Annotated in this window: 103 protein-coding genes and 1 tRNA gene (1 of these 104 running past the window's edge); 61 read left to right on the forward strand and 43 right to left on the reverse strand. The window is 35.0% G+C overall.

Annotated elements, in window-relative coordinates; translation table 11 throughout:
• Nucleotides 1-667: 667 nt before the first annotated feature.
• Entirely contained in the window at nt 668-1,291 is a 624-nt protein-coding gene (locus tag BM201_RS10400) for a DUF4294 domain-containing protein (RefSeq protein ID WP_092542361.1), read from the reverse strand.
• A 168-nt stretch (nt 1,292-1,459) separates the two neighbouring features.
• Here BM201_RS10400 and BM201_RS10405 point away from each other — a divergent pair, with 168 nt between their 5' ends.
• Entirely contained in the window at nt 1,460-2,548 is a 1,089-nt protein-coding gene (locus BM201_RS10405; protein WP_092542364.1) for a M42 family metallopeptidase, read from the forward strand.
• Nucleotides 2,549-2,678: 130 nt separating this feature from the next.
• Complete coding sequence (locus BM201_RS10410) at nt 2,679-3,755, forward strand: DNA topoisomerase IB (protein WP_092542855.1); 1,077 nt, start codon at nt 2,679-2,681, stop codon at nt 3,753-3,755.
• 41 nt (nt 3,756-3,796) lie between these two features.
• Here BM201_RS10410 and BM201_RS10415 read toward each other — a convergent pair whose 3' ends face one another.
• The 3 genes from BM201_RS10415 to BM201_RS10425 all read right to left on the reverse strand — a co-directional run bounded on the left by BM201_RS10415 (nt 3,797) and on the right by BM201_RS10425 (nt 5,308).
• Complete coding sequence (locus BM201_RS10415) at nt 3,797-4,462, reverse strand: hypothetical protein (RefSeq protein WP_092542366.1); 666 nt, start codon at nt 4,460-4,462, stop codon at nt 3,797-3,799.
• Nucleotides 4,463-4,646: 184 nt separating this feature from the next.
• The gene (locus BM201_RS10420; RefSeq protein ID WP_092542368.1) at nt 4,647-4,901 is read right to left on the reverse strand and encodes a hypothetical protein; all 255 of its coding nucleotides are present in this window, start codon (nt 4,899-4,901) and stop codon (nt 4,647-4,649) included.
• Nucleotides 4,883-5,308, reverse strand: a complete 426-nt coding sequence (locus BM201_RS10425; protein ID WP_139219196.1) for a hypothetical protein — start codon at nt 5,306-5,308, stop codon at nt 4,883-4,885. Before BM201_RS10425 ends, BM201_RS10420 begins: the two co-directional genes overlap by 19 nt.
• Nucleotides 5,309-5,422: 114 nt before the next feature.
• Between BM201_RS10425 and BM201_RS10430 the strand changes: the two genes are divergently transcribed.
• Both BM201_RS10430 and BM201_RS10435 read left to right on the forward strand, forming a co-directional pair.
• Nucleotides 5,423-7,345 (forward strand): DUF294 nucleotidyltransferase-like domain-containing protein, encoded by a 1,923-nt coding sequence (locus BM201_RS10430; protein WP_092542372.1) that lies wholly within the window; start codon nt 5,423-5,425, stop codon nt 7,343-7,345.
• Entirely contained in the window at nt 7,346-8,002 is a 657-nt protein-coding gene (locus BM201_RS10435) for a 3'-5' exonuclease (protein ID WP_092542374.1), read from the forward strand.
• A 51-nt stretch (nt 8,003-8,053) separates the two neighbouring features.
• Here the strand turns inward: BM201_RS10435 and acs are convergent, their stop codons facing one another.
• From acs to BM201_RS10450, 3 genes are all read right to left on the reverse strand, one after another.
• A complete protein-coding gene (acs, locus tag BM201_RS10440; protein ID WP_092542376.1) occupies nt 8,054-9,961 on the reverse strand; it encodes an acetate--CoA ligase in 1,908 nt (635 codons plus the stop codon).
• Nucleotides 9,962-10,122: 161 nt separating this feature from the next.
• The gene (locus BM201_RS10445) at nt 10,123-11,070 is read right to left on the reverse strand and encodes a phosphoribosylaminoimidazolesuccinocarboxamide synthase (protein WP_092542378.1); all 948 of its coding nucleotides are present in this window, start codon (nt 11,068-11,070) and stop codon (nt 10,123-10,125) included.
• A 27-nt stretch (nt 11,071-11,097) separates the two neighbouring features.
• Nucleotides 11,098-12,051, reverse strand: coding sequence for a PhoH family protein (locus BM201_RS10450; protein ID WP_084843041.1), 954 nt, complete (start codon nt 12,049-12,051; stop codon nt 11,098-11,100).
• A gap of 311 nt (nt 12,052-12,362) precedes the next feature.
• On the opposite strand from BM201_RS10450, the gene BM201_RS10455 reads away from it, so the two are divergent.
• The 5 genes from BM201_RS10455 (at nt 12,363) to dnaN (ending at nt 17,231) form a co-directional block, all read left to right on the forward strand.
• On the forward strand, nt 12,363-13,229 hold the full coding sequence (locus BM201_RS10455; RefSeq protein WP_084843040.1) for an SAM hydrolase/SAM-dependent halogenase family protein: 867 nt from the start codon (nt 12,363-12,365) through the stop codon (nt 13,227-13,229).
• Entirely contained in the window at nt 13,198-13,500 is a 303-nt protein-coding gene (locus BM201_RS10460; RefSeq protein ID WP_092542380.1) for a putative quinol monooxygenase, read from the forward strand. Before BM201_RS10455 ends, BM201_RS10460 begins: the two co-directional genes overlap by 32 nt.
• 6 nt (nt 13,501-13,506) lie before the next feature.
• Nucleotides 13,507-14,241 (forward strand): gliding motility-associated ABC transporter permease subunit GldF, encoded by a 735-nt coding sequence (gene gldF / locus BM201_RS10465; RefSeq protein ID WP_092542382.1) that lies wholly within the window; start codon nt 13,507-13,509, stop codon nt 14,239-14,241.
• A 2-nt stretch (nt 14,242-14,243) separates the two neighbouring features.
• Entirely contained in the window at nt 14,244-15,920 is a 1,677-nt protein-coding gene (gene gldG / locus BM201_RS10470) for a gliding motility-associated ABC transporter substrate-binding protein GldG (protein WP_092542384.1), read from the forward strand.
• A 192-nt stretch (nt 15,921-16,112) separates the two neighbouring features.
• The gene (gene dnaN / locus BM201_RS10475; RefSeq protein WP_092542386.1) at nt 16,113-17,231 is read left to right on the forward strand and encodes a DNA polymerase III subunit beta; all 1,119 of its coding nucleotides are present in this window, start codon (nt 16,113-16,115) and stop codon (nt 17,229-17,231) included.
• 209 nt (nt 17,232-17,440) lie between these two features.
• On the opposite strand, the gene BM201_RS10480 is transcribed toward dnaN, so the two are convergent.
• A complete protein-coding gene (locus tag BM201_RS10480) occupies nt 17,441-17,794 on the reverse strand; it encodes a DUF4870 domain-containing protein (protein WP_092542388.1) in 354 nt (117 codons plus the stop codon).
• Between the two features lie 139 nt (nt 17,795-17,933).
• Here BM201_RS10480 and mnmE point away from each other — a divergent pair, with 139 nt between their 5' ends.
• The 4 genes from mnmE to BM201_RS18190 all read left to right on the forward strand — a co-directional run bounded on the left by mnmE (nt 17,934) and on the right by BM201_RS18190 (nt 22,266).
• The gene (gene mnmE, locus BM201_RS10485; protein WP_092542390.1) at nt 17,934-19,376 is read left to right on the forward strand and encodes a tRNA uridine-5-carboxymethylaminomethyl(34) synthesis GTPase MnmE; all 1,443 of its coding nucleotides are present in this window, start codon (nt 17,934-17,936) and stop codon (nt 19,374-19,376) included.
• 437 nt (nt 19,377-19,813) lie between these two features.
• The gene (locus tag BM201_RS10490; protein WP_092542392.1) at nt 19,814-20,176 is read left to right on the forward strand and encodes a helix-turn-helix domain-containing protein; all 363 of its coding nucleotides are present in this window, start codon (nt 19,814-19,816) and stop codon (nt 20,174-20,176) included.
• Between the two features lie 247 nt (nt 20,177-20,423).
• On the forward strand, nt 20,424-21,566 hold the full coding sequence (locus BM201_RS10495) for a site-specific integrase (protein WP_092542394.1): 1,143 nt from the start codon (nt 20,424-20,426) through the stop codon (nt 21,564-21,566).
• A gap of 430 nt (nt 21,567-21,996) precedes the next feature.
• The gene (locus tag BM201_RS18190; RefSeq protein ID WP_217643054.1) at nt 21,997-22,266 is read left to right on the forward strand and encodes a hypothetical protein; all 270 of its coding nucleotides are present in this window, start codon (nt 21,997-21,999) and stop codon (nt 22,264-22,266) included.
• 10 nt (nt 22,267-22,276) lie between these two features.
• Here BM201_RS18190 and BM201_RS10505 read toward each other — a convergent pair whose 3' ends face one another.
• Nucleotides 22,277-22,852 carry an RNA polymerase sigma factor gene (locus tag BM201_RS10505; protein ID WP_092542398.1) on the reverse strand — a complete coding sequence of 192 codons (576 nt, stop codon included), beginning with the start codon at nt 22,850-22,852 and terminating at the stop codon, nt 22,277-22,279.
• Between the two features lie 115 nt (nt 22,853-22,967).
• Between BM201_RS10505 and BM201_RS10510 the strand changes: the two genes are divergently transcribed.
• The 16 genes from BM201_RS10510 to BM201_RS10585 all read left to right on the forward strand — a co-directional run bounded on the left by BM201_RS10510 (nt 22,968) and on the right by BM201_RS10585 (nt 40,231).
• The gene (locus tag BM201_RS10510) at nt 22,968-24,107 is read left to right on the forward strand and encodes a FecR family protein (RefSeq protein WP_092542400.1); all 1,140 of its coding nucleotides are present in this window, start codon (nt 22,968-22,970) and stop codon (nt 24,105-24,107) included.
• 129 nt (nt 24,108-24,236) lie between these two features.
• On the forward strand, nt 24,237-27,686 hold the full coding sequence (locus BM201_RS10515; protein WP_092542402.1) for a SusC/RagA family TonB-linked outer membrane protein: 3,450 nt from the start codon (nt 24,237-24,239) through the stop codon (nt 27,684-27,686).
• Between the two features lie 11 nt (nt 27,687-27,697).
• The gene (locus BM201_RS10520) at nt 27,698-29,233 is read left to right on the forward strand and encodes a SusD/RagB family nutrient-binding outer membrane lipoprotein (RefSeq protein WP_092542404.1); all 1,536 of its coding nucleotides are present in this window, start codon (nt 27,698-27,700) and stop codon (nt 29,231-29,233) included.
• 20 nt (nt 29,234-29,253) lie between these two features.
• Nucleotides 29,254-29,739 carry a RidA family protein gene (locus BM201_RS10525; RefSeq protein WP_092542406.1) on the forward strand — a complete coding sequence of 162 codons (486 nt, stop codon included), beginning with the start codon at nt 29,254-29,256 and terminating at the stop codon, nt 29,737-29,739.
• Between the two features lie 4 nt (nt 29,740-29,743).
• Complete coding sequence (locus BM201_RS10530) at nt 29,744-30,970, forward strand: aminotransferase class V-fold PLP-dependent enzyme (RefSeq protein WP_092542408.1); 1,227 nt, start codon at nt 29,744-29,746, stop codon at nt 30,968-30,970.
• Nucleotides 30,970-32,235, forward strand: coding sequence for an amidohydrolase/deacetylase family metallohydrolase (locus BM201_RS10535; protein ID WP_092542410.1), 1,266 nt, complete (start codon nt 30,970-30,972; stop codon nt 32,233-32,235). Before BM201_RS10530 ends, BM201_RS10535 begins: the two co-directional genes overlap by 1 nt.
• Before the next feature lie 10 nt (nt 32,236-32,245).
• Nucleotides 32,246-33,175, forward strand: a complete 930-nt coding sequence (locus BM201_RS10540) for an RraA family protein (protein WP_092542412.1) — start codon at nt 32,246-32,248, stop codon at nt 33,173-33,175.
• A gap of 123 nt (nt 33,176-33,298) precedes the next feature.
• Nucleotides 33,299-34,537 carry an aminotransferase class V-fold PLP-dependent enzyme gene (locus BM201_RS10545; RefSeq protein WP_092542414.1) on the forward strand — a complete coding sequence of 413 codons (1,239 nt, stop codon included), beginning with the start codon at nt 33,299-33,301 and terminating at the stop codon, nt 34,535-34,537.
• A gap of 3 nt (nt 34,538-34,540) precedes the next feature.
• A complete protein-coding gene (locus BM201_RS10550; protein WP_139219198.1) occupies nt 34,541-34,924 on the forward strand; it encodes a hypothetical protein in 384 nt (127 codons plus the stop codon).
• A 172-nt stretch (nt 34,925-35,096) separates the two neighbouring features.
• Entirely contained in the window at nt 35,097-35,387 is a 291-nt protein-coding gene (locus BM201_RS10555; protein WP_092542418.1) for a helix-turn-helix domain-containing protein, read from the forward strand.
• Between the two features lie 3 nt (nt 35,388-35,390).
• Nucleotides 35,391-36,575 (forward strand): VapE domain-containing protein, encoded by a 1,185-nt coding sequence (locus BM201_RS10560; protein ID WP_092542420.1) that lies wholly within the window; start codon nt 35,391-35,393, stop codon nt 36,573-36,575.
• Nucleotides 36,576-36,793: 218 nt separating this feature from the next.
• Nucleotides 36,794-37,657 carry a toprim domain-containing protein gene (locus tag BM201_RS10565; protein ID WP_092542422.1) on the forward strand — a complete coding sequence of 288 codons (864 nt, stop codon included), beginning with the start codon at nt 36,794-36,796 and terminating at the stop codon, nt 37,655-37,657.
• Nucleotides 37,632-38,153: a mobilization protein MbpA gene (gene mbpA, locus BM201_RS18235; protein ID WP_245758620.1), complete on the forward strand. Its 522-nt coding sequence runs from the start codon at nt 37,632-37,634 to the stop codon at nt 38,151-38,153. Before BM201_RS10565 ends, mbpA begins: the two co-directional genes overlap by 26 nt.
• Nucleotides 38,150-39,019 carry a relaxase/mobilization nuclease domain-containing protein gene (locus BM201_RS10575; protein WP_092542424.1) on the forward strand — a complete coding sequence of 290 codons (870 nt, stop codon included), beginning with the start codon at nt 38,150-38,152 and terminating at the stop codon, nt 39,017-39,019. Before mbpA ends, BM201_RS10575 begins: the two co-directional genes overlap by 4 nt.
• Before the next feature lie 12 nt (nt 39,020-39,031).
• A complete protein-coding gene (locus tag BM201_RS10580) occupies nt 39,032-39,334 on the forward strand; it encodes a DUF6730 family protein (RefSeq protein ID WP_092542426.1) in 303 nt (100 codons plus the stop codon).
• A gap of 138 nt (nt 39,335-39,472) precedes the next feature.
• Nucleotides 39,473-40,231 carry a nuclease-related domain-containing protein gene (locus BM201_RS10585; RefSeq protein WP_092542428.1) on the forward strand — a complete coding sequence of 253 codons (759 nt, stop codon included), beginning with the start codon at nt 39,473-39,475 and terminating at the stop codon, nt 40,229-40,231.
• A gap of 321 nt (nt 40,232-40,552) precedes the next feature.
• Here the strand turns inward: BM201_RS10585 and BM201_RS10590 are convergent, their stop codons facing one another.
• Nucleotides 40,553-41,650 carry a hypothetical protein gene (locus BM201_RS10590; protein WP_092542430.1) on the reverse strand — a complete coding sequence of 366 codons (1,098 nt, stop codon included), beginning with the start codon at nt 41,648-41,650 and terminating at the stop codon, nt 40,553-40,555.
• Nucleotides 41,651-41,652: 2 nt separating this feature from the next.
• Nucleotides 41,653-42,438: an RNA polymerase sigma factor gene (locus tag BM201_RS10595; RefSeq protein WP_092542432.1), complete on the reverse strand. Its 786-nt coding sequence runs from the start codon at nt 42,436-42,438 to the stop codon at nt 41,653-41,655.
• A gap of 431 nt (nt 42,439-42,869) precedes the next feature.
• On the opposite strand from BM201_RS10595, the gene BM201_RS10600 reads away from it, so the two are divergent.
• Nucleotides 42,870-43,130, forward strand: a complete 261-nt coding sequence (locus BM201_RS10600; protein WP_092542434.1) for a transcriptional regulator — start codon at nt 42,870-42,872, stop codon at nt 43,128-43,130.
• A 121-nt stretch (nt 43,131-43,251) separates the two neighbouring features.
• On the opposite strand, the gene BM201_RS10605 is transcribed toward BM201_RS10600, so the two are convergent.
• The 13 genes from BM201_RS10605 to BM201_RS10670 all read right to left on the reverse strand — a co-directional run bounded on the left by BM201_RS10605 (nt 43,252) and on the right by BM201_RS10670 (nt 61,347).
• A complete protein-coding gene (locus BM201_RS10605; RefSeq protein WP_092542436.1) occupies nt 43,252-43,965 on the reverse strand; it encodes a phospholipase D family protein in 714 nt (237 codons plus the stop codon).
• A gap of 16 nt (nt 43,966-43,981) precedes the next feature.
• Nucleotides 43,982-45,223, reverse strand: a complete 1,242-nt coding sequence (locus BM201_RS10610; RefSeq protein WP_092542438.1) for an McrC family protein — start codon at nt 45,221-45,223, stop codon at nt 43,982-43,984.
• Nucleotides 45,224-47,548 carry an McrB family protein gene (locus BM201_RS10615; protein WP_092542440.1) on the reverse strand — a complete coding sequence of 775 codons (2,325 nt, stop codon included), beginning with the start codon at nt 47,546-47,548 and terminating at the stop codon, nt 45,224-45,226.
• A 189-nt stretch (nt 47,549-47,737) separates the two neighbouring features.
• On the reverse strand, nt 47,738-48,682 hold the full coding sequence (locus BM201_RS10620; RefSeq protein ID WP_092542442.1) for an ATP-binding protein: 945 nt from the start codon (nt 48,680-48,682) through the stop codon (nt 47,738-47,740).
• Nucleotides 48,675-51,449 (reverse strand): N-6 DNA methylase, encoded by a 2,775-nt coding sequence (locus BM201_RS10625; protein WP_092542444.1) that lies wholly within the window; start codon nt 51,447-51,449, stop codon nt 48,675-48,677. The genes BM201_RS10620 and BM201_RS10625 overlap by 8 nt, the downstream gene beginning before the upstream one ends.
• Nucleotides 51,450-51,565: 116 nt before the next feature.
• Complete coding sequence (locus BM201_RS10630; RefSeq protein WP_092542446.1) at nt 51,566-52,987, reverse strand: restriction endonuclease subunit S; 1,422 nt, start codon at nt 52,985-52,987, stop codon at nt 51,566-51,568.
• Complete coding sequence (locus BM201_RS10635) at nt 52,987-54,447, reverse strand: class I SAM-dependent DNA methyltransferase (RefSeq protein ID WP_092542448.1); 1,461 nt, start codon at nt 54,445-54,447, stop codon at nt 52,987-52,989. Before BM201_RS10635 ends, BM201_RS10630 begins: the two co-directional genes overlap by 1 nt.
• A gap of 47 nt (nt 54,448-54,494) precedes the next feature.
• Complete coding sequence (gene hsdR / locus BM201_RS10640) at nt 54,495-57,710, reverse strand: type I restriction-modification system endonuclease (RefSeq protein WP_092542450.1); 3,216 nt, start codon at nt 57,708-57,710, stop codon at nt 54,495-54,497.
• 147 nt (nt 57,711-57,857) lie between these two features.
• Complete coding sequence (locus BM201_RS10650; protein WP_175487024.1) at nt 57,858-58,463, reverse strand: hypothetical protein; 606 nt, start codon at nt 58,461-58,463, stop codon at nt 57,858-57,860.
• On the reverse strand, nt 58,442-59,107 hold the full coding sequence (locus tag BM201_RS10655; RefSeq protein WP_092542454.1) for a hypothetical protein: 666 nt from the start codon (nt 59,105-59,107) through the stop codon (nt 58,442-58,444). The genes BM201_RS10650 and BM201_RS10655 overlap by 22 nt, the downstream gene beginning before the upstream one ends.
• A gap of 27 nt (nt 59,108-59,134) precedes the next feature.
• The gene (locus BM201_RS10660) at nt 59,135-60,022 is read right to left on the reverse strand and encodes a hypothetical protein (RefSeq protein WP_092542456.1); all 888 of its coding nucleotides are present in this window, start codon (nt 60,020-60,022) and stop codon (nt 59,135-59,137) included.
• 232 nt (nt 60,023-60,254) lie between these two features.
• Complete coding sequence (locus BM201_RS10665; protein WP_092542458.1) at nt 60,255-60,707, reverse strand: hypothetical protein; 453 nt, start codon at nt 60,705-60,707, stop codon at nt 60,255-60,257.
• A gap of 7 nt (nt 60,708-60,714) precedes the next feature.
• Nucleotides 60,715-61,347: a hypothetical protein gene (locus BM201_RS10670; RefSeq protein ID WP_092542460.1), complete on the reverse strand. Its 633-nt coding sequence runs from the start codon at nt 61,345-61,347 to the stop codon at nt 60,715-60,717.
• A gap of 84 nt (nt 61,348-61,431) precedes the next feature.
• Here BM201_RS10670 and BM201_RS10675 point away from each other — a divergent pair, with 84 nt between their 5' ends.
• On the forward strand, nt 61,432-62,322 hold the full coding sequence (locus tag BM201_RS10675; protein WP_092542462.1) for a helix-turn-helix transcriptional regulator: 891 nt from the start codon (nt 61,432-61,434) through the stop codon (nt 62,320-62,322).
• Between the two features lie 298 nt (nt 62,323-62,620).
• Here BM201_RS10675 and BM201_RS10680 read toward each other — a convergent pair whose 3' ends face one another.
• The 4 genes from BM201_RS10680 to BM201_RS10695 all read right to left on the reverse strand — a co-directional run bounded on the left by BM201_RS10680 (nt 62,621) and on the right by BM201_RS10695 (nt 67,669).
• Nucleotides 62,621-63,814: a proline dehydrogenase family protein gene (locus tag BM201_RS10680; protein WP_092542464.1), complete on the reverse strand. Its 1,194-nt coding sequence runs from the start codon at nt 63,812-63,814 to the stop codon at nt 62,621-62,623.
• Between the two features lie 548 nt (nt 63,815-64,362).
• Nucleotides 64,363-65,991 carry a phosphoenolpyruvate carboxykinase (ATP) gene (pckA, locus tag BM201_RS10685; protein WP_092542859.1) on the reverse strand — a complete coding sequence of 543 codons (1,629 nt, stop codon included), beginning with the start codon at nt 65,989-65,991 and terminating at the stop codon, nt 64,363-64,365.
• Nucleotides 65,992-66,075: 84 nt separating this feature from the next.
• Complete coding sequence (locus BM201_RS10690) at nt 66,076-66,855, reverse strand: universal stress protein (protein WP_092542466.1); 780 nt, start codon at nt 66,853-66,855, stop codon at nt 66,076-66,078.
• Between the two features lie 70 nt (nt 66,856-66,925).
• Nucleotides 66,926-67,669, reverse strand: a complete 744-nt coding sequence (locus BM201_RS10695) for an energy transducer TonB (RefSeq protein WP_092542468.1) — start codon at nt 67,667-67,669, stop codon at nt 66,926-66,928.
• Between the two features lie 504 nt (nt 67,670-68,173).
• On the opposite strand from BM201_RS10695, the gene BM201_RS10700 reads away from it, so the two are divergent.
• Entirely contained in the window at nt 68,174-69,322 is a 1,149-nt protein-coding gene (locus tag BM201_RS10700; RefSeq protein WP_092542470.1) for a porin family protein, read from the forward strand.
• Between the two features lie 17 nt (nt 69,323-69,339).
• Here the strand turns inward: BM201_RS10700 and BM201_RS10705 are convergent, their stop codons facing one another.
• Entirely contained in the window at nt 69,340-70,464 is a 1,125-nt protein-coding gene (locus BM201_RS10705; RefSeq protein WP_092542472.1) for a PAS domain-containing protein, read from the reverse strand.
• Between the two features lie 417 nt (nt 70,465-70,881).
• Nucleotides 70,882-70,956 (reverse strand) — tRNA-Pro (locus BM201_RS10710).
• A gap of 142 nt (nt 70,957-71,098) precedes the next feature.
• Between BM201_RS10710 and BM201_RS10715 the strand changes: the two genes are divergently transcribed.
• The 13 genes from BM201_RS10715 (at nt 71,099) to BM201_RS10775 (ending at nt 83,823) form a co-directional block, all read left to right on the forward strand.
• Nucleotides 71,099-72,289 (forward strand): PQQ-dependent sugar dehydrogenase, encoded by a 1,191-nt coding sequence (locus BM201_RS10715; RefSeq protein ID WP_092542474.1) that lies wholly within the window; start codon nt 71,099-71,101, stop codon nt 72,287-72,289.
• A 21-nt stretch (nt 72,290-72,310) separates the two neighbouring features.
• Nucleotides 72,311-72,778, forward strand: coding sequence for a cytochrome c (locus tag BM201_RS10720; protein ID WP_092542476.1), 468 nt, complete (start codon nt 72,311-72,313; stop codon nt 72,776-72,778).
• 48 nt (nt 72,779-72,826) lie between these two features.
• On the forward strand, nt 72,827-73,435 hold the full coding sequence (gene udk / locus BM201_RS10725) for a uridine kinase (protein ID WP_092542478.1): 609 nt from the start codon (nt 72,827-72,829) through the stop codon (nt 73,433-73,435).
• A gap of 18 nt (nt 73,436-73,453) precedes the next feature.
• A complete protein-coding gene (locus BM201_RS10730; protein WP_092542480.1) occupies nt 73,454-73,768 on the forward strand; it encodes an FtsB family cell division protein in 315 nt (104 codons plus the stop codon).
• A gap of 41 nt (nt 73,769-73,809) precedes the next feature.
• A complete protein-coding gene (locus tag BM201_RS10735) occupies nt 73,810-75,210 on the forward strand; it encodes a methylmalonyl-CoA mutase subunit beta (protein ID WP_092542482.1) in 1,401 nt (466 codons plus the stop codon).
• A 2-nt stretch (nt 75,211-75,212) separates the two neighbouring features.
• Nucleotides 75,213-77,336, forward strand: a complete 2,124-nt coding sequence (scpA, locus tag BM201_RS10740; protein WP_092542484.1) for a methylmalonyl-CoA mutase — start codon at nt 75,213-75,215, stop codon at nt 77,334-77,336.
• 94 nt (nt 77,337-77,430) lie between these two features.
• Nucleotides 77,431-78,312, forward strand: a complete 882-nt coding sequence (locus BM201_RS10745) for an SDR family oxidoreductase (RefSeq protein WP_092542486.1) — start codon at nt 77,431-77,433, stop codon at nt 78,310-78,312.
• Between the two features lie 101 nt (nt 78,313-78,413).
• A complete protein-coding gene (locus BM201_RS10750) occupies nt 78,414-79,178 on the forward strand; it encodes a ParA family protein (RefSeq protein WP_092542488.1) in 765 nt (254 codons plus the stop codon).
• 3 nt (nt 79,179-79,181) lie between these two features.
• Entirely contained in the window at nt 79,182-80,081 is a 900-nt protein-coding gene (locus BM201_RS10755) for a ParB/RepB/Spo0J family partition protein (protein ID WP_092542490.1), read from the forward strand.
• Nucleotides 80,071-80,664: a DUF5683 domain-containing protein gene (locus tag BM201_RS10760; RefSeq protein ID WP_092542492.1), complete on the forward strand. Its 594-nt coding sequence runs from the start codon at nt 80,071-80,073 to the stop codon at nt 80,662-80,664. The genes BM201_RS10755 and BM201_RS10760 overlap by 11 nt, the downstream gene beginning before the upstream one ends.
• A 2-nt stretch (nt 80,665-80,666) precedes the next feature.
• Complete coding sequence (gene dapB, locus BM201_RS10765) at nt 80,667-81,383, forward strand: 4-hydroxy-tetrahydrodipicolinate reductase (protein WP_092542494.1); 717 nt, start codon at nt 80,667-80,669, stop codon at nt 81,381-81,383.
• A gap of 205 nt (nt 81,384-81,588) precedes the next feature.
• Nucleotides 81,589-83,166, forward strand: coding sequence for a signal peptidase I (gene lepB, locus BM201_RS10770; protein ID WP_092542496.1), 1,578 nt, complete (start codon nt 81,589-81,591; stop codon nt 83,164-83,166).
• A 3-nt stretch (nt 83,167-83,169) separates the two neighbouring features.
• Nucleotides 83,170-83,823 carry a WbqC family protein gene (locus BM201_RS10775; protein WP_092542498.1) on the forward strand — a complete coding sequence of 218 codons (654 nt, stop codon included), beginning with the start codon at nt 83,170-83,172 and terminating at the stop codon, nt 83,821-83,823.
• Here the strand turns inward: BM201_RS10775 and BM201_RS10780 are convergent.
• From BM201_RS10780 to BM201_RS10810, 7 genes are all read right to left on the reverse strand, one after another.
• A complete protein-coding gene (locus BM201_RS10780; RefSeq protein ID WP_092542500.1) occupies nt 83,813-84,862 on the reverse strand; it encodes an endonuclease/exonuclease/phosphatase family protein in 1,050 nt (349 codons plus the stop codon). The two genes, BM201_RS10775 and BM201_RS10780, sit on opposite strands and share 11 nt — an antisense overlap.
• Nucleotides 84,863-85,771 carry a rhomboid family intramembrane serine protease gene (locus tag BM201_RS10785; protein WP_092542502.1) on the reverse strand — a complete coding sequence of 303 codons (909 nt, stop codon included), beginning with the start codon at nt 85,769-85,771 and terminating at the stop codon, nt 84,863-84,865.
• Complete coding sequence (locus BM201_RS10790; RefSeq protein ID WP_092542504.1) at nt 85,772-86,521, reverse strand: rhomboid family intramembrane serine protease; 750 nt, start codon at nt 86,519-86,521, stop codon at nt 85,772-85,774.
• Nucleotides 86,522-88,381, reverse strand: coding sequence for a DNA mismatch repair endonuclease MutL (gene mutL / locus BM201_RS10795; protein WP_092542506.1), 1,860 nt, complete (start codon nt 88,379-88,381; stop codon nt 86,522-86,524).
• A complete protein-coding gene (locus BM201_RS10800) occupies nt 88,382-88,675 on the reverse strand; it encodes a hypothetical protein (protein WP_394333741.1) in 294 nt (97 codons plus the stop codon).
• Between the two features lie 144 nt (nt 88,676-88,819).
• Complete coding sequence (ribH, locus tag BM201_RS10805; protein ID WP_092542510.1) at nt 88,820-89,317, reverse strand: 6,7-dimethyl-8-ribityllumazine synthase; 498 nt, start codon at nt 89,315-89,317, stop codon at nt 88,820-88,822.
• A 13-nt stretch (nt 89,318-89,330) separates the two neighbouring features.
• The gene (locus BM201_RS10810; protein WP_092542512.1) at nt 89,331-90,122 is read right to left on the reverse strand and encodes a tetratricopeptide repeat protein; all 792 of its coding nucleotides are present in this window, start codon (nt 90,120-90,122) and stop codon (nt 89,331-89,333) included.
• Nucleotides 90,123-90,269: 147 nt separating this feature from the next.
• On the opposite strand from BM201_RS10810, the gene recF reads away from it, so the two are divergent.
• The 3 genes from recF to BM201_RS10825 are packed head-to-tail and all read left to right on the forward strand — an operon-like array spanning nt 90,270 to nt 92,072.
• Nucleotides 90,270-91,349 carry a DNA replication/repair protein RecF gene (gene recF, locus BM201_RS10815; protein ID WP_092542514.1) on the forward strand — a complete coding sequence of 360 codons (1,080 nt, stop codon included), beginning with the start codon at nt 90,270-90,272 and terminating at the stop codon, nt 91,347-91,349.
• The gene (locus tag BM201_RS10820) at nt 91,346-91,792 is read left to right on the forward strand and encodes a lipocalin family protein (protein WP_092542516.1); all 447 of its coding nucleotides are present in this window, start codon (nt 91,346-91,348) and stop codon (nt 91,790-91,792) included. The genes recF and BM201_RS10820 overlap by 4 nt, the downstream gene beginning before the upstream one ends.
• A complete protein-coding gene (locus tag BM201_RS10825; protein WP_092542518.1) occupies nt 91,779-92,072 on the forward strand; it encodes a DciA family protein in 294 nt (97 codons plus the stop codon). Before BM201_RS10820 ends, BM201_RS10825 begins: the two co-directional genes overlap by 14 nt.
• Nucleotides 92,073-92,157: 85 nt before the next feature.
• Here BM201_RS10825 and BM201_RS10830 read toward each other — a convergent pair whose 3' ends face one another.
• Both BM201_RS10830 and BM201_RS10835 read right to left on the reverse strand, forming a co-directional pair.
• A complete protein-coding gene (locus tag BM201_RS10830) occupies nt 92,158-92,577 on the reverse strand; it encodes a nucleoside-diphosphate kinase (protein WP_092542521.1) in 420 nt (139 codons plus the stop codon).
• Nucleotides 92,578-92,655: 78 nt separating this feature from the next.
• Nucleotides 92,656-93,660, reverse strand: a complete 1,005-nt coding sequence (locus tag BM201_RS10835) for an alkaline phosphatase D family protein (protein ID WP_245758621.1) — start codon at nt 93,658-93,660, stop codon at nt 92,656-92,658.
• A 205-nt stretch (nt 93,661-93,865) separates the two neighbouring features.
• On the opposite strand from BM201_RS10835, the gene BM201_RS10840 reads away from it, so the two are divergent.
• The 4 genes from BM201_RS10840 (at nt 93,866) to BM201_RS10855 (ending at nt 97,280) form a co-directional block, all read left to right on the forward strand.
• A complete protein-coding gene (locus tag BM201_RS10840) occupies nt 93,866-94,882 on the forward strand; it encodes a DHH family phosphoesterase (protein ID WP_092542526.1) in 1,017 nt (338 codons plus the stop codon).
• On the forward strand, nt 94,879-95,433 hold the full coding sequence (gldI, locus tag BM201_RS10845; RefSeq protein ID WP_092542528.1) for a gliding motility-associated peptidyl-prolyl isomerase GldI: 555 nt from the start codon (nt 94,879-94,881) through the stop codon (nt 95,431-95,433). Before BM201_RS10840 ends, gldI begins: the two co-directional genes overlap by 4 nt.
• 39 nt (nt 95,434-95,472) lie before the next feature.
• Entirely contained in the window at nt 95,473-96,588 is a 1,116-nt protein-coding gene (locus tag BM201_RS10850; RefSeq protein WP_092542530.1) for a peptidylprolyl isomerase, read from the forward strand.
• Between the two features lie 83 nt (nt 96,589-96,671).
• Complete coding sequence (locus BM201_RS10855; protein ID WP_092542532.1) at nt 96,672-97,280, forward strand: hypothetical protein; 609 nt, start codon at nt 96,672-96,674, stop codon at nt 97,278-97,280.
• Between the two features lie 3 nt (nt 97,281-97,283).
• On the opposite strand, the gene BM201_RS10860 is transcribed toward BM201_RS10855, so the two are convergent.
• Both BM201_RS10860 and BM201_RS10865 read right to left on the reverse strand, forming a co-directional pair.
• On the reverse strand, nt 97,284-98,744 hold the full coding sequence (locus BM201_RS10860; RefSeq protein WP_092542534.1) for an aminoacyl-histidine dipeptidase: 1,461 nt from the start codon (nt 98,742-98,744) through the stop codon (nt 97,284-97,286).
• A 212-nt stretch (nt 98,745-98,956) separates the two neighbouring features.
• The gene (locus tag BM201_RS10865) at nt 98,957-100,828 is read right to left on the reverse strand and encodes a DUF4859 domain-containing protein (RefSeq protein ID WP_092542536.1); all 1,872 of its coding nucleotides are present in this window, start codon (nt 100,826-100,828) and stop codon (nt 98,957-98,959) included.
• Nucleotides 100,829-100,981: 153 nt separating this feature from the next.
• On the opposite strand from BM201_RS10865, the gene BM201_RS10870 reads away from it, so the two are divergent.
• The 8 genes from BM201_RS10870 (at nt 100,982) to BM201_RS10905 (ending at nt 112,730) form a co-directional block, all read left to right on the forward strand.
• Nucleotides 100,982-102,055, forward strand: a complete 1,074-nt coding sequence (locus BM201_RS10870; RefSeq protein ID WP_092542538.1) for a DUF3810 domain-containing protein — start codon at nt 100,982-100,984, stop codon at nt 102,053-102,055.
• Between the two features lie 82 nt (nt 102,056-102,137).
• Nucleotides 102,138-105,122 (forward strand): amidohydrolase family protein, encoded by a 2,985-nt coding sequence (locus BM201_RS10875; RefSeq protein ID WP_092542540.1) that lies wholly within the window; start codon nt 102,138-102,140, stop codon nt 105,120-105,122.
• A gap of 12 nt (nt 105,123-105,134) precedes the next feature.
• Nucleotides 105,135-106,448: an amidohydrolase family protein gene (locus tag BM201_RS10880; protein WP_092542542.1), complete on the forward strand. Its 1,314-nt coding sequence runs from the start codon at nt 105,135-105,137 to the stop codon at nt 106,446-106,448.
• 73 nt (nt 106,449-106,521) lie between these two features.
• The gene (locus tag BM201_RS10885; protein WP_092542544.1) at nt 106,522-107,328 is read left to right on the forward strand and encodes a TrmH family RNA methyltransferase; all 807 of its coding nucleotides are present in this window, start codon (nt 106,522-106,524) and stop codon (nt 107,326-107,328) included.
• A gap of 42 nt (nt 107,329-107,370) precedes the next feature.
• Nucleotides 107,371-108,612 (forward strand): M48 family metallopeptidase, encoded by a 1,242-nt coding sequence (locus BM201_RS10890; RefSeq protein ID WP_092542546.1) that lies wholly within the window; start codon nt 107,371-107,373, stop codon nt 108,610-108,612.
• A 135-nt stretch (nt 108,613-108,747) separates the two neighbouring features.
• Nucleotides 108,748-110,958 carry a RelA/SpoT family protein gene (locus BM201_RS10895; protein ID WP_092542548.1) on the forward strand — a complete coding sequence of 737 codons (2,211 nt, stop codon included), beginning with the start codon at nt 108,748-108,750 and terminating at the stop codon, nt 110,956-110,958.
• 30 nt (nt 110,959-110,988) lie between these two features.
• Nucleotides 110,989-111,444 (forward strand): Fur family transcriptional regulator, encoded by a 456-nt coding sequence (locus tag BM201_RS10900; RefSeq protein WP_084841716.1) that lies wholly within the window; start codon nt 110,989-110,991, stop codon nt 111,442-111,444.
• Between the two features lie 11 nt (nt 111,445-111,455).
• Nucleotides 111,456-112,730: an adenylosuccinate synthase gene (locus BM201_RS10905; RefSeq protein ID WP_092542550.1), complete on the forward strand. Its 1,275-nt coding sequence runs from the start codon at nt 111,456-111,458 to the stop codon at nt 112,728-112,730.
• Between the two features lie 76 nt (nt 112,731-112,806).
• On the opposite strand, the gene BM201_RS10910 is transcribed toward BM201_RS10905, so the two are convergent.
• Complete coding sequence (locus BM201_RS10910; RefSeq protein ID WP_092542552.1) at nt 112,807-113,649, reverse strand: ferritin-like domain-containing protein; 843 nt, start codon at nt 113,647-113,649, stop codon at nt 112,807-112,809.
• Nucleotides 113,650-113,674: 25 nt separating this feature from the next.
• Complete coding sequence (locus tag BM201_RS10915) at nt 113,675-114,454, reverse strand: ferritin-like domain-containing protein (protein WP_092542555.1); 780 nt, start codon at nt 114,452-114,454, stop codon at nt 113,675-113,677.
• A gap of 260 nt (nt 114,455-114,714) precedes the next feature.
• On the opposite strand from BM201_RS10915, the gene BM201_RS10920 reads away from it, so the two are divergent.
• Nucleotides 114,715-115,343 carry the start of an OstA-like protein gene (locus BM201_RS10920; RefSeq protein WP_092542557.1) on the forward strand. The gene runs 1,204 nt beyond the window's last position, so 629 of the gene's 1,833 nt are visible here — the first part of the coding sequence; its start codon is at nt 114,715-114,717; its stop codon lies beyond the right edge, outside the window.

Consider the following 115,343-nt stretch of genomic DNA (forward strand, 5'->3'; position numbering starts at 1 on the left):
GTCTAGTCAATTCAATATGTCAATGAACTTATTCAAAAGTCCGGATCTAATTAAAGATCCTTTCGTTGAAATCTAAGGAATCGAACCTTATTATAAACCCCAGTCGGTATTTCTGTTCTTCCAAAATTTTAAGAGCATTTTAGCTTTCTCTCAAAGCGGCTGCAAATATACAACTACTTTTAAAACTCACAAGAAAAATTTAAAAATATTTTTTTTACTTTTTCCTTACTCAAAACCTCCAAAGAACCTCGCCGTTAAAGCGGCTGCAAATATACAACTCTTTTTCTTTAACCAGCAAAACTTTTTTAAAGTTTTTTTTAAAGCTAATTTTCAATAAAAACTCAATGAACTCCCCATTCCAACTCCATCCTTAAGCGGCGTTAGCGGGGCGCAAAGATACCGGCTTTTTTAATTACAAACCAAATCTTTTTTTTAAGTTTTTTTTCGCTCCTAAATATCCTTAAACATCAATGAACTTCCGCTTTTCTAACACCACCTAAGCGGCTAAGCGGGTGCAAATGTACACCCCTTTTTTAGAACAAAACAAACTTTCAAATCGATTTTTTCATCAATCCGAAAAACTATTTTATAAAAGCCTGATTTAATTAGAGTTGAGAATAGCTAAATTAAGAAAAAAATCCTTTCAATAAAATAAAAATTGAGAAAATTATAGCACATCCCACTTATCAGTGAGTTCTAAGAAGTCAAAATCTAGCGCCGAAGGTTGCGGTTCTAAGACTTTATGCTGAAATGACCGCTGTAAAATATCTTCTATTATATAATCTTCTTCATTATTAATTGGATCGTATTCTTCCTTAAGCGATATTTCAAATAAACTAGCCGTTGTATTATACCAAAAGGCTCTCCAACCACTGCGCAATTCCTTTATTAATTCGAAAGCTGTGATTCCCGTTTGGCGATGAATTAGTTTTACTAGAATCTGACCCTCAGTATGTGTCATCTTCTTAAGTTCTTCTGCAAACTGATCTTCAATGTAATTTTGTACGATTTTCGTATACTTTTTTCTATCTCTCTTGGATTTTATATCGCCTAAACGCTCGTTAAGTGAAGTAAGGCGTTCTGCAGCTAATTTAGCATAAGGATAGACCTTTCTTGTCTTCCTTCTTAAAATCAAATATCTTCTTCTATCGGTATTATTTTTAAATTGAAGCCGCTTCAGGATTAAAACCTCATCCAAATCTATACTTTCACGAACTATAGAATCTCCTGCGATGATCATATATCGTTTATCTTCCTCTTCAGGTTCAGCAATAGTATCTGTTTGCGCCATTATTCCGAAGAAAGGAAAAAGACAGGTAATAAAAAATAATATTGTTTTCACTCGAGTATTATTCAGCATAAATTAACCTGAAAATTATCTAAAATCATTCCAAAATTAAACATTATACAATTGTCTTCAATTTAATTCTTACTAAATTCGCTACAAATCAAATATAATATGAATAAAGAAAGTATTTTAGATAAAGAATCGATCGATTTTCTCAAAAAGTACCTAAATAACGCCTCCCCAACAGGCTATGAATCTGAAGGACAGAAACTTTGGATGGAATATCTTAAACCTTACGTAGATGAGTTTATTACCGATACCTACGGAACTGCCGTTGGTGTAATTAATCCTGAAGCTGAATTTAAAGTGGTAATTGAAGGGCATGCTGATGAAATTTCGTGGTATGTAAATTACATTACAGACGACGGACTTATATATGTAATAAGAAATGGTGGTAGTGATCACCAAATTGCAGCTTCTAAACGCGTAAACATACATACTAAAAAAGGTATCGTAAAAGGTGTTTTTGGTTGGCCGGCAATTCACACTCGTAAAAACGAAAAAGAACAGTCCCCAAAATTATCGAATATCTGTATCGATGTTGGATGCAACACTAAAGAAGAAGTTGAAAAACTTGGTGTACACGTAGGTTGTGTGATTACTTATCCTGATGAATTCTTTATCCTGAATGAAAATAAATTTGTTTGTAGAGCTTTAGATAATAGAATTGGAGGCTTTATGGTTGCGCAAGTTGCAAAACTACTGAAGGAAAATGGTAAAGAACTTCCTTTTGGACTTTACATTACTAACTCGGTTCAGGAAGAAATTGGTCTTCGTGGTGCAGAAATGATCACCCAGCGCATTAAGCCAAATGTTGCTATCGTTACCGATGTAACTCATGACACCACTACCCCAATGATCGATCAAAAATCTAATGGATTGGCGAAAATTGGCGATGGTCCAGTAATCAGTTACGCTCCGGCAGTACAAAACAACTTAAGAGAACTATTAATTGACACTGCAGAGGAAAAAGAAATTCCTTTTCAGCGCAATGCTTCTTCCAGGTTCACCGGTACAGACACCGATGCTTTTGCCTATAGCAATGGCGGAGTAGCTTCAGCATTAATTAGTTTACCATTACGTTATATGCACACAACCGTAGAAATGGTGCATAAAGAAGATGTTGAAAATGTAATTAAATTGATCTACGAAAGTGTTTTAAAGATCAAAAATGGAGATACGTTTAGTTACTTCGACTAATAAAATATACGAAATGTACCGAAAAGCTCCTTTTTAGGAGCTTTTTTATTTTCCTTAAGCTAGGTTTCACAGATTATTATTAATTGTGTATGGACATTCCATGTATCTTTCGAAAAAAAGAAAAAAGCATATGACACTTTCTTCAGAAGACATCAATGTAATTTTAGAAGAACCTTCAGAAGCGGCAAAAATGGCAAATTTAGTCTACGTTTCTGAGCATCATCTTTCAATAAAAAGAAAAAAAGCAGGTCGTGGTTTTTCATATTTGAATGATGGAGAAAGAATTCAGGATAAAAAAGTTGTAGAGCGCATTAAAAAGTTAGTAATCCCTCCAGCCTGGACTCAGGTTTCAATTTCAAAACTTGAAAATGGTCATTTGCAGGTCGTAGGTCGCGACGAAAAAGGTAGAAAACAATACATATACCATCCATTATGGTCTAAAATTAAAAACGAGACGAAATTCTTTAAAATGACCGCCTTTGGGAAAAAACTTCCTCAAATTAGAAAGAAGGTTGATAAGGATTTAGATCTTCCCGGCATGTGTAAGCAAAAGGTTCTTGCGCTAATTATTAGATTGATGGAAGAAACTCATATAAGGATTGGAAATGATTATTACGCGCAAAAAAATAAAACTTACGGTCTTTCAACTTTTAGAACTCGCCATGTAAAAACCTATGATAACGAAGTTAAATTCGAATTTGTAGGTAAAAAAGGAAAAGAACATTCGATTAGTGTCGAAAATAAAGAATTAATAAAACTCATCAACCAATGTGAGGAAATTCCTGGTTGGGAACTCTTTAAATTTTATGATGAAAAGGGAGAAAAACACACTATTGATAGCGGAATGATCAATGATTATATTCATGACATTGCAGGCGAATTATTTTCTGCCAAAGATTTTAGAACCTGGGCAGCCTCCAAAATATTCTTCGAAACCTTAATGGAACTTGGGTATATTGAAGATGAAAAGGAAAATAAGAAAACAATTCTCACCTCTTTTGATGCTGCTGCTAGTGGATTAGGAAATACACGTGCCGTTTGCAGAAGTTACTATGTACATCCAAAAATAGTAGAATCTTACGAAGATGGTAGCATCGTTTCATATTTTGAAAATGTAAAAAAAGACGACCAAAAAGATTACACAAAACTTTCTGAAACAGAAAAAGTAATGCTTAGTCTTATTGAAGACTATGAAATAAGTATATAAAAGCTCCTATATAGGAGCTTTTATATATTTTCTAAGAATGACTATTCAGAATAAAATTTAAGCATTTCAATAACATCCTTCTCATCCTTAATTTTATTTTCCTTAAAATAAGCATCCATTTTTCCTTTATCAGAAAATATTGATTTAAAATCTTTTTCTTTTAACCTTACTTCCTTAAGCCTACCACCATCTTTTTGAATATAATAGGACATATTAACATCTAGATGTGCCGGTCTACTTTCCTCATAACCACTCCTAGCCTCTTTTGCAGGTATAACATCAGGCAATGGTCTAGCCAAAAATCTTAAACCACTATCTGAAAAATATTCAAACATATATCCATCAATTGTCTCTCCTTCAGTGTTTTTGAAATTATCTATAAAAATCGTATAATCTAATAATCTATATTTTATGGCTTTTAGTTTCGGTAGCACATTAATTTCATCAGAATTCTTTTGAACTTTTATTTCCACCACGTCTTCAACTGAGTTATATCGAGCGAAAGCCTCCAAAGATCTTTCACCATCATCAATAATCGTAGGTAAAAATAAATCATTGATGTACGGACTACCAGTATATTTTTCGGGAGTTTTTGCTTTTGTAAAAATTTTTAAAGGACCACTGTTTGCCATACCGTTCATATACGATTGGGCATTTAAATTATTTATTACTATTAATAACAAGAAAATTAAAATATTTTTTTTCATCTCGAGAAGTTTTAAAATAATTAAACAAATTCCATACCAGAAATTAAATTATTATTACTTCGTACTTAAGTCTTCAAAGTAAATTATGGAATATCTATCGATTAGATTAAGCTTAATAATATAAATAATTGAGTTCAATTCAGAAATTTATGATACCTACATTATATTTTCAACAACTATTGTTTCATAGCACATTCTGTAATAAATTCAAAAAATCATCTCTGTCCGCTATTCTATTTGCTTTTAAATATTCATTCACCTCATAACGCTGACCTAGCAAATTTCGAATTTGTTTTTTGTTTAGGTTAAACTCATGAAGTTCTCCAGAGCTTTCCTGCAAAAAGTATCTCATTTGAACTTCTATTTTCCGGGGTTTACTATCGGTATATGATGAAATAGCTGACACACCGGGTATAACTTCTATAACAGGTTTACCCAAAATCTAATACTATCTTTTGAATAGAAATCGTAAAAATACCCATTAACTTTTTTCCCTTTCCAATCAGTAAATTCTTCTAAAAAAATTTCATATTCATCAATATCATAAAGAATATTTTTGTTTCTTGGCATAATATTAATCGAATTAGAATTTTTTGCTAATTTAACTTCAATGGCATTCTCTAAGCTATTGTAACGGACGAAAACATCCTTGGAATTTCCTCCGCCCTTCATTTTCGCAGGAACGAATTCTTCATTATAATATATGCTTCCAACAAATTCATCTGGAATTGGTATTTTAGTTGAAATATTTAAATCTGCTCTACTTGGCGAACCATTACTAAATGTCTGACTGTTTACCGAGGTAATAACTAAAAAAACAATTATTAAAGAAGACAATTTTTTCATAACTAATAATTTAATAATGAACATTACTAATATAAACTAAATTTTTAAACATAAGCGTTAGTTTTTAATTTAATTAACTTTAGAACCTAAAGCGTGTATTAATCTTGTTTTACCATGAAAAACTCCATCGCCCATAGGATAGCCGATTTTCTAAAGGACTTCCCTCCTTTTAATTTTCTTAATGCTGAAGAACTTTTAAATATCTCCCAGGAATCTGAGGTTTTATACGTAGACAAGGGAAATATCCTATTCAGAGAAGGAGAGCAAATGCACGATTTTTTTTATATCGTGCATAAAGGTGCTATACAACTACAAAAATTTAAGAACGAACAATACGAAACTCTAGACACCTGTGACGAAGGTGATATTTTTGGCCTTAGACCATTATTTGCTGAAGAAAATTACATCATGAATGCGATTGCTGAAGAAGAAAGCATCGTTTATGGTATCCCCATTAATCAATTTAAGCCTTTAACCGAATCTAATAAAAAGGTTGGTAATTTTCTTATACAGAGTTTTGCTACCAATACCCGTAATCCCTACGCAAGGGAAGATAAAGGAAAATTATTTTTTGGCAATCAGGTCGTAGAACCAATTAGTAACAGTCCGTTATTTGAATTACAACCTGCACCGATCATCAAAAAAATCGTTACCACCTCTCCCGAAACCACAATAAAAAGTGCCGCTCAATTAATGAGTAGAAGAAAAGTTGGGTCGATTTTGGTCACTAAAACAGATATTCCCGTAGGTATTCTAACAGATGAAGATTTTAGAAACAGTATTGCTACGGGAGACTATTCGATCGACACCACCGTAGATAAGATCATGAGTTCACCTGTGGTTTGCTATCCTAAAAACGTAACTATTGCACAGGCGCAAATCACCATGATGAAGCATAATATAAATCATATTTGTATTACTGAAGATGGAACGCCAAACACTCGAGTAGTTGGGATTCTTTCTGAACATGATATTATGGTATCACAGGGAAACAGTCCTTCGGTTTTAATGAAAGCTATACAGCGATCCAGAAGCACAAAGGAATTAAAAAAGATTCGGAATAAGATCAATTTATTATTAGGAGGATATATTCAGAATAATATTCCGCTTACCCATATTTCAAAATTAATATTCGAACTTAATGATGCCACCATAAAAAGAGTGATTTCCAGGTGCGTTATTAAATTACAACAGGAACCGCCTGTTAGCTTTGCATGGCTTAGCATGGGAAGCCAGGGACGTAAAGAACAACTTTTACAAACAGATCAGGATAACGCGATTATCTTTGCAGATCCCCCAGAAGGGAAATTGGAAGAAACAAGAGCCTATTTTTTGCAGCTTGCCACCAAAGTAAATAAAAGATTAATGATCGTAGGCTATGAATATTGCCCTGCAGATATGATGGCTAAAAATCCGCGTTGGTGTTTAAGTTTAAGCGAATGGAAAGCCCAGGTTTCTAAATGGATCAAAGAACCAGGACCAGACGAGATTTTACTATCCAACATCTTCTTTGATTACGATATTACTTTTGGTGATTCCAGATTATCTAATATACTTTCAGATTATATTCTGAAATTAATCGATAATCACCCTAAATTTTTGAGTGTTATGGGATCTAATGCTCTAAGAAATCCGTCTCCCTTAGGGTTTTTTAGGCAATTTTTGGTGGAACAGGATGGTGAGAAAAAAGACTTCTTCGATCTTAAAAAACGAGGTTTGCAACCATTAACTGAAAGTGCCCGACTTTTAATTTTATCTTATAAAATAAAGAATCTTAGCAATACAGCTGAGCGTTTTGACCGCTTGGCGCAATTAGAACCAAAAAATAAAGAACTTTTTGAAGGCTGTTCTTACGCCAGTAAAGCTTTACTTAAATTTCGTACCCGGCAAGGCCTTCAAAATAGAGATAGTGGCCGATTTATAGATCTTTCTAAATTAAATAAGGAAGATAAAATGAAATTAAAACGTGCTTTTAAATCGATAAAAGCGGTTCAGGATTTAATTAAAGTGAGATTTGAAACTGTAAATGTGATCTAAATGCTAGACTGGTTTAAAAAAGACGAATCTCATTTACCCGAATTTTGGCAAAAATATTCAGCCAAATTTGATAATAATCGAAAAGATCAGCTTATTGCTGAAACTACTTTTGTTGTTTTAGATACTGAAACTACAGGATTTGACCAGGATAAAGATCGAATTTTAAGTATTGGCTGCGTAAAAGTGAGTAATAATAAATTGCTGGTTTCAGATAGTTTTGAGATTTACTTAAAACAGGAAAAGTTTAATCCTGACACGGTAGAAATTCACGGACTTATAAAACACGAGCGTTTTGAAACTATTACTGAAGAAAAAGCGCTTCAATTATTCTTAAAATATATAGGCAATTCAGTTTTGGTTGCTCATCACGCAGGTTTCGATATTAATATGATCAATGCTGCGATGAAGAGAAATCAACTTCCGAAGTTAAAAAACCAGGTTTTAGATACCGGAGTTTTATACCGAAAAACCAGAATTATCTCCAATTTTATCGATCAGCATAAAAATTACACATTAGATGAAATTGCTTTGGCATATAATATTGATCTAAAAGATCGGCATACCGCGATTGGTGATGCCTTTATTACGGCCATTGCATTCTTAAAAATTCTTGGGAGACTAAAACGTAAAAAATTAAAGGAATTGTTTAAAAAATAAAGTCCGAGTAAAATTACCCGGACTTTTATCTATTTTCATTATTTCTGAAATCTACATCGCTTCAGCAATAATCGCTTCAACCACTTCAGGATTCAATAATGTTGAAGTATCTCCTAGATCTGAAGTATCATTGGATGCGATCTTACGTAAAATTCTACGCATAATTTTCCCACTTCTTGTTTTAGGCAATCCTTCTACAAACTGAATTTTATCTGGCTTGGCAATTGGCCCAACTTTATCTGCAATTTGCTGATTGATCTCTTTTCTTAAGTTATCACGTTTACGGCTTTCACCAGATTCTTTAAGAATCACAAAGGCGTAAAGCGCTTTTCCTTTTACTTCGTGAGGGAAACCAACCACCGCACTTTCAGCAACTGCTGGGTGCTCGTTGATTGCATCTTCAATTGGTGCTGTACCAAGATTATGACCAGAAACAATAATAACATCATCTGTTCTACCTGTAATTCTATAATAACCAACCTCATCTCTCATCGCGCCATCACCGGTAAAATATTTACCTTCGAAAGTAGAGAAATACGTATCCTTGTAACGTTCGTGATTTCCCCAAACAGTTCTTGCAATCGATGGCCATGGAAATTTAACGCACAATCTACCATTTACCTGGTTTCCTTTAATCTCTTTACCATCATCGTCCATTAAACTTGGCTGAATTCCCGGCATTGGTAAAGTTGCATAGGTTGGTTTAGTTGGCGTTACATAAGGCATAGGTGAAATCATAATTCCGCCTGTTTCGGTTTGCCACCATGTATCTACAATCGGACTCTGATTTTTACCAATATTATCATTAAACCAGTGCCATGCTTCCTCGTTTATAGGTTCTCCTACAGATCCTAAAACTTTTAAAGAAGAAAGGTCGTGATTTTCTACAAATTCGATATTACGTTTTGCTAATGCTCTAATCGCGGTTGGTGCTGTATAAAATTGTGTGATTTTATGCTTCTCTACAATTTCCCAAAAGCGACCATGATCTGGATACGATGGTACACCTTCAAACATTACCGTTGTTGCTCCGTTTGCTAACGGGCCGTATACAATATAGGAATGCCCGGTGATCCAACCAATATCGGCAGTACACCAATACACATCACCTTCAGTATAATTAAAAATATTTTTGAAGGTAAATGCGGTATATACCATATAACCTGCGGTAGTATGCAACATTCCTTTTGGTTTGCCGGTAGATCCAGAAGTATATAAAATGAATAAAGGATCTTCAGCATCTACAATTTCTGGAGCGCACTCGTCTGAAGCTTCTTCCATTAACGGCTCTAACCATTCGTCGCGGCCCTCTTTCATTTCAATTTCTTCTCCAGTTCGCTTCGCCACTAAAACTGAACTTACATCTGGACAATCTTCTAAAGCTTCGTCCACAATATTTTTAAGATTCAATGTTTTAGCTCCACGATAAGAACCGTCTGAAGTGATTAACATCTTACAATCGGCATCCAAAGTTCTGGTTGCAAGCGCCTTACTTGAAAACCCCGCAAAAACAACCGAGTGGATTGCTCCTATTCTCGCGCAGGCTAAAACAGCATACGCCAATTCAGGAATCATTGGTAAATAAATACAAACACGGTCTCCTTTCTGGATTCCTTTACTTTTTAAAACGTTTGCGAACTTATTTACTTTTTTATGAAGTTGGTTGTAAGTGATATGCTGAGCCTCATCATTACTATCATTTGGCTCCCAAATAATCGCAGTTTTATCACCCCTGGTTAAAAGATGACGATCTATGCAATTTTCGGTAATATTAAGTTTGGCATTTTCAAACCATTTTACTTCTGGTTTTGTAAAATCCCAGCTTAAAACATTATCCCATTTTTTTCTCCATGTAAAATGTTCTTCAGCGATTTCTGCCCAAAAGTTTTCTGGCTCACGCACAGATTTTCTGTAAACCTGAAAATACTCTTCCAGATTCTTAATATGATAATTACTCATAATTATTAGTTGGTTGTATGGATTCTTTAATTTTCCCTTAAAACTATTGATTTTTTGCTGATTTTACTTGAACTATTCTATGTTTTTGCAAAATTTTAAGCATAAAAAAAGCGATATGTGTATTATAACATATCGCTTTTAATTACTATTAGACAGAATACCTACTTTAAATAGGCTATTACATTTTCTTGCACACGTTTTTCGATATTAGAAACATCTGCTTTCTCAAAAGTTTCTCCTGTAATATTTTCGTATAATTCTATATATCGCTCGCTAACTGTTTCGATATAATCATCGCTCATAAATGGCACTTCCTGACCTTCTTTTCCCTGAAATCCATTCTGAATTAACCACTGGCGAACAAATTCTTTAGAAAGTTGTTTTTGTGGTTCTCCTTTTTCCTGAAGTTCTTCATAAGTATTTGCATAAAAATATCTTGAAGAATCTGGTGTATGAATTTCGTCGATCAAAACGATCTTACCATCTTTAGTTTTCCCAAATTCATATTTGGTATCCACTAAAATAAGGCCTCGTTTTTTAGCAATTTCGGTACCACGCTGAAAAAGTTTTTTCGTATAATCCTCTAAAACAGCATAATCTTCCGAAGAAACAATTCCGCGTTTTAAAATATCTTCTTTAGAAATATCTTCATCATGATCTCCCATTTCAGCTTTGGTGGCCGGAGTAATAATTGGTTCAGGAAAACGATCATTTTCTTTCATTCCTTCTGGCATCGCTACACCACAAAGCATTCTTTTACCCGCTTTATATTCTCGTGCCGCATGCCCAGAAAGATAACCTCTAATTACCATTTCTACCTTAAATGGTTCACAAGCTTCGCCAACGGCCACATTAGGATCTGGAGTTGCCTGAAGCCAGTTTGGAACTAAATCCTCAGTATCCTTCATCATCTTGGTAGCGATCTGGTTAAGGATTTGTCCTTTATAAGGAATTCCTTTTGGCATCACTACATCGAAAGCTGAAAGACGATCTGAAGCGATCATTACCAGTTTATCATCTTCAAAAGCATAAACATCTCTTACCTTTCCTTTATAAACTGATTTTTGTCCCGGAAAATTATAATCTGTCTTAATTAGAGTATTACTCATCTTTGTAAATCGGTTGACTTATTTTACTTAATCGTTGTGTTCTATTGTTTTATAAGCTGCGATGATCTTTTTCACCAATCGGTGACGAATCACATCTTTATCGTCCAAATATACCATTCCTACTCCTTTTACGTCTTTTAAAACTAAAAGAGCTTCTTTTAATCCAGAAACAGTTCTTCTTGGTAGATCGATCTGACCTGGATCACCGGTGATAATAAATTTTGCACTTTTCCCCATTCTGGTTAAAAACATTTTCATTTGCGCATGGGTGGTATTTTGTGCTTCGTCTAAAATCACAAAAGCATTATCTAAAGTTCTACCACGCATAAAAGCTAAAGGAGCAATTTGTATCACACCTTTCTCGATAAAAGACTCTAATCTTTCCGCTGGGATCATATCTCGCAAACCATCATAAAGTGGCTGCATGTATGGATCTAATTTTTCCTTTAGATCACCAGGCAAAAATCCAAGGTTCTCCCCTGCTTCTACTGCAGGACGAGTAAGAATAATTCTTTTAACCTGTTTTTCTTTTAAAGCTTTAACCGCAAGGGCCACACCTGTATATGTTTTCCCGGTTCCGGCAGGGCCAATCGCAAATAAAAGATCGTTCTTTTTGCTAAGATCTACCATTTTTCGCTGGTTCGCGGTTTGCGCTTTAATTAGCCTACCGCTTACACCATGCACCAAAACTTCTCCACTTTCTTTAGAAGATTGATAATCTTCTTTACTTTCACTGGTTAAGACTCGCTCGATCACATTTTCATCCAGTTTATTAAACTTTCCAAAATGATCGATAAGCATTGTAAATCGCTTATCGAATTCTTCCAGCATTTCTTCATCTCCAAAAACTTTTATTTTACTTCCTCGCGCTACGATTTTTAGCTTCGGAAAATATTTTTTTAAAAGTTCTATATGTTCATTACCCTGCCCGAAAAATTCTCTTGGGCTAATCTCTGAAAGTTCGATAACAAGTTCGTTCAAAAGCGTTTGGTTTTAGTTAAAAGTTGGTAGTTACAAGCATAAAAAGGCTAAGGAAATTCCGTAAGCTATTTATTAAAAAAATTATTTTTTTCAGGATAAATCCTGAAGCATTCAATCTCGATTATCGAGAAAAATTCTTATTACTTAAATTTGTGTTCCTAATATCAGGATGTATTTTTGCAACCTGATTTGTCGCCATATTTTTAGCGCAATTTTAAGGCTCGAAGCACAAAATAAAAGTATCTTCGCTCCTTATACAAACTTAAGGAAATTTAGCCTTTAGAACTTAAAAAAAATATTAACAATCACTTATGGCAATCATTACCTTAACAACCGATTTTGGGCAGAAAGATTACTTTGCAGCAGCGGTTAAAGGAGCTATTTACAACGAGCTGGATGATGTTAGAATTGTTGATATTTCGCATTGCATCTCTCCTTTTCATATTAGTGAAGCGAGTTATATCATTAAAAATGCATACAAAAGCTTTCCAAAAGGAAGTATTCATATTATCGGGATCGATTCAGAATTAACTCCAGAAAATAAACATCTGGCCGTGTTACTGGACGATCATTATTTCTTGTGTGCCAACAATGGCATTTTATCTTTATTAGCTTCAGAAATAAAACCTGAAAAAATTGTAGAGATCAATATCCACGATAAGATCGAAACCAATTTTCCTGTTCTAGATGTTTTTGTAAAAGTAGCCTGCCATATCGCTCGTGGCGGGACTTTAGATGTTATTGGGAAAAATATTCAGGAAATAAGATATCTAAAACAAATCGAGCCATTAATTAATAGCGATAAAAACCAGATTATTGGGCATGTAATTTATATCGATAATTATGGGAATGTAATCACCAACATTTCCAGAAAGTTATTCGAAAATATTGGTAAAGGCCGCCAATTTACTATTAGTGCAAGAATGGTCACTTTTAATAAGGTTTATGAAACCTATAGTGATTGCATTAATTTTAAGATCGAAAAAGATAAACGTGGTGAAGAAGATGGTAAGAAATTAGCCGTTTTTAATTCGGCCGGATATATCGAGCTGGCCATTTATAAAAGTAATCCATTAACAGTAGGAAGTGCTGCTAGTTTATTTGGATTACAAAATAGAGATACCGTAACTATAAAATTTGAAGCTTATGCTAGTAAGGATCGTAAAGCTGAGCTTTAGTCCAGAAAATATTGATGCATTTCTGGACATTTTTGAAAATACCAAAGAACAAATTCGCAATTTTAAAGGTTGCCAACATTTAGAATTGCACCGCGATAAGCACAATACTAATCAGTTTTTTACGTATAGTTACTGGGACAATGAAAATGCGCTCGAAAATTATCGAAATTCAGCATTTTTTAAGGTAGTTTGGAGTAACACCAAAATTTTGTTCAATGCAAAACCAGAAGCCTGGAGTATGGATAGACTTTGGGTTTCAGATCAAAATTAGACATTTTTGTTAGCAATTTTAAATAAAGAAATACAATCATTTTTTGCTACGCCAATCGGATATCTTGTAATTGGGATATTTTTGGTGGTAAGCGGTTTGTTTTTATTCGTTTTTACGGGCGAATACAATATTTTAGATAGTGGTTTTGCGAACATAAAGCCGTTTTTTAATATGGCGCCGTGGATTTTTATCTTTTTGATTCCTGCCATAACCATGAAAAGCTTTTCTGAAGAAAAGAAATTAGGCACTATGGAACTTTTGCTCACCAAACCTTTATCGATCACCAATCTGATATTGGGCAAATATCTTGGGGCTTTAATTTTGGTGATATTAGCGATTATTCCGTCCATAATTTACGTAATTACAATTTCAGAATTAGGACGAATTCCGGGGAATTTCGACTTGGGAGCAACTTTAGGAAGTTATTTGGGGCTTCTATTTTTAAGTGGTTGTTATACCGCGATCGGTGTATTTTCTTCAAGCCTAACCAACAACCAAATCGTTGCGTTTATATTGGCCGTTTTTCTATGTTTTATAAGCTTCTTTTTATTTGAAGGAATTTCTGGATTTCAGCTTTTTGGAAATTCAGATTACGGAATAGATTACTTCGGAATTAGCTATCACTACCGCAGTATTAGTCGCGGCGTTGTTGATACACGCGATCTTATTTACTTTTTAAGTTTTATTGCATTATTCCTGAAGCTTACGCACTTCAGAATAAAAAATCTAAGAAATAACTAATCTTGAAGCAGTTTTCTAAATACAAATCGGTTGTTTTATTTATCGTGATCTTAGTTGCGGTAAACTTTGCTGCTTCACAATATTTTGAACGTTTAGATCTTACCCAGGATAAACGTTATACCCTTTCTAAAGCTTCAGAAGAAATTATAGAGGATATCGAAGAACCGATTATTATCGATGTCTTTTTAAAAGGAGATTTTCCTTCAGAATTTAAGCGCCTGCAAAACGAAACCCGCCAAATCCTTGAAGAATACGCTGCGAAAAACAGCAATATCGTCTTCAATTTTATAGATCCTTTAGCTGAAGGTGCCAACGCACAACAAGTCGCGCAACAGTTTTACCAAATGGGAATGTCGCCGGCGCGAGTAAATGTGATGGAAAATGGGCAAAATAGCGAAACAATTATTTTCCCATGGGCAATGGCCAATCTTGGACAAAAATCGGTTAAAATTGGTTTGCTTAAAAATCAGTTAGGCAGCAGTGATGAAGACCGGGTAACAAATTCGGTTCAGCAATTAGAATATGCGTTTACTGATGCGATTAGCAAATTAATTTACCCTCGAAAAAAGAAGATCGCGGTAATGCGTGGTAATGGGGAATTACCAAATCCTAATATTGCAGATTTTGTTAAGACGCTTCAGCAATATTATTTTATGGCGCCGTTTACTTTAGATTCTGCCGCGGTAGATCCACAAAAAACACTTCAGGAATTAAAGGAATATGACCTTATTATTGAAGCAAAACCAACCGAAGCTTATACCGAAAACGAAAAATATATACTGGATCAATACACCATGAATGGCGGAAAGTCGCTTTGGCTTATCGAAAGTGTGGCGATGGAAAAAGACAGTCTTTTAAATCCGAGCGGGACAGCTTTCGCTTTACCGCAAGATCTCAACCTGGGTGATTTCTTTTTTAGTTATGGGATAAGAATTAATCCCAGTTTGGTAAACGATATGTATTCGGCGCCAATTATTTTGGCTACGGGAAATGGCAACGATACCAGGTTTAATCCTTATCCGTGGTTTTATAGTCCGCTTACGTCCTCGCCTAACGATCATCCGATTATCAATAATATCGAGGCAGTAAAATTCGATTTTGCAAATCCTATCGATACTTTAAAAAATAGCCTGCAAAAAACAGTATTATTAAGTAGCTCTCCAAGATCTAAAATAGAAGGTACTCCTCGCGAAATTAGTTTAGACATAGTTGGCGAGGAACCAGATATCGCTTCGTATACTAATGGTGAACAGGCACTGGCTGTTTTATTGGAAGGTGAATTTACTTCAGTTTATAACAATCGCTTAAAACCTTTTGAAATTCAGGATAATTTAAACAAAAGTAAACCTACAGAAATGTTGGTGATTTCAGATGGAGACGTGATAAAAAATGATCTTCAGCAGGGAGCACCGCTAGAGCTTGGATTTCAGAAATACACTGGCACTACTTACGGGAATAAAGAATTTTTACTGAATGCCGTAAATTATATGCTGGATGATCGCGGACTAATGGATATTCGTACCAAAAAAGTGACGATCGCATTTTTGGATCCGCAGAAAACAGCAGCCGAACGTACTACATGGCAATTGATAAATATTGCTCTTCCATTATTCATATTAGGCATTTTCGCACTGCTTTATAATTGGTCTCGCCGCAGAAAATACACCAGGAAGAAATAATTACATCCAAAAAATTCGAATTTCGACATATTAACAATTTAATAGTGGGGTTTTTTGAAAAAACCCTGTACAAGAGCAGGTTACTTATCAACAACTTCAATTTAATGTTAATAAAAACTCTTTCGAGCAGCTTCAATTTTTATAGGATTCAAATATCTTTGTAAGTGATTCTAATAAATCAATAAAAAGCCAATGAAATTTATTGTATCCAGCAGTTATTTGCTGAAACAGCTTCAGATACTTGGTGGGGTTATTAATAATAACAACACTTTGCCGATATTGGATAATTTCCTTTTTGATTTGAACAATGACGAGTTAACAGTTTCTGCATCAGATTTAGAGACCACGATGTCTGCTAAATTGAATGTAGAATCTGATTCTGAAGGAAAGATCGCTGTACCGGCCAAACTTCTTTTAGATACGCTAAAAACTTTCCCAGAGCAGCCATTAACTTTTGTTGCCGAGGATAATCATACGATAGAGCTTAGCTCTAATCACGGTAAATATGCGCTTGCGTATGCCGATGGTGAAGAATTCCCTAATCCTGTAAGTTTGGAAGATCCAAGTAATACAGTGATCGAAGGTGATATTCTTTCTTCTGCAATTAGCAAGACGATTTTTGCATCTGGTAACGATGATCTTCGCCCGGTAATGAGCGGAGTTTTCTTTCAGTTCTCTACAGAAGGTTTAACTTTTGTAGCTACAGATGCTCACAAATTGGTAAAGTATTCTCGCGAAGATGTAACGGCTTCACAAACGGCAGAATTTATTATGCCTAAAAAACCGCTTAACCTTTTAAAAGGAATTTTAGCAGGTAGCGAAAGTGAAGTGCTTATCGAATATAACGAGAGTAATGCGAAATTTACTTTTGATGATACTACATTAATTTGTCGTTTAATCGATGGTAAATATCCAAATTACGAAGCGGTAATTCCAAAAGAGAATCCAAATAAATTGACTATAGAGCGTAACCAGTTTTTAAGTTCTGTAAGAAGGGTTTCTATTTTCTCTAATAAAACGACGCACCAGGTACGTTTAAAGATCGCCGGGGCCGAATTAAATATTTCTGCGGAAGATGTAGATTATAGCAACAAAGCAGAAGAGCGTTTAACTTGTGGTTACCAGGGTGACGATATGCAAATTGGATTCAACTCGCGTTTCCTTACTGAAATGCTGAATAATTTAAATTCAGATGAAGTACAATTAGAAATGAGCTTGCCTAACCGCGCGGGAATTTTAACTCCGATTGATGGATTAGATCCAGGAGAAAAGATTACCATGTTGGTAATGCCGGTAATGTTGAATAGTTAATTTTTTTATTGTCATTCTGAGCTCGACTCAGAATCTCATTATTCTGTGAATAAAGAAAGATAAATTAGATGAGACCCTGAATCAAGTTCAGGGTGACCAAATTCTAAGATTTTTATATAAAATCAAAACCCATTCAGTTACCTGAATGGGTTTTTGTTTTTCGATTGATGCCTGAAACTAAAGTTGATCTTTAGTTTGATATTGTATAATTATTTGATAATATTTATGGTTAATGGATAATTAGTTGGTTCTCCATTAGATGCTTTAATCGCGTTGATGATAGGAAAAACAAATCCTAAAATTCCTATCAGAATCAATAATATTACTCCAATTCCAATAAAAACCAGTGGGATACAAACTACAGAATAAATAAATAAGCTAATCTGGAAATTCATAATATCCTTTCCCTGATCGTCCATATCCTGAATTTTATCTTTCTGTGTCGCCCATAAAATAAGTGGTACGATAAAACCTCCTATTCCGGTTATAAAATCTAGTAGCTGACTCAAATGCATAAGCATTAACATTTGTCTGTCTTCTCGCAAAGCTGTGTAGGTTTCCATAATTTTTTGATGGTATTTTGATGGTTAATAAAAGTTCTCTTTAAAAAGGAACTACACTTAAAAGACGAGTATAAAAGAGCTTTGTTACACTTTTCTTCAAAATTCTTGCATACACGCTTTCTTTGTTATCTTTGCAGGCATGAAATTAAACGATACCATTGTTGCGCTTGCCACCCCTTCTGGATCGGGAGCCATTGCTGTTATTAGAGTTTCGGGTCCCGAAGCTATTTCGATTGTCGCTCCGCTTTTTAAAGCCAAAAGCCGAAAAAAATTAGAAGAACAGCCTACCCATACCCTGCATTTAGGGAATATTATGGATGGACAGCGTAATTTAGATGAAGTTCTAGTTTCAGTTTTTAGAGCACCAAAATCTTATACGGGCGAAGAAACTATCGAAGTTAGTTGCCATGGTTCGCCTTATATTCAACAGGAAATCATTCAACTTTTAGTAAGAAGTGGTTGTAGATCTGCGGAAGCCGGGGAATTTACACTAAGAGCATTCCTGAATGCCAAAATGGATTTGAGCCAGGCAGAAGCAGTAGCCGATCTTATCTCTTCTGAAAATGCAGCTTCTCACCAAATGGCAATGCAACAAATGCGTGGAGGCTTCTCAAATGAAATTCAACGTTTACGAGAAGAATTATTGAATTTTGCTTCGCTTATCGAATTAGAACTCGATTTTGCTGAAGAAGATGTGGAGTTTGCCAACCGTGATCAATTTAGAGATCTGGTGGCCAGAATTCAGAAAGTACTTAAACGACTGATCGATTCATTTGCGACCGGAAACGTATTAAAAAATGGAATTCCGGTAGCTATCGTGGGTGAGCCAAATGTCGGAAAATCGACCTTATTGAATGCGTTATTAAATGAGGAAAGAGCAATTGTTTCTGAAATTGCAGGAACTACTCGAGATGTTATAGAGGATGAATTAGCAATTGGTGGTGTTGGTTTTAGATTTATTGATACGGCGGGAATCCGGGAAACCAAAGATGTAGTAGAAAGCATTGGAATCAAAAAAACCTTCGAAAAAATTGGTCAGGCGCAAGTGGTAATTTATCTATTTGATACTTCAAGATTAAGTAAGATCGAATTTACCGAAGGAAGTGTCGCTAAAGATCAGCTACAAGCCAATGAAACTTCCCTGAGTATGATTCAGGTTGAAATTGAGAAAATTAAAAATAAATATCCGCAAAAGCCCTTGGTGATTATCGCTAATAAGATCGATCAATTAACTGAAAAACAGATAGAAATTTTAACTTCCAGAATTTCAGACCTTCATTTACTTTCAGCAAAAACAGGTTTGGGCGTTGAAGAATTGAAAGAAAAACTATTGAATTTTGTAAATACCGGTGCGTTAAGAAATAATAACACGATTGTAACCAATAGCCGACATTACAATGCCCTTTTAAAAGCCTTAGAAGAAATCAATAAAGTTGAAGATGGTTTAAATATGGATCTATCTGGAGATCTTTTAGCCATCGATATCCGCCAGGCTTTACATCATTTTGGTGAGATTACCGGCGAAATCACAAATGATGATTTGCTTGGTAATATATTTGCTAACTTCTGTATCGGGAAGTAATCCAGTGTTTTTAAGGGTTAATAAAATCCAAGAAAAAGAATATAAGGTTCTTATTTACAGTATATTAAAACCTATTTTACATTTTAACATTTTCCTTTAATAAGATGTATCTGGGTGTAATTTACACCCTATTTTACACCTCATCGCGTCTGACTACACCTTGAGGTGTAAAAATTAGGATTTCGAGCAATAATCTCGCCCTTTTGTGCTTAAATTTAAAATTATCGCATTTCATTTGTTTACAATTAAAGTACTGTATTACAGTATTTTAATTCATTTTTAAAATTTAGAACATTACTTAAACTTGGCGAAATTATGGCGACTATTTACACTTAATGACACTTATATATATTTAAATATTCTTATTTCTACTTAATTTTACCTATTTACACTAAAAATTTTTATCTTTATATCAGGAGCTAAATATTTTATCAATTATGAGCAGTAATATTCGTATCAGTAAAAATTGTGAATTCTGTGGAACAGAATACATCGCGAAGACCACTAAAACCAGATATTGTTCTCACACCTGTAATAGTAGAGCCTATAAAGCAAACCTGAAAAAAAAGAAAGTTGAAGGGACTATGAAAGAGGTTAAAATCAATAGAAATTCTAAAGAACTGGAAGTCTTAACTTATAAAGATTTTCTGAACGTCAGAGAAACTGCATTGCTTCTTGGTTGTTCTACCCGAACCGTTTACAGATTAATTCAAGATGGATCTATAAAAGCTGTTAACCTGTCTCAGCGCCTGATTCGAATCAATAAAAAATCATTGAATTCACTCATTCCTCAAGCCTAGATTGATTATACTCTACTAATTTATTTTAGTTCCAACCGTTTTTATGATTTAGAGTTATATTTTTGCTCTTATCCTTGCTTCTTGACTTGTATAAAATGCAATTTCAGCTATTGTTTTTTGCGTTATTTACGATTACAACATACTGTATTTTAAATATTTAAAAACTAATGCTTTATAATGTTAATTAGCAATTCTAAGCTTAGCACTTCTTAGGTTTTTGTTTACCTTATAAGGAAATCCACACCTTATGAAAATCAGTTTACGCAAAAAGAAACTAAGCACTGGAAAGTTTAGTCTCTACCTCGAGTATTATAAAGGTTCTGAAACCTTGAAAAACGGAAAAACAAAACACTATCGTGATTTTGAATACCTACGGGAATATTTATTTATAGAACCGAAAGATCGCCACGAGAAGAAACAAAATGAAGAGACTATAATTAGGGCGGAACAGATCTTATCAATTCGTAGAGCGGAATACGCCCAGGGAAAGTATGGCATTAAAGATCGATCTAAAGGAAAAATTAATTTTCTGGCCTACTTCGATCATTTAAAAGATGAACGCTACGAAAGCCACTCGAATTATCACAACTGGCACGCAGCCCAAAAACAATTAGAAGCTTACTGTAATCATAGTTCCATCACCTTTGATGAAGTAGATGAATCCTTTGTTTATGGCTTTAAAAAATATCTCGATGATCAGGCCAGAACAGTCTATGGAGATAAACTTTCTCAAAATACAAAATACACCTATTTCAATAAACTAAAAGCTGCACTTCGCGCGGCCTTCAACGAAGGCTATACGAATAGAAATTATGCAACCAGTGTTAAAGGCTATGCTCAAACCGAGTCGAAAAGAGAATATCTAACTCATCAGGAATTGCAAAAACTGATGAATAAAGAATGTCGGTTTAAAGTTTTAAAAAGTGCCTTTCTATTTAGTTGCCTAACAGGCTTGAGATGGAGTGATGTTCATAAATTAACCTGGTCAGAAATTCGTGATGAAGGGCAAAACACCAAAATCGTTTTCCATCAGCAAAAAACTAAAGATCTGGAATACCAATATATCTCTAATCAGGCTAGAACTATTATGGGAGATCGAAAGGATAGCGAAGATCCTGTGTTTAAAGGGTTGAAATATGGGGTTGTCTATAATAAAGCTTTGTTGGACTGGTGTAAAAAGGCAGGCATAAAAAAACATATTACCTTTCATAGTGCTCGTCATACCCATGCTGTTCTTTTACTGGAATATGGTGCTGATATCTATACGGTATCTAAAGTACTAGGACATAAGGAAATTAAAACTACGCAGATCTATGCGAAAATGGTAGATAAAAAGAAAAAAGAGGCGGCAAGGCTTATTCCTGAAATTCAAACGACCAATGTTATATGAGTTAGGTACCTTCTTTTATATAATCGGGTTTATATATGTGTATGCCTTGCTCCTCGCCCATTATGGTAAAATAGTACTACGCTATTTTATGAATGAAAACCTGAATTGGAATGCGGATATCGAAAAGCCGAGAATCTTAGTGCATCTTATCGGTCTTAGTATCATGCACCTGCTATTCTACCAATTTCACCGAACAGGATCAACACTAATCTTGATTATTGAAACTTCTGCTTTTATAGTGGCAGTATTATTTTGTCAAATTTCATGGAGATCAGTATTTATTCAGCAATTTAGGTCGGAAAAACAGAAACCGTCACCATCAAAATTAACTTCTTTTGAACTTCAAATCAGAACAGCAGAAATTCGTCTGCTATATAACGGCCTGGTTCGATACCATTTAATTAATATGGATAAAACCAGCTTAACAGATATGAAAAATGTCCTGACCAAAGCCTGGAATGAACACCAATCAAGTATTTATTTTGAATTGGATGCGCCCTCCTGTAGGGAATTCTACGATTTTCTAAATAAACGCTTTCCAGAAAACAGGCTTAGCTTAAAAGCATTTTTCAGGTATTCCAAGTGTATTAAACGACCGGATGGAGAATTGTATAACTACAATACTATCAAAACCGCAAGCTTACGAACTCCGATCTCAAAAAAGCATGAAGAAATTGCTGAAATTTTTAAAGAATTATAGGAGATACTGATTAATTCTTACCTAAAAAATTTCCGAATAAACACCATAATATGACTTCTTCATTTTTAAAAGATTCTCTAACTTTTTGAAATGCTATTCGCATCTGAGACTCCACCGTTTTTACTGAAATATCAAGCTTTTCAGCAATTTCTCGATATTTCAAACCATCGATCTTATTCATCAAAAGAATTTTTCTACATTTATCTGGAAGTGTATCGATTACGGTCTGTAGCCTTTCTAATTTTTGTTCTAATTTCTCTTTATCGCTTGCCTCCTCCTCTATTGCAGAACGATGTAATTGGTCCATATAATTTCGCTCTTTTTGTTCTTTTCTTTTAGAATCTAAGAAAGTATTATAAGCTATAGTATATAAGTAGCTTTTCGGAGAATTTTCTAAGTCGATCTTATTTCTATTTTCCCAAAATTTAATATAGCTCTGTTGTGTTATATCTTCGGCAAGCACCCTGTTTCTTGCGTGAGAATTCACATATCCAAACAATGCCGGATATGTTTCTTTGAAAAATAGTTTAAAGGAATTTTGATCTCCATCCTTTATATTCCTTAGCAACAACAAATCTTTCTTCATTAAGAAAACTTTTAGAAATATGGCAAAATTTACATAAATATAAATTTTTAAAAAAATTAAATTTCTTTTAAGGGTTTTTATTAAAACTACGTATTATAAATAAAAAACATAGAGTTTGGAAGATTTAATAATAAAATATTTAACGAATTCGATCACAGATAAAGAATTACATATTCTATACAACTGGATTCAAGAAGGAAATAATAAACAATTATTTAAGAATTACGTAAAGTCTAATTATCAAATTGATTTATTACATCTTCCAGATGCAGAAAAAACCTATGGTAAAATTGATCGTGAAATTAACAATTCTAAAGCTTCAAATGTAATCAATATATACCGTAAAAATAAATGGTTCTTGTATGCTGCAGCTTCAGTCTTAATTATAATGCTGACAACCACATTGTTTATTACTAGCCAAGATAAATCTAAAAATACTATTATCCCCACAGAATCGGCTCCTATAACTATTCAATTAAATAATGGCGAGGAGATAAATATTAGTTCTAATGCTAATTCTATTAACGTAGGATCTCAAAAAGTAGCTAGTCAGGATCCAACTAAAAATAAACTTAGTTATCTGAGTAATTCTGAGCAAGTTGGGAAAGAACCTGAATATAACACGATCAAAATTCCCTACGGAAAAAAATATGAGCTTATTCTTTCAGATAGTACAGTAGTTCACCTTAACGCTGGTGCGAGTCTAAAATTTCCGGTTTCATTTCAAGGAAATAAAAGAAAAGTTATACTAACAGGGGAAGCTTTCTTTGATGTAAGCAAAGACGCGACAAAACCCTTTATTGTAGAATCTAATAAAATTCAAATTGAAGTATTAGGAACTAAATTCAATGTGTCTGAATATTCTTCCAGAAATACTTCAGAAGTTGTACTAGTAGAAGGTTCAGTTAAAATGAACGGAAAAGAAGCTCAAAAAGGCCAAATCTTGAGTCCAGGTGAAATGGGAACATTTGATCAAAAATCTAATACTCTTAAAAAAGAAAAAGTAGATACCGAATTATATACTTCCTGGCTTTACGGAAAATTAATTTTCAGAAATAAATCTTTTGATGAAATCTTAAATTCTTTAGAACGAAAGTTTAACGTAGAATTTATAGTTAAAAACGAAGCTCTGGAGAAAAGTGAGTTCAATGCTACTTTCGATAAAGATGTTAGCTTGGATAAAATGCTGTTCTATTTTGAACAGGCTTACAATATAAAATACACCGTTAAAAACAATAAAATAATCATTAAATAAACTGCGTATGCGAAAAACCTGAATTTTCTAAAAACGCATTAAAATAAAAAAACCGAAAGATGCTGCAACACCTCTCGGTTGATATAATGCGATTAAAATTATTAATCACTTTAAACACACTTCAAAAATATGAAAAAACTTCTGAAGCATGAAAGATATTTTCAGCTACTAACCAGCAACTTAAAAATGAAACTGAGTCTTCTTTTTCTTTTTACCTCTCTCTTTACTATGCAAGCCGGCATTTCTTACTCTCAGGGCGACAAAATTTCAATAAAGGTAGAAAATCAACAATTAGAAAAAGTATTGAGTTTTATTGAAAAAACTTCAGATTACAACTTTGTTTACAAAGTCAATGAAATCGATCTTTTAAGACCTGTTTCCTTAAATGTAACCAAGGAAAAAATTGAGAATGTTCTTCAGATCATTTTTAAAGATGATAGCATATACTATCAAATATTTGATAATCAAATCATATTAAAGAAAAAATCATCTGTTAAAAAAATTCCCAGAAGAAATACTAAAACTGAAAAACTTCAGCAAATGGTAAATGGGACCATAAAAGATGACCAGGGAATGCCACTTCCAGGAATCAATGTAATGGAAAAAGGAACTAGTAATGGTAGTTCTACAGATTTTGATGGAAATTACGAAATTGAAGTCGGTGAAGATGCCATATTAACCTTTTCTGGTATTGGTTTTAAAAAACAGGAAATTCCGGTGAATGGGCAATCAACAATTAATGTTACCCTACAAAATGATACTGAACAACTGGATAATGTAGTTGTTACTGCATTAGGTATCAAAAAAGAAGAAAGAGCTCTTACCTATGCCGTAACCGAAGTTGATGGAGACGGATTTACACAAGCTAAAGAAGTAAATTTAGCTGATGCACTTTCAGGTAAAATTGCCGGTGTAAGCGTATCAAATTTGACTACTGGAGCAGGCGGCTCTTCTAGAGTAACGATTCGAGGTAATACTTCTTTATCTGGAGACAACCAGCCACTTTATGTGATCAATGGTATGCCGATGGATAATACTACTTTAGGTGGTAGTGCATCTACAAGTGCAGGAGGTTTTAATATAGATCATGGTGATGGTACCGGAGGAATTAATCCAGATGATATAGAAACTATAAGTGTTTTAAAAGGAGCTACTGCTGCTGCGCTTTATGGTTCCAGAGCATCTAATGGTGCTATTATCATTACGACAAAGAAAGGAGCTTTCAATAGCGGAATTGGGATCGAATTTAACTCGAGTTTCACTATAGATGCTCCTATGGATTTTACAGACTGGCAATACGAATACGGCCAGGGTAATGCTGGACAAAGACCTTTAAATCAATCTGATGCTGTAACCTGGGGGCGTAGAAACTGGGGTGAGCGAATAGACGGTGAAACTTTTGTTGCCTTTGATGGCATTGAAAGACCTTATGTAGCGCAACAAAACAATATCGACAATTTTTATAAGAACGGTACTACCTTTATCAATACTGTTGCTTTAAGCGGTGGAAGTGAAAAAACCAGTTATAGATTTTCAATTTCAGATACAGATAATAAAGGTGTTGTTCCTAACAACAGTTTTAACAGACGTATCTTCAGTTTGAACCTTAATTCTACTGTTGGAGAAAAATTAGATATAGAAGGATTGGTTCAATTCAATAGATCTAAATCCTATAATAGATCTAGTGCCGGGGATGCCACTGGTAACCCAAACTGGGTAAATATGTTAGCTAATACTGTAAATGTAGATTGGCTCGATCCTGGATACGACGAAAATGGATACGAGGTAGAATGGAATGAAACTCCGTATGCATCTAACCCTTATTTTGTTGCTAATAGATTTCAGAATCAAGGTTTAAGAGATCGTTACTTAGGTCAGGTTTCCTTAAATTATAGGTTATTGGATAACCTTTCTATAAGAGGTTCTGTGAGTAAAGACTATACTAGTTTCGATTTTACTGCAATTCTCCCTACAGGTACATTATATACAAATAATGCAGCAGGAGAATATCACGGTTTCGATCTAACGGTTAGCGAAACCAACAGTATGCTGAACATTAACTATAATGAAGATATTACTGAAGATATAAATCTTGGCTTAATGGCCGGTGGAAATATTAGAAAGTATCAAAACCAGCAAACTAACTATGATGGTAGACAATTCATCATTCCTTTCTTTTATAGTTTCACCAATCTGCAAACAAGTACTACAATACCAAGTAACCAAAGACTTACAACAAACTCCATATTTGGTTCTTTAGATCTTAGTTATAAAAACTTTTTATACTTAAATGCTACAGCAAGAGAAGACTGGTTCTCTACCTTAACTGCAGCAAATGGTGCAGATAGTGACAATAGTATTTTCTACCCCTCTGTAGGTGCAGGTTTTGTTTTTTCTGAAGTAATTAATAAACCAGAATGGTTTAGTTACGGTAAGATTAGATCGTCATGGGCACAAGTTGGTGGAGGATTACCAGATCCTTATACACTTAACGAAAGTTACACCATGATTCCTAGTAGCGGTGAACCATTACAACAGGTAACCCAGGTTGGTGGGCAACGCTTATTAGCTAACGCAAACCTTAGACCTTATACTTCTACCACTTTTGAAATTGGATTAGAGGCGAGATTATTCAATAATCGATTAGGTTTTGATGTAGCTGTTTATGAAAAAACAACTACAGATGATATTGTAAACGCTCAAATTCCTGTAACTACTGGTTACGAATACACTTATTTTAACGTAGGTGAAGTACAAAATCAGGGAATCGAATTGGCTATAAATGGTACACCGATAGAAAATGACAATTTTAGTTGGGATGTTAACTATAATATGGCCTACAATAAAAATGAAGTAAAGCAATTAGCTGAAGGTCTAAATACGATCTCTGTTGCAAATTCGGTTGGTAATTGGGCAGAAATTCATCATGAAGTAGGCGAGCCTTTTGGTGTTATCAAAGGTTATTCTATGCTAAGGGATGATGATGGGAATATCGTATACGATTCTAACTCGGGTTTCCCAATGCGAAGTGAATTAAAGAAAATAGGGAACTCTGTTGCTCCTTTATCAATGGGATTAAGCAATAGATTCAAATATAAAAACTTTGCTTTAGATGTGCTTTTAGATGGTAGATTTGGTAATGATATCTTTTCTGTTCTAAACGTTTATGCTACAAGATTTGGTCTATCAAAACGTACTTTGGAAGGTAGAGAAAACGGTCTTGTTCTAGAAGGAGTAGACGAGAATGGAGCTCCATATTCTAATACCATCCCTTCAACAGATATTAGATCATACTATCAAAACCTTAGAAACTACTCAGATCAATTTATTTACGATGGTAGTTTTGTAAAATTAAGACAGGTCGTTTTAAGTTATAATATCCCTGTAGAAAAAATTAGTCTTTTCAAATTACAGTCTGCTTCACTTTCCTTCATCGCAAGAAACCTACTCATCCTTTATAGTGAGACAGATAACTTCGATCCAGAATCTGCATTTACGAACAGTAACGCACAGGGATTCGAATCATTCGCGCTTCCTAGGACTAGAAGTTACGGATTGAACCTTAAGTTTAAATTTTAATCGAAAACATTATGAAGACTATATATACAAAATTTACATACCTGTTCATTGTTGTTTTTGCATTATTCACAAGTTGTGATGACGGCTTTGAAGAAGAAAATACAAATCCAGATGCCTCTACAGAAGTAGATCCTGAGTATATGTTCACAAAGGCTATCTATGATGCCTTAAATAACAGTACCGGAACTGTTTACGAATTTGGCGCAGGAGGATTTGTACAGCATTTCGCTACTTATCTTGAAGTACCAGGATTGGGAGATAAATATGTTTACATATCAGGAAGTTATCCTTATGCTTTCTTTAATGGTGCTTATTTAGATGCTATTAATGAAATAGATAAAATAATTTATGCAACTGAAGGTGTAGAAGAACTTTCCAATCAAAACGCGATCGCCAATATTTGGAAAGTATACACTTACCATCGTCTTACCGATCTGTATGGTATGATTCCTTACACCGAAGCTACTACGGCCTTTAGTGATGCAAATTACAGCCCGGTTTACGATACTCAGGAAGCAATATACATGAACATGTTAAATACATTGCAAACTGCCTCTAACTCTTTGGATCCAAATCAGCCTAGTTTTGGTAGCGGTGATCTTATTTACAATGGAAATTTAGATCAATGGGGCAGATTCGCAAATTCTTTAATGCTAAGATTAGCTATGAGATTAACCAAAGTTAATCCTTCTCTTGCTGAAGAATGGGCTCAAACAGCTATTGCGGCAGGAATCATCGAAGAATCATCCAATAATGCAGTTGTTGATTATCCTGGCGGGCAAGTTATTAATTCAAATCCTATAGCATTTCAATTAAGAAACAACAACTATAGTGAATCTAACCAGGGAACAAGCAATACTGAAGGTGGTAAATTTTCTGATACATTTATAAGCTATCTTTCAGAAAATAATGATCCAAGACTTACTTCTTTCGCAGCAGTATGGGTAAATGGAACACAATCTACAGATCCGGCTATACAACAGGGAATGCCAAATGGTTTAGTGAATAGACCATCAAATTTTCCAAATCTTTCAGAACCTAATCTTAATACGCTTTTATCGCTTAATTCCTCTTTATTAGTATTAGGAAGCGCAGAAATGAACCTCCTTCTTGCTGAAGCTTCAGCTAGAGGCTGGACTTCAGGTGATGCAGAAAATTATTATCACCAGGGGATTAGAGATGCAATGAATAGCCTTGAAGATCTTTATGGGACTGAAGCTGCCGTTTCAGAAGAAGAAATAAACAACTATATCGCTTCACAGACTTTGACTGGAAGCTTAGAGGAACAAATGGAAACTATACATACACAATTCTGGGTTTCTGTTTTTCCAGATGAAATTGAAGTATACTCCAACTGGAGAAGAACTGGTTACCCAGAACTTACACCGGTAAATGTAACCGGTAACCTTACCGGAGGAACTATTCCGAGAAGACTCACCTACCCGCCAAGTGAAATTAGTGTAAATACTGAAAACTATGAGGCGGCTCTTAGTCAGCAAGGTTTAGATACGTTTACTACCAGAGTATGGTGGGATGTGGAAGAATAAACACTAAATAAATAATAATTATGAAAAATCAACGTAGAAGCGCAATCAGAAAAATAGCTGCATCAGTTTTTGGATTAACAGGATTAGCCGCTTTTGGTAAAAATTTAAATACCAAAAATATATCTCAGGAGACATCTTCAAACGAAATTATTAGAAATACTGCAGAAGATTCTGATCAGGAGGTGCCACTATTTTCAAGTTCAGTAGTTCATAATGGTCTTGTGTATATCGCAGGTAAAGGAGCTCATTTTGAAGGAGATATTAAAGATCATACTAAACATGTTTTAAATGAGCTTAAGAAAGAGCTAGAAAAAGCAGGTTCTTCAATGGAAAAAGTACTTAAGGTTAATGTATATCTAAACGACCTTAATGACTATAAAGCTATGAATGAGGTATATCTTGGAAAATTTGGTAAAAACCCTCCTGTGCGTACTACGGTAGCTGTATACGGTGGTGTACCAGGAAGTTCCCTGGTAGAAATCGATTGTATCGCAGCCTTAAAATAAAAATATGACATCTAGAAGAAACTTAATAAAATCCCTTTCTCTGCTGCCACTTGCAGGAGTTTTAAAACCTGCTTTTTTTATTAAAAAGAATTCGGCCTCAGAACTTCCAAAATCAGCAGAGCGGGATTATTTTAAAGAGCTTGGAATAAGAACTTTCATTAATGCTGCCGGAACCTACACGTTTATGACGGGTTCTCTGATGCGAGAAGAAGTTAAGAAGGCTTACATAGCTACATCCTATGATTTTGTGAACTATCATGAATTACAGGATAAAGTAGGCGCCCGCCTTGCTGAATTATTAGATTGCGAAGCTGCAACAGTTACCTCTGGTGCAGCTGCCGCTATAACATTGGGAACGGCCGGTACTTTAACCGGCTTGGACCCAGAAAAAGCAGGAATGTTACCTCATCTCGATGGTACCGGCATGAAAACCGAAGTAATCATGCAACGCAAACATGCTATTGAGTATGCCCAGGCAATCGAAAACTGTGGCGTTAAAGTAATTTATGTAGACACTGCAAAAGAGCTAGAAAAAGCGATCAATAAAAATACAGCCATGTATTACTTCGTTAATTTCCTTAATTACGAAGGGGAAATTCAATGGAAGGAAGTACTGGAAATTTGCCAAAAACATAACGTGCCCACTATGATCGATTGTGCTGCAGATGTTCCTCCAGTAGAAAATCTTTTTAGATTCCAAAGAATGGGATTCGATATGGTTTGCTTCTCTGGTGGTAAAGGTCTCCGAGGACCACAAAGTGCTGGTATATTAATGGGTAAAAAGAAATATATCGATGCCGCCCTCCTTAATGCGCCCCCATTTGGTGATACTATTGGCCGCGGAATGAAGGTTAATAAAGAAGAAATTGTAGGAATGCTTGCTGCGGTTGAAGACTTTTTATCCAGAGATCACGAAGCAGATTGGAAACTGTGGGAAGGCCAGATAAATCTTGTTCAGAATGCAGTAAAAGATTTTGAAGGCATGAATACTGAAATAAAAGTTCCAGAACTTGCCAATGTTGTACCAACACTCCATTTAAATTGGGATACTTCAAAAATTCCAATTTCAGGAGATGAACTAAAAGAAGAGATGAGAAATAGCCATCCTTCTATAGAAATTGCCGGTGGTGGAAAAAATTCTGTTAGTATAACCACCTGGATGTTAAAACCTGGACAGGAAAGAGTCGTTGCCTCAAGACTAAATGAAATCCTAACGCAAAAAACCACATAATGTTTAAAACATATTTTTTTAAGTACACCGTAGTGTTCCTAACATTACTGTGCAGCTCCTCTCATGTCTTTTCTCAGGAATACGACCTGCTTTTAAAGGGCGGAACCGTTATCGATCCTAAGAATAAAATTGAGAGCAAAAAACTAGATATCGCTATCAAAAATGATACTATCGTTGCTGTTAAGCCTAATATCAATGCTAATTCAGCTAAAAAAACAGTAGACCTAAAAGGCTATTATGTAAGCCCGGGAATTATCGATCTTCATACTCATAATTTCTACGGAACAAAAGAAAATCATTATCTCTCTGATGGATTTCTTGCCCTTCCGCCAGATGGATTTACTTTTAGAAATGGTGTTACCACCGTTGTAGATGCAGGAAGCCCAGGTTGGAAGAATTTCGAAACCTATAAGAATAATGTAATAGATCATTCTGAAACCCGAGTTTTATCTTTTCTGAATATTGTTGGAGAAGGTATGCGTGGTGGAGTATGGGAACAGGACTTGCAGGACATGAATGCAAAAATGACGGGCTTAACCATCCAACAACACCCAGAATTGGTTGGGATAAAAGTTGCTCACTATTCTGGTGCTGAATGGACACCAATTAAAAGAGCTGTGGAAGCAGGAGAAATTGCAGGCGTACCCGTTATGATAGATTTTGGAGGTCACCAACCTCCTCTTTCTTTAACTCGTTTGTTTATGGAAGAACTGCGTCCTGGTGATATTTTCACTCATATGTATGCTAATTTATCTAGTGTTAGAATGACGATTTTAGATCCTTCAACGGGTAAATTATACGATTATGCTACTAATGGTCGTGAAAAAGGAATCATCTTCGATGTTGGTCATGGTGGCGGAAGTTTTGCTTTTGCTCAGGCTGTACCAGCTATAGACGAAGACTTTTTCCCAGATACCATTAGTACAGATCTACATGCTGAAAGTATGAATGGAGGGATGAAAGACATGCTTAATGTAATGTCTAAATTCTTAAATCTTAATATGTCTTTAGAACAAGTAATTAACGCATCTACATGGAAACCAGCTCAGGTAATCCATCGTGAAGAGCTTGGAAACCTATCTGAAGGTAGCGTTGCAGATATTGCAATATTATCGGTTTTAGATGGTGATTTTGGATTCATCGATAGTAGTGGTAAAAAAATGATGGGCGATAAAAAGCTGCAATGTGAAATGACCCTTCGTGCTGGTAAAATCGTTTATGATCTAAACGGACTGGCAAGTCCAGAATGGGATAATAATCTATAAAGAACGCTTTATGAGTATCAGAAAAGCTAAATATTATATTTCTTTCTTTGTTTGCTTTATAGCTTTACAATTTGCAAATGCCCAGCAAATTGCAAAAGAAGAACTTATATATCTTACCAATGCATGGGAAGGTGAACGTTTTGAAAATGGTCGTCCTAAAATCCCTTCAAATCTTATGAAAAGGGCTAAAGACATTTCTATAGATGTTGCCTGGCAAATTTTGGATAACGAGGGCTATCCTTCACAATTCGAAGGAGAATGGAAAACTATAAATAATAACCCGGTGGTAGGAAGAGCGGTAACGGCTATGTTCTTACCAAGTCGTCCAGATGTAGAAGAACAAATTAAAACCAGGGGACATAAAGAAGGTTTTAAAGGAAATACCAACTCCTGGCCTATTGCCAAGTTAACCGAAGGTGATATTTATGTTGCCGATGCTTTTGGAAAGACCTTACAAGGAACTTTAATAGGTGATAATCTAGGTAATGCCATTTACTCTAAAACAAAAAACGGAGTTGTATTTTATGGGTCTTCAAGAGATTTAGAAGGTTTGTCGAAAATCGAAGGTTTTAATGCCTTTGTTAAAAACTGGAATCCTACTTACTTAAAAAATGTAATGCTTGCAGGACTAAATACACCAATAAAAATTGGGCAGGCTATTGTGATGCCTGGCGATTTGGTTTTAGCTAAAGAAGAAGGTGTAATTTTTATTCCCGCACATTTAGTTGAAAAAGTGGTTTTAACAGCCGAATTTATTGATTTAAGGGATGAATTTGGTCACGAAATGTTATCCAAAGGAATTTATGAATCTGGTGAAATCGATAACGAATGGACACCAGCTATTAAAGATCGATTCCTTAAATGGATTAAAAATAATGATGATCGAGTTCCCATGACACAGGAAGAATTGAATCAGTTTTTAAACAAACGTACCTGGTAAAATACCTCAGCACAAAATGATGAGGCATTGATGAGAATCTAATATTGATTTTGAAACATCCCGATAACGATCAGGATCAGAGTAAATAATATAGATTATTCAGTAAACTAATTATCTGCAATTATGAAAAGAAGAGATATTTTAAAAAGTATTCCATTGGTTACCCTGGCAGGAAGCATTCCGGGTTCTATTTATAAATTCAGTGCAATCAATAAAAGCGGAAAGGCAAAAAAAAGCATTGATTATTTTAACGAATTAGGGGTCGATAAAGTAATAAATGCATCGGCAACAATGACCTGGCTTTCAGGATCACTTATGCTACCAGAAGTATTGGAAGCTATCAATTCTACCGCTCATGATTTTGCAGATATGTACCAGTTACAGGATAAAGCAGGAATTAAGATTGCTGAAATGCTCAACTGTGAAGCTGCAATGGTAACCTCGGGTGCTGCCTGCGCACTTGTTTTGGGTACTGCTGCAGCCATCACAGGTTTCGATGAAGAAAAGCGAAAACTTATTCCTAATCTTCCCGGCGAACGTCCAGAAGTGATTATGCAAACTAATCATCGTTATGTATTCGATCAGGCCATTACCACAACAGGTGCTAAAATTATCGAAGTTAATAACGAAGCAGAAATGCGTAAGGCCTTCAATAAAAATACGGTGATGGCGCTTTTTTTTAATGCTGCAGAATCCTGGTACGGAGTAAAAAATATTATTTCTCACGAAAAATTCGTAGCCATTTGTAAAAAGCATAACGTGCCTTCATTTATTGATGCAGCTGCAGATGTTCCACCGGTTGAGAACCTTTTTAAATATCAAAAAATGGGCTTTGATCTGGTTACTTTTTCAGGAGGAAAAATGATTAGAGGGCCACAAAGTGCTGGTTTACTGTTTGGAAAAGAATCCCTAATTGAAGCTGCAAAATTAAATTACAGTCCGAATGAAGCTCCAATTGGCCGCCCAATGAAGGTGAATAAAGAAGAGATTTTTGGGATGTATGCCGCTCTAAAAATCTATCTGGAAAAGGACCATGATAAAGAATGGCAGGATTGGATGGATCGTACTTCTGCAATTAGTGCTATTCTGAATAACCTTGAAGGAGTAAAAACTGAAGTAATAATTCCTGAAGGCCCTGCAAATGTATTCCCAACTCTAGATGTTACCTGGGATACCAATAAAATTAAAATTACCGGAAATCAATTATATGAAAAATTGAGAGCCGGCACTCCAAGTATTGTAACGAGCAAGACCACTAGAAATAACAAAGAGTTTATAAATGTTGGTGTTGTTTTACTAAAACCAGAACAGGTTTCTATAGTTGCAAATCAAATTAAAAAAGAAATACAGTCTAAAATTTAAAAAATGAAATTACCCACAAATTCATACAAAATCGTCTTTATACTCCTTATGTTTTTAGCCTTTGCAGGGCAAAGCAAGGCAGCTTCAGGAGATCCAATAATTCCTGAAGTTCATATTGGAGACGAATTAATTATAAATGCACCTGAAAATTTAAACTTTCAGGGAATTCAACTTCCGAAGAGAAATTTTTTATTGAAACAAGGGCAAATTCCTAATTATAAAAATCTTTACGGTAAGAAAGTAAAAGTTATTGAAATAGTAGAAAAAGAAGGATATACTGAAATTACCTTATCTGCTGCAGATGGGAAAAACTTCTTTAAACATCACAAAACATTGAAAGCTAATTTGCAATCGTCGTTCACCGCCAATGAACTTCGGCAATTTTAAGTGAGTTTTAGTTAGTGCAAAAGGCTCTTTAATGTAATATTAAGGAGCCTTTTTTGTATACCTGGTATACAAAGTAGACAGGACTGGTATAGTCTATTTCTAAGTTTGGGATAAGAATCGAATAGCAAATGAAAAGGCTATTTGTCATTATTAACCCTTAAAACTTAATACCATGAGTGCTATACAAATTCTTGAAAAATTAGAGCGTATCGAACGAATGATACGCGCCAACAAACCGGTATTGTCCTTTGAAGAGGCTGCTGAATATACCGGACTTTCCAAAAGTTATCTCTACAAATTAACTGCACGTGGAGAAATTCCGTATTCCAAACCTAGAGGAAAAATGATCTATTTCTCCCGGGAAAAACTGGATGAATGGTTACTACAGAATTCCTTTAAATCTTTGAGTGATCTGGAACAGGAAGCGATTTCATATACCGCGAAAAACAAAAAATTCCAATAAGTCATGGAATCGTCGAACAGAAAATTATATCTGGCCGAAGAACAAAAGAAGAAAACCATTTATGATTACCTGGAAGATTATCTCATTGAAAAATATGATATCCGTTTTAATGAGATTGCCCAGGAATTCCAAATTCGACTGAAAGGCCAGGGCAAATGGGAAGAGTTTGAAATGAACTCCCTACTCATTGAACTTGCCAGGTCGAATATTGAAGTGACTCTTACCAAATTAGAAATCTTCTTAAAATCTTATATGATACCTAGATATAATCCTATACAAAGTTATTTTGAAGAGCTGCCAAAATGGAATGGTAATGATCATATTAGTGATCTTGCAAGTTACCTGCCTCTTCGTGAACCTAAAGCCTTTCTTTACCATTTTAGAAAATGGCTCGTAAGAAGTGTAAAGTGCGCCATGGAAGATGCATATTTCAATAAGCAGTGCCTGGTACTTGTCCATGCTGCACAAAATTCCGGGAAATCTACCTGGTGCCGCTTTCTTTGTCCTCCGAAATTATCAAATTACATTGCGGAAGATCTGAGCAATGACAAAGATGCCCGGATTCAACTAACACGAAACTTTCTGATCAACCTCGATGAATTGTCGGTATTGGCTAGGAAAGAAACCAATGCATTGAAGGCTTATTTTTCAAAGACGATTATCAATGAGCGCCTTCCCTATGATCGCAAGAATACCAGCCTGCATCGTTGCTGTTCTTTTATTGGTTCGACCAACCGTACCACCTTTTTAAATGATGAAACGGGTTCGGTACGCTGGCTATGCTTTGAACTCCTGGGAAAAATCGATTTTAATTATAGCCGTAAAATTGATATTAACCAGGTATGGGCTCAGGCCTTTATGCTCGCCTATATGGATATTGACTTTAGTCCCGAATTGACGCCGAAAGATATTGCTGAGAATGAACAGCGCAATAACAGCTACCGACAGGCGACGATGGAAGAGGAACTGTTGAATAAATTCTATACGCCCAGCCAAAAGGAAGAAGACTTTTATACGACAACCGACATCCTCTCAAAATTACAGCATGTAAATAACAGACTGAATGTCGTAAACATGGGTAGGGCGTTAGCTGCACAGGGATATGAGCGGGTTAAAGATAAAAAGAGAAGAATCTATGGCTACCTGGCTAAACCTTCATTTAAATACTCCCCGCTAGAGAATATCTAGAAAACTTAATTAAAAAAACTTACCCATCTTACCCCATTTAGGTTTAACGCAGTATTCATAAAGCTTGAGCTTGTGGTAAGATTTGCTGCCAATCATCTTACCCAACTTACCCAAACAAGACCTTGGGTAAGATGGGTAAGATCGAAAATCAAGGTATTACTCACCCTACCCTTAGTATTTACGGGGCTTGGGTAAGATGGTAACTTAAATTCAGAAAAATGAAAAAAAATAATGAATTGTGGAGTAGCGCCCGAAATACAGATATTATTCAATTATTGAAGTCTTTAGGGCACTACCCCACCAAAACAAAGGAAAAAGAAGCTTGGTTTCTGAGTCCCCTGCGGTCAGAAACGCAAGCCTCTTTTATCGTATCTAAAACAAAAAACCTTTGGTACGACTTCGGTCTTAGTAAAGGTGGGAATAGTATCGACCTTATCATGAATTTGAAATCCTGCAATTTCCAGGAGGCGTTGAACTTTCTAAAAAATCCACAGTTTAGCTTTTCTTTTAACCCGCCTGCTCAAATTTCACATGAACCAAAAATTAAATTACTGAAAACATCACATTTTATCTCAAACGCCTTACAGGATTATATCATGCAACGTGGAATTCCCATACGATTAGCTTCACGCTTTCTGGAGGAAGTGACCTATAAGGTTCGCAGTGGAATCTATTTTAGTCTGGGACTTAAAAATCATAAAAATGGTTGGGAACTTCGAAATGCTTATTTCAAAACGGTGATCCCTCCGAAATCCTATACCCACATTTGCTGGAATCATACTAGTCTTTGTATCACCGAAGGTATGTTTGATTTTTTGTCTCTGGGAGTTTTAGAGAAAGAGTCTTTTGAAAAAATGGACCATGTGATACTAAATTCTCTGGCTTGTGTTCCGCAACTAATGGGATTGCTTCCCTCCTATTCCAAGATATATCTCTACCTGGATAATGACCCTGCGGGAGATCGTATGACTTCGTATTTACTAGAACATTTTGCTCAGGCCATCGACCTGAGATATCGCTTTTATCCACATAAAGATCTTAACGAAAAACTTTGCCATGTTCGACGAGAAAATACCCTTTGAAAATGAAAAAAAATCCTCCTATTCCTTAAGCTTTGAAAAGCTAAAAAAAAGGGAAGGCAAAACGAGGATTTCCAATGATGGGGACACGGGTTCCCATCAAACGGAAAATTCTAATATAGATCCTAATTCAAGATGTGTGTCTGTGGACACAATCTTGATTGCTCCCCATGGTCGCAATGAAAAAAAAGAGATGTTTAAGGGGAAGACCTCCTTAATCAAATTCAGGTGTACGCTGTACCAGAAAAAACTACTGAACATCAAGGCGAAACGATCGGGATTAAGTCTGAGTGAATTTTGTCGAAAATCTGCGATGGATCTGCCCATCAATGAGCGGATGAGCGATGATCATATTGCCATCTACAAAGATCTGGTGAAATTTCATAACAACTTTAAGTCCATCGGGAATATTTTCCGAAAACGGGATCCCAGGTTATCTACTGAAGTTTATAAGCTGGCCGAGGCGATGAAGCAACATCTTAAAAAACTGGATCTATGATTGGTAAAGGAAAATCCATTAGTCATACCCAAGCTTCCATGAAGTATGGATGGAACCAGGAGAAGGAGGCAGAGATTGTCTACTCTCAAAATATCGTGGGAGATTCTCCGCAGGAAATTAGCCGGGAGTTTGAACAGATCCAAAAGCTGAATGAGCATTGTGAGCGAAATACGCTTTCATTCGTCCTGAGTCCTACCATTGAAGATGGCCGAACACTGGATCAGCGAAAACTTGGAGAACTGACCAAAGACTTTATGCGGGAAATGAAACTGGGCGAGCGACAGGCGATTGCCTTTGTACATCAGGATAAAGAGCATAAGCATGTACATCTTTATGTGAACCGAATTGATTTTGATGGTCGTGCCTATAAGGATAATTTTATTGGTAAACGTAGTCAGCATGCTGCCGAGCGGGTAGCTCACGAACATCAACTGACCACCGTTCGTGAGGTACAGCTCATACGGGAGATTAATCTTACCGATATCCGTTTGGAAATCAAACGTCGGCATGAGCTGACCATGAAACAATTTAAACCGGAAACTTATAAAGAATACATGCGCGGAATGGAAACCAATGGTGTAAAAGCCATTCCCTTTATCAATAAGCAACAAAAATTGCAGGGCTTTCGATTTGAATTTGATGGACATAGCCTTAAAGGCAGCTCGGTTCATCGCTCCATGAGTATGTCCAATATCGGAAAGCAAATGGCCAGAGAACATGGTATCGAGAAATTTAAAGAACTCAACAAAGCGATTAACCTTGCGAAAAGCCCGGAACCGGTGCAAATCAGCTTGAAACTATTAAAAGAAATCACACAAAAAGTTATTAAAAAGTCCATATCCAAAGGCATGGATATCGGATATTAAACCTCTGTAATTATGGCAAAAATTGATGAACTATCGGAATTGTTATGCGCTGAACTGGCAAGCTTCGAGCAGCATATGAAACGACTGGAAGAAATTCACTCGCAGGGGATTCACCTGGATACCGAAGACCTGATACGACGACTTTCAAGCCTGGAAGACACACTGGATTTTGAAAAGAACGAATATGAACGGATTTCTACGGAATTATCCAACACGATTAAAGAGGCAAAGATCTACCCGAAATGGGCGCTTATTGTGTTTTTTGTGTCTTTGAGTTTGAATATTATTGGTATAGCCTTTTTGGTATTTAGCTAAGTATCTTATTTAATAATGGATACTAAAAATCCATACAGCTTTAGGACTAAATATAGGCAAGTTGGCTATAAATCACTGACAATGAATAATTAGTTATCTTTATAGCAGCACCCCTCCGTTAATAATACTTTATTAGGTATGGAACTCGCATTCCTTCTTATTATTTTCATGGTCTTTTTCGTAGGCTCTGACTTTGTCATGAATGTGGTAATTCCTAGAATGAAAGGGAATTTTGGGGAACGCAGAGTTGCCACCAAACTACGAAAGCTTCGTAAAAGAGATTATATTGTCTTAAACAATATCCTTATACCATCTGGCCAGGGCAGTTCCCAAATTGACCATATCGTAATTTGTTCTTCGGGTGTTTTTGTAATCGAAACGAAACATTATAAAGGTTGGATTCATGGACATCAAAAATCTGAAAATTGGAGCCAGACCATTTTCAAGCATCATACAAGGTTTAAAAATCCAATTCGACAAAATTGGACTCATATATTTGCTTTAAGAAAGCTTCATCCGAACTTCCAGAAACTAAAATACTATCCTATTGTAGTTTTTTCAGGACGTGCACGGTTAAAGAATGTGACTTCAGAACTGCCTGTATTGTATCTGTGGCAACTCGTACGATACATTAGAACAGAAAATCACCGGAACCGATTATCACCAAACCAAATGCTATGGATCGCAGAAACCATTAAATCTAAAAATTTAAAAAGAAGAAAGGATCGAAAAAACCATAACCGCTACGTTAAATGGCGGACTAAAGACCAAAAAATCATGGTGCATTTAAAGATCTGTCCGAGGTGTCAAGGCGATTTATTACTAAAAAATGGTCGTTATGGTAATTTCTACGGATGTTCTAATTATCCAAAGTGTACTTATACCAAAAATTATTAGTGATAGATTCAGAATAAGCTTTTCATCATTAATTTGCGAATAATACCAACAGAGAGTTGTAAATTTTAATAGTGATTGGATCATCTCTAGGATTTGAAACTTCTATGAGATAAAGCTATCCCCCCTATTTTGTCCGTACCTTAAAAGGTATTGATTTGCAAAACATATAAAGTTTATTTTCTCCAGTCTCATCATTGGAGATTTGTTTTTTGGGTTAGCTGCGATTCCCTGTATATGCACTGAATGCACTTAGTGAGTGTCTTCATTTCACCTCACCTTACGGGTGTACAGACACCCTCAAAAATTCAATCAATCAATCAATCAATCAATAATAATCTCAATACCCGCCATCTCGGCTTTGTATTTTATTTTTTCTATCAATCCATAATAACTCCAATTTCGGAGCACAAATTCTTCTTCTTTAGCAACCGCCATTTTCTTTTCCTGATTTATAAGCACAAGTGTTCCCGCTTGTTGTTTGATACAAAAATTAATTAATTGCCTACTGTATACGTGCAGACGGTTATCGATATAATTTCTTTCTCGCTCCCGAAATCTATCAACTGCCTTCGTTTTTCGTTTGTATCCTTTTCCTGATTTTGCGTAACTAATTCCTTGTTGTGTTCTTTTTCGGGCAGCCTGGATTGCTAATCTTCTATAGAGAAATTCTTCCTTACTGCCTATTTGTAGTTTTGACATAGCTGTTTTTACTGTTACAGGAAATTCTATAGATAAAGCAGCTTCTGCAATTCTTTCAGGCTTCAAAAGGTTTTCTGTCTTTTCGATCTCGAACACCCCCAGCATAAATATCTTACCTTTTTTCAACTGAATTTGCGAAGTACAAAGTTTAGTTTTGCCATTCATTACTTTTTTTAAAAGACTACGTTTATCGCTAAAATCTCGTCCTAAATATGTGACCATAGGAATTGAGAAAAGCCGAAAACTAAATATATTTTTTTCTTCATTATACGATAAACCTCGCATACCTTCATAACTAAAAGGAAATGGCATATTACGTTTAAAATTCATTAGTGAACGCTCACCGCTCCAATATTCCGATTGATATCTGGTATATTCCTTTATTGTAGATTGATTAATGCTACTCAAGATATTAGTAGGGATTTCTCCTTTAAACCGATCTGATATCAAACGATAAGTGGTATTCATTCTAGAACGGTTTAATATTCCCAATTCATCCTTTTGTTCATCAACTAATTTGTATTTAACCTCTTCAGAGAGGTATAGAAATTCTTTTATCATTCCTTGTACAAACAAATGGGAAGCTATAAGATTTGCAGCCCGGTAACACCGATTTTGCCATCTATATAAAGTTTTAAAAGCTTCACTACGTTCCTCCTTCGATGGCAGATCGATGAGCAATTGAATTTTTCGCGTAAGTGTCATTGTTGATGTATTCATAGCTAAGCAGATTGTAAATGTTCTTTACTTTTCTGATTCATCGCTTTGTAAGCAATCATAAACTGACGATGCACCTCTTTATGTGAGCGCTGAAGCTTTTCAGCAATTTTTTGAAAAGAAAGGTGCATTTCACATCGTAATTGGAATATTTCAGCCTGTTCTTTAGTTAATTCCAATTTTAAATTTTCAAAGTTTGAATGCGTGTGGTCTACCTGCTCTAATGTATGTCCACTTTGAACAATCATTTTAATACGCTCTATGGCCAAATGAACCTGATTACTTGTCTCTCTAACGCTTACCCCCATAAGTTTGGAAATGATCGCGTATTTGAAGTTGTTTTTTAAACAAAGTTCAATCAATTGTCTTTGCTTACTTTCTAAAAACGGAAGTACACATAGTATCTGATCAAGGCATTCCTGTTTAACATTCTGATCCAACAGATGCACATCTTCAGCCTCAGGATTGAATCCATGCATATACTCCTGATAGTTATCGAAAAGTTCTAAACGACTGATAGATCTCTGAAACTTATTTCTAGGCCTGCAATAATAGTAGATACATTCTGTCTTCATTACATAAAACAGAAAAGAATGAATATGTTGAGGGTCATTTATCTTATCTCTTTTCTGCCATAGTTTTAAGAAGGTATCCTGAAGAATGTTTTCAATAATAAAATCATCTTTTATTACCTTTTTCCCTACCCAAAAAAGTTTATTATGATACTTGGTATAGATAAACTCAATAGCATCGGGGTGTCCTTGTTTTAATAATTTAAAATTACGTTCCATTGGCAACAGTTTATGATGTTGGATCGGATCTTAGAATAAGTACTGTACTAATAAATAATATAAGACTTTCGGTATGGTCTATAGCTTTCATAATTTTGCTATGGTTTTTTGATTGTCTCTATTTAGTTCATCAAGCCATAAGCCTTCCCCAACAGCTGTCAAACTCGAGGGAAGGCTTTCTAGCTTCTAGCCTAGCCTAAATGGCTAATTCATTAAACTGTGGTTTGTTACTTTATTGTAGGGTTGGTATTATTAATGATTTAATCAACCCTCTTCCTCTGAAAAATAATATTGCTATAGCATTTCCTAATGCAATAGATTCCATTTAAATGCTTATATAAGTACTTTGTGATAACCAAATATAGTAAAAATAATTAGCATTCGTTCGGTCGAACGAGATTAATTTATAAGTATGCGATTCCTTTGCTAATATGGCAAGAGATATTAATAGGGCTATTTGCTTATTTATAACTGAAGAATGGATAGATCCCTTCTTAGCTAATGGCGGCACACAGGTTGGTTTTGCAGACAATCACAACATCTTGGAAAGTACCGTTAGAAAAATAAAAAATAACCCTAATTACCGAATTCCTGTTGAAACACTTTTCAAGATTTGTCACGAAAGAGAAATAAGCATGTCTAATTTTTTTAAAAAGTTTGCAGAGAAATTCCCTGAATTTGAAAATCGATAACTTTTAAAAAAAATTGATTCAAAAGTAGAACCTATTTTTATAACTATAATTTCCTCTATCGACAAGATAGTAATTCTGCAAGGAACTAATTATTTAATGATTAAGCTTAAAAAATATTCTTTTAATTTAGTATTTTATAACATGAATAACATACCGGTTTAACCATCGTGGAAGTATTTTCCTTACCGCATGAATGGCACACTTTTTCTTCAAAATCTAAATTCTCATAAAAAGACCACGATTTATAGCATTTTTTACAGTATGGGCTATCCATATTTAGTGGAATAATTTCGCTGCATCTAATGCAAGTTCCATCTTTTTTATTTCCACTAGTATTTGACTTGAATTTAGTTTTATTTTTATTGCTTAAGAGACTAAATTTCTTTTTTGGTGTCTTTTTATTCAGAACTACAACTTCAGATGATCGAATAATCGATTCCGTTTCCTCAACGGCATTTTCATATAAATCCTGATCTCCTTTCGCTTCAATATAAACCCCCATTTCCCTATTATTCTTTTCTGAGTATTCATACATATTCATCGAAGTTATTACCATCGAAGATTCATTGAAGTAACACTTTGCATGTAAATTTTCAGAAAAATAAAGTTCTAAATTTGTTAGTTCTTTAAGTAAATTAGTTTCTTTAGAATTTAATTTACTCTTGCCGTATATAATTACTATTTGAACATTATGATTTTGTGCGTCCTGAAGCCTTTCATAAAAGGACTTTGAAAACTGCAAATATGGTGAAACCAATACGACTTTTTTATTAGCATCTTTGATAATTTTTTCAATATACGATGATATCCAAGAGGTTGTTAAAAATTCTGCCATTTAAATTCTTTGTATTTTAACTATTTTTAATCCAATTATCTATTTCTTGGGCAATATCAAATTGCCATTTTTTTATATTTCGATTGACCTGAATTGAAATCACTCCACATTCTTTATTACTCAGTTTTTCTCCATATTTTTCGTAGTAAAAACCGGAGCTTAAAAATGAAGAATTTCCAGGATAAATTAAGGCAACTTTTTGCGCTGAATAATAATCGTGGTAAACGTATAGTTGTCTGAGATCATTAGGTACAGGATTAGATTTGGAAATATTCTTCCATTTCGTATCACAAACTATGCAATCCTGCATACCTTTATTAATTACTATATCTGGACGCATATTTGAATTATAACCGTCATTTGGCTTCCAGAATTTCTTAGTATTCTGCGCATGGATAGTATACTTTTCCGGAAGATGCCTTTTTAAACTGATATAAATAAATTCTTCCCAAAGCGAATTCATATCAAATAATAAGGCAATCATATTTTCTTGGCCGTGCTTTATATTAGGCGCATACTGGAGAATTATAAATCGGGCTATTTCTAAAGCTGTTTTATAAGGCGCCGATTTTCTATTTAGCTTGATGCGAGTAAAACTTCTGCTGTCAATATTGATTTTACTAACTTCAGGAAAATTAAGCTGAATAGACTTACATCTTGAATAAACATAAGTTCCTTTAGAAAACTTCTCTATTACCGAAAGAGCGTAGGCTAAAACCTGATGAATAAGATGATCTTTTTCATACACCTGATGCGTAGTATAAAATCTTTCTTTATGAACTAAGTTTTTACGTAAATGACCGGCAAATTCAAGCTTTCCTTTTAAAGCTTTTACATTTCCTGTCTTTCGATAATATTGCTTAATTAGCCCTTGATGAATTAAAACTTCCACTTCATCTAAAAACCATTGAAAATAAATATCTAAAAGATGTAAATTCTGTTTAGAGACATTTGCTTTTCCTACCTTACTTATATTTAGCTTCTTGGTTGTCTTAAGCATATCAATTAACACCCCCTGCCATAATGCTGTATTATCTTCTTGGGTATCAACTTTTGGTAAAATTTCTATAGTTAAATTTTCTACCTGAAGAACTCCTACAAAATTTTTAAACTTTACACCATTATATCTAAGATCGAAATAACAATCATTGTTTAATGCGTTCAGTTTAGATAGTGCTGCTAAATGCTTTCTTTTAAAAACATCTCCACATTGCAATAATTGATATTCAAAAACCTGTATGTGATTCTTAGCAATCATCTATTTATTTAAGAGTGCTTTTATCGCTTCACTTATATCTTCAATAGATTTTAATTCATAACTAACTGTCTCCTCTGGTACGTCTATAGCATCAAATTCTGCAAATTTGACTTTAGCTTCATTTCGCTTCACAAAGCCCTCACCTAAAATTAATGCAATTTTTTCGTAGTCATTATAAAAGTATTCTTGAAGTAAAGGGATTATTTTATTTTCAAATACTTCTTTAAGATCTTCTAAAGAGGTGATCTTTAAAAAATAAGAGTGCCCAATGGTATGATCTCTATCTAATAAAACCTCAATACGATCATTTATAGTCTTTAAAACTTCAGATAGATTAATGTCAGAAAAATCTAATTCAGCAAGTAAGTCTGGATTTGGCATGACTTCTTCAAACGCAAAACGCCTTCTTAACGCCGTGTCTAAAGCTTCTACACTACGATCTGCGGTATTCATTGTACCTATAATGTAAACGTTTGAAGGTACTGTAAACTTTTCTTTTGAATATGGTAAGTCTAATATAATCTCTTCTTCCTTTCCTAAACGTTTATCGGATTCCAGTAAGGTTATTAACTCGCCAAAAATAGCACTAACGTTACCTCGATTTATTTCATCAATAATAATTACATAATTCTGAAGATTAGGAGATTCCATCCTTTTATGAGATTCTATCTCCGATGTATTATTCTTATAAGACTTTAACCTTTTTAAAATACCAGGATAATAAATTCCAAGTCCAGTAGAACGTATCTCTCTTTTCCCATAGTAAGCATCTCTTAATGTTGAAATACTTAAGGTGTGTCCTGTACCTCCACTTGACTTTTTAAACTGAATTGAAGTTTCCGTAAAACCGATGATTTTATATTCTTTTCCTTCTGTTCTCAGCGAGAATTCTATATCCTCATTCTCTTCCCATTCTTCTTGTAATCTTTGAAACGCATCATCAAAATTAAGCTCTGAATTATTGCCTTTTATATGTTCTAACCAATTGGTTTTAGCTTTATCACAAATTCTTCTAAATATCCCCGGTAAGTAATCATAAATTACACGTTTATCTTCGGTAGTTTTAGGTTTGATTCCTTCTACAAAATCTTCATAGCTATATGACTGATGAAAGGTTGTAAAAACAATTTGACCATTTTCAAATAACCGATCGTATTCTACTACCAAAGATTTTCGCTGTTCTAAATTATCAGAATCAGATAATTTAAAATTAGGATTAGTAATTTGTACGGCTAACTCTTTTGTTTTATAAGTTTTTCCCGTTCCAGGTGGGCCGTATAAGATGGTATTTAAATTTTTCTGAAGCTTTTTTTCTCTGTCAGGATTTAGATTGTAATCAGAAATAATCTTTTTTCCCATAATCTTTTTTCGATAGTCTAAATCGAAAACCGCTTTTTCAAAATAATCATTATTGCTGTCATAACTAGATTTAACAGAACCAACATATTCTTTTCTAGTAGCCTCCAAAATATCATTCTGATTGGAAATCACTTTTTCAAAATCTAATAACTTATTGAAAAATGGTTGTGGAGGATTCCCTTTATAGTTTTTACTGTTATCTGAAATTTTTTGTACTGAAATTGCTGCATATCTACAATCATGACTATTGTATAAATTCCAACAATAACGCTGCCCGACTATAAAATTTAGGCGGTTTTCAGCAATACTATAATTAATCTTTAAGTCATTTGGCTTTAGATCTAAGTGATCTACTATTTTATCAAGAAATGAAAAGAAATATATTTTTTCTTCATCTTTAAATTGATTCAAAACTTTTAAAAAATTAATTTCATTTTTATCCATTTTATTCTCTAATTTTAAAGCAATATAATTTTCTAGTGTAGGCAGAAAATCACGATACAATGCCTTTAGCTGAAGTTTTAACGCATCCTTGGTTTTATAATAATCTTGAGCTTTAAAACTATAATTGAATTTCTTTTTAGGTACTATTTTCTTATTCTGTAATTTAGATTTATCAACTTTTCCCCCTACAGACCAGTTAATTAAAGAGTATTCTGAAAAATCTTTCACAAAACTTTGAGCTAACTTAGAGAATCTCTGTTTTTCAATAAAATTTCCTTCTGGATGGATTTCAAAACAGATATCATTAGCATAGCGACAAAGCTCAAAATGAAGTTCTAAAAGTTGTATTTCGGAGTCTTTTGGAATTATACTTATTAATCTATAAGACTCCGTATTTTTGTCTAACCAATTATGATTAATCAATGGGTGATTTTCATCAATCAAATCACTTTTGATATCTTGAAACAAAATGGAAAGAAACTCTTTATTACTAGAAAAATCATTTATAGTTTTATCTGGCATACTATAAATTTATTAGATTTGTTTATACTTTATCAACTACTTTTTCAAAGTAGCTAGAAGGATATCTCTCATATCTTGTATTCGAAAATAGCCTTATTAAAAAAATTATATTTTTTAGAAAATAGAATAGAAAATTCTCTTCGGAATTAGTCATTTGAGTAATTACGATTAAATAAAAACTGGCTATAACTATAAATTTTCATTCCAATGACCTTTAATATATTGATCAATTTCATCTCCTCGTAACTCTCTTGCACTACTTGACCTTCTAATATAGAATGCATTATATGCTTTTTGATTTATAGTTTTTTTCTTTACAAATATTGGTTCCTGATAACGCCCTTCGACATTAATTCTACAAATTGTTTTATTATCAATTGTAACTAATGATACATTTAAAACTCTGTGTACGGCATTTCCAAAATAAGTTTCTATTAAATTATCAATGTGAAGCTTCAGAGCGTCTTGTTTATTATCGCGATTAAATGTAGTAAAGTCTGAATTCTCAAGACCTAGGATTTTTTTGTCATCATCGATACCGATTAATAAATCTCCTCCATCCGAATTTAGAAATGCTGCTATATTTTTAAAACTTTCAAATTCTAAACTTTTATCTAAAGCATTGTCGTTTATAGAAAATCTTAAAGATGACTTAAACTCTATTTTTTTTCCTTCTTCCTGCTTTATAAATTCAAGAATACATTTTTGCTCACCTTTAAGCAATCTGGTTTGGAAATTAGATTGATGAAATTCGATTTTTTTAAAAAGCAAATCTAAATCTTTCGGCGATTTTGTATAAACATCTTCTGTATCGGCATTAAAAAACATTCTAATCCCATCAATAGCTTTTTCATCTCCGGTTAAAATTAATCTAGGAACATCTGGATAATTTTGATTCAGATAATTAATAGCCATACCTATAAAATCTGGTTTTTCTATTTCTTGATTATCTGAAATCAAGCATTTTACATCCAAAATTACGGCTGTAATTTTTGTAACTATTGAAGGTAACTTTTCCCTCATAGTATCAAAACTTTTAGCCCAGGCCAACTGATAACCCTTTGACTGAGCTTTTATTTTAAAAGCATCCTTAAAAGTCTTTTCATCATCGATAAGTAGAATTTTTTTACTCATTTAATTCTTTGTTTTGCTTTATAGGAATTTCGATTTTCATTTTTATTCCGGCACTCAAATTTTCCGAGATATTCAATAATCCCCCATGAGCTTTAATTATTTTATTAATATAATAACCTCCTATACCAGAACCATTACTTGATTTTGATTTAGTCAATATAGAAATATACTCCTTTTGTGAAATTTCTAAAGGTGCTCCATTATTTAAATATTCTATAACTACAAGTTTCCTTTTTAAATCGGGTTTAACTTTGAAAGTTATTTTTTGCTTTTTTCCTTCTCTCTTAAAACTATGCTGTTTAGCATTCTGAATAAGAGTATCAATCAAATCTTTCAAATGCCTTTCAGAAAACTCCACTTCAACATTCTCTCCTACAACTTCAATTTGAATAGTATAGGATTTATATTCGGAAGAAATACGCTTTATAGAAGATAGTAATTCAATTTTTTTAAATTTAAGATCAAGATTAATTGCTTTTTCTACATCAGTTAATAAAGCGGATAGAAATAGTGATTTTTCTTCAGATTTTTTCAAAATAGTTTCCAAATTTTCATTTTCAGGAACTTCAAATCCTTCTTCGAAAATCAGTATCGGATCAGCTGGATCATATTGCTTGAGATCTCCTATACCCTTAATATCAATAATACTTCTAGCTTTTTCAATAAAAGTGTTAAGATCAACTAGTTTGTGTCTTAATTGATGGGTTATAGTTCTAACAACATCTAATTCTCTTTCCTCTGCCTCTTCGACAATACCTAATCTTTTTAATTTTTCATCAATTCTAGATCTTTCTGCAGAAATAATATTCGCCTTTTGAACTCCTATAAATTTCTCCTGAGATTCCAAGTTTGGTAATGGAATTAGCACCTCTTTAATTGATGAGATTGTTAAAAATGGTACTACGGAATGCGGTTTTAAATTCTCAATTTGATTTTTGACAATATCGCTATTCAGTTGATAGTACAAAAATTGTAGAGAAACCTTATCCTTAGTTATTGGTAGAAGAGCTAATACATTTTGGTGTATTACGATTTCATTAAAATCATTTGTTGGTTTAAAATATGTAGGTTTAAGATTTTCACCTATTTTAGCAATCAAAATACTCTCTTTATTAATAACAAGTGATTTTCGGTATGCATAATCTCTTTCCAAGTAACCAGATACATTACTTTTTGATAGAAACATATCTACTGTTTCTTTTTCTAAGTTTTCTATCTTTATAACAGGTATTCCTTTCTCTAAATAAAAAAAATCTTTTTCTAAAATTCTTTTACCAGATTCTATATTTACAATTTCTCCTAAATATTTACCATCACCCGATAGTAATAAATCTCTTAATAAAGATAAATCTTGTGTAAAAAATCTCGGATTCAGAGTCTTTAATTCTATTATTTCTCTTAATGAAACTATCTGAGAATATTTGTTATCAGCATGAGTTTCATACATGCTAATAATTTCCTGTAAACCTAAATTATCATATATATTTTGATTGGAAACGTCAATAAATTTTACGCGACCTAAAAGTTGCTCATGCTTGTTATTATTTAAAACAATTATAGAAGCTTTACCTTTAGTATAGGGTTTCAAAGCTCCGCCTGGCAAACTTATTATTGTTTCCAAAACATCATTTTCTAATAATAAATTTCTGATCTTCTGGTCTGAACCTTTACGATATAGAAAACTATCAGAAATAGTAAAAATTGCTTTTCCATTAAAACTTAACTTCGATAATGAAAATAAAAGAAATGCTCCAAAACTTTTAGATTTTTTCGGCAAATCTATACCCCAGTAATTGAAAAGATGATAATGAAAGTCTCCTAAATTCCCTCCTTCTATAGGTAAGTCTCCTATGATATAGTCATATCCCGTATCTTCATGTAATAAACTAAAACAGTTACCATGCTTAATGTTATTATCTACTCCCCCATTTACAATTAAATTCATCTTGGCAATTCTAGAAACTTCATAGCTAATTTCTACTCCAAGTAAATCCAAATCACTTGAAAGCCTATTCGCTTCAGTTAGAAATCCTCCCGTACCGCAAACTGGATCAAGTAGCTTACCACTTATTGGATTAAGAATTTTTGTCATCAATTCAATAATTCCTCTTGGGGTTCTTACAAGATTAGACCTAGTATTATTTAAATCTCCAACTTCTAGAATATATTCAAATGCTTTTCCGAATTCTTGCTTCGAAAAAAAATTTGAATTAAAATCACGCAAAGTCTCAATTATATCGAGCAATATTTTTATGTCCAATCTTTTTATCAAATTGACTAAATCATCTACAAATTGAACTTCAAAAAAATTAGAATTATTTAACCGAAATAACTCTTCGAACCAATCATTAACGTAATTAGTTCTAAATGAAATGAAATGCTGACCCTTGTAGGCTTCAGTATTATAATGAAATAAGTGTGAATCAATTGATTTAGAATCAATTATTCTTTTGTAAAAAAATAAAGAGCTAATTATAAATTCAATATCCGAACCTGTGAAGTGCTCTCGAAGATATGAGTTTAAAGTTGAATAAGTCGATAGTAAATAGCCCCATTTTTGATCTCCAGAATCAATCACATAACCATTGATAGTAATAAATTTATCCGGATACCTATTAACCCTTGCCTGTATTTGATTTGTTTTGACAGACTTTCTATCCTTGCGCTCGTACAATTCAGATTGATTAATTTCAAAGGCCAATTCTGCAAAGGACAACGGCTCCCCTTTTCTTTGAAGAATTTGAATAATCGCATCATGTAAATTCATTTGCTATATCTTAACTATTTTAATCACCTGTTTAGACCGCAATGCTTATGTAAAAATCTTAGGCGATTAATAATTCATAAACGCTATTACAATATATCTAATTTCTCCAAACTCATTTACTTATATTTCCCCTCAACCTCAGCAGCTTTACTAAGTTTAGTTGTAGAGTTTTTATATTTTTTGATTTTGGTGGTTTTAGAAGGCTTTTTTGTTTTGGTGGCCTGTTTCTTTAACTCTTCTATCTCCCTCAACAAATCCCTGGCATCGCCATCACTTGCCAATTGCGGCACCAATTCACCTTTAAAAGCTTTATGTAAAATTGCTTGTGGTAATTGCGCAATTTTAGCTTTTAAAACTTCATAATTTTGTTGGATAGCATCGGCTCTAAGAAATAAATTATCAATTTTATCTACTAATTCCTTTTTTTCTAAATATGGGGGATAAAAAACGTCTATATCTCTAAATTTTTTTTGAGAAAGATTTCTCATTGACATCTGATTCCCTGATGATCTTGATTCAATTTCAAATCTTCCTTTTTTCGATTTCAAATAATAGTTCAAGTATTTTTTATCCAATTCCTCTTGAAAGAAAACTCTCCATACCTTGTCGCTAATCATAATATCGTATTCTAGATCTCCAACGATAACTGAATTCCCCACTAATTCAATTGTATTAGCTCTAGAAATCAAAAAATCTCCTGACTTAATGAAATAATCTGAATTTATTTTATCCTTATCTATAACTGTTTTTGTTTCTTTAGAATCAAAGATGTTCCAAGTAACTGCACTAATTTTCACTAGACCAACTTGTCCTTTGGTAACAGGAATTTCTGGGCATCGAAAGTTTTTTCCAGCTTGAATTTTGGTGATTAAAGAATCTACCTTTTTTTCTTCCCACGCTCCCAAATCCCTTCCTTCTCTCCACTCCTCCGTCAATTTCCCAGTGACGGCTTGGGTTAAAACTTGCTGTCGGAAATTCTTTAAAAGCACCGGAATTTTATCTAAACTGGCTTTAATATTATCTAATCTTGCAAATAAATCATCTAATTTGGCGACAATTCGCTCCTGCTCGGCTAGTGGGGTAAGTGGAAATTTTAAACCTTCAATTTTAGATGAAGAAATATTAGGTTGTGCTCCTCCATAAGCTAAATCCTCTATTTTTCCTTTTAGTTCCCAAAGTAAATAATAGAGAAACCTGTAATTGAACAATTTTTTTGAATGTAACTTAAAATTACCAACCCGTTGATTTTGTAATACTTTTTTATCTAAATTATAAATACCAAATTTACCAGTGGTAGCACCAGACATGGCAATTAAAATGTCTCCTTTATTTATAAAAAAATTAGAATTAGCTAATTCTAATTTTATTTTATAATCTTCATTAACTTCAATTCCGTAATTCTTTATATTGCCAATTTTGATGACGGGAATATCTCCTTCCGCAGAGAGATCTTTACTTTTAAAAGCAAATCCATTCTTTAAAATAAGAACATTTCTTAATTCTGTTTCAACCCAATTCTTTGGTAATTCTTTCGGCATTACTTTAATTCTTTAATCATCGCATTTAACTCGGCAGTAATGCTGTTAATTTCCGCCAAAGCTTCTTCAGCAATAGCAATTGGTTCCCCTAAATCTTCGGCCTGGCTAATGCTTTCATCTGCAATTAAGCCTAAATCTAAACTATCGTTCTTTTTAGCAATTTCATCTCTGGTTATATATTGCCAACGCTCGTATTTTATTTTTTGTCTTTTTTTATGATCTACAATTCCATTAAAATCATCTTCTATTTTATCGAAAGTGATCCCACCGGTATAAGCTTTTATAAAATCTTCAAAAGCTTTTTCGGTAAAAGGAGTCCGCTTTCCGTAGCTAGGCACATTGGTTCGCATATCGTAAAACCAAACTCCGGGTGTATTTTGGGTTTCGGTGGTAGCACGAGTAAAAAATAACACATTCGTTTTAACACCGGCCGCATAGAAAATTCCGGTAGGCAATCGCAAAATGGTATGTAGATGGCATTTATCCATTAAGTCTCGCCTAATTTTTTGTCCGTCGCCATCTTCAAATAAAACATTATCGGGTAACACTACCGCAGCACGAGCTTTACCGTCTTTCTTTAAACTTCTATAAATATGTTGTAAAAAGTTGAGCTGCTTGTTACTGGTTGGAAAGGTAAAATCGTCTCTGGTTGGGCGTTCGCCTCCTTTTTTAGTTCCAAAAGGCGGGTTAGCCAAAACACCATCAAAATTTTTAATGCTTTTACCAAATTCGGTTAAGGTATCATTTAAGTAAATGGTGCTTTCCATCCCATGCAGGCGTGCATTCATTAATGCCAAACGGTGTGCATCGCCAACAAGCTCTACCCCGCTAAAGGCTTTTTCTTCCTGAAATTTGCGCTCTTTTTCATCTAGCGCATAGTAATCATCTGTTTTGTCACGCAAATATTTATCTGCCGAAATCATAAAGCCAAAAGTGCCGGCTGCAGGATCGTTCCAACGCTCCCCAATTTTAGGAACTAGTAGATCCACCATTACGTTAATTAGTGGTCTTGGGGTAAAGTATTGCCCGGCACCACTCTTCTTTTCTCCGGCATTTTTTTCTAATAGACTTTCGTAAATATCTCCCATCGTATCACGATCGTCTTCTTCGTACCAGTCGATTTTATCAATCGCCTGTACCAGCGTATTAAAATTTACCGGTTTACGAAGGCTGGTAGAAGCATTGGTATAAATTTCCTGTATAGAGGCACTGCTAGACTGATTGCTAATTTCAGCCAAAAACTTACGGTATCTTACAAAAGCTTCGTTATTATCTTCTTCTTCAACAAAACCTCGCCAACGATATTCTTCAGGGATATGTTCTTCAAAACCTTTAACCTCAGAAAGTTTAAGGAAAAGAATATAAGTCAATTCATTCAAATATTGGTGATAGGTAACCCCGTCGTCACGTAAAACGTTACAAAGGTTCCATAACTTTTGTGCGATTTGATCTGCGCTCATCTTGATATATTTCTTCGACAGTTGCTCTTATTTGCAACTGTTATTTTTTAGGAAGCCGAATATAGATTATCATTTAACTTATCCAGTACTTCATCCAGGTTATTTTCAAAAATTTTATTCAGTCTTTTATAACCGCCATCTTTTCTAAAAGGTTCTTTATCCAGATCGTCTTTAGTGATAATCGTTTCTTTTATTAATTGTGCTTCAAAACGATCTAACCAACGTAACTGAATTTTATTCCAATCTCGACTTTCTTTAATTTTTGAAACTGCTTTTTTGATGCGTTCTTCGTGATTTAGTAAAGACGTATTTAAAGCCATAGTGCGGATATATGAAATAATATCTGCGGCAATTTCTACATTTTTAGTTTGCTTCCAGGCGGTGTTAAGATTAACTGCGCTATAGCCTTGCTCATCTAATAAAAGTTTAAGCTCCTTTAATGATTCGCGACTTAAAGACTCAGGCTTTGTGCAAACAATATTTAATGCTGAAATTTTATTTCTATTTTCTTCTATAAATTTTCTAAAACCTTCGATATAATCTTCTGGTTTTTCTGCCTTACCATAACCCCTTTCAATCCCTACAAATTCATCTTTATGATCTGAAACATATTGAAGTTTTGGTTGATAAACTTTAGTATCCAGAAAATTCCATAAGCCTTTATATTCTGAAATGATTTTCTTTACTTCATCTTGCTTTACCTGTTTAAAGGCAGAAATTAATTCGTCTGGAGATTGCCCACCAGATAAATACGCAAAATGCTCTAATTGATCGTCGTTAAGTTTTCGTTTTTTACGCTGCATTTTCGCAACGATCTCTTCTAACTGCTGCTTTGCTCGCTCTGGAGTATCGATAATCTCTAATTCTTCAGCTAATTTTTTAAATGACGTAGAAGGTTTAGAGACCGTTTTCATTTGGGTGTAATCTTCTAAAGCCTCATAAACTCTAACCGCATCATAAATTTTAAAGAATTCTTTACCAATATCATCACAAAGCCGTGTTGCTCTACCAATCATTTGTTCAAAAAGAATTCTGGATTTAACGCGGCGCAAGAAAACTAGATTGGTGATTTGTGGTACGTCTATCCCGGTAGTTAACAAATCTACTGTTACCGCTATTGTTGGAAATTTTTCATTTTTAAATCGCTTAGTAAGATCTGAAGGATCATAGCGATTTCCTGTAATTTTTTCGATGGTTCCATCTTGAAGATCTGAACCTAATTCAGCATATTCCTCATAAAGCATTTTTACGATCATGTCTGCATGTGAATCTCGAACGGCAAAAATCAAGGTTTTCTCATCACCTTCAGGATCAATTTCTTTAACCAGTTGTTTTATGATTTCACGATTAAAGGCTTCTGTAATTACCATTTTATTGAAATGTTCAATTTCAATATGCATTTCGTCTTCTAATTCACTTAGCTCTTCAATAGTATTCGATTCAGAAATATAAACTTTAGGTTTATCCCCTTTTTTCCAAAGCATTCCTTCTTCAGAAAGTTTAGTTTTAATTAAATAAGGAGGTTCATGATCTACCAAAAAACCGTCGATCACTGCCTGGCGATATGAGTAACTAAACACCGGTTTTCCAAATATTTCTTTGGTATGTAATGCAGGTGTCGCCGTAAGTCCAATCAAATAGGCGTCAAAATATTCAATCACTCTTTTATACTGACTAACGTAATCATTCTCGTCCTTAAAATTTAAATCGTCTTCGTCTAGCTCTCGATCTAAATTATAACCACGATGGGCTTCATCGATAATAATACAATCGTAAGTATCTATAGGAATAGGGTTTTCTTCATTATAGAAAAGACGCTTTACCATACTTTGCACTGTAGCAAAATGCAAACGAGTTTCAGTATCGGGAAACCGCTCTTTCATCTCCTCTATCTGATAGATCGCAGAAAATGTATTAATATCTTCAACTTTATTATCCTGAAAACTTCCTAAAGCCTGTTGGGCAAGTAAGGTTCTATCTGTTAAAAATAATATTCGTTTGAAGCGATTGGACTTTATAAGTCGATAAGTTAAACCAATAGTAGTTCTGGTTTTCCCTGTACCCGTCGCCATGACCAGCAAAGACCTGGGATCTTTTGGCTGATTTGCTATTTTTTGTTCAATAGAAGAAATTGCTTCAATTTGATAGTCACGCAAACTTAAACCTGTTCTACTCTGTAAATAGCCAATATCGCTATCTTCTAATTTTTTGTCAGCTTCCTCAACATCTCGTTTATAAATTTCCTGAAGCCCTTCAGGAGAATACCAACCTCTTAAAGCTTTAGATTGATTTCGCTTATTACGAATATCCAAAAACCAGATTCCGCTTTTCGTTTTGAGTTGCTCCAGGTAAGAGCGCCCATTGGTAGAAAATAGAAATGGAACTTTAAAATTTCCCCAGGATTTCAAAAACTCAATATCACTTAAGTTTTTAATGCATTCTGCATACACTTTCGGCTGCCCTAAATTGGTGCTTATATCCTTCGCATATTTTTTTGCTTCAACTAAACCATATAAGGTTTTGCCTATAAAAAGGGCGTAATCAGCATATTTCGAATCACAAGGCCATTCTGCAATAGCCATAAATTTTCCTTTTTCTGGTAAGGTTTTATGCTTTTTATAATTTAGAACTTCAGTATCACATTGCCAACCGGCATTTCTTAATTGCTCATCAATAAGCTCCCTAGTTTCAGACTCACTTTTATGAATATTATTAGCATTAACAACGGCTCGCTTTTTACGATCTTCCCTAACCTGATCATTAGCATTAAATGATGCAATCTTTTCCTGGTAATTCTTAACTTCTACACTTAATCTTTCTAATTCTCCCTGAAGTTTTTCTACAGACTTGTCTTCTTTTTTCTGCGGAAGTTGATAATCGGTTACCTCTATATATTCATTCTCATAGGTTTCATAAAACCAACGAGCAAGCTGAAAACATTTCTTTAAAATAAATAGCGCTTCAGCTTTACTTGAATTTCCTACATGGGTAGCTTTATTTCCTGAAAGACGCACCTGATGAAGAAGATCTTTCACCACATCTGGAATTATATTTCTATAATACAGTTGTTGAATACGCTCTGCTTGCGTTCCCTGAAATTCATTTAAATCTTCGAATTCCCAAATTAAACTAGCCAGCTTTTCTGAGAACAAACGCGATTTCCCCAAACAGGAACTAGGATCTATTTCGATTAATTTCTCAGATAATTCGCAAATTTTAAAAAGCTCTGGATACGATTCTTCAAGAAACGAAAACTTGGTCATAAGTGGTTGGTCATCTCGATGTGCAGTAAATATAGGAAAAATGTTAGATTACTGAACCCCATTCATAATTACAATCTGGGCATTCATAAGCTACTCCATTAAAATAAGCTTGATCTGATCCACATTTTGGACATTCTATTTCCATAACTATTTATTTAATCTATGATTTGTAATATTTAAAGGCAATTTATACTGGTTCGCATACTTAGAAAAGTCATCTAGAGCTTTTAAAGTAGATTCTTCTGAAAGAAATTTCTCTAACGAATAACTTTTGAAAATAAGATTCTTATCATCAGCTTTGCCTTCATCTTCCGATGTAAATTTAGGATCCTGCCAGTCTTTCCAAGGCTCGTCCCAATCTTCTAAAAAACTGCAAACAAATATTAACTTAGTCTCACTTGATTCAACAGATGCAAAATCCTTCAAATCATTCTTGATAGCATTTTTACCCTCTTTAATATTACGATAGTAACCGTCGTCGTTTAGTAAAAATACTGAAAACATTAAATCCCTATCAACTATTTTTTTTTTAAAGTTAAATTCATAATAATACATTCCTAACCAATCCCAAGCCCACAAATCAAGTCTTCCTTGTCCACTTCTCGGAGCACCTCGCGTAAATTTTTGCCATCCTCCAGCATAAGGCATTTCATAGGTTTTACCGATGAAATTCAATAAATTTAAAATTCTATCCTGATAGTCGAAAAGAAGCCTATATGCTTTTCTAACTTCTAGAGATAATCCTTTGTCCATTCTAAAATTTTATTTTCTGATTTATAATTAATAAAAGATGTTTTCAAGTCTTTTAACCATGGTTGAATAAAAAAGCCATGTAGTTCCATAGCAGTAATAGCATCTTCAAAGATTAATTGCTGATGCTTAAATCCTGAGATGTTTAGTTCCCCAAGTTTATCCCTGCACTTATGAATTTCGAGAAGTAAATCCATCCATCGTATTTTTGAGATTATATTCTCAGAATTGATTTGATCTAGATCAAACTCATTCAAACCTCCTAACTGAATAAGATAAACTGTTTTATTTTCGTCTCCATATTCGTTTTTGTAAGACTGAATTTCAGCTTCTATTTGATAATTTCTTTGCATATCAGCATCATAACGTTTAGCTTCAATAATTAAATCAAAATCCTGAAAACGAATAAAAACATCTGGTTCTACGTAATTTGAATTATTAGTTTCCGTAGCATCCCATTTAGGCCAATATTCTATAGATAGCATCTCTCCAGCAACATTTGGCAAAGAGTTTCTAACACTTGCTTTTTTAAGAATATCCCAAAAGATTTCAGAAGGCAAATATTTTAATATATCAAAAACGGCGGCAGTTAAGCTATCTTCACAAGCCAATAGATTGCCGTTACCATATTTATAATAGGAAATCATAAAAATTATTTTAATTAAAAGAATATTTTACAGCCAACTCATTAAAATACTCATAACGATTACATTTGCTATAAAGCTTATCGTCATAAATGAGGTAAACTTCTTTTGTGGTTCAATATTTCTAACGAAAGAATTTAGTCGAGATATTGTTTTCTTTTCTAAACTTTTTTGAGATTTATCTTTCGCATTTTCTTTAATTTCCATTATTATGGTTGCTAATGGAATAAATTCGATTAGGAAGGAAATAGATTGCCTTAAAATCCAGGGAACTTTAATTTTATAATTTTCAATTATTTTGTTGCTATCCATCTTAAGAATCGAATAAATGTTGTTCTTCTTTAATCTCTCTGTCCCTAAGTTTTCAATATTGCTTAAACTTTCACTTATGAGCTCTTTAAAAAAACTCTCAAGTATGAAAAATACACTCATCCCTATCTTAAAACGAGTATATTTGTAGCTTCTGATACCAACTTTAATACTAAATACTATGGCCACGCCTAATGCTAAAAGGAATACAAGTATGTCTGTGGCCTGAAAATCTGAAAATATATTCGAAAGTGCATATAGAATATAAATTAGATTCAGAGCGAAAAATGCAGCCGCAACCAGTGCTATATTTGAGGCAATGTCATAAGCTACTTTTTTACTTTCTACGAAAGCTTGTTTTGAAAGATTTCCAACATTTTGAACACCCCTTTTTAATTGATCTGACTCTATAACCTTTTTACTCGTACTTATCACATTACTGGACGTGTTTTTGGTTAAGGTTGTAAGTTGACTTGAAGAGGTTTTAACATCTCTAACTACTTTTTTAAAGTTGTTGGACTCTTTCACTTTTTTAGTTGTGTCCTTAATTTTATTATTTAAACCATTACTTACAGTTGATAGCTTTTTAGAGAGAGATTCCTTGTTCATTATAAGTGGCGTTATTAAATGTATATTTAGTGTAAAAAGATAGATTAAATATTTGAAAACTTTTATGGATAACCGTAAGTTGATTTTTAAATTCCAAAGGAGTAAAAAATGTCATTCGAACTAAATCTTTTATTAATAAAATTTCGTTCATTCAAATTTTCAAAGGTTTGTAAAGTATTTAGGTAGGGATTCAGTAAATCTACATTAAAAATTTTTAAGCGTTTAAAAACACCTATTCTTTATTCGAAATATACTTGACACAATACCAAAATATATCATCGCTCTGAAAACCTTGATCCACCAAATCGTCCTCTATTTTTTGGTAATCCAATTTTATACAGTTTAAGCCTTCTATATTCCAGGCTCCGTCCAAAATCACAAAATTTACATTACCATAGTACCCGTTTTCTTTACCGCTCTTAATTTTTTCAATAAACTCAGGTTTAGGTTTTTCATAGGAGAGGATATAATAATCAAATATATTTCCTATCATCACATAACTATGATCTATAAAATAAATGTTAGAAAAATCATGATCTGCCTTTGGATCAAGAAACTTTACTATTGCTTTCTTGATATAATCGTGATTTAAAAGTTTATAAAAGCTATCAATACGAAGTGCTACATCATCGAATACAACTCCAACAATTAAATCTCCTATACTAGCGCCGTTAAGTTTTTCCATTGCATTACTATTGAAAAAGAATTTGAATATATTGAAGAAAAAGGTTGTTTTCGGGAACTTCATTCTGTATACATCTTTCAGATATTTTATGGGAGCTTAATGTGATATGTTCAATATATCCCACTTTAAAATTACGATCGATAAGGATTAATTTTGTTTTGAAATGATCGATTAGATAAAAGGATTCACATATCTCCCTAGTTACTGCATCATTTGGCTCTTCTAGCAATACAAATAGAATTGTGAGAGCATCATTACAAGTAATACATCGTTTACCGTATAAATTAATTTCGAAATCTTTATAATTCTTATAGCCTAGCGATTCCAAGAATGCTTGTTTTACAAAATCTACTTCAAGCATTTTATAAAATGCTTCTGTTTTATTTAAACCTCTAAAACATTCTAGCTCCTGGAATTTTTCAGCAATTGGTGTTAGTTGATAGTCCACCCATCCGCAATTAATTTTTTTATCACGCTTAATTAGTAGTCTAGCTCTATGTATATTTAGAGAATCTATACTTAGGATAATATCCAAATTACCTGATACAACTGCATCGTCATTTTTGGGAACTGAACTGTTAATTGCTTTGCATATTTGACCAAACTGATGATCGTTGATCTGAACTTCTAGTTTTTTCATATTATTTATTTATAGCACAATTATATGTTTACATCACGTCAAAAAATGTCGCTATAAATTAATATTTTTGAAAAAATTAAAATTATGTCCTTTAGTAAAACTTTAAGTCGCCACTACAAAATCATTTCTCTGCTTCAAAATAAGCCCAGAAGCTTTAAAGAGATAAATGATGAACTAGCTAACCAACAAGATGCTACAGAAGATCTTCGAGTTTCTCAAAGAACTTTTCAGCGAGACATTCAGGAAATAGCACAAACCCATCAAATAGAAATAGCTTCAGATAAAAGTAAAAATGTTTATTATATTAAAGAAAGTGCTGAAGATGAATATAAAAAAAGACTAAGGGAAAACTATGATATTATAAATGCCATCCGTATGTCTAAAGGAATGGGTGAAAGCTTGTTTTTTGAACAAAGAAAAGCTTTGGGTACCCAACACATGGCAGATCTTTTAAATGCTATTCAGAATAGAAAAGAAGTAAAATTTAAATATCAAAAGTTTTGGGATGCCTCTTTAACTAATAGAATTGTAAAGCCAATTGCTCTTAAAGAATCAAAAAATAGATGGTATCTAATTGCCAAGGATACGAAAGATAATATCATCAAAAATTTCTCCTTAGATAGAATGAGTGAACTTCAGCTTACTAAGCTAAGATTTACTTCAGTCGAATACAATATACATGAAGCATTTGAAAATAGTTTTGGTATTATAAATGGCACAAATGACAAAGTATCTCGTATCATACTAGCTTTTAAAATTGATCAGGGTAGATATATTAAATCTTTACCTCTTCACCATAGCCAGAAACTCATTAGCCAGAATGATAATGAAATAAGATTCGAATATCAATTAAAACCAACTTTCGACTTTATTCAGGAGATCTTATCACACGGAAGTGATGTTGAAGTGATTGCTCCATTAAATCTTAGGAAAATGGTCATTGAGAAATTGAAAGAAAATTTAAAAAAATATTGAAATTTAATCTGATATTTTCCTTACTTTAGATTTTGTTTTCGGGAAGTAAACAAACGTTTACAGCTACTTTTCATCTTTTAAATCACTGTTTTACAGTATATTAGAAACCACCTTCTCTGTATCGGGAAGTAATAAAAACTCCATAATTCTACGAAGCTATTTTTGAAGTTTAATTTAGTCATCTTCGCTAGTTTAAAGCGTATTATATCTGACTCAAAAAAAGCCACTAAACTTTATTTAGCGGCTGATCAATATTATAGAAAAGTAGAGAAAATAAAACTTACTAAAGTTTAACGAATTAAGCTTGAGCAAGATTTTCTGCTTTTTTACGTCTCTCTTTTTCTCTGGTGAGCAAATTAAGCTCTCTACTTGTTTGCCCTTTTACTGAAGAGTTTTCTTCCGCTCTTCTTAATAGATAAGGGACAACATCCTTAACAGGCCCAAACGGAACTAATTTTGCCGTATTATATCCTCTGGCTGCCAAATTATAACTTATTTGATCACTCATTCCGTATAGCTGACTAAACCAAACTCGTTGATCATCCTTCGCTATTTTTTTATCTTCCATGATCTGTAGAGCCAAATAATTGCTAATTTCATTATGCGTTCCGATAAAAAGTGAAAAATCTTCTAAATGGTCTAAACAATATCCCATCACGCTATTAAAATTAACATCTGTCGCTTCTTTAGATTCACAAATTGGTGATCTTTTACCTCTTTTTCTAGCTCGTTTATTTTCCTTTTCCATATAGGCACCTCTCACGATCTTTGCCCCAATTTTAAAGCCCTGCTCTTTGGCCTTTGTATGTAGTTCCTTTATATATTCCAGACGATCCCAACGATAACATTGAAAAGTATTAAAAATTAGAGCTTCATTTTGGTTAAATTTGGCCATCATTTTTTCCATTAGATTATCTGCAGCTTCCTGCATCCAAGATTCTTCAGCATCTGCATATAATCTTACTTTCAATTCATTCGCCTTTTCACATAGCCCTTCTACCCTTTTCTGGACACGCTCCCATTCCTCTTTTTCCTTATCATTAAGACTTACATGGGAACTTACTTTATGCCAAATTTTGAATCTACCTAGAGCAGTTGGCTTAAAAATTGCGAAAGGAACTTCATTTTCTTCCTTGGCCAATTCAATAAGTTCTAACTTTACTTTGTAAGCAGAATCAAATTCTTCTTCTGTCTTTTTTCCTTCTACGGAATAATCTAAAATACTGGAAAGATTTACCTCATCCATTTGATCCATGGTTGGTTTACAATCCTCTATGGTCACACCCCCACAGAATTGATCGAAAATGGTATTTTTAATGATTGGTGTAATAGGCAATTTTGCTTTTAGAGCAAATTTTGTAAGTCCGATTCCTGGTTTTATTAATGAAGGTTTTCCCATCACACTAAAAAGAAGTACGGCTCTATTTATTTCCATATCAGATTTTAACTTGAAAGCCGTTTCTGTATCGTTGAATATTTTCTCTTTTATCATATTTTAAAAATACTCAAGATCTTTGGCTTATCTCATATGATTAATAAACCTTAACTTCTGTATAAGCTTCATAAATTAAAAGTGTTCGTTTTTTAAGCTTTCGTGGTATAATAAATTAACACTTTTCAAATTTCCTTTAAGCAAATTTTAAATATCAAATAGAGCCATAATCTGGAAATACTAATTCTATAAGGTTTTGTCAGATACTAATTTACACCTATTTATCATCATTACTGATTGCAAAATGCTAAGCATACGATTGTTTCCAATTAAGTCAATAAGCATCAGGATACTACAGGATAATTAAAAATAACTTTTAGAATAACTTTAATACCAATATTAGGAGAATCTGGCAGAGCCTTTATAGTTTGACAATCGAATCATTAGTCACTACAATTTCCAATCTCAATTATTCTCCTATCTAAATACTGCCAGAAAGCAAAAAAAGCACCGATATTCTCGGTGCTTTTTACTTCTCTAAAAAAGAAGATCGTAGTCTTCCAAATAGACTACGACCTTCTCAAACCAAAAAATCCCCAAAAAAAACTTTATAGATGTGAAGAAATATGGTGGTGCTCATCGATAAGTGGGCCTCCTTCCAAAATTTCTTGCGATGCTTTTTGCGCAAATTTTTCAAAGTTTAAATGGAACGAATGTGCAAGTTGAATTGATTTTTGAATATACACACCTTTTTGAAGCCAAGTATTAATTGGATTCAGCATTTCTGAAGGTACACCTGCACAATATTTAGGCATGTTCAAGCCAAAAATTGGATGCATTTCAAAATCTACATTTTCAAGGTTCCCGTTCAAAATTTCAGTAATCATACTACGAGTGTATCTTAATTTTATTCTAGATCCAACCCCGTAAGGGCCTCCACTCCATCCAGTATTAATCAACCATACATTTACGTTAGCTTCCTGCATTTTTTTACTCAACATTTCTGCATACACTGTTGGGTGTAATGGCATAAAAGGCTCTCCAAAACATGCAGAGAACGATGGTACAGGTTCTGTAATTCCGGCCTCCGTTCCTGCTACTTTTGCGGTATAACCAGAGATAAAATGATATGCTGCTTGTCCAGGAGTTAGCTTAGAAACCGGTGGCAATACTCCAAAAGCGTCACAGGTTAGGAAGAAAATATTCTTTGGATTTTCACCATAAGAATTCTCCTGAATATTCTCAATGTGCTCGATTGGATAAGACACTCTTGTATTTTGTGTGATACTGCTATCAAAGAAATCTACCTCTCCATTTTCATCGAAGATCACATTCTCTAATAAAGCTCCAGGTTTGATAGCTCTAAAAATGTCTGGCTCTTTTTCTTCAGTAAGACCAATCACTTTTGCATAACAGCCTCCTTCAAAATTGAAGATCACGTTGTCTGGTGTCCAGCCATGTTCGTCATCACCAATAAGCTTTCTTTCTGGATCTGCAGAAAGGGTTGTTTTACCGGTTCCAGATAGTCCAAAGAAAATAGCCGTATCATTATCTTTACCTACGTTGGCAGAACAGTGCATTGGCAACACATTTTTATCCTTAGGGAAAATAAGGTTTAATGCAGAAAAGATTCCTTTTTTCATTTCACCTGTGTAAGCAGATCCGCCAACTAAAGCTATTTTTCTGGTGAAGTTTAATATACTAAAGTTTCCTTGTCGCAAACCATAAGAAGCAGGATCTTCTTCTACATAACCAGGTACACAAAGCACTAACCATTCTTCATCAAAATTTTCAAGCTCTTCTTCATTCAATCTTAAGAACATATTTTTCACGAAGAAGTTAGACCATGGATACTCTGTGATTGTTCTAACATTCATGCGGTATTCTGGGTAGGCACAAACATATCCATCATGTACATACACTTCTTTTCCAGAAAGGTATTCTGTAACTCGATCGTAAAGCTTATCGAAGTTTTCTGGAGCAAGCGGTTTATTTATTTTTCCCCACCAAACATTTTTGGTATAATCATCTTTTACGATAAATCGATCCTGAGGCGATCTTCCGGTAAATTTTCCTGTATTCACGGCAAGAGTTCCGTTAGAGGATTCTCTCCCCATTCCTTTTTCTACCGTTAGTTTTTGTAGTTCTTCACCGCTAAGGTTCCACAGCACCTTAGTGTCTTTTATTCCGTATTTTAAAAGTTCTTTTGTTTTTGGGTAGTCTAGAGAAGTACTCATGATAATAGAATTTAAGTGAAACATTTAGTTTGTCCAGTAAACTGGTACAGTTTTTATTTTAAGTTTAGTTGATATGCTAATTTTTTAATCTAACACCAGCAAAGGCTTATCACTATGCAATGTTAAAATATTGGTTAGCTTACCTTTAGAAGCTTTACCATTTTCTAAATGTGTTTTAGGCATTATGGCAAGCATGTCTATATTATGACTTTCCAGGTATTGCTTTATTCCTTCTTCAATATCTTCATTTTCAAGATAAGCATGGTGAGAATAGAAATCTTCTAGGAAGTATTCTATGGTTCTTTCATTGATCTCATCGTATTCTGAATAGCCCATTAATTTAGAACCTTTATCCACGGTTAGTAAATGAACTTTTGCTTTAAAACGTCTTGCTACATCTAGTAAAGTAAAGAGCACATTTCTATCTGCTATTTTTTCTTTACCCATGGTTAAAATGATCGTTTTTAGACTGAAATATTTAGAATTTTCTGGGATCACTAAGACCGGAAGATCTGCTTGCTGAATAAACTTAGAGGTATTAGAAGTCATATCTTCTCTTTTAACCTTAGAGCCTCGAGTTCCTATGATCACAAGATCAATGTTTAGTTCGTCCCTTAATTCTACAATTACGGGTGCGGTTTCTCCTTGTTTTACAAGCGTTTTGATCTCTGGAAATCCAGGTTTATTATAATCAGCGATTACTTCATCTAACTTTGCCTTTACCTCAGCCTCATTAGCATTTTCTGGTAAGATGCGAAGTAAATACACGGTCACAATTGGTTTTTGTTTTGCAAATTCAACAGCATACTTTAGTGCATTTAAAGAAGCTTTTGAAAAATCGAAAGGGATAAGAACAGTTTTCATGTTTTTTGGTTTTAATTGAATTCCATAGATATATTTCAAAATTTTGAGGGCCGTCTATCTTCCGTTTCTCCTAACTGCGTTCTCTAAATTCGAACACAATTGGTAGGGAGTAAGAAATTCTTACCGGGCGATTACGCTGCATACCAGGCTGCATTTGAGGCAGAAGTTTTATCACTCGCTCTGCTTCTTCTTCTAACAAAATGTTTGGTGCTCTGGATTGTATATCGGTTACTTTTCCAAATTCGTTAATCTTAAAGACTACGATTATTCGGTTTATTCCAGATACTCCGGCATCTGTTCCTACATCGGTATTAAACTCATTTCTAACAAATTCGTCTATTTTCTCGGTCATACATTTTTTACGAGCTTCATTATCTTTAAGATCCTCACATCCAGGGAATATTGGCACCTGTTCTACGAATACAAATGGAACTTGCTCTACCTCTTCTTCGCCATACCCGTCTGAAATATCTGCTACTTCTGCAATGGTTTCGATTCTATCGTCCTGGTCACTTTCTGTAGAGACGATTACATCTTCTTGAATGTCCAGATCATCATTTACAATATCGATCACTTCTGGAATTACAGGTGGCGGTGGAGGTGGTGGAGGCGGCGGAGTATTCATTTGGGTAATTGGAATATCCACGATCATTTCTTCATCGACCTCTACGGTATAATTATCGACACTATCATTTACAGCTGTGCGCATTTCTAAAGTAAAATACACAGAGGACAGTATCATGATGAGACCAATTTGGAAGAAAATCAAACTTCCTCTGTTGAGGTCTGCTTTGGGATTTTTCTTGGCTTTCATGACGCTTGGTTTAAATTTCTATTCAGTGATTATTTAAATTTCCGAAGCTAAACTTCGGGGAATTTCAATCTCTTTTGGGGCGTCGTTCTTTATAAATCGGTCTAAAAATTGATCTTTTTAAATAACTGATTTACAAATTCCTCCATCATTTTTACAGTATTAAAGGTATATACTATCTACTTAAAGAAACCTGATAAATATCAGCTTTAGAAAATTTTTCAATATTTTTTTCTGCGGAAGATATCAATGCTCAAATTCGATGTTTTTTGCAGTGATTTTTTCTGAAAAAGACTAACAGAAAATTCAGCATAAAAACTTCAGAAATTAATCAATATTCACTGAAGCACTGGTGCTAAAAGCGCTAATGATCCTAAAACACAAATTCACTTATAAAATAGGAGCTTAAAACATACAAGATCGCTTAGAAAGCTGATAAAAATCATACAATCTTGCCAAAGAGACCTCTAATTTTACAAGTCCCACAGCATGTAAATCATAGCTATTATGAAAATCTTCATCCAGGCATTTTTCGCGCTTTTAATGCTTCCATTCTACGCACAACAACCCCAGGATTCTTCACTTTTTGCTGAATTTGAAAAGCGAATGCAACTAAAAGCATTAGTGGTTGGTAGATATGCCGCATCTTTTGATGAAAATATCGATTTTGAAGGCAATCATTTTTCTGAAGAACTTGAAACTGATCAGGAAATCGTAAATAATTCTTTTCAAATGGAATATGTTCGATTTTCGACTAGCTTTTATATAAATGACAGAATTTCGACTTCAATTTTATTGAATTTGGCCAATTTCAGCAATGAATCTGTTTCGAGAAAAGTATTAGAAAATGCATTTGTTCAATATAAAATGAATCCTTATTTAAATTTCAGGCTTGGCCAGTTTAGACCGTACTTTGGTTTAGAAGATTTGCATCCATTTCAGCTTAATAATTCGTACCGCTGGTCTAACCAGTATTTTCTATTTGGTCAAAATGCATGGCAAAGTTTTCAGATAGGTGCTGCGGTTTACGGAGATCTATTTCAAAATAAAATTCCGCTTAAATACTACTTCACGGTTTACAACGGAAATAACCGAAATCAAAGACAGGATAACGATAACCACAAAAATTACAGTCTGCGTCTAGAATTATTACCTTTAGATATTGTGCAATTTGGTATAAACGGCGCGATCACTAAAAAAAATCAGCAAAATGCTAATGCCTACGGTGCCGATCTAAAAATTAATTATCCAGTAAATTCTTCCTGGGAAATCGATGCCCATATGGAATATAAACGAGGTACCAATTTTACAGCCTATAATGATCTTTTTGATCCTCATATTTTAGAGCAGGAATTGCAATTAAACGATTTCTATATGGAAGGAATTTACAGCTTGATTAGGGCGAAAAAGTACGTTCATCTCCCCTATTTAAAAGCTTTAGAGTTTAGCATAAGGCAAGAATATCTAGATACCAATAGCCAGGTTACCGGAGATATTTTACGTTCGCACATCCCAATGTTCAGTCTGGTTTTGGCCGGTGATTATGATGCTAAATTGTCTTTTGTTGGTGTATTTTATGACTACCAAAAAAATTTTGAAAATACTTCGCAATACGACTCTAACCGCGGACTCATACAATTTCAGGTAGCATTTTAGATCTTAGCCATAAAAATCTAAATTCTTGCCTGATGATCAGCGATCTTTAGTTGATAGAACTGGTCTAATTTTCGAGTAAAAATATCCAGCTCTTCGATCACGATACTAATCATCTCTGCATAATTTCGAAGATCACATTCGCTTAATTTATCTTCGTTTTTAAGCACCGTACTTAATCCCTGTAAATTGGTAAGAGGATTTCTAATCACATGTGAAATATCAAAAGTAATTTGCTCTAAAATAGACTCGTATTCCATAATTCCAGAAACGTCTAATAAAGTTCCAAACCACAAAATGATCTCGTTATCGATCTTTTTTGGTGATGCTCTTAGCTTAAACCATTTGGTTTGCCCGTTTGGCCAAACAATTCTAAACGTAAATTTATAAGAAGACAAGGTGTTTGCTGCTTTCTCTACCGTTTGCAAAAATTCCTTTTTATCTTCTGGATGAATGTAATCAATAAATTTTATAGGATTTTCAACTACACACTGCTGCTCGATATCTGGATGTACATCTTCTATCCCTTTGCTTAAAAAATCAAAACTAAAATCAAGATTCGAGGCGATCCTTATCTGAAACACTACGCCGGGAACATTATCCATGATTTGTTTTAGTCGAGATGCGCTAAGATCAATATGCATTTTTTGATCTCTTAAGGTCCTACGCGTATTTAAAAAATCTGTTGCCTTTTTGGCCAAAAGCAACAGACCTTTTTTCTGATCTTCTGAAAGTTTATTAGGCTGTGTATCCATAACGCAAAGTGTCCCTAATACATGTCCTGCAGGGCTTTTAAGAGGAACACCTGCATAAAATTGAATATGTAAGGCTGCAGCGACTACAGGATCATTTTTAAATCTTTCGTCTGCATGCGTATTTTCGATCTCCAAAAGCTCGAGATCTTCAGATATTAAACGATGGCAAAAGGCTTCTTTTCTAGGAATTTCAGAAACTGCAATACCAAAAGTAGACTTAAACCATTGCCTGTCTTTATCTACCAGGCCAATTAAAGCTATTGGTAACCCACAAATTAGAGATGCCAGCTGCGTAATTTCATCTAGTTCCAATTCAGGATCTGTATCTAAAATCTGATAACTATAGAGTTCTTTTAAGCGTTCTTTTTCGAGCATATATTCTTTTTCCATGTTCAAGTGATCGCGAACAATGAAATTCGCATTTCTTCAGATTATAGATAGAACTAGATGATTATTAAAGTTATAGAAATACTCTGAAACCGCAGTAAAACTAAGGATATTCGGTATATCTGTATTCAAAACCCTGGATAAATTAACATTTTTTAGTATTAAGAAGCACCTTTAAAGTTAAAATTTCAGATCTGGAGTCAAAATAACGAAATTAGAAACGTTCATACTCTATGAAGAGTTATAAAACGTTTTATTAAAATGAACTTGAAGAAATATTAAGCAGATAGAAGAGGAGGTCCCATGTTTAGCTCATTATAGTGAAGATTATAAGAACAGAACCTGAAGATATAGGAAATAAAAAAACCACTAAAAAACATTGATTTTTAGTGGTTTTATGATAATATCTTATAAAATTTGTCGGGGTGGCAGGATTCGAACCTGCGACCTCCTGCTCCCAAAGCAGGCGCGATGACCGGGCTACGCTACACCCCGTTTTACAATTGTTATTCTCAATTGCGGGTGCAAATATAATAATTCTTTTAGCACCACAATAGAAAGTTGAGATTTTTTATATATTAGTTCAGTAAATAGCTTTTAATCCTTTAAATTACAACCAATCTCATAATAGCTTTTCATGAAAAAAACAATAATCTATATTGGTATCGCTTGTGGTATAATCGCTTGTGGTGAAAGTTCAAAAGATAATGATACTGCTGAAAAAACAGATCCTACCGTAGAAACTCCAGAAGATATTCAACAAGAAGTACCAGATCCTATCTCTGCTGAAACTAATGATAACTATGACACAGAGGTTGTTGTAGAAGGTATTGCCATCCCATGGGGAATCGATTTTCTTCCAGATAATAGTATGCTAATTACCGATAAATCTGGGGATATTTATCATTACAGAGACGGACAAAAGCAAAAACTTTCTAATGTTCCTGAAGTTTATGTGCGTGGCCAAGGCGGATTATTAGATATCGCTGTACACCCAGATTATGCAAATAATGGATGGATTTATTTTACTTATGCTTCTTCTGAGGGTGAAGGTGAAGGTGGAAATACAGCAATCGCCAGAGCTAAGATCGACGGAACTCAGCTATCCAATGTAGAAGTATTATATAAGACTGGTCCAAATACCACAAAAGGACAGCATTTTGGTTCCAGAATTAGTTTTGATAAAGAAGGTTATTTATATTTTTCAGCTGGAGAACGTGGCGCTCGCGACGAAAATCCACAAGATATTACTAGAGATAACGGTAAAGTTTATCGCTTAAATGATGATGGAAGCATTCCGCAGGACAATCCATTTGTTGGAGAGGAAAATGCTAAAGAAGCGATCTACTCATACGGGCATCGTAACCCACAAGGAATGATATCAAATCCTGAAACTGGCGAAATTTGGGTTCACGAACATGGGCCACAGGGCGGTGATGAAATAAATGTTGTAAAAGCAGGCGCTAATTACGGATGGCCGGTTGTTACCTATGGAGAAAATTACAATGGCACTCCTATTACAGACGAGCGTAGCCGGCCAGAGTTTGAAGATCCTATTTTTTACTGGTTACCTTCAATCGCACCAAGTGGATTCGCATATGTAACTTCTGAAGAATATCCAGAACTTCAAGGGAATTTACTAGCCGGCTCCCTTAAATTTCAGTATTTAGAACTTTTGATTTTAGACGGAAAGAAAATCACCAAAAGAGAGAAATTAGTCGAAAATGTTGGAAGATTAAGAGAAGTTGTTGAAGGACCCGATGGAAATATATATCTTGGCGTGGAAGGAAAAGGCGTATTAAAGTTAGTAAAAAAGCAGAATAATTAGATTAAACACAAACGATAAACAATGAAAAAGTTACTAAGTATTGCCGTGATTCTGGGAGCTATGGCTTGCAAATCAGACAAAAAGCAGGAATCTACCGAAGAGGAAGATACCTACACTATCCCGGCAGATAACAGTTCAGCAGAAAAAACACCTTTAGACGAAAGTATCGCAAGAGGTAAAAAAGTGTATTCTCAGCTATGTGTTACCTGTCACCTTCCTACCGGAAAAGGAATCCCGGGAACCTATCCTCCACTCGACGGTTCTAACTGGTTAAGAGAAAAAAGAACTGAAAGTATTCGTGGTGTAAAATACGGTATGCAGGGACCAATCACCGTAAACGGTAAAGAATACGATAACGTAATGACTCCTATGGGATTAAGCAACCAGGAAGTTGCAGATGCACTTAACTACGCAATGAACTCTTGGAGCAACAATATCGACGATATGGTAACCGAAGAAGAAGTTGCCGCAGTAGAAAAATCTGAATAAAATTTAATTTTTGGGGTAAATAATTAAATTTGCCCCAAATTTTCTCAGATGCTTATAATTGGAATTGCCGGAGGTACAGGTAGCGGAAAGACTACCGTTGTAAATCAAATAATCGACGAGTTAAAGAATGAAGAAGTAGATGTAATCTCCCAGGATTCCTATTATATGGATACCAGCCATCTAAGCTTCGAAGAACGTAAAAAGATCAACTTTGATCATCCAAAATCTATAGATTTCGATCTATTGGTTTCTCACCTTCAGGAATTAAAAGCCGGTAACAATGTGATGCAGCCGGTATATTCATTCAAAGAACATAATAGAACAGGAGAATTTATAGAAGTTCATCCTCGTAAAGTGGTTATCGTAGAAGGCATTCTAATCCTTGCCCACGCTGATATTCGCGATATGTTCGACATCAAAATTTATGTGCATGCAGATAGTGACGAGCGTTTAATTAGACGATTAAAACGTGATATAGCAGATCGTGGACGTGATCTGGAAGAAGTGCTTTGGCGCTACCAAACAACGCTTAAACCAATGCATAACCAGTTTATAGAACCTACCAAAGAATTTGCAGATATTATAATCCCTACCAATCGTTACAATACGGTAGCTGTTGATATCGTTCAGACAATTATAAAAGATCGCTTGTCCTAATTTTGTATATTTAAGCACATGAAATTAAAAGAACTTCGCAATAAAAGATGGTTTAAAATACTTAGCAATAAATATGTTTTGCTAGGCCTTATTTTTGCTATCTGGATGTTCTTTTTAGATAGTAATTCCTGGTTTATCCATCACGAACTTAACCAGGAAATTAACGAGCTTAGAGAAAACAAGGAATATTACCAAAAGGAGATTTCTCACGATAAAGCCATCATTGGCACTTTAGGCGATTCTATAGAATTAGAAAAATTTGCTCGCCAAAAATATTATATGAAACGTCCTAACGAAGAAATCTACATTATCGAATACGATACTATAGATTAATATTGGTCATTTTTCGCCTGTTTTCTTAAAACCACACGATTATGAAGCAATCATTATTTCAGGATTTTGATGAAGTTTCTGCAAAACAATGGAAACAGAAAATTCAGTTTGAGCTACAGGGTTCAGATTATCAAAACCTGGTAACTCATACTTTAGATGGCATAGATATTAGGCCATTTTACCATCAGGATGATCAAATTGAAACTTTACAGATAGATTCTAGCAAAGATTGGTCGATTTGCGACCAAATTTATGTTGTTTCAGAAGAAAAAAGCAACTACCGCGCTTTAAAATTAGTCGAAAAAGGAGCTGAAAGTATCTGGTTTATCATTTCTTCGGAAGAGACCGATCTAAAAAAACTATTCAAAAACTTCGATTTTCATTCTACTCCTATTTACCTGAAATTCACTTTTTTTTCTGAAGAATTTCTAAAAGGTTTGCGTAATTTTTTTCAGGATAAAAATGCAAAAGTTTACTTGCAGATCGATATTATTGGCAATTTAGCGGCTACAGGAAACTGGTTTGCTAACTTAGAAAGTGATCGTAAAATTTTAGATCAAATTCTTCAAGATTCGTCGAATTTCGAATCGGTTATTTCCGTAGATACCATGCTGTATCAAAACGCCGGCGCTACGATTCCGCAGCAATTGGCTTATGCGATCGCACATGCAAACGAATACCTTAATCATATTAACGAGGTGAATTTTCTTTCTTCGGAAGTAAAAAAAGCGCTCAAATTGCAATTTTTAGTGGCCGTGGGGCCAAATTACTTTTTCGAGATTGCTAAAATTAGAGCTTTACGATGGCTTTTTTCAAGTATCGCTGAAGCTTACGGATTCAACAAAGAAGTTTTTATTCTCGCCCAACCTTCAAAACGTAACAAAACGCTTTACGATTACAATGTAAATTTATTGCGCACCACTACAGAAAGTATGAGTGCAATTCTTGGTGGTGCAGATGCTATTTTTAATCTACCCTACGATGCGGTTTATCATAAAAATAACGAGTTTGGGAATAGAATCGCCCGCAATCAGCTTTTAATTATGAAGCACGAAGCGCATTTAAATAAAGTAAAAAATGCTGCGGAAGGTGCCTATTATATCGAAAACCTAACTGAACAGTTTGCTGAAAAAGCACTGGCAATTTTTAAGGATATTGAAAATGGAGGCGGATTTTTAAAACAACTGAAGGAAAGTATTATCCAGAAGAAAATAAGAGAATCGGCTGAAAAAGAACAGGCGAAATTCGATGCTGGGGAACTTATTTTAATTGGTACCAACAAATATCAAAATCCGGCAGATAAAATGCAGGATGAGATTCAGTTATATCCGTTCTTGAAGAAAAATCCCCGAAAAACCTTGATCGAACCGATTTTAGAACGCCGATTAAGTGAAAAACTGGAAGAGCAACGATTAGCAACCGAAAAAACTGTAAACGCATAATTATGGGAAGAAAAGGCCTTAAAGATTTACAGTTAATCGAAAAAAAAATAGGCGAAAAATCCACAATTTCGACCTACAAAACTCCGGAAGAAATCCATATCAAATCTTCATATTCCAAAGAAGATATTGCAAATTTTGAGCATCTTAATTTTGTTGCCGGTACGCCACCATTTTTACGTGGCCCTTACAGTACGATGTATGTGGAGCGCCCGTGGACGATAAGACAATATGCAGGATTTTCTACTGCAGAAGAGAGTAATGCTTTTTATCGCAGAAATTTAGCTGCCGGACAAAAAGGCCTTTCGGTAGCTTTCGATTTGGCAACGCACCGCGGTTACGATAGTGATCACGAACGTGTGGTTGGCGATGTGGGAAAAGCCGGTGTTGCAATCGATTCGGTTGAGGATATGAAAATCCTTTTCGATCAGATTCCGTTAGATAAAATGTCGGTTTCCATGACGATGAACGGCGCTGTATTACCCATTTTAGCTTTTTACATTGTCGCTGCAGAAGAACAGGGCGTAAAACCAGCGCAGCTTTCAGGAACGATTCAAAATGATATTTTAAAGGAGTTTATGGTGAGAAACACCTATATCTACCCTCCTACTCCGTCGATGAAGATCATTGCAGACATTTTTGAATACAGCTCGCAACACATACCTAAATTCAACAGCATTAGTATTTCTGGCTATCACATGCAGGAAGCTGGGGCAACGAGCGATATCGAATTGGCATACACACTTGCAGACGGATTAGAATATATTCGTAAAGGTTTAGAAGCCGGAATGGATATCGATAGTTTTGCACCCCGACTTTCATTCTTTTGGGCAATTGGTATGAACCATTTTATGGAAGTTGCTAAAATGCGAGCAGCACGCATGCTTTGGGCAAAACTGGTAAAACAATTCAATCCTAAAAATCCAAAAAGCTTATCGCTTAGAACCCATTCGCAAACCAGCGGATGGAGTTTGACAGAACAGGATCCTTTTAATAATGTAGCACGGACTTCCATAGAAGCGGCAGCTGCGGCATTTGGTGGCACGCAAAGTTTACATACCAATGCTTTAGATGAGGCAATTGCTTTGCCTACAGATTTTTCAGCAAGAATCGCGAGGAATACGCAGTTACATCTTCAGCAGGAAACATCGATCACTAAAACTGTAGATCCTTGGGCCGGTAGTTATTATGTTGAAAGTTTAACGAATGACATTGCTGAAAAAGCCTGGAAATTAATTGAAGAAGTTGAAGATCTTGGCGGAATGACGAAAGCCATCGAAGCCGGAATTCCAAAAATGCGTATCGAAGAAGCTGCTGCAAGAAAACAAGCCAGAATTGATAACGAAACTGATGTTATCGTTGGAACCAATAAATATCGCTTACAAAAAGAAGAGGAATTGCTTACGCTTGAAGTTGATAATCAAAGTGTACGCAATCAACAAATAGAACGCCTCGAAAAAATTAAGGCCGAAAGAAACGAATCTGAAGTAAAAAAAGCACTCGAAAATCTTACAAAATCGGCTCGAACCGGGCAAGAAAATTTATTGGCTCTAGCCGTTGAAGCTGCCAGAAAAAGAGCAACTTTAGGAGAAATAAGCGATGCGCTAGAGGAAACTTTTGGAAGATATAAGGCAAAAATTCAATCTTTTAGCGGAGTTTATTCTAAAGAAATGAAAGACAACGAAACATTTTTAAAAGCCAGAAAACTTACCGATAAATTTGCCGAGCAGGACGGTCGCCGACCACGAATTATGATCGCTAAAATGGGACAGGATGGGCACGATCGAGGAGCAAAAGTTGTAGCTACCGCTTATGCCGATGTAGGTTTTGATGTAGATATTGGTCCGCTTTTTCAAACGCCAAAAGAAGCGGCAAAACAAGCGGTAGAAAATGATGTTCATATTCTTGGTGTTTCGTCTTTAGCAGCCGGGCATAAAACTTTAATACCACAGGTATTGGAAGAACTAAAAAAACTAGGTCGTGAAGATATAATGGTGATTGTTGGTGGCGTGATCCCGTCGCAGGATTATCAATATTTATTTGATGCCGGTGCCGTAGCTGTTTTTGGACCAGGTACAAAAATTAGTGATGCCGCAGTACAATTATTAGAAATCTTGATTGACGAGTGATGAATAATTCAAAATGCATAATTTTGAGCATCTTTTATCACAAATTCTGAAAAAATATAAGTAAATTCATTGCTAAACTTACAAATTCAGAATAATGGACTTCACAAAAAAAATGCTGCGTGACGATGCTTTAGCCGGTAAAACTATTGTTGTAACTGGTGGTGGTAGCGGTCTTGGAAAATCAATGACTAAGCATTTTTTAGAATTAGGCGCTAATGTGGCGATTTCTTCTCGGAATTTGGAGAAACTTCAGAATACAGCTTCAGAACTAGAAAACGAAACCGGCGGAAAGTGTTTACCTGTGCAATGTGATGTTCGAAATTATGATGAAGTTGAAAAAATGCTTCAACTGGTTTTGGCTGAATTTGGAGAAGTTGATGTTTTGCTGAATAACGCTGCCGGAAATTTTATATCTCCTACCGAGCGTCTTTCAGCAAACGCATTTGATACCATTATCGATATTGTTCTTAAAGGAAGTAAAAACTGTACGCTAGCCTTTGGGAAACATTGGATTGATAAAAAAACCGAAAATACCTCAATTTTAAATATTGTTACTACCTATGCCTGGACGGGCTCTGCTTATGTTGTACCAAGCGCCACCGCAAAAGCAGGAGTTTTGGCAATGACCAGGTCTTTAGCGGTAGAATGGGCTAAATACGGTATTAGATGTAATGCAATTGCTCCGGGCCCATTCCCAACTAAAGGTGCCTGGGATCGATTATTACCGGGTGATTTAAAAGATAAATTCGATCTAGCTAAAAAAGTTCCACTAAAACGAGTTGGTGATCACCAGGAACTGGCAAACCTTGCCTCCTATCTGGTATCTGACTTTTCTGCGTATCTAAATGGGGAAGTTATCACCATCGATGGTGGTGAATGGTTAAAGGGCGCCGGGCAGTTTAATTTGCTGGAAGCGATCCCCGAAGAATTATGGGACCAGCTAGAAGCGATGATTAAAGCAAAAAAAAGAGGTTAAAACTTTTGCGATTGTTAAAGTTTTTGAAAAACCTGTTAACAAAATGATTTTATAAACCTATAATAAATTGTATTTTTACCTTCAAAAATTGATACAAATTAATGGGTAAAATCATCGCTATTGCCAATCAGAAAGGTGGAGTAGGAAAAACTACAACTTCAGTAAATCTTGCTGCTTCCCTTGGTGTTTTAGAAAAAAAAGTACTTCTTATTGATGCCGATCCCCAGGCAAACGCAACTTCAGGATTAGGAATTGATGTTGAAGAAATAGAATTGGGAACATATCAGCTTTTGGAACATTCTATTACTCCAGAAAAAGCGATCATGGAAACAAGTTCACCCAATTTAGATCTTATACCTGCCCATATCGATTTAGTAGCTATCGAAATTGAACTGGTTGATCAGGAAAATCGTGAGTCGATGCTAAGAAAAGCAATCACTCCGCTTAAAGATCAGTACGACTACATATTAATAGACTGTGCTCCTTCCCTAGGATTGCTAACTTTAAATGCTTTAACAGCTTCAGATTCAGTAATTATTCCTATTCAATGTGAATATTTTGCCCTAGAAGGTTTAGGTAAATTATTGAATACTATAAAAAGCGTTCAGAAAATACACAATAATAAACTGGATATCGAAGGTTTATTGCTTACCATGTACGACAGCCGTTTACGACTCTCTAATCAGGTTGTAGAAGAAGTTCAAAAACATTTCGATGAAATGGTTTTTGAAACAATCATTCAGCGAAATGTGCGTTTAAGTGAAGCGCCAAGTTATGGAGAAAGTATAATTAATTACGATGCGTCTAGTAAAGGGGCTACAAATTACTTAAGTTTGGCGCACGAAATTATTAAGAAAAACAGTTAGAGGATGGCGAAGGCTACAAAAAAACAGGCACTTGGTAGAGGTCTTTCTGCGCTATTGAAAGATCCTCAAAACGATATAAATTCAGCTGAAGATAAAAATGCAGATAAGTTGGTGGGGCATATAGTTGAATTGGAATTATCTTCTATTGAAGTCAATCCATTTCAGCCAAGAACCAGTTTTAACGAAGATGCCTTACGCGAACTGGGAAGTTCTATTAAAGAACTTGGGGTAATTCAGCCCATTACCGTTAGAAAACTCGATTTCGATAAATATCAGCTTGTTTCTGGAGAGCGTCGTTTTAGAGCTTCTAAACTAATTGGTCTGGAGACCATCCCGGCTTATATTCGAATTGCCAACGACCAGGAAAGCCTGGAAATGGCTTTAGTTGAAAACATTCAGCGCCAGGATCTTGATCCTATAGAAATTGCACTCTCCTATCAGCGCCTTATTGATGAAATTAGCCTTACGCAAGAGCAACTTAGTGATCGTGTAGGTAAAAACCGGTCTACCATTGCGAATTACTTACGGCTTTTAAAATTAGATCCAATTATCCAAACGGGAATGCGTGATGGATTTCTAGGAATGGGACATGGTAGAGCCCTAATTAATGTAGATGATCCTCAAATACAGTTAGAGATCTACGAAAAGATCTTAAAAAACTCATTATCTGTAAGGGATACTGAAAAACTGGTAAAAGAGGCCAAAAACGGACCTGAACAAAAAACAGCTTCAAAACCTTCAATACCGGTAACCTATAAAAAAAGTATCAAGGAATTTACAGATTATCTTGGGACAAAAGTCGATGTGAAGGTGCAGAAAAACGGAAAAGGAAAACTTACGATCCCTTTTTCTTCTGAAGAGGAATTTAACCGAATTAAAAAATTGATCCAGGGTGAAGAGTAAGCAGCTACTTCCTGTACTGTTATTGCTTCTGTTAACAATTCAACTTAGCGCTCAGGATTCTCTTTCTGTAGAAAATCCAAGGCTAATTGAAAATCCCGAAGAAGCACAAGATCTTGAAGAAGAACAGGATTACAAACCATATAATGCTTTGGCACCTGCAAAAGCTGCATTTTACTCGGCAATTCTACCCGGTTTAGGTCAGATTTATAATGGCAGAATTTGGAAAGTACCTTTGGTTTATGCTGGGATAGGAATTCCTATTTATTTCTACATCGATAACGATCGCCAGTATGATCGCTACCGTACAGCTTACAAACAACGACTAGCAGGTCGTGAAGATGAGTTTGCCGGGCGAATATCAGACCAGGGATTGCGAAGCGCCCAGGAACTTTACCAGAGAAATAAAGAAATATCGATTTTAGTAGCCATAGGATTTTATGCGCTAAACATTATCGATGCTAACGTAGATGCACACCTACAACAATTTAATGTAAGCGAAGATCTAAGTTTAAAACCAAATTATAATCTCGATAAATTTACAGGAAAATCAAATTACGGATTTTCACTGAATTTTAAATTTTAAAAATGAAAATAGCACTTTTAGGATACGGAAGAATGGGACAGGCAATAGAAAGTATTGCTATAGAACGCGGACACGAAATTATTCTGAAGATCGATAAAAATATAGAAAGTTATAGCTTGGAAGAAATAGGAATCGATGTAGCCATCGATTTTAGTATTCCAGATGCCGCTTTTAAAAATATTACATCTTGTTTTAAGGCCGGTATTCCGGTAGTTTCTGGCACAACCGGTTGGTTAGATAAATATGATGAAGCAGTTGAAATGTGTAACGATAACGACGCTGCATTTATTTATGCCAGTAATTTTTCTTTAGGAGTGAACATATTCTTTGAGCTGAATAAAAAATTAGCCGGCATGATGAAGAATCTTGAAGAATATGGCGTAGAAATTGAAGAGATTCATCACACCAAGAAATTAGATGCTCCCAGCGGAACGGCAATTAGTTTAGCTGAGCAGATCATAGATGTAAATGAACGTAAGAAAGGTTGGCATTTAGAAACTGCGAATGATAATGAAATTCCGGTTTTTGCAAAACGAATTGAAGATGTGCCGGGAACCCATACGGTAAGTTATACATCCAGAATCGATGATATCGAGATCATGCATACAGCGCATTCTCGAGAAGGATTTGCAAAAGGAGCGGTAGTGGCAGCAGAATGGTTAAAAGATAAAAAAGGAGTACATACGATGAAAGATGTTCTATCAAGTCTTTTTGAATAAAAAGACTTCTATTTTATCGAATTTTAGCAAAAGACATCAATATTTTTAGTTTTACTTTCAGAATAAATTTTGAGTAAACTACCTCAGTTTAATCTGTTGAGTCTCTTGTTAAAAATTAATTTGAATATCGAGGTTATAGAATATTAATCTCCATTATCGCGTAACGAATAGCCTTTTAGGCATACTAACAGGGAAATAATAAGATATGACATTTACAGAGTGGTTTATTTTCTTTCTGGTTGTGCAAGTGATTCATTTTGCCGGAACCTGGAAATTATATCAAAAGGCGGGAAGAAAAGCCTGGGAAGCTATGATCCCTATTTACAATGCTGTGATCTTAATGAAAATTATTCACCGTCCCTGGTGGTGGGTTATTTTACTTTTTATTCCGATTGTAAATCTTATCATGTTCCCTGTAATTTGGGTAGAGACCTTAAGAAGTTTTGGAAGAAAAAGTACCGCAGATACGTGGTTAGCGATTCTTACACTGGGATTCTATATCTATTATATTAATTACACTCAGGATGTAAAACATGTTAAGGATAGAAACCTTAAGCCTGCAACTACGGCCGGAGAATGGGTAAGCTCTATTTTGTTTGCGGTCGTAGCAGCGACCATCGTCCATGGTTATTTAATGCAGCCATTTACAATACCTACTTCATCTCTAGAGAAAACACTTTTAGTGGGAGATTATCTTTTTGTGAGTAAGTTTCACTATGGAGCCAGAATACCACAAACTCCTATTGCCTTCCCAATGGTACATGATACTATTCCGGTTGCTGGAATTAAATCCTATTCTACAGAGCCTCAGGTGCCTTATTTAAGATTACCAGGATTCGAAGAAGTAAAAAAGAATGATATTGTAGTTTTCAACTGGCCTGTTGATACCGTAAATGCTTTTCAGCAATATGGTGACGGAAAATATTATCACAAACCTATTGATAAAAAATCCAATTATGTAAAACGTTGTGTAGCCGTGGCGGGGGATTCTTTAGAGATCATTGAAGGGAAAGTTTTTATAAATGGGAAACAACTTCAACTTTCAGAAAGAGCAAAACCACAATATTCTTACGAAGGCACTACCGACGGACAGCAATTGAATGCACAGTACATGTATCAAATGTATGATATTACTGATGGCTTCTACTTTAATAGTGCGACTAACGAATTCGTAATTTCTGCATTAACTGAAGAAACTGCACAAAGATTACGTAATAACCCTTATATCAAATCACTGGAACGCCGTATTTATCCTGAAGAACAAAAGTCAGCCAGTCTATTCCCTAACGATAATAAAAAGCGTTATAATTTAGACTATTTTGGACCAATATATATTCCTGAAGAGGGAAAAACAGTAGCGATCACTCCTGAATCTTTACCGTTTTACCGTAGAATTATCGAAGTCTATGAAGGAAGTGAAATGGGTATTGATAATACTATTAGCCTTAATGGTACACAGGTACTTTTAAACGGTAAACCTATAGAATCCTATACTTTTAAACAGAATTACTATTGGATGATGGGTGACAACCGTCACAATAGTGAAGATAGCCGAAGCTGGGGTTATGTACCTTATAATCACGTTGTTGGAAAACCGGTATTTATATGGTTCAGTAAAGATAAATATGCTTCAGGATTTTTTGATGGCATAAGATGGGATAGAATGTTCACTACTGTAAAAGGTGATGGTAAACCAGTTTCCTACCTACCTTATTTTCTAATTTTAGTGGTAATTTTCTTCGGATTTAATTACTTCAGAAAACGTAAAAAATCAGATTCTTAAAAAATGAATACTGTTTTATTACATCCGGCCTATTTCGGCCCTGTCTCGCAATATACTGTAATCACCCAATATGAAAAGATTGTTTTAGAGAACTTTGACAGCTATCAAAAACAGACTTATCGTAACCGAATGTATATTTATGATGCTAACGGTAAATTATTACTAAATATTCCTATAAAACATAAATCCTCACTTACAGGTAAAGCCTCAGATGGAAATCAGTTATACAAGGATGTTTTGATTGATAACTCTTTTGAATGGCAGAAGCAACATTGGCGTGCTTTAAAAGCATCTTACCAAACCTCTCCGTTCTTCGAGTTTTATGAAGATGATATCATATATTTATATGAAAATCAATTTTCTCATCTAATGGATTTTAATTTAAAATGCCAGTCCTTTGTTTTTGATGCCATAGGAATTGAAGCTGAAATAAAACAAACTGATGAATACTTTAGAAATCCTACAGCAATGGATAACGGAAGGCATCTAATTTCAGCAAAAAAAGATTTTAATTTTTTATCTGAACGCTACCAGCAAGTATTTGAGCCAAAACACGGATTTTTAAATAATTTGAGCATCCTAGATTTAATTTTTAACCTGGGCCCCCGAAGCTTAGATTTTCTGGAAAATCAAAAACTTCCCGACTTTAATTTTTGAATGAAAAAGTAGTTAGAATAGGATAATGATCTGAATACGGCACTTTAATTCGCTCGTAAGAGTTGATTTCAAACACCGTGTCTAAAAGATGAAAATCTATTCTTAAAGGGAAATAATTCAGATTATAAGTGCTGCTAAAACCTGCACCTTTTTTTACAAAAGCATCCTGAAATCGATCATTTCTAACATGTTTATAAGTATGAGAAAACGCAGTATTATTAAAGTCTCCACTAATAATTATTGGATAAGCAGATTCCCTGATGGATTGATATACTTTTTCAGCCTGATTTTGTTGTCTTACAAAACCACTAGAAATATTCTTAACCACTTTCTTCGATTCTTGCTTATCTTTAAAATTATCTACTTCCTGAACATCTTCCGTAACTTTTAAGCTTTGAAAATGGATATTGTACAGCCTGATGGTGTCCTCTTCAATAAGAACATCTGTAAAAATCGCATTATTATTATCCCCTGTAAAATCATCTACATTAAAATCTAAAGAGGTCTTACCAATTAATGGAAATTTTGAAAATATAGCCTGACCAAAAGATGACCTTTCAGATCGATATTTGATAAATTTAAATGGATATTTTTTTTCCAGATATTCATTTTTATAATATTCTTCAATCGTTAGTATATCTGGATCTGATTCATCTATTACCGCATTTATTTTTTCAGGAATATTTTCTTCCTCTGTCCAAACAGATTTATTAAACATCCTAACATTATAATTCATGATAGAATACTTCCCAGCCCTATCTTCACTCGTAAATGGCCATTTATAAAACTTAGAAGCAAAACCAAAGCCTACAATCATAATGATCAGCGATAAGAGCATCTGTCGCTTCATACGCAACAGCCAGTATAAAAAGAAAACAAGGTTCGCAATGATCAAGATTGGAACACCTAAAGTGAGAACCGAAATAAGCGGATAACTTTTTGGTGGAATATACGGGAGAAAATAGGCTAGGATCAGTGCGATAGCCAATAAAGAATTTAAAAAGAAAATAAGTTTATCAAACCAGGATAATTTTTTCATTTAATCGTCTTTGCCTGCCTGAAAGAGAAAATCCTTTTCTGCTTTCGTTAAACTTTCATAACCGCTTTTACTGATCTTATCTAAAATCGTATCAACTTTTTGCTGCTTTTCAGATTTAGACATTGATGTTGATCTAGAGCTTGATGATGAAGTTCCAGACCGTTTATTGGAAGTACGATGTACTGTTTTCATTTTAGCTTTCTTCTCTCTCTTTTTGAAAAGATTAGCTATGCCGTCCATTAAATTCTCCCACCACGCACCTATATCATTACCTTTATGCAATTGCGTAGTATATAGATACCCCAAACCTGCTCCACCAAGATGCGCCAGATGACCTCCTGCATTACCCATTGGAATTTGAATAATATCTATTGCCACTAATGCGGCCGCAATCCACCAGAATTTTAAATTTCCTAATATTAGTAATCTAACATACATATTTGGCGCTTGCGTTGCAACGCCAATTAAAACAGCCATGACACCGGCTGAAGCTCCCACAAGGTAAGATTTACCACCTGCAAATGCTGGGAATAAATTGTAACTCAGCATAAAAACCAATCCACCAATAATAACTCCAAGAAAATAATAGTTTAAAAGTCGTTTTGGTGAAAAGAAATTTAAAAAATATATTCCTGAGAAATACAATATCAGCATATTAGAGATCAAATGAAAGATCCCGCCATGCAAAAATGAGTAACTAATGATCGTCCAGGGTTTCAGAATAAATTCTGCTGGATCTGAAGGTAAAACAAACCAATCATAAAAATTAGCAAAACCCGGAATTTCAAAAAGGGAAAAAATCGTGTTTAAAATTCCGAAGAATAGAAATACGATCACATTTACAGCGATGAGTTTCTCTGTAACAGAGGCCGTATTTATCTTATATCGTATTCTATCAGATGTTCTCATTTAGTCCCATCTATTTTGATTAAACTGATTTTTCTTCCAATACCACATTGTGATAAATCCAATAACTGCACCTCCAATATGCGCCCAGTAAGCGGTGTTTGATGGTCCTAAAAGCGTTTGTCCAGTTACCGCTGAATAAACATTCAATAGAAAATAGCCACCAATTAAATATTTTGCTTTAATTGGGATTGGTATAAACATGATATACAAAGGTAGGTTAGGATAGATCACAGCAAAGGCAGCAGTGACTCCAAATATGGCTCCAGAAGCTCCAACCATAGGCACCATAAATGAGCTTGCAAGATCGTTTACTAAAGCATTACCGCCATTATACATCATCCCGTAAGCCTGCCCATCAAATTGATTTAGTAATTCATTAATTTGGGAAACACTCGCTCCGTTTTCTATCAATGCATTATAAGCGGAATTAAAGTCGAGATAAGCGAATAGAATCTGAAGTCCGGCAGCACCAAGACCGGCAGAAAAATAAAGGAATAAAAAGCGATTCTGACCAATACTTTGCTCTAAAAAACTTCCAAAGATATAAAGGCCGAACATATTAAAGAAAATATGCGAAATGCCCCCATGCATAAACATGTGGGTGATCACCTGCCAAAACTGAAAATTTTGATTTTCTGGAAACCATAAAGCAAATAAATCATAAGCCTTACCACCAATTACCTGGCTACCTATAAAAAATAGGATATTTGCTATTAAAATTACTTTTACAGATTCAGAAATTCTTCCCATTTAGGTAAACTTTTTATCTAATTCGTCCACGGTTAAAGTGACAAAGACCGATTTGTTAAACGGACTAACATCTGGTTCTTTACACGCAAACAATCGATTTACAATGTGTTGCTGTTCAGTACTGTTTAATAAAGTTCCAGATTTTACTGCCATTCCTTTTGCAAGCGATTTGGCCAGCAAATCGGTTTGCGAAAATCCGTTATCGGGAACTTCATTTTCAAAGTCAGACAACAACTGTTCTAGCAAAATACCAACTTCACTTTCACTAATTAATGTTGGTATCCCAGTGATCTCTACATTATCAACTTCAATATTAGAAAAAATAAAACCAGTTTGTTCTAAAGATTCCTTAATTTCTTTAAGCATTTCCATTTCATTCGTGTTGAATTGCAACTGTAATGGAAAAAGAAGCTGTTGGCTAACCGCCGCAGAGATCGTAATATTCTTTAAAAGCTCTTCATATAAAATCCTGGTATGGGCACGATTTTGATCGATTACCAAAATTCCACTTTTCAACGTAGAAACGATGTATTTTTTCTGAAGTTGAAAAGTCCCCGATTCGGGCTCGCTATGATTATCGTCAAAAAGCTTCCCGGTTACTTCTTCGCTTTCAAACTCGACCTGCTTAAACTGCGTTTGGTCTGCCTCTGGAATAGCATTTAAACCAGCATATAAACTTTCCCAGGATTGTGTGTTTTCTTTTCTGAAGCTATGACTTTTGCCAGATCGAATTGAAGATGTATTTAACTCATTTTCGAAAGGATTAAAACTACGATCTACTTCGATTTTAGGAACTTCAGCCTCTTTATTTTTATAATCGTAAGGTGTGTCCAGATTAGAATCACGATCAAAATCTAGCACCGGTGCCACACTAAATTGTCCCAAACTATGTTTTATAGCACTTCTTAACATAGCATAAAGCGCATGCTCATCGTCGAACTTAATTTCGGTTTTAGTGGGATGGATATTGATATCTATACTTTTTGGATTTACATCTAGGTAAAGAAAGTAACTTGGATAAGTTTTTTCCTTCAGTAAACCTTCAAAAGCTGCAGAAACTGCATGATTTAGATACGGACTTTTAATAAACCTGTTATTCACAAAAAAGAACTGTTCTCCCCTGCTTCGTTTCGCAAATTCTGGTTTCCCAACAAAGCCCGAAATTTTCACAATCTCGGTATCCTCATTTACCGGAACGAGCTTTTCGTTAGTTTTGGCTCCAAAAATATTGGTGATTCGCTGTCTGTGATTGGTTGCTGGTAACTGAAACAGTTCACCACCATTATGAAAAAGTGAAAAAGCAATCGACGGATGTGCCATCGCCACTCGCTGAAATTCGTCAATTATATGACGTAATTCTACCGCATCAGACTTTAAAAAATTCCGCCTTGCGGGAATATTATAAAAAAGGTTCTTCACGCAAAGTGAAGTTCCTTTGGGTGTTACGCAAGGCTCCTGAGAGGTAACTTTACTTCCTTCAATTTTAATACAGGTACCAACTTCTTCACTTTCTGGCCTGGTTTTTAATTCTACATGAGCAATTGCCGCGATCGAGGCTAAGGCTTCACCTCTAAATCCTTTAGTATTTAAACTGAAAAGATCTTCAGCCGCTTTAATTTTTGAAGTCGCATGCCGCTCAAAACACATGCGTGCATCGGTAAGACTCATACCGGCACCATCGTCTACAACCTGTATTAATGTCTTGCCGGCATCTTTTATTACAACCTGAATATTTTGAGCATAAGCATCTATAGCGTTCTCCAGTAATTCTTTAATAACAGATGCTGGGCGCTGTACTACCTCTCCCGCTGCAATCTGGTTAGCAACGTGATCTGGTAAAAGTTGTATTATATCACTCATTTAACGAGGATTCGAGAAGATAGACAAATCGAAATCTATAATCCACAAAAAAATAAAAATAAGGACAAGCGCTACATAAATCACACGACGGTTAATTTCTCTATTTCCACGATTTCGGCTGGCCTTTCGATCTCTAGACCATTGTGCACCAAAATCTATCGCATTTGTAGCTTCCCTATATTTATTAAATTTCGAATCAAAATCGTAAATATTACCCGTATCCTTACCGTTATAGTAACGAGGAGTATAATTGTAACGGACGTTCTTTTTGGTTTTTAAAAAATTGACTCTCAAAATTATTGCTTTAAAACGTGGTACATCAAATTTACTTAAAAGCTTTCTAAAATAGAAGAGCTCTTCTATAAAATTAAAAAAGCAATAATAATGCCGCTTTAAAAAAGCGGCATGTGGATTATGATAAGATACTATCTAAGATTATTAAAATCTGGATTCTTTTCTTAGTTGTGCCATTTTGATGGCTGCAATTGCTGCTTCAGTTCCTTTATTACCGTGCTTTCCTCCAGAACGGTCTAAGGCCTGTTGCATGTTATTATCTGTTAATACACAGAAAATCACCGGGGTATCGCTATTTACATTTAACTGGGTAATACCATTTGAAACTCCCTGGCATACAAAATCAAAATGCTTGGTTTCTCCCTGAATCACACTCCCAATTGCAATGATACCATCCAGCATATCATAAGTTTCCTGCATTTTCTTGCAGCCGTAAGTTAGCTCGAAACTTCCTGGTACATTCCAACGCACTATTTTTTTCTCTAATACACCATGTTCTTTCAATGTTTCGAAAGCGCCCTGAAATAAACCTTCAGTTACTTTCTCATTCCATTCTGAAACAACAATCCCAAACCGAAATTCTTTCGCGTTTGGGATTGAAGATTTATCGTATTCCGATAGATTATTTCCTTCGGTTGCCATATATGTTTATATGTTAGTTCATTGCCTGAGCCTGACCAATAAATACAGGAGCTTGTTCTGCTTCAGGAGACTCTGGATATTCATTTTCTAATTTATTAAGATACTCTAAAGCATCTTCAGCATTTCCTAACTCTAGCGCTGTAACAGCTGCTTTTAGTAAGAATTTTGGTGTAGTAAAGCTATTAGATCTCATATTAGCCGCTTTCACGTAATAATCTAAAGCTTCTTCTGGTTGCTCTAGTTGCATAAACGCATCACCAATACCACCTGTAGCTAAAGGAGCTAAAACCTCATCATCACTATTAAAGTCCTCTAGATACTCTATAGCTTCCTGGTATTTACCTGTGTATAAATAAGCGAAACCAGCATTATAAGATGCAATATTAGCACTAGCAGTACCACCGTAATTATCGATAATATCTAAGAAACCGTATTTACCTTCTCCACCATTTAAAGCCAGATTATAAAGAGAATCGCTCTCTGTAGCTCCAGCATTCATAGCAGACTGCATATAGTTTTGAGCCTGCGCCATTTCGTTAGCAGCCTCGGCTCTTTTTGGTTCTTGTATAAATTGCTCGTATCCAAGATATCCCAAAACAGCTACAACAATAACGCCTAATACGATATAAATGTATTTTTGGTTATCTGCTACCCAGGTCTCTGTGCGACTAGCACCTTCATCTAGAGTGTTAAAAACTTCCTCTGTAGTAGATTGACCTTCTACATATTCGTTTTCGTTTGTTTCTTCTACGTCCTGGATGTTCTCCTTTTGTGGTTTATATCCTCTTTTCTTATACGTTGCCATAAGATATTTTTAATGCGTGGCAAAAATATAATATTTTGTGAAAATTAAAAGGGAAATTATTTGTATTTTTTCAATATTTTAAGCTCTTTCGCTTAGCAATTTCTAGCCTGCCAGGCAGATCAAAACCACATTGATTTTCAATAAATTATGCATTTAAAACAGCTTTCTCTATTAAATTATAAGAATCTGGAGTCGTCTTCTTTCGACTTTGATCCTAAGATTAACTGTATGGTTGGGCATAATGGTGTGGGAAAAACAAACGTTTTAGATAGCATATATCACCTGGCTTTCGGAAAAAGTTATTTTAACCCGATTACCAGCCAGAATATTAATCACGATGCCGACTTTTTTGTGGTAGATGGTACGTTTGAGAAAAACGAAAAAGAAGAACACATCTTAGTGAGCGCAAAGCGTGGGCAAAAGAAAGTGATCAAAAGAAACCAAAAGCCTTACGAGAAAGTTAGTGAGCATATTGGCTTTATACCTGCCGTGATTATTTCTCCCGCAGATCGCGACCTTATTATAGAAGGTAGCGAAACTCGTAGAAAGTTTATGGATGGCGTGATCTCCCAAAGTGATAATGCCTATTTAAATAATCTTATAAATTACTCTAAAGTAGTATCACAGCGAAACTCCCTTTTAAAATATTTTGCAGCCAATCACACCTTCGATCGTGATACTTTAGAAGTTTATAATCTTCAGCTTAATGATCTCGGATCGAAATTATACAAAAAACGCCTTGAATTTTTAGAAGAATTTGTTCCGATATTTAATAAAAGATATGCTGAAATTACCAACAATAAGGAACCGGTAAGCATTAATTATAAAAGTCAGCTTGCTGAAAAGCCTTTATCCCAACTTTTGGAAGATCAGCTTCAAAAAGATATGGTTTTGCAATATACCAGCGTTGGAACGCACAAAGACGACCTAAGTTTTGAAATTGAAGGTCATCCTATTAAAAAATTTGGTTCTCAGGGCCAGCAAAAGTCATTTTTAGTGGCTCTTAAATTAGCTCAATTCGATTTTATTAAAAAAATAAGCGGCGTAAACCCAATATTACTATTAGATGATGTTTTTGACAAGCTGGATGAACAGCGCGTTGCGCATATTGTAGCTTTGGTAGCCACAAAAGATTTAGGCCAAATATTTATAAGCGATACGCATGCCGAGCGTACCGAAAAAGTGGTAAAAGAAAGCAATCAAACCTATAAAATATTCAAATTGTGAAAATTAAAGGAGTATTTTTTTTCGTAGTAAGTATAATTCTATTAAGTTGTAATAAACAGGATCCAAAAGAACAGATCCAATTTTTAGAAGGCTACTGGGAAATTGATAAAGTTGAAGTAAGTCCAGATTCTACCATTACTTATAGAATGAGTGAGAATGTCGATTATTTTGAACTAAGCGATTCATCCAAATCATCAGGCCAGCGTACAAAACTGCGACCCCAGATGGATGCCACATTTAAAACCACCAATTCTGCTGAAAAAATTGATCTAAAAATTGAAGAAGACAGTCTAAGAATTTATTATAAAACTCCTTACGATAACTGGAAGGAAACTGTTCTTGAAGCTTCAGAAGAAAACCTGGTTATAAAAAATGCTCAGAATAAAATATATCATTACAAAAAATACAGCCCCATAAATATCGAAACCAATGAAGAGGAATAACGAAAATCTAAGTTTAGGAGACGTTTTAAAAGAGTTTGTTGAAAAGAACAATCTTGAAAAGGGCTTGGATAAAGTTCATGTTCGTGATGCATGGAATCAGCAAATGGGGCCTGCCATCCAAAAATATACCACTGCAATTAAATTACAGGGAAGCACTTTGTACGTTCAATTAAGTTCTTCTGTTTTACGCGAAGAATTAAGCTACGGAAAAGAAAAGATCGTTAAAATGCTAAACGAAGAATTAGGGAAAGCGCTTATAGAAAAACTGGTTCTTCGGTAGATCAAACACAAAAAAAAATCAGAAAAAAGCATAAAAAAAGCTATCCGAAACTGGATAGCTTTTCTTTTTATTACAAAAAATATTCTTAGAACATTTCTCTACCTGCAAAGTGAAAAGCACCTTCGATAGCAGCGTTCTCGTCGCTATCACTACCGTGAACTGCATTTTCTCCTACAGAAGCAGCATATTTTTTTCTAATAGTTCCTTCAGCAGCATCTTCAGGATTTGTAGCACCAATTAAAGTTCTAAAATCTTCAACTGCGTTTTCTTTTTCTAAGATCGCAGCAACGATTGGTCCTCTTGTCATAAATTCTACTAATTCACCAAAGAACGGACGCTCTTTATGAACCGCGTAAAAAGTCTCTGCATCTGCTGTTGTCATTTGCGTTAACTTCATGGCTACGATTCTAAAACCTGAAGCATTGATCTGATCTAAAATTGCACCAATATGCCCTTTTTCTACAGCATCAGGCTTAAGCATGGTGAAAGTTCTGTTTCCTGCCATTTCGTGTTTTTTAAATTTTGAGCAAAAATAACCAATTCTCTTCCAAATACAAGGTTATTAAAACTTTATATCAATTTTCTAAAATTTGACGCTTGTTTCTTGCAAAAGCGCATTTTCTATGCCTCTCATTTGCATATTAACTTCCTGATTTTCAAAATCAAAGTTCAAAACACCAAAACTTAACTGAAAAATCACCTCTCCTTCACGATACATATTAGGCTCTCCACTAAACCCATCGTAAACATGTGTCATTCCGCTAGAAGTAAAGTCGTACAATGGCGCCTCCAGACCTTCGATATCCATTTTCGAAAATTCTGAAATATGACGATCACCACTAATAATGATCGGGTTTTTAATTCCTGAACTCACAATTATATCTAATAAATGCTCACGCTCTTCTGGAAAATTCGCCCATTTTTCAAAACGGTGTTGGCGACTTAACACCTGGATGCTGCTCATTATAACATGATAATCTGCCGTGCTATTATTTAATTCATTCTCTAGCCATATCCATTGTGCTTCTCCTAAAATGGTCCCTTCTCGCCCTTCATTAATAGGATCTCTAAAATAACGAGTGTCCAGCAAAATCACTTTTATGGTTTTCCCTTCAGCATTCAAATTCTGTGAATAATAGACGCCTTCTCGATCTCTACGCGAATCATCCTCGGGCACATTCATAAAATCAAGAAATAATTGCTGACTTTCAGCTTTCTTGCCCCACTCTTTCCCGGCATTGTTACTTCCAAAATCGTGATCGTCCCAGGTTCCCAGCATCACTGTAGAATTTACCAACTGCTGATATTCTTCAACATTATTCTGAAAATTATACATCTCTTTCATCTTCTCCATATCTGGCGTATCGGCATAAATATTATCACCACCCCAAATAAAAGCATCTGGATTATGAGCCAAAATTGGGTCCCAAAGTGGTTGCGGATTGTCCTGATCGTTACAACTACCAAAAACAATGGTATAATCGTACTCTTTTGGATCGATTTCCTGCTCGTCGGTATTAACGACGTTAGAGGTAGAATTACAACCTAAAAGAAATAATAAAACTGAAAATCGTAAAATTCTAAGCATTTTTGTTGTTTTGTGTCCAATAAAAATAAACATTGACTGCCAACTTCTAAAGACCGAAGCTAAGTTTAACGAAATGGTAAATTACCCATAATTAAACAAATGCTGATCTAGAAAAAAATTATAGCAGAAATAGATTAAAGAAGGATGAAATCGTGATTACCGAGCAAAGCTTAATAAGACATTAAATTGTATCTTTACCAATCTTATGATAGAGCAATATATTTTAGAAATTACTGCGGAATTAGCTAATGCTAATAACATAGTGATCGTGCCGCACAAAGGCCCAGATGGTGATGCCATGGGAAGCACCCTGGCCTTAATGCATTTCCTGAAAGATAAAGGACATAATGCTACCGTAATTGCACCTAACGAATATCCAGACTTCCTTAAATGGCTACCCGGGAACGACGAGGTAATTATTTACGAAGAGGATAAAAAAACAGCAGACGAAATTATCGAAAAAGCTGAGATCATTTTTACGCTAGATTTTAATGACCTTTCTCGTTGTGGTGATATGCAAAATTCTTTGCAGGCAAGCGAAGCAACTTTTATAATGATCGATCATCACCAGGAACCTGCAGATTATGCAGATTACACCTATAGTGATACCAGCATGAGCTCTACCTGCGAGATGGTGTACCATTTTATAGAAAGACTCCGCGCCAAAAAGAAAATCACTCCGCAAATTGCAAGTTGTCTCTATACAGGGATAATGACCGATACCGGATCTTTTAGATTTTCGAGCACTACACCAAACACGCATCGTGTGGTAGCAGATCTTATTGAAAAAGGTGCTGAAAATAGCAAAATTCATCAGGATGTTTTTGATACTAATTCTGAAAGCAGATTGCAATTACTGGGCGTAGCGCTTCAAAATTTAAAAGTTAATCGACAATTTAGAACGGCTTACATTACCATTTCTCAAGAAGAATTAGATACTCACAATTTCAAAAAAGGAGATACTGAAGGTTTTGTGAATTACGGACTTTCTCTTGATGGAATTATTTTTGCAGCTATTTTTATCGAAAATAAACAAGAAGGAATCATTAAAATTTCATTCCGTTCTAAAGGTGACTTTTCAGTAAACTCATTTGCTCGCGCACATTTTAATGGTGGTGGACACAATAATGCGGCCGGCGGAAGAAGCGAAGTCTCTATGAACGACACCATTGTAGAATTTAATCGATTACTTCCTGAATATAAAGAACAACTTCAGGCATGAAAAAACTAATTTTTAGTTTCTTAATAATTTCAGCAGCAATTTCCTGCAAATCTCCAGAAGCACGTTATCCTGTAAGTCAGAATTCAGGTAGCTACATTAATGAATCGGTAACACGAAATAAAAAGCTACTGGCGCAGGAAGAATCTTTAATAAAAGAAATTATTGCAGAAGATAGTACTACAAATTACATCGCCAGCAACGGCGGATTTTGGTATTTCTACAATAAAAAAGTAGCCGATTCTGTTTCTACCAAAAAACCAGAATTTGGTGATATTGTAAGTTTCGACTATCACATTAAAACTCTGGATGATCAAACAATTTATGCTGAAGGTGAAAAGCCAACAAAGGAATACGCTATAGATCAAGAAAATTTATTTAGTGGTTTAAGAAATGGATTAAAACTTATAAAAGCCGGTGAAACTGTTACGTTCTTATTTCCGTCGTACAAAGCTTTTGGATATTATGGCGATAAAGATCGCATTGGAACCAATATTCCCATTAAAACAACTGTAACTTTACATAGTATCCAGGAGATAGATTCTATAAACTAAAAATCTTATTTATTTTTACCCAAAATTAAAATCAATATAATGAAGAAATTTAGCCTTTTACTTTTAAGCGCTATTGTTTTGGCTTTTACAGCCTGTAAAGATGATTACCCAGATCTAGAAGACGGGATGTATGCAAGATTCGATACTTCTATGGGGCCTTTTATAGCTGAACTTTATTACGAACAAACTCCAATTACCGTTGCCAGTTTCGTTTCTCTTGCTGAAGGAACCAGCACTATGGTAGACAGTACTTATAAAAACAAGAATTTTTACGATGGAATTATTTTTCACAGAATCATTGATGGTTTTGTGATACAGGGTGGTGATCCAACAGGAACCGGTCGTGGTGGCCCGGGATATCGTTTCCCAGATGAAACCATCGATAGTTTAAGTCATGATTCTAAAGGAATTCTTTCTATGGCTAATGCTGGGCCGGGAACTAATGGTAGTCAATTTTTTGTAACCCTAGCTCCTACTACCAATCTAGACGGAAGACATACCGTTTTTGGTAAAGTAGTAAAAGGACAGGATGTTGTTGATGCCATAGGAAAAGTAGAGACAGATCCTCGTGATCGTCCTGTAAAAGATGTTGTGATCAATGAGGTTGAAATTATCAGAAAAGGAAAAGCAGCCAGAAAATTTGATGCGCCACAGGTTTTTGCAGATGAACTTCAGAAAATTAAAGATGCTGAAGCAGAAGCTGCCAGAAAACTTGAAGAAACAAAAGCCGAAAATAAAGCTATGTTCGATAAATATCGTGACGAAGCAGAAACTTTAGATAGCGGACTAGGAATTCATATTCTTGAAGAAGGAGATGGACCTAAACCTAAAATTGGACAAAAAGTTGGTGTAGATTACGAAGGTTACTTCTTAGATGGTGGCATCTTTGATACCAGCAAAGAGGATGTTGCCAAGAAATTCGACATCTTCAATGAAATGCGAAGTATGCAAGGTGGTTATGCTCCATTAAATATTCCCTACGGTCCAGATGCACCTATGATCGCCGGGTTTAATGAAGGTATCGAACAAATGAAAGTTGGTGATAAAGCTATTTTATATATTCCAAGTCATCTTGCTTATGGCGAAAGAGGTCGTGGACCAATCGAACCAAATACCGATTTAGTTTTTATTGTTGATCTGGTGGATATTAAATAAAAGCTTTTATTTAATAATATAAAGCCTGCCACTTGGCAGGCTTTTTGCTTTTTAGGTAAAATGTTTCATCAACTATCATCTAAATGAGAAAATTTTTCTTTGCCCTGCTTGCGCTTACTTTTGTATCCTGCAATCTATTAAATACAAATAACCTAAATAATGATTTTAGGTGGAAGAATAGAAAGTTTGAAACTCCGAAAAACACTTCATTAAATTTCAAACCAGAATTGATTAAGACTTATAATGAAGATTCTTATTTCCTGAAAAAATTCTTCGAAAAAGACTCTCAAAAAATTGTAAATAATTTCAATAAAATTCTAGTTAAAGATCTTGAAGAAAGAAATTTCAATTTCTCAGCAAAAACTCCAAATTATAAAATTTCAGTAGACACTTTAATTTTTAAAGAAATAGTTAAAAACGAAAATGTCTATACCTATGAAGAAAGAGATTTCTTAGGAATTTATGAGAAATATGCGGTAAATTTCAAAGTAATTGGTAAGGTAGAAACAGTAGATACTTCTGCAGTTATTGAATCTGACATAAATTTTGAAGCTACACCAAGAGAAGGTATGATTATCAAAAAGTATGTCGCTTATGATAATAAAAACACAAATTTAAATAAGGTATGGAAAAACCTTCTGAACAAATTCAGCTATCGCTGCTACGAACTTATTCAGAAGGAAATTTTATAATTCCTATTTCTTCGGAATATTTTTAAGCACTTCTAGCGTAAAATCCCAGAACTTCTGTGTTGAAGAAATACTTGCTCTTTCATCTGGTGAGTGTGCTCCTCTAATTGTAGGTCCAAAAGAGATCATATCCATTTCTGGATAATGATTCCCTATAATTCCGCATTCCAATCCTGCATGACAGGCAGCAATATTAGCCTTTTCGCCATGTTGTTTTTGATAAATTTCATCTAAAACTTTAAGAATTGCAGAAGCTGGATTTGGCGCCCAACCAGGATATTCTCCAGATTGTTTTACTTTAAACTTAGCTAGCTCGAAACTTGCCTGCAAGCTATGTGCAAGATCACTTTTTGTAGACTCTACAGATGATCTTGTAAGACATTTTATTTTTGCCTTTCCGTTAGCGACCACTACGTTAGCGATGTTATTTGAAGCTTCAACCAAACCTTCGATCTCGGGACTCATTCTATAAACACCATTATGTGCAGATGCAATCGCTTTTATGATCTCCATTTGATCTTCAACCTTCATTAGTTTTCCGCTAATTTCAGCTTCAGAAATACTAATATCCATATTAGGCTCTAGGCTGGCATATTCTTTTTTGATCTCATCGATCCACATCAACATCTGCTGAACAAAAAAGTTGGTATCTTCTTTATCTACCGTTACAAAAGCCTCACTTTCACGAGGGATGGCATTTCGAAGTCCGCCTCCATGTAATTCAGATACTCGTAATCCAAAATCGCGATAAGCAGTATATAATAATCTTGCCATTAATTTATTGGCATTGGCCAAACCTTTAATGATATCCATTCCAGAATGTCCACCTTGCAGGCCTTTTACTACGATCTTATAGCCAACACTATTATCGGGAACATTTTCTTCTTCGTATTCACGCAAAGCTGTAATATCGATACCACCGGCACAGCCAATACCTATTTCATCATCTTCTTCGGTATCTAGGTTCAATAAAATATCACCTTTTAATAATTCTGAAGAAAGTCCTTTTGCCCCTGTCATTCCTGTTTCTTCATCTATGGTAAAAAGAGCTTCGATCGCCGGGTGTGCAATATCATCGCTTTGTAAAATAGCCATTATCGTTGCAACTCCAAGACCATTATCGGCTCCAAGTGTTGTTCCATCTGCTTTTACCCAATCGCCATCTACATACATTTTTATTCCCTGGGTATCAAAATCGAACTTTGTATCGTTGTTTTTTTGATGCACCATATCTAAATGGGATTGCAAAACAACCATTTTTCGATCTTCTAAACCAGCTGTTGCCGCTTTACGGATTACAACATTACCGGTTTCATCAACCTGGGTTTCCAGACTTAACTGCTCCCCAAAGTTTTTGATAAATTCGATTATTCTGTCTTCTTTTTTAGACGCTCTAGGCACTTCGTTTAGATCTGCGAAGTTATTCCAAAGCGCTTTGGGTTGTAAATCCCTTATCTCATCATTCATTTTTATATTTTTTGATGTATTTTCAAAAATAATGCTATTTAATTGAGAATTAAAGACAAGAATTATAATAATATCTTAATTTAAGGACTAAAATCAAAAATGGGATCCTTACGAATCCCATTTTTGATGATTTCAGAGTAAACTATTTTACTTTTTCAAAGGCACAGACAGCTTTTAAATTTAGTCCTAAAAACATCGATTTTCGAGTAGAATTATTCAATAGTGATATTGAAAGTGATCGTTGCCTGAGCAAACTCACCAGTATCGTATTCGTAGACTAAAGCCTGACTAATCGTGTAAATATCTCCTGAAACAGAATGCCCCGGAAATTGACCAATTTCAAAATTAAAGTTGCTTTCAGTAAATTCTGAATATACTACCGCATTATCTCCCCAGCCAATCACGTCACCGGCAGCGTCAAACCAATGTCCGTAACCATTCGCTGTCGTTTCAGCAATTAGATCTCCGTTGCTATTTACTGCATAAAACTGAATTGAACTCCCTATTTCCTGTGCTATTTGATTAGGCTGCATTAAGAAAGCTTCCGCAATTGCTTCAGTATTTAAGGTGACATTTGTTCCTGTATAATTTTCGGTATCTGCAGGGAACGAAATATCATAACTTAGATCAACATTTTGCGGTTCACCATCTTCAGGAAGATCTACAATTCCCAAAATATTTGTTTCAGCAAAAGAAACCTGATAAGGCCATTGATCGTCATTACTATTATCATCGTCCCATGCGTGCGGTGAATATTCGCTTGGAGCACCGGTCACCACAAACCATAGATTTGTTGTATTTTCTGGCACTACAAAAGAGGCAGATCCATCACTATCATTATTCATATCGCCATAAACACGAGTTCCGTTTTCTTGTAGTGCGACAAAACCATAACGCCAACCAGCGATCGAAGCATCTACAGTATTAAACCCAGCTGCATTGGGGATCCCAGTAAAATCTACGCTAACCTCGGTATTTGCTTCAGGAACATTTAAAGGAATTACATTATATCCTGTTGTTTGCGGAGCATAATCTGGACTCACAATATGGCTACCATCTTGCTGACTGGTATAATTATAATTTTGAGCGCCAATAAAGTCTTCGCCATAACTTCTAAGATCGTCCAAATCCCAGGTTACAAATTTTGTTGCTGCATCGTAAATTTCAGCATTTAGATCATCTACGCTTATGCCTGTAATTCGCATATATGCCTGGATTGGATCTTCTGGTTCCCGAGCTTCTCGCCATAAACGACCAATAAAATCCCTACCATGTAAAGAAGTCCAGTAATAATGAATAAAATAACTAGCGTAACGATAATCTTCGTGATGAATATGTTTATTATAATTTTCAATATACACTCCAAAATCCCCAACGGTAAATGCAAGTTCTGGATACGACTGAAATCCTTGCCACTGTGCAGTTTGCTCCCAGAAAGCATTTCCGCCATTTCCGCCAAAACCATATCGAAAGCCATGACCATTTGCTATATCTGAAAATACCTGATATTGAAAACTATGACCTATTTCATGCGCAATAGTATGGCCAACGGGTTGCGCAGTATTAGGACTTATCCATAAAGCACCAATCGTATCATCGTAGCCAGAGCCTGTAGCCAGCCACTCTTCTTGATAAAATAGAAAGATCATCATTTTATACTGGTCAAGATTAGAGTTTCCTACTCCAGTTTCTGCGAAACCTAATTCCCCAATATTTAGCGCATAAAAATCTTCAGCTCGATCCAATAGGTCGTCGATATCTACACGATACTGCGCAGGCGTATCTGCAGATCCCGGAGCGTTATCACCATAGCCTGCTCCCCAAAAAACAATAAAATGTTCTGATTCACGGCTGCGGTTATAAGTCCACGTACTTTCTGGGTCTTCAAAATCCATTTCGCTAAACTCATTGGGGATGTAAATTGAAAGCTCTCCTTCTTCTGGAACAGGCTCTTCTTCGGGTTCTTCAACAGGAGTTTCTTCCTCTTCACCTCCAACAGGATCTTCGAAAGATTCATCTGAAGAACAATTCACAAAAAATAGATTCAAAAGCAATAGAATAATTAGCTTTTTAAGTAATCTCATAAAAATTTATATTAAGTAGGTTAGAATAAACATCAATATTATAAAGTCTGTTCATTTTAAATTCCTATTATTTTCCCCCATCCTTCGATTAAATTAGCATTTAGAAGAAAACAATTTCTTTATACTAGGCTTAAAAATCCTATTTTTGAGATTGTGAAAAAGAAGTCCCAAATAGTATTGGCCATTTTACTGCCGCTCCAGATTATATTCATCAGGTTACTGGCAGGAAACGAATGGCTGATAGAAAGTTGGTATAGTCGCGGAATTTATCCGTATATCTCTAGAATAATGCGTTGGTCACTTGGTATTTTACCATTTTCCTTTGGCGATGTTTTATATACGCTTCTTGTAATTTTTAGTATCCGCTGGCTTATTAAAAGATTTAAAACGCGGTTTAAAAAACCAAAAGAATGGATCGTAGAGATGTTTGCGAGCCTCTCTATCGTTTACTTTTGTTTTCATCTATTTTGGGGTTTCAATTATTACCGTCTGCCACTCCACCAGTCTTTAGATATCGATAATGAATATTCTACGGAAGAATTAGTTTTATTAACTGAAAAACTTATTGAAGAGTCCAATAAAATTCATCGTGAAATTGTACAAAATGACTCAGTAAAAGTTGATATTCCATATTCTAAGGCTGAAATATTTGACGTTACTGTTGAAGGCTATGATCATATCGAAACAAATTTCCCAGAGCTTACTTATACCGGCCGAAGTTTAAAAAGATCTTTATTTAGCTGGCCACTTACATATATGGGATTTAATGGCTATTTAAACCCACTTACCTCAGAAGCTCAAGTAAACACCACAATATTACCTTTTAAAATTCCAACGACTGCAAGCCATGAGGTTGGGCATCAATTGGGTTTTGCTAAAGAAAACGAAGCGAATTTTATTGCCTGCCTCGTCACGATCAATCATCCAGATCCATATTTTAGATATTGCGGCTTTACCTTTGCGCTTAGATATTGCCTGGCAGAACTTTTTAGAAGAGACCGCGAATTGGGTGAAAAGCTGATAAAAACACTTAACCCCGGTATTCTAAAAAACTACCAGGAAGTTGAAGATTTTTGGCTTCAGCATCAAAATCCTTTTGAGCCTATGTTTCAGGCTTTCTACAACCGTTTCTTAATGGTTAATAATCAACAGGAAGGTCTACGCAGTTATAGTTACGTAGTTGCCCTGCTCGTTAATTATTACGAGGACGTAGAAAATGCATTCTAAAAACATTAAAGATTTATTAATTTTTTCTTAATTTTCTGCTTTTTATAATTTCAACCACATTGTAACTAAACCCCTAACATTTATGAAATTTAAATTTCTACTATGTTTTCTATTCCTGGGTGTCACAAACTTATCTGCTCAGGATTACTTTCCCACAAATTCGGGAGTCAAAACCACCAATACCAACTATACTGTTTTTAAAAATGCAAATATTCATGTAGACCCCACATCTACAATTGAAAATGGAATGTTTGCGATACAAAATGGAAAGATCACGGCTGTTGGTAAATCGATCTCAACACCAAAAAATAGCGTGGTGATCGATCTTGAAGGAAAAGATGTTTACCCATCATTTATTGATCTTTATAGTGAATTCGGAATCAAAAAGCCAGAACGGCAATCTAGCTTTGGAAGATCTGGACAATATGAAGCAACTCGCGAAGGGTTTTACTGGAACGACCATGTAAGACCAGAGCAAAATGCCGTAGAAAGTTTTAGCTACGATGCCAGAGAAGCCGGAAAATATCATAACGGAGGATTTGGAGTAGTGAATACTCATATCGCAGACGGAATTATTCGTGGAACCGGAGCTTTAATTGCTTTAAATCCAAACGGAACAGAAGGAGACCGAATTTTAAAAGATCGCTCTGCACAATATTTATCATTCGATAAAAGTGTTAAATCACCACAATCTTATCCATCTTCTACAATGGGGGTTATGGCTTTGATAAGACAGGCTTACCTTGATGCAAAATGGTATGCAGATGGCCATGCAGATAATAAAGATCTTGCCTTAGAAGCTTTAAACAGAAATAAAAATCTAACCCAGATTTTCGCTACAGACAATTTGCTAAACGAGCTTAGAGTAGATAAAGTAGGTGACGAATTTGGTGTGCAATATGTAATTTTGGGTAGCGGTTTCGAATACGAAAAACTAGACCAAATTAAAGAAACCGGGGCTACATATCTTATTCCTTTAACTTTTCCTGCAGCTTACGATGTAGAAGATGGTTTTATGGCAGAATATGTAAGTCTTGCCGATATGAAAAGATGGAATCAGGCTCCTGCAAATTTAAAAATGCTTGCTGATGCAGATGTTCCGTTTACAATTACCACCAAAGGTCTGGACCCAGCAAAAGAATTTAAAGAAAATCTCTTAAAAGCTATCGAATATGGGCTTTCTAAAGAAGATGCTCTTGCTGCATTAACGACCACTCCTGCAAAAGTAATTGGCCAGGCCGGTAAAATTGGAGAAATTAAAGAAGGTGCCTGGGCAAACTTTATCATCACCTCTGGAGATTTCTTTGAAAAAGACTCAAAAATCTTCGAAAACTGGGTTCAGGGTGAAAAAGCGGTAATTAACACTATGAACACCACAGATATTACTGGTAAGTATGATCTGGAATTAGACGGAAAAGAATATACTTTAAATATCACTGGTTCTGCTGAAAAACCAAAGGCTAAAATCGAAGCCGAAGATGTGAAAGTAGGATCTAAATTAAGTTTTGAAGATAGCTGGATGAATTTGTTGATCTCTTCTCCAGATACTACAAAAACAGAATTTATCAGGTTAACTGCTAAAGTGGCTTCAGCTTCAGATAAGATTAGCGGTAAAGCAATATTACCGAACGGAGACACCACTTCGTTTACTGCTACAAAACAATCTTCAAATGAAAAATCTGAAGATAGCGAGGATAAGAAAGAAGATGAAACTTCTAATCCTGAAGTTGTACCGGTTACTTTCCCTAACGCCGCTTATGGTTTCGAGGAAATTCCGGAAGCAGAAAATATACTTTTCAAAAATGCAACCGTTTGGACTAACGAGGAACAGGGCATTATGGAAAATGCAGATGTTCTGGTAAAAAAAGGGAAAATCGCTAAAATCGGTAAAGATCTTAAAGCTGGAGGAGCAACGGTGATCGACGCTACAGGTAAACATTTAACTTCAGGTATCGTAGATGAACATTCTCATATTGCACTTTCTTCGGTAAACGAAGGTGGTCATAATTCTTCTGCTGAAGTTACTATGGAAGATGTTATCGATCCTACAGATGTCGCGCTTTATCGTGATCTTGCCGGTGGGGTTACTACTGCACAATTGTTGCACGGTTCAGCAAACCCAATTGGAGGTAGATCTGCAATCGTTCGTTTAAAATGGGGATCTTCTGCAGAGGATATGATTTTCCCAGACTCTCCAAAATTCATAAAATTTGCTTTAGGCGAAAACGTAAAACAATCTAACTGGGGAAGCGGTAATAGATTCCCGGTTACAAGAATGGGTGTAGAGCAGGTATTTATGGATTACTTTGGTCGCGCTAAAGAATACATGAAGAATAAAGAAGCCAATCCAGATTCTTACCGTAAAGATATCGAGATGGAAACGCTTGCAGAAATTCTTCGTGACGAAAGAAATATTACTTCCCATTCTTATGTGCAAAGCGAGATTAATATGCTAATGCATGTTGCAGATAGTATGGATTTTAGAATAAATACATTTACCCACATTCTTGAAGGTTACAAACTCGCCGATAAAATGGCCGAAAGAAATATTGGTGGTGCAACATTCTCAGACTGGTGGGCTTATAAATATGAAGTTGAAGATGCTATTCCTTACAATGCAGCGATCATGCATAGCCAGGGCGTTGTCACTGCAATAAATAGTGATGATGCAGAAATGAGCCGTCGTCTTAATCAGGAAGCTGGAAAAACAATGAAATATGGAGGATTAACCGAAGAAGAAGCCTGGAAACTAGTCACATTAAATCCTGCAAAATTACTTCATATCGATGATAAAGTAGGAAGTATTAAAGAAGGTAAAGATGCCGACTTGGTTCTTTGGAGTGACCACCCACTATCGGTTTATGCAAAAGCGGAAAAAACATTGATCGAAGGTGTTGTTTATTTTGATATTGATCGTGACAAAGAATTAAGAGAATCGATCAAAAAACAGAAAAGCGAATTGATAACACAAATGCTTCAGGCGAAGAACAAAGGCGTTAAAACGCAACCAGTTGTGAAAAAAGACAAAGTTGAGGCGCATTGTAACACTATGGGAGTAATCCGATAAAAAATTCAGAAAATGAAAATATTTAATATCACATTTATACTTGCATTTATTTCTGTTTTAGGATTAAATGCGCAACAAATGCCCGCCGCAAAGCAATCTGAAGCTGTTAGCATCGTTGGTGCTACCGCTCACATTGGTAATGGCGAGGTGATCGAAAACAGCCTTATCATTTTTGAAGATGGTAAGATCACATCTGTAGGCGATGCTTCGGCTGCAGCTTCACAAGCCAAGGGAGAAATTTTTAATGCTGAAGGAAAACATGTTTATCCAGGTTTTATCGCTCCTAACGCTACCCTAGGTTTAGTAGAGATCGATGCAGTTAGAGCTACAGACGATGAGGACGAAATTGGTGAAATGCTACCACATATTCGTAGTTTGGTAGCGTACAATGCAGAAAGCCAGGTAACCGAGACAATGCGTCCGAACGGAGTGCTTTTAGGACAAATCGCGCCTAGAGGAGGTTTTATCTCTGGAACTTCTTCTATTGTACAGTTTGATGCCTGGAACTGGGAAGATGCTGCTGTAAAAAAGGATGACGGACTTCATATTAACTGGCCAAACAGCGTTCGTCGTGGTCGCTGGTGGATGGGTGAAGATCCTGGAGTAAAACCTAGCAAAGAATACCAGGAAAACATCATTAAATTAAAAAGCTTTTTTGCTGAAGCTAAAGCATATTTAGCCGGTGATCAAAAAGAAAATAATCTTCCTTATTTAGCGATGGAAGCAGTTTTTTCTGGGGATAAAAAAGTTTATGTTCATGTTAATGGAGAAAAAGAGATCCTTGATGTAATTCAGTTTAAAAAAGATGAAGAATTAGCAAATCTTGTGATCGTTGGAGCTTACGATGGTTTAAAAGTGATCGATGAACTTAAAGCGAATGATATTCCTGTATTAACCGGAAGACCACACAGTTTACCAAATCGCGATGACGATGATTATGATCTTCCTTATAAATTAGCGTCTCAATTGGCTAAAGAAGGAATTCTTGTAGGAATCGAAGGCAGCGGAAGCATGGAACGTATGAATTCCAGAAACCTTCCTTTTTATGCGGGTACCGCAGCTGCTTATGGTCTTGATAAAGAAGAAGCCTTAAAACTTATCACCAGCAATACTGCTAAGATCCTGGGAATCGATGATTTTGCCGGTACTTTAGAAGAAGGTAAAGACGCTACACTTTTTATTAGCGAAGGTGATGCTTTAGATATGAGAACCAATATTCTTACCGATGCTTTTATCCAGGGTAGAAAAATTAGCCTGGATACCAGACAAACCAAGCTTTGGAAAAGATATATGGAAAAATACGAAAGACAGGAAGCAGGAGAATAATCCTTAAAACTTCCTTTAAATTCAACCAAAAGCTGCTCGAAATCGGGCAGCTTTTTTTATTATTTTTGCCTTTATGAATACAGAAATTTCGAGCACCCAAAATAAACGCATCAAAAACCTTTTACAGCTTCAGGAGAAATCCAGAAATCGTAGAAAAGAGCGCAAATTTGTGGTCGAGGGATTGCGAGAAACAGGCCTGGCACTAAAGGGAGGTTTTGATCTTTTGGAAGTATATTTTTGTCCCGAGTTCTTTTCTGAGAATAAATTCAAATCCATTCCAAATTTCGAAAATTCTAATGCCGAGATTATCGAAATCTCTTCAGAAGTTTATAAAAAATTAGCATATCGCTCGAGTACTGAAGGTTTACTCGCGGTATTCGCTTCAAAAGAAAATAGTCTAAAAACGTTTAATTTCAGCAACAATCATCCGCTTATTTTAGTTGCTGAAGCTCCTGAAAAGCCGGGAAACATTGGCGCGATCTTAAGAACGGCAGATGCTGCAAATGTAGATGCGGTTTTCATCGCCAACCCAAAAACAGATCTTTACAATCCTAATATCATACGATCTAGTGTGGGTTGCGTTTTTACCAATACCATCGCTACGGGAACTACAGCTGAAATTATCGATTTTCTTCAGCAAAAAAACATTTCTATTTACGCTGCGGCATTACAGGCTTCAGAAATTTATACAGAAATGGATTTCACTCAGGCTTCAGCCATCGTTGTGGGCACCGAAGCTACCGGACTAAACCAGGAATGGCGCGATGCGGCAAAGCAAAATATCATTATCCCAATGAGTGGCGCCATCGATAGCATGAATGTTTCTGTAGCGGCGGGAATTCTTATTTTCGAAGCCAAAAGACAACGATCATTTTTGTAGATTCGGCATTTATTTTGCTATCAAATTTTTAAAAATCTCGATTTGAATCCTGAAACTTTATTTTACATTATCGTCGCAATTATTTTGGCTGATTTTATTTTCGATAAAATCCTGGACACTTTAAATGCAAGGCATTTTGACGATCCCATCCCGGCAGAATTATCTGATGTTTACGACAAGGAAGAATATGAGAAATCACAACGGTATAAAAAAGAGCGTTATAAATTTGGAATCTTAACTTCTGGATTTTCACTTCTCCTCACGCTTGGTTTTCTATTTTTTGATGGTTTTGAATGGATAGATAATATCGCCCGAGGATTTTCTGATAATGAAATTCTAATTGCACTTATTTTCTTCGGAATTATAATGATTGGAAGTGATATTTTAACCACGCCTTTCTCCTACTACTCTACTTTTGTGATCGAGGAAAAATATGGTTTTAATAAAACCTCAAAATCGACATTTTTAGTCGATAAAATTAAAGGATGGCTTTTAATGGCTATTCTTGGTGGAGGCATCTTAGCGCTTATCGTTTGGTTCTATCAATTTGCAGGTTCAGATTTTTGGTGGTACGCCTGGATACTTATCGCTGCTTTTTCAGTTTTTCTGAATATGTTTTACGCCAAACTTATTGTGCCATTATTCAATAAACAAAGTCCGCTTGAAGATGGCTCGTTAAGAACCAAAATCGAAAACTACGCTAAAAGTGTAGGGTTTAAGCTAGATAATATTTTTATCATCGATGGCTCTAAACGAAGTACCAAGGCAAACGCTTATTTTTCTGGCTTTGGCAGTGAAAAACGTATTACGCTTTTCGATACTTTAGTAAATGATCTAGAGGAAGAAGAAATTGTTGCGGTACTTGCGCACGAGGTTGGCCATTACAAGAAAAAACATATAATTTTTAATCTATTTGCTTCAGTACTTACCACAGGTTTTACACTTTGGTTGTTGAGTCTATTTGTTGGTAATCCGCTTTTATCACAGGCTTTGGGTGTAGAAACTCCAAGTTTTCATATTGGTTTAATTGCCTTCGGAATTTTATACAGTCCAATTTCAGAAATAACCGGACTCATAATGAACCTTATTTCCAGAAAATTTGAATATCAGGCCGATAATTACGCGAAAGAAACCTATAACGCAAAAGACCTGATTAGTAGTTTAAAGAAACTCAGTAAAAATAGTTTAAGCAATTTAACTCCGCATAAAACCTATATTTTCTGGCATTATTCGCATCCAAGTCTTTTACAGCGTTACCGGAATTTGATGAGTAAGTCTGATTAGATATGAGATTTTAGATGCAAATAACAATATTGAATGTTTTTAGCACGATATTTTTTTATTGATTATTGATAACTGATTGTTGTTTATTGCTATATGAACGTTGTTTATTGAAATTTGTTTATGTATTTTTAAAATATGACAGAGGCAGCTATAGAAAAAGAAAATAAAGAGATCGCACAGCAGTACAAAGAACTGCTAAGGATTAGCTATCAAACATTAACCGATGAGGATAAAAAACTTATTCGATCGGCGTTTGATACGGCTGTTGACGCGCATAAGGATCAGCGTCGAAAATCTGGAGAAGCCTATATCTTCCACCCAATTGCAGTAGCTAAAATTGTAGCTTCAGAAATTGGATTGGATGCGACTTCTATTGCCGCTGCCCTACTCCATGACGTCGTTGAAGACACCTCATACACGCTGGATGATCTTGAAAGAATGTTTGGAGAAACCGTTGCCAAAATTGTTGATGGTTTAACCAAGATTTCAAGCCTTAAAAAGGATAAAGATGTTTCTCTGCAAGCTGAAAACTTCAGGAAAATGTTATTGACGCTTAATGATGATATTCGAGTGATTATCATCAAAATTGCAGATCGTTTGCACAATATGCAAACCATGGATGCAATGCGCAGGGATAAACAATTGAAGATCTCTTCAGAAACACTTTATATTTATGCGCCTTTAGCACATAGAATTGGGCTCTATAATGTAAAAACAGAGCTTGAAGATCTTGGATTGAAATATACCGAGCCAGAAGTTTATCAGGATATTTTAATCAAGATCAAGGAAAGTAAGGAAGAACAGGATGCCTATATTACTGAATTCTCCAGGGTAATCCAGGACTCTTTGGATAAGGAAAATCTTGATTACGAAATAAAAGGACGTCCAAAATCTATATTTTCGATTCGTCGTAAAATGAACGCTCAAAATATCAGTTTTGATGAAGTTTACGACAAATTTGCGATCAGGATCATTTATAAAAGTGACCAGGAAAATGAGAAATTTTTGGCCTGGAAAATATATTCTGTCGTAACAGATCATTTTAGACCGAATCCAACTCGATTACGTGATTGGATCTCTTCTCCAAAATCTACCGGCTATGAAGCGTTGCACATTACAGTAATGGGGCCAAAAGGTCGCTGGGTAGAAGTGCAGGTTCGTAGTGAACGCATGCACGAAATTGCAGAAAAAGGATATGCAGCGCATTACAAATACAAGAATGCCGGCGAGAAAGAAGAACAGGGAATAGAAGAATGGTTAAATCGCCTTCAGGAAGTATTGGAAAATCCTACGGTAAATGCGGTGGATTTTGTAGAGCAATTTAAACTGAACTTATATTCTAAAGAAATATTTGTATTTACTCCGCAGGGAGATTTAAAATCATTACCAAAAGGCTCTACTCCGCTCGATTTTGCATTCAGCATTCATACTGAAGTTGGAGCGCATACCCGTGGAGCAAGAGTAAATAACAAACTGGTTCCATTAAGTCATGTTTTAAAAAGTGGCGATCAGGTAGAAATTATAACTTCAGATAGCGCCAAACCCAATATCAACTGGTTAGATTATGCAACCACGGCAAGAGCACGAGCCAAAATAAAATCATCGCTTAAAGAAGAGAAAAAGCAAATTGCTGAAGAAGGTAAAGCAATCTTAACCCGTAAGTTAAGAGCTCAAAAGATTCCGTTTAGTGAAAAAACGGTGAACGAGCTTGTGGTTCATTTTCATCTAAAAACAAGTCTGGATCTATTTTACCGGGTAGGAATCGGGAAAATCGACAACCAGGCCTTAAAAGAATTTGCGGCCTCCAGAAGTAACGCCCTGGTAAGTTATATAAAACGTAAGATCAGCAAAAAACCAGAGGTTAGCCAGGATCTAAATAAAGATGAAATTACCGCCAATTATGATCAATTGGTTTTCGGTAAAGAAGAAGACGAACTGGAGTACAAATTGGCTAATTGCTGTAACCCGATACCGGGCGACGATGTATTTGGATTTGTTACGGTGAATGAAGGTATAAAAGTTCATAAAACAGATTGTCCAAACGCGATTCAATTACAAAGTAATTATGCGTATCGTATTATCCAGGCCAAGTGGGTAGACAGTTCACAACAGGATTTTAAAGCAGTAATTAAGCTAAACGGAATAGATAATATTGGTCTTGTAAGTGACGTAACACGAGAGATTTCGAGTAATATGCATGTTAATATGAAGAATATTAATTTTGAAAGTGACGACGGAATCTTTAGCGGAAGAATAACTGTTGTGGTAAAAAACAACGATATATTGACCAAAATTATAAACAGGCTTAAAAAAATTAACGGGATAGATAAGGTTAGCCGTGAATAATCGCATACCTTTGTGCGGCAGTAAAAAATTATGAGTAAAAAAGTTGTAAATAAGAACGATCAGGCAGTAGTTAAAAACGTATTTACCAAATTTTTGGAAGAAAAAGGGCACAGAAAAACCCCAGAACGTTTTGCTATTTTACAGGAGATCTATGATAATGATGAGCATTTTGATATTGAATCTTTATATATCAAAATGAAAAATAAAAAGTATCGCGTAAGTCGTGCTACTTTATATAATACGATCGAATTATTATTAGAATGTGGTCTGGTACGTAAACATCAGTTTGGGCAAAACCAGGCTCAATATGAAAAGTCTTATTTCGACAGACAACACGATCATATAATTCTTACCGATACCGGGGAAGTAATCGAATTTTGCGATCCTCGAATCCAATCTATTAAACAAACAATAGAAGAAGTGTTTGATATAGAAATAAACAAACATTCTTTATATTTTTACGGTAATAAAAAAACAACCAATTAAGTATAATTTTCATGGCGGTAGATTTACTACTCGGGCTTCAATGGGGTGACGAAGGCAAAGGAAAGATTGTCGACGTTTTCACCTCTAAATATGATATTATTGCTCGTTTTCAGGGTGGTCCAAATGCAGGGCACACTTTGGAATTCGACGGGCAAAAACACGTATTACACACTATCCCTTCAGGAATATTTCACGAAAACACTGTAAACCTTGTTGGTAACGGCGTGGTAATAGATCCTGTAATATTCAAAAGAGAATTAGATAATCTTGCAAAACATAATGTAGATTATAAAAGCAAGTTAGTGATCTCTAGAAAAGCACATTTAATTTTACCAACCCACCGTTTATTAGATGCAGCTTCTGAGGCTTCTAAAGGTAAAGCCAAAATTGGTTCTACCCTTAAAGGTATTGGACCAACTTATATGGACAAAACCGGAAGAAACGGCATTAGAATTGGTGATCTGGAATTAGACGATTTTAAGGATCGTTATCAAGCGCTTGTAGATAAACATGTAAAAATGATCGATTTTTATGATGCAGATGTTCAATATGATCTTGATGAATTAGAGAAAGAATTTTTCGAAGCAGTTGAAACTTTGAAGTCTCTTAAATTTATCGACAGTGAAGAATATTTACAACAAGCCCAGGCTAATGGTAAAACTATTCTTGCTGAAGGTGCACAGGGATCGCTTTTAGATATCGATTTTGGTACTTATCCATTTGTAACTTCATCTAATACAACTGCTGCAGGAGCCTGTACCGGGCTTGGTGTTTCTCCAAGACAAATTGGCGAAGCTTTTGGTATCTTTAAAGCGTATACTACTCGTGTAGGTAGCGGCCCATTCCCTACTGAACTTTTTGATGAAGATGGTGAAACTATGGGACGTGTAGGTAACGAATTTGGTGCGACTACCGGAAGACCAAGACGTTGTGGATGGTTAGACTTGGTAGCACTTAAATATGCTGTTCAGGTTAACGGAATCACACAATTGATCATGATGAAAGGTGATGTTTTAAGTGGTTTTGATACCTTGAAAGTTTGTACTGCTTATAATTACCGTGGTGAAGAAATTAAGCACCTTCCTTATAATATTGAAGAACAAAATGTTTCTCCAGTTTATACTGAATTAAAAGGTTGGTCTGCAGACCTTACTGGAATGACCGAAGCTTCTCAGCTTCCAAAGGAATTTAACGATTATGTAGATTTCTTAGAGAAAGAACTTAACGTACCAATTTCTGTAGTTTCTGTAGGGCCAGATAGAACACAAACAATTACAAGAAAGTAGATCGAAATTATCGATTTTTGATATAAAAAAAGGCTGTTTTTCAACAGCCTTTTTTATATATGGAAATTATGAAATACTACGATTCGTCTACGATAAATAAACTTGCAATCGCTGTAGCAGTTTCTCCTGACATAGGCTCATCAAAAGCCTGTGTTACTGCGGCAGTTACATCTCCTGCGATCGGAGAATCCCCATAATCATAGCCTACAAGATCTATTCCTGCCTGTGAAGTTACTTCTTCACCATCATAAACGTCTTGAGTTGCTTCTGGCATACCATCACCCCTATCATTTCCGGTGATCCATCCCTTAAGACCTCTAATTCTTCTAATTTCTGAAGCATGCTTCGCTTCTACAGAATGAATTTGAAGCGCAGGCTCTAAGTATGGAGTTCCCATAAGTGCTCCCGCCTGTCCTTTATATGCTCTTACTCCAGTATCTTCAAATGCCTGTGCTAAAGCTAACATTTGCGCTCTAGACACTTCCATAGAAGTATCTCCTTCGTTAAAAGGATCAAATGCACCGCCTGCGGTAAAATCGAAGGTTGGTGAATCGATAGAGTCTTCAGCTAAAGCAGCCATTAAGAAATCTACGTGTGCAGATTCATGTTTGGAGATCTGCATAAAAGCAGTTTCTTCTCTGGATCCTCCTTCTAAAACTCCAGATTCTAAAGCTCTCAAATAAAATTCAGCCTCTAGATATTCTAAAGTTAAGGCTAACTGAAGCGGCCCAACATGGTCAAAAAACATTGATGTTGCAGCAGAAGCTTTTGTGCTTTTTGAAGCTAATCCAAAAGGTACGGCAGCAATGGCGGCCTTTTTACCAAAAGAGCTTAATGTTCCAAACATGTCTCTTCTGGATGACTTTTTACTCATTAAATTCTCAGATGAAAATTCATCTAACATCTTTATAATACTCATAATTTTTTCGTTTTAAGTTAGTAGTTTACGATTCGTGCTGTGGTGCTGGTAAGTTATTCGCTGTGAATGGTGTTGCAACCACATCTAAATCTACAACAGCAGAGTAGATATCTGCTGGATCTGCAGCTGGATCTAATCCATTTTCATCTATCACATCATCTCCTGCAAAATCTGGAGAATTTGGATTTAGTAAAGATCTAATCGCCGATGCGTGTCTAGCCTCTACAGAAACTATTTTTCCAGCAATCACTAAATAATCTGCCATCGCAATACGATCTCCTGCACCATTATAAGCGCTTACTCCTGTATCTTCTAGTAGCATTGCGGTAGCTAAAACACTATCCCTACTATTTATATCGATACCTGCTGCTTCCAGATCAAATTCTAGATCTGGCAACATAGCTTCTGGAGTATCTGCTGTTGCAGCTGCGATCGCAGTTCTAAAAAATTCACGGTGAATTACCTCATGATTATAAAGATCGTCGAATAATTCTTGTTCTTCAGCTGGCGCTCCAGAATAATAACTTCCTGAGCGTACCGCTGTATAAAAAGCTGCTTCAAGCTGTTCTAAAGCATAAGCATAATTTAAAATACCTAGATCGCCGCTACCTAAATCAAAAACTTCTGGTTCTGGTTCTGGTTCTGGCTCTGGTTCCATACCTGGATTAAAATCATCGTCCTCACTACATGCATATAGTAATGTTGAACCTGCAAAGGCAAGGCTACTCATTTTAATAAATCTTCTTCGGGAACTTCCAGAATTCTTACCATCCTGTAATTCCAACTTTACAACTGGTTTTTTCATAATTAAATCTTATTAGTTTACACTAAACATACGGAGGGAAATACGCTCTGGTTTTAATTGAATCGTTAATGTTTTATTAAAGCGATTTCTAAAAACTTAAATATTGCCAATTTTTTAAAAGTTTTATTATTCATTATGAAATCATTTTATCTTGTTTATGTCTGAAAATTGAAATAATTCCGATTTCCAACGTTATAATTACTTCGATATCTTAGAAAGATGATCAAATCATTTTTCCTTATTTTTGCACAAATTTTTGAATGTTGAAGAACCTCATATATATAACCCTTCTCTTAATTAGTTTTAATGCCTTATCGCAGGAAAATGGCAGAAAAATCGATTACGAAAATGACCGCCAGTATCGTGATGAAGAAAAATATCCCGGCGCTCTAGTAATGAGTAAAGTTAGCAACCAGGTACATTTCACTCACCAGGGAATAGAAGTATGGTGTAATAATGCTGTTTTTTACGAAAGTGATAATTTCTTTAAAGCATACGGAGAAGTTAGAATGAAGCAGGGAGATACGGTAAGCATGAACAGTGATTATGCTGAATATAATGGTAACACTCAATTTGCATTTGCCAGTGGTACAGTAAAAATGGAAAGACCACAAACCACCTTAGAAACAGATACCTTATTTTTTGACCGGATAAAACAGGAAGCTTATTATAGGAGTGGAGGAAAAGTTACCGATACCGCCAGCGTTCTTACCAGTACAATTGGAAGATACTATTTTGAAGAAGATAAGTACACCTTTTTATCGAATGTAAAGATCACCAATCCAGATTACGTTGTAAATTCAGACCATATCGATTTTTATTCTGAAAGTGGGCATGCCTACCTCTATGGGCCTTCTACTATTGAAGGAGAAGAAAGTACGGTGTATTG

It is taken from the genome of Zunongwangia mangrovi (assembly GCF_900112105.1).
Classification (GTDB): Bacteria; Bacteroidota; Bacteroidia; order Flavobacteriales; family Flavobacteriaceae; genus Zunongwangia; species Zunongwangia mangrovi.

What these genes read in the sequence shown, in the direction of transcription:
- lepB (WP_092542496.1), top strand. Translation starts at nt 81,589, where the DNA reads ATGACATTTACAGAGTGGTTTATTTTCTTTCTGGTTGTGCAAGTGATT.
- BM201_RS10535 (WP_092542410.1), top strand. Translation starts at nt 30,970, where the DNA reads ATGTTTAAAACATATTTTTTTAAGTACACCGTAGTGTTCCTAACATTA.
- BM201_RS10695 (WP_092542468.1), bottom strand. Translation starts at nt 67,669, where the DNA reads ATGAAAGCCAAGAAAAATCCCAAAGCAGACCTCAACAGAGGAAGTTTG.
- recF (WP_092542514.1), top strand. Translation starts at nt 90,270, where the DNA reads ATGCATTTAAAACAGCTTTCTCTATTAAATTATAAGAATCTGGAGTCG.
- BM201_RS10615 (WP_092542440.1), bottom strand. Translation starts at nt 47,548, where the DNA reads ATGCCAGATAAAACTATAAATGATTTTTCTAGTAATAAAGAGTTTCTT.
- BM201_RS10625 (WP_092542444.1), bottom strand. Translation starts at nt 51,449, where the DNA reads ATGAATTTACATGATGCGATTATTCAAATTCTTCAAAGAAAAGGGGAG.
- BM201_RS10415 (WP_092542366.1), bottom strand. Translation starts at nt 4,462, where the DNA reads ATGAAAAAAAATATTTTAATTTTCTTGTTATTAATAGTAATAAATAAT.
- BM201_RS10715 (WP_092542474.1), top strand. Translation starts at nt 71,099, where the DNA reads ATGAAAAAAACAATAATCTATATTGGTATCGCTTGTGGTATAATCGCT.
- BM201_RS10565 (WP_092542422.1), top strand. Translation starts at nt 36,794, where the DNA reads ATGAAAAAAAATAATGAATTGTGGAGTAGCGCCCGAAATACAGATATT.
- BM201_RS10410 (WP_092542855.1), top strand. Translation starts at nt 2,679, where the DNA reads ATGACACTTTCTTCAGAAGACATCAATGTAATTTTAGAAGAACCTTCA.
- mutL (WP_092542506.1), bottom strand. Translation starts at nt 88,381, where the DNA reads ATGAGTGATATAATACAACTTTTACCAGATCACGTTGCTAACCAGATT.
- BM201_RS10610 (WP_092542438.1), bottom strand. Translation starts at nt 45,223, where the DNA reads ATGATTGCTAAGAATCACATACAGGTTTTTGAATATCAATTATTGCAA.
- BM201_RS10550 (WP_139219198.1), top strand. Translation starts at nt 34,541, where the DNA reads ATGAAATTACCCACAAATTCATACAAAATCGTCTTTATACTCCTTATG.
- BM201_RS10655 (WP_092542454.1), bottom strand. Translation starts at nt 59,107, where the DNA reads ATGATTTCCTATTATAAATATGGTAACGGCAATCTATTGGCTTGTGAA.
- BM201_RS10700 (WP_092542470.1), top strand. Translation starts at nt 68,174, where the DNA reads ATGAAAATCTTCATCCAGGCATTTTTCGCGCTTTTAATGCTTCCATTC.
- BM201_RS10835 (WP_245758621.1), bottom strand. Translation starts at nt 93,660, where the DNA reads ATGCTTAGAATTTTACGATTTTCAGTTTTATTATTTCTTTTAGGTTGT.
- BM201_RS10585 (WP_092542428.1), top strand. Translation starts at nt 39,473, where the DNA reads ATGGAACTCGCATTCCTTCTTATTATTTTCATGGTCTTTTTCGTAGGC.
- BM201_RS10785 (WP_092542502.1), bottom strand. Translation starts at nt 85,771, where the DNA reads ATGAGAACATCTGATAGAATACGATATAAGATAAATACGGCCTCTGTT.
- BM201_RS10865 (WP_092542536.1), bottom strand. Translation starts at nt 100,828, where the DNA reads ATGAGATTACTTAAAAAGCTAATTATTCTATTGCTTTTGAATCTATTT.
- BM201_RS10480 (WP_092542388.1), bottom strand. Translation starts at nt 17,794, where the DNA reads ATGGAAACCTACACAGCTTTGCGAGAAGACAGACAAATGTTAATGCTT.
- BM201_RS10620 (WP_092542442.1), bottom strand. Translation starts at nt 48,682, where the DNA reads ATGAGTAAAAAAATTCTACTTATCGATGATGAAAAGACTTTTAAGGAT.
- BM201_RS10600 (WP_092542434.1), top strand. Translation starts at nt 42,870, where the DNA reads ATGGCAAGAGATATTAATAGGGCTATTTGCTTATTTATAACTGAAGAA.
- BM201_RS10690 (WP_092542466.1), bottom strand. Translation starts at nt 66,855, where the DNA reads ATGAAAACTGTTCTTATCCCTTTCGATTTTTCAAAAGCTTCTTTAAAT.
- BM201_RS10810 (WP_092542512.1), bottom strand. Translation starts at nt 90,122, where the DNA reads ATGGCAACGTATAAGAAAAGAGGATATAAACCACAAAAGGAGAACATC.
- dapB (WP_092542494.1), top strand. Translation starts at nt 80,667, where the DNA reads ATGAAAATAGCACTTTTAGGATACGGAAGAATGGGACAGGCAATAGAA.
- scpA (WP_092542484.1), top strand. Translation starts at nt 75,213, where the DNA reads ATGGGAAGAAAAGGCCTTAAAGATTTACAGTTAATCGAAAAAAAAATA.
- BM201_RS18190 (WP_217643054.1), top strand. Translation starts at nt 21,997, where the DNA reads ATGAAAAATGTCCTGACCAAAGCCTGGAATGAACACCAATCAAGTATT.
- BM201_RS10590 (WP_092542430.1), bottom strand. Translation starts at nt 41,650, where the DNA reads ATGAATACATCAACAATGACACTTACGCGAAAAATTCAATTGCTCATC.
- BM201_RS10660 (WP_092542456.1), bottom strand. Translation starts at nt 60,022, where the DNA reads ATGAACAAGGAATCTCTCTCTAAAAAGCTATCAACTGTAAGTAATGGT.
- BM201_RS10545 (WP_092542414.1), top strand. Translation starts at nt 33,299, where the DNA reads ATGAAAAGAAGAGATATTTTAAAAAGTATTCCATTGGTTACCCTGGCA.
- BM201_RS10775 (WP_092542498.1), top strand. Translation starts at nt 83,170, where the DNA reads ATGAATACTGTTTTATTACATCCGGCCTATTTCGGCCCTGTCTCGCAA.
- BM201_RS10755 (WP_092542490.1), top strand. Translation starts at nt 79,182, where the DNA reads ATGGCGAAGGCTACAAAAAAACAGGCACTTGGTAGAGGTCTTTCTGCG.
- BM201_RS10850 (WP_092542530.1), top strand. Translation starts at nt 95,473, where the DNA reads ATGAAGAAATTTAGCCTTTTACTTTTAAGCGCTATTGTTTTGGCTTTT.
- BM201_RS10825 (WP_092542518.1), top strand. Translation starts at nt 91,779, where the DNA reads ATGAAGAGGAATAACGAAAATCTAAGTTTAGGAGACGTTTTAAAAGAG.
- BM201_RS10525 (WP_092542406.1), top strand. Translation starts at nt 29,254, where the DNA reads ATGAAAAATCAACGTAGAAGCGCAATCAGAAAAATAGCTGCATCAGTT.
- BM201_RS10495 (WP_092542394.1), top strand. Translation starts at nt 20,424, where the DNA reads ATGAAAATCAGTTTACGCAAAAAGAAACTAAGCACTGGAAAGTTTAGT.
- BM201_RS10520 (WP_092542404.1), top strand. Translation starts at nt 27,698, where the DNA reads ATGAAGACTATATATACAAAATTTACATACCTGTTCATTGTTGTTTTT.
- BM201_RS10405 (WP_092542364.1), top strand. Translation starts at nt 1,460, where the DNA reads ATGAATAAAGAAAGTATTTTAGATAAAGAATCGATCGATTTTCTCAAA.
- BM201_RS10875 (WP_092542540.1), top strand. Translation starts at nt 102,138, where the DNA reads ATGAAATTTAAATTTCTACTATGTTTTCTATTCCTGGGTGTCACAAAC.
- BM201_RS10735 (WP_092542482.1), top strand. Translation starts at nt 73,810, where the DNA reads ATGAAGCAATCATTATTTCAGGATTTTGATGAAGTTTCTGCAAAACAA.
- BM201_RS10430 (WP_092542372.1), top strand. Translation starts at nt 5,423, where the DNA reads ATGAAAAACTCCATCGCCCATAGGATAGCCGATTTTCTAAAGGACTTC.
- pckA (WP_092542859.1), bottom strand. Translation starts at nt 65,991, where the DNA reads ATGAGTACTTCTCTAGACTACCCAAAAACAAAAGAACTTTTAAAATAC.
- BM201_RS10595 (WP_092542432.1), bottom strand. Translation starts at nt 42,438, where the DNA reads ATGGAACGTAATTTTAAATTATTAAAACAAGGACACCCCGATGCTATT.
- BM201_RS10860 (WP_092542534.1), bottom strand. Translation starts at nt 98,744, where the DNA reads ATGAATGATGAGATAAGGGATTTACAACCCAAAGCGCTTTGGAATAAC.
- BM201_RS10915 (WP_092542555.1), bottom strand. Translation starts at nt 114,454, where the DNA reads ATGAAAAAACCAGTTGTAAAGTTGGAATTACAGGATGGTAAGAATTCT.
- BM201_RS10900 (WP_084841716.1), top strand. Translation starts at nt 110,989, where the DNA reads ATGAGTAAAAAAGTTGTAAATAAGAACGATCAGGCAGTAGTTAAAAAC.
- BM201_RS10880 (WP_092542542.1), top strand. Translation starts at nt 105,135, where the DNA reads ATGAAAATATTTAATATCACATTTATACTTGCATTTATTTCTGTTTTA.
- BM201_RS10885 (WP_092542544.1), top strand. Translation starts at nt 106,522, where the DNA reads ATGAATACAGAAATTTCGAGCACCCAAAATAAACGCATCAAAAACCTT.
- udk (WP_092542478.1), top strand. Translation starts at nt 72,827, where the DNA reads ATGCTTATAATTGGAATTGCCGGAGGTACAGGTAGCGGAAAGACTACC.
- BM201_RS10455 (WP_084843040.1), top strand. Translation starts at nt 12,363, where the DNA reads ATGGCAATCATTACCTTAACAACCGATTTTGGGCAGAAAGATTACTTT.
- BM201_RS10575 (WP_092542424.1), top strand. Translation starts at nt 38,150, where the DNA reads ATGATTGGTAAAGGAAAATCCATTAGTCATACCCAAGCTTCCATGAAG.
- BM201_RS10490 (WP_092542392.1), top strand. Translation starts at nt 19,814, where the DNA reads ATGAGCAGTAATATTCGTATCAGTAAAAATTGTGAATTCTGTGGAACA.
- BM201_RS10560 (WP_092542420.1), top strand. Translation starts at nt 35,391, where the DNA reads ATGGAATCGTCGAACAGAAAATTATATCTGGCCGAAGAACAAAAGAAG.
- dnaN (WP_092542386.1), top strand. Translation starts at nt 16,113, where the DNA reads ATGAAATTTATTGTATCCAGCAGTTATTTGCTGAAACAGCTTCAGATA.
- BM201_RS10790 (WP_092542504.1), bottom strand. Translation starts at nt 86,521, where the DNA reads ATGGGAAGAATTTCTGAATCTGTAAAAGTAATTTTAATAGCAAATATC.
- BM201_RS10665 (WP_092542458.1), bottom strand. Translation starts at nt 60,707, where the DNA reads ATGGAAAAACTTAACGGCGCTAGTATAGGAGATTTAATTGTTGGAGTT.
- BM201_RS10670 (WP_092542460.1), bottom strand. Translation starts at nt 61,347, where the DNA reads ATGAAAAAACTAGAAGTTCAGATCAACGATCATCAGTTTGGTCAAATA.
- BM201_RS10745 (WP_092542486.1), top strand. Translation starts at nt 77,431, where the DNA reads ATGGACTTCACAAAAAAAATGCTGCGTGACGATGCTTTAGCCGGTAAA.
- BM201_RS10460 (WP_092542380.1), top strand. Translation starts at nt 13,198, where the DNA reads ATGCTAGTAAGGATCGTAAAGCTGAGCTTTAGTCCAGAAAATATTGAT.
- BM201_RS10680 (WP_092542464.1), bottom strand. Translation starts at nt 63,814, where the DNA reads ATGATAAAAGAGAAAATATTCAACGATACAGAAACGGCTTTCAAGTTA.
- BM201_RS10425 (WP_139219196.1), bottom strand. Translation starts at nt 5,308, where the DNA reads ATGAAAAAATTGTCTTCTTTAATAATTGTTTTTTTAGTTATTACCTCG.
- BM201_RS10555 (WP_092542418.1), top strand. Translation starts at nt 35,097, where the DNA reads ATGAGTGCTATACAAATTCTTGAAAAATTAGAGCGTATCGAACGAATG.
- BM201_RS10630 (WP_092542446.1), bottom strand. Translation starts at nt 52,987, where the DNA reads ATGCCGAAAGAATTACCAAAGAATTGGGTTGAAACAGAATTAAGAAAT.
- BM201_RS10830 (WP_092542521.1), bottom strand. Translation starts at nt 92,577, where the DNA reads ATGGCAGGAAACAGAACTTTCACCATGCTTAAGCCTGATGCTGTAGAA.
- BM201_RS10505 (WP_092542398.1), bottom strand. Translation starts at nt 22,852, where the DNA reads ATGAAGAAAGATTTGTTGTTGCTAAGGAATATAAAGGATGGAGATCAA.
- BM201_RS10530 (WP_092542408.1), top strand. Translation starts at nt 29,744, where the DNA reads ATGACATCTAGAAGAAACTTAATAAAATCCCTTTCTCTGCTGCCACTT.
- BM201_RS10910 (WP_092542552.1), bottom strand. Translation starts at nt 113,649, where the DNA reads ATGAGTATTATAAAGATGTTAGATGAATTTTCATCTGAGAATTTAATG.
- BM201_RS10540 (WP_092542412.1), top strand. Translation starts at nt 32,246, where the DNA reads ATGAGTATCAGAAAAGCTAAATATTATATTTCTTTCTTTGTTTGCTTT.
- BM201_RS10750 (WP_092542488.1), top strand. Translation starts at nt 78,414, where the DNA reads ATGGGTAAAATCATCGCTATTGCCAATCAGAAAGGTGGAGTAGGAAAA.
- BM201_RS10580 (WP_092542426.1), top strand. Translation starts at nt 39,032, where the DNA reads ATGGCAAAAATTGATGAACTATCGGAATTGTTATGCGCTGAACTGGCA.
- acs (WP_092542376.1), bottom strand. Translation starts at nt 9,961, where the DNA reads ATGAGTAATTATCATATTAAGAATCTGGAAGAGTATTTTCAGGTTTAC.
- gldI (WP_092542528.1), top strand. Translation starts at nt 94,879, where the DNA reads ATGAAAAAACTAATTTTTAGTTTCTTAATAATTTCAGCAGCAATTTCC.
- BM201_RS10780 (WP_092542500.1), bottom strand. Translation starts at nt 84,862, where the DNA reads ATGAAAAAATTATCCTGGTTTGATAAACTTATTTTCTTTTTAAATTCT.
- BM201_RS10895 (WP_092542548.1), top strand. Translation starts at nt 108,748, where the DNA reads ATGACAGAGGCAGCTATAGAAAAAGAAAATAAAGAGATCGCACAGCAG.
- BM201_RS10730 (WP_092542480.1), top strand. Translation starts at nt 73,454, where the DNA reads ATGAAATTAAAAGAACTTCGCAATAAAAGATGGTTTAAAATACTTAGC.
- BM201_RS10435 (WP_092542374.1), top strand. Translation starts at nt 7,346, where the DNA reads ATGCTAGACTGGTTTAAAAAAGACGAATCTCATTTACCCGAATTTTGG.
- BM201_RS10515 (WP_092542402.1), top strand. Translation starts at nt 24,237, where the DNA reads ATGAAAAAACTTCTGAAGCATGAAAGATATTTTCAGCTACTAACCAGC.
- BM201_RS10445 (WP_092542378.1), bottom strand. Translation starts at nt 11,070, where the DNA reads ATGAGTAATACTCTAATTAAGACAGATTATAATTTTCCGGGACAAAAA.
- BM201_RS10650 (WP_175487024.1), bottom strand. Translation starts at nt 58,463, where the DNA reads ATGGACAAAGGATTATCTCTAGAAGTTAGAAAAGCATATAGGCTTCTT.
- mnmE (WP_092542390.1), top strand. Translation starts at nt 17,934, where the DNA reads ATGAAATTAAACGATACCATTGTTGCGCTTGCCACCCCTTCTGGATCG.
- BM201_RS10705 (WP_092542472.1), bottom strand. Translation starts at nt 70,464, where the DNA reads ATGGAAAAAGAATATATGCTCGAAAAAGAACGCTTAAAAGAACTCTAT.
- BM201_RS10675 (WP_092542462.1), top strand. Translation starts at nt 61,432, where the DNA reads ATGTCCTTTAGTAAAACTTTAAGTCGCCACTACAAAATCATTTCTCTG.
- BM201_RS10400 (WP_092542361.1), bottom strand. Translation starts at nt 1,291, where the DNA reads ATGGCGCAAACAGATACTATTGCTGAACCTGAAGAGGAAGATAAACGA.
- ribH (WP_092542510.1), bottom strand. Translation starts at nt 89,317, where the DNA reads ATGGCAACCGAAGGAAATAATCTATCGGAATACGATAAATCTTCAATC.
- BM201_RS10635 (WP_092542448.1), bottom strand. Translation starts at nt 54,447, where the DNA reads ATGAGCGCAGATCAAATCGCACAAAAGTTATGGAACCTTTGTAACGTT.
- BM201_RS10605 (WP_092542436.1), bottom strand. Translation starts at nt 43,965, where the DNA reads ATGGCAGAATTTTTAACAACCTCTTGGATATCATCGTATATTGAAAAA.
- BM201_RS10905 (WP_092542550.1), top strand. Translation starts at nt 111,456, where the DNA reads ATGGCGGTAGATTTACTACTCGGGCTTCAATGGGGTGACGAAGGCAAA.
- hsdR (WP_092542450.1), bottom strand. Translation starts at nt 57,710, where the DNA reads ATGACCAAGTTTTCGTTTCTTGAAGAATCGTATCCAGAGCTTTTTAAA.
- mbpA (WP_245758620.1), top strand. Translation starts at nt 37,632, where the DNA reads ATGTTCGACGAGAAAATACCCTTTGAAAATGAAAAAAAATCCTCCTAT.
- BM201_RS10840 (WP_092542526.1), top strand. Translation starts at nt 93,866, where the DNA reads ATGATAGAGCAATATATTTTAGAAATTACTGCGGAATTAGCTAATGCT.
- BM201_RS10720 (WP_092542476.1), top strand. Translation starts at nt 72,311, where the DNA reads ATGAAAAAGTTACTAAGTATTGCCGTGATTCTGGGAGCTATGGCTTGC.
- BM201_RS10855 (WP_092542532.1), top strand. Translation starts at nt 96,672, where the DNA reads ATGAGAAAATTTTTCTTTGCCCTGCTTGCGCTTACTTTTGTATCCTGC.